The 115,343-nt window shown below is 53.4% G+C and carries 99 protein-coding genes, 1 tRNA gene, 4 pseudogenes and 1 riboswitch (1 of these 105 only partly in view); of the genes and pseudogenes, 33 read left to right on the top strand and 71 right to left on the bottom strand.

The genetic code is table 11. The features are described from left to right. The first annotated feature begins 84 nt into the window (after positions 1-84). Positions 85-984 (top strand): acetylglutamate kinase, encoded by a 900-nt coding sequence (argB, locus tag ACU6TU_RS03490; protein ID WP_447143198.1) that lies wholly within the window; start codon positions 85-87, stop codon positions 982-984. A gap of 16 nt (positions 985-1,000) precedes the next feature. Next, positions 1,001-1,609 carry a nucleoid occlusion factor SlmA gene (slmA, locus tag ACU6TU_RS03485; protein ID WP_447143197.1) on the top strand — a complete coding sequence of 203 codons (609 nt, stop codon included), beginning with the start codon at positions 1,001-1,003 and terminating at the stop codon, positions 1,607-1,609. Positions 1,610-1,754: 145 nt separating this feature from the next. Here slmA and rpoH read toward each other — a convergent pair whose 3' ends face one another. The 4 genes from rpoH to ftsY form a co-directional block, all read right to left on the bottom strand. Next, positions 1,755-2,621, bottom strand: coding sequence for an RNA polymerase sigma factor RpoH (rpoH, locus tag ACU6TU_RS03480; RefSeq protein ID WP_447143196.1), 867 nt, complete (start codon positions 2,619-2,621; stop codon positions 1,755-1,757). A gap of 179 nt (positions 2,622-2,800) precedes the next feature. After that, complete coding sequence (gene ftsX, locus ACU6TU_RS03475) at positions 2,801-3,778, bottom strand: permease-like cell division protein FtsX (RefSeq protein ID WP_447143195.1); 978 nt, start codon at positions 3,776-3,778, stop codon at positions 2,801-2,803. Continuing rightward, positions 3,775-4,443, bottom strand: coding sequence for a cell division ATP-binding protein FtsE (gene ftsE, locus ACU6TU_RS03470; RefSeq protein WP_447143194.1), 669 nt, complete (start codon positions 4,441-4,443; stop codon positions 3,775-3,777). The genes ftsX and ftsE overlap by 4 nt, the downstream gene beginning before the upstream one ends. Further along, entirely contained in the window at positions 4,440-5,678 is a 1,239-nt protein-coding gene (gene ftsY / locus ACU6TU_RS03465) for a signal recognition particle-docking protein FtsY (protein WP_447143193.1), read from the bottom strand. The genes ftsE and ftsY overlap by 4 nt, the downstream gene beginning before the upstream one ends. Before the next feature lie 103 nt (positions 5,679-5,781). Here ftsY and rsmD point away from each other — a divergent pair, with 103 nt between their 5' ends. After that, positions 5,782-6,402 carry a 16S rRNA (guanine(966)-N(2))-methyltransferase RsmD gene (gene rsmD, locus ACU6TU_RS03460; protein WP_447143192.1) on the top strand — a complete coding sequence of 207 codons (621 nt, stop codon included), beginning with the start codon at positions 5,782-5,784 and terminating at the stop codon, positions 6,400-6,402. Positions 6,403-6,548: 146 nt separating this feature from the next. After that, on the top strand, positions 6,549-6,743 hold the full coding sequence (locus ACU6TU_RS03455; RefSeq protein WP_447143191.1) for a cell division protein ZapB: 195 nt from the start codon (positions 6,549-6,551) through the stop codon (positions 6,741-6,743). Between the two features lie 31 nt (positions 6,744-6,774). On the opposite strand, the gene rimI is transcribed toward ACU6TU_RS03455, so the two are convergent. The 8 genes from rimI to ACU6TU_RS03415 all read right to left on the bottom strand — a co-directional run bounded on the left by rimI (position 6,775) and on the right by ACU6TU_RS03415 (position 14,854). Further along, positions 6,775-7,290, bottom strand: a complete 516-nt coding sequence (gene rimI, locus ACU6TU_RS03450) for a ribosomal protein S18-alanine N-acetyltransferase (protein ID WP_447143190.1) — start codon at positions 7,288-7,290, stop codon at positions 6,775-6,777. After that, positions 7,287-8,159 (bottom strand): hypothetical protein, encoded by an 873-nt coding sequence (locus tag ACU6TU_RS03445; RefSeq protein WP_447143189.1) that lies wholly within the window; start codon positions 8,157-8,159, stop codon positions 7,287-7,289. Before ACU6TU_RS03445 ends, rimI begins: the two co-directional genes overlap by 4 nt. Beyond that, positions 8,156-8,464 (bottom strand): BolA family protein, encoded by a 309-nt coding sequence (locus tag ACU6TU_RS03440; protein WP_447143188.1) that lies wholly within the window; start codon positions 8,462-8,464, stop codon positions 8,156-8,158. Before ACU6TU_RS03440 ends, ACU6TU_RS03445 begins: the two co-directional genes overlap by 4 nt. A 63-nt stretch (positions 8,465-8,527) precedes the next feature. Next, complete coding sequence (locus ACU6TU_RS03435) at positions 8,528-9,931, bottom strand: MFS transporter (RefSeq protein ID WP_447143187.1); 1,404 nt, start codon at positions 9,929-9,931, stop codon at positions 8,528-8,530. A 121-nt stretch (positions 9,932-10,052) separates the two neighbouring features. Beyond that, the gene (locus ACU6TU_RS03430; RefSeq protein ID WP_447143186.1) at positions 10,053-10,442 is read right to left on the bottom strand and encodes a hypothetical protein; all 390 of its coding nucleotides are present in this window, start codon (positions 10,440-10,442) and stop codon (positions 10,053-10,055) included. Positions 10,443-10,566: 124 nt separating this feature from the next. Further along, positions 10,567-12,078 carry a lysine--tRNA ligase gene (gene lysS / locus ACU6TU_RS03425; RefSeq protein ID WP_447143185.1) on the bottom strand — a complete coding sequence of 504 codons (1,512 nt, stop codon included), beginning with the start codon at positions 12,076-12,078 and terminating at the stop codon, positions 10,567-10,569. Positions 12,079-12,157: 79 nt separating this feature from the next. Further along, positions 12,158-13,256 (bottom strand): peptide chain release factor 2 gene (gene prfB, locus ACU6TU_RS03420; RefSeq protein WP_447143184.1). Its coding sequence is split into 2 segments (ribosomal slippage): positions 12,158-13,180 and positions 13,182-13,256, totalling 1,098 coding nucleotides; the frame shifts between segments, so codons are not numbered across the junction. Positions 13,257-13,501: 245 nt separating this feature from the next. After that, a complete protein-coding gene (locus ACU6TU_RS03415; RefSeq protein WP_447143183.1) occupies positions 13,502-14,854 on the bottom strand; it encodes an OmpP1/FadL family transporter in 1,353 nt (450 codons plus the stop codon). A 312-nt stretch (positions 14,855-15,166) separates the two neighbouring features. Here ACU6TU_RS03415 and ACU6TU_RS03410 point away from each other — a divergent pair, with 312 nt between their 5' ends. Next, a complete protein-coding gene (locus ACU6TU_RS03410) occupies positions 15,167-15,586 on the top strand; it encodes a MerR family transcriptional regulator (RefSeq protein WP_447143182.1) in 420 nt (139 codons plus the stop codon). After that, a complete protein-coding gene (locus ACU6TU_RS03405) occupies positions 15,583-18,159 on the top strand; it encodes a heavy metal translocating P-type ATPase (protein WP_447143181.1) in 2,577 nt (858 codons plus the stop codon). Before ACU6TU_RS03410 ends, ACU6TU_RS03405 begins: the two co-directional genes overlap by 4 nt. A 153-nt stretch (positions 18,160-18,312) precedes the next feature. Here the strand turns inward: ACU6TU_RS03405 and ACU6TU_RS03400 are convergent, their stop codons facing one another. Then, positions 18,313-18,522: a hypothetical protein gene (locus ACU6TU_RS03400; protein ID WP_447143180.1), complete on the bottom strand. Its 210-nt coding sequence runs from the start codon at positions 18,520-18,522 to the stop codon at positions 18,313-18,315. Positions 18,523-18,679: 157 nt separating this feature from the next. Beyond that, a riboswitch (cobalamin riboswitch) is annotated at positions 18,680-18,875 on the top strand. A gap of 109 nt (positions 18,876-18,984) precedes the next feature. Between ACU6TU_RS03400 and ACU6TU_RS03395 the strand changes: the two genes are divergently transcribed. Then, positions 18,985-20,223 carry an aromatic ring-hydroxylating oxygenase subunit alpha gene (locus tag ACU6TU_RS03395; protein ID WP_447143179.1) on the top strand — a complete coding sequence of 413 codons (1,239 nt, stop codon included), beginning with the start codon at positions 18,985-18,987 and terminating at the stop codon, positions 20,221-20,223. After that, positions 20,216-21,292 carry a 2Fe-2S iron-sulfur cluster-binding protein gene (locus ACU6TU_RS03390; RefSeq protein ID WP_447143178.1) on the top strand — a complete coding sequence of 359 codons (1,077 nt, stop codon included), beginning with the start codon at positions 20,216-20,218 and terminating at the stop codon, positions 21,290-21,292. The genes ACU6TU_RS03395 and ACU6TU_RS03390 overlap by 8 nt, the downstream gene beginning before the upstream one ends. Positions 21,293-21,390: 98 nt before the next feature. Here the strand turns inward: ACU6TU_RS03390 and ACU6TU_RS03385 are convergent, their stop codons facing one another. The 11 genes from ACU6TU_RS03385 to ffh all read right to left on the bottom strand — a co-directional run bounded on the left by ACU6TU_RS03385 (position 21,391) and on the right by ffh (position 32,434). Further along, positions 21,391-22,008: a YitT family protein gene (locus ACU6TU_RS03385; RefSeq protein ID WP_447143177.1), complete on the bottom strand. Its 618-nt coding sequence runs from the start codon at positions 22,006-22,008 to the stop codon at positions 21,391-21,393. A gap of 95 nt (positions 22,009-22,103) precedes the next feature. After that, positions 22,104-23,900 (bottom strand): single-stranded-DNA-specific exonuclease RecJ, encoded by a 1,797-nt coding sequence (locus ACU6TU_RS03380; protein ID WP_447143176.1) that lies wholly within the window; start codon positions 23,898-23,900, stop codon positions 22,104-22,106. A 96-nt stretch (positions 23,901-23,996) separates the two neighbouring features. Further along, positions 23,997-25,385 (bottom strand): threonine synthase, encoded by a 1,389-nt coding sequence (gene thrC / locus ACU6TU_RS03375; protein ID WP_447143175.1) that lies wholly within the window; start codon positions 25,383-25,385, stop codon positions 23,997-23,999. Positions 25,386-25,389: 4 nt separating this feature from the next. Next, positions 25,390-26,706, bottom strand: a complete 1,317-nt coding sequence (locus tag ACU6TU_RS03370) for a homoserine dehydrogenase (RefSeq protein ID WP_447143174.1) — start codon at positions 26,704-26,706, stop codon at positions 25,390-25,392. Between the two features lie 114 nt (positions 26,707-26,820). Beyond that, a complete protein-coding gene (locus tag ACU6TU_RS03365; protein ID WP_447143173.1) occupies positions 26,821-27,558 on the bottom strand; it encodes a DsbC family protein in 738 nt (245 codons plus the stop codon). A gap of 8 nt (positions 27,559-27,566) precedes the next feature. After that, on the bottom strand, positions 27,567-28,448 hold the full coding sequence (gene xerD, locus ACU6TU_RS03360) for a site-specific tyrosine recombinase XerD (RefSeq protein WP_447143172.1): 882 nt from the start codon (positions 28,446-28,448) through the stop codon (positions 27,567-27,569). A gap of 165 nt (positions 28,449-28,613) precedes the next feature. Further along, positions 28,614-28,970: a 50S ribosomal protein L19 gene (rplS, locus tag ACU6TU_RS03355; RefSeq protein ID WP_447143171.1), complete on the bottom strand. Its 357-nt coding sequence runs from the start codon at positions 28,968-28,970 to the stop codon at positions 28,614-28,616. A gap of 138 nt (positions 28,971-29,108) precedes the next feature. Beyond that, complete coding sequence (gene trmD / locus ACU6TU_RS03350; protein WP_447144169.1) at positions 29,109-29,888, bottom strand: tRNA (guanosine(37)-N1)-methyltransferase TrmD; 780 nt, start codon at positions 29,886-29,888, stop codon at positions 29,109-29,111. A gap of 66 nt (positions 29,889-29,954) precedes the next feature. Continuing rightward, a complete protein-coding gene (gene rimM, locus ACU6TU_RS03345) occupies positions 29,955-30,500 on the bottom strand; it encodes a ribosome maturation factor RimM (RefSeq protein WP_447143170.1) in 546 nt (181 codons plus the stop codon). A gap of 48 nt (positions 30,501-30,548) precedes the next feature. Next, on the bottom strand, positions 30,549-30,797 hold the full coding sequence (gene rpsP, locus ACU6TU_RS03340) for a 30S ribosomal protein S16 (protein WP_100819297.1): 249 nt from the start codon (positions 30,795-30,797) through the stop codon (positions 30,549-30,551). 227 nt (positions 30,798-31,024) lie between these two features. Beyond that, positions 31,025-32,434 carry a signal recognition particle protein gene (ffh, locus tag ACU6TU_RS03335; protein WP_100819296.1) on the bottom strand — a complete coding sequence of 470 codons (1,410 nt, stop codon included), beginning with the start codon at positions 32,432-32,434 and terminating at the stop codon, positions 31,025-31,027. Positions 32,435-32,730: 296 nt separating this feature from the next. Here ffh and ACU6TU_RS03330 point away from each other — a divergent pair, with 296 nt between their 5' ends. Together ACU6TU_RS03330 and ACU6TU_RS03325 are read left to right on the top strand one after the other, a co-directional pair. Continuing rightward, on the top strand, positions 32,731-33,531 hold the full coding sequence (locus ACU6TU_RS03330) for a cytochrome C assembly family protein (protein WP_447143169.1): 801 nt from the start codon (positions 32,731-32,733) through the stop codon (positions 33,529-33,531). 114 nt (positions 33,532-33,645) lie between these two features. Then, positions 33,646-34,920 carry an HlyC/CorC family transporter gene (locus ACU6TU_RS03325; protein ID WP_447143168.1) on the top strand — a complete coding sequence of 425 codons (1,275 nt, stop codon included), beginning with the start codon at positions 33,646-33,648 and terminating at the stop codon, positions 34,918-34,920. Positions 34,921-34,943: 23 nt separating this feature from the next. Here the strand turns inward: ACU6TU_RS03325 and ACU6TU_RS03320 are convergent, their stop codons facing one another. Together ACU6TU_RS03320 and ACU6TU_RS03315 are read right to left on the bottom strand one after the other, a co-directional pair. Beyond that, a complete protein-coding gene (locus tag ACU6TU_RS03320; protein WP_447144168.1) occupies positions 34,944-35,570 on the bottom strand; it encodes a 1-acyl-sn-glycerol-3-phosphate acyltransferase in 627 nt (208 codons plus the stop codon). Positions 35,571-35,629: 59 nt separating this feature from the next. Further along, positions 35,630-36,244 carry a TetR/AcrR family transcriptional regulator gene (locus tag ACU6TU_RS03315; RefSeq protein WP_447143167.1) on the bottom strand — a complete coding sequence of 205 codons (615 nt, stop codon included), beginning with the start codon at positions 36,242-36,244 and terminating at the stop codon, positions 35,630-35,632. Between the two features lie 238 nt (positions 36,245-36,482). Here ACU6TU_RS03315 and ACU6TU_RS03310 point away from each other — a divergent pair, with 238 nt between their 5' ends. Further along, entirely contained in the window at positions 36,483-37,169 is a 687-nt protein-coding gene (locus tag ACU6TU_RS03310) for an SOS response-associated peptidase (protein WP_447143166.1), read from the top strand. Next, entirely contained in the window at positions 37,170-40,001 is a 2,832-nt protein-coding gene (locus ACU6TU_RS03305) for an insulinase family protein (RefSeq protein WP_447143165.1), read from the top strand. It begins immediately after the preceding gene. 98 nt (positions 40,002-40,099) lie between these two features. Here ACU6TU_RS03305 and sbcB read toward each other — a convergent pair whose 3' ends face one another. The 4 genes from sbcB to minC form a co-directional block, all read right to left on the bottom strand. After that, entirely contained in the window at positions 40,100-41,596 is a 1,497-nt protein-coding gene (gene sbcB, locus ACU6TU_RS03300) for an exodeoxyribonuclease I (protein WP_447143164.1), read from the bottom strand. Positions 41,597-41,629: 33 nt separating this feature from the next. Beyond that, positions 41,630-41,881, bottom strand: a complete 252-nt coding sequence (minE, locus tag ACU6TU_RS03295; protein ID WP_100819289.1) for a cell division topological specificity factor MinE — start codon at positions 41,879-41,881, stop codon at positions 41,630-41,632. Next, positions 41,878-42,699, bottom strand: a complete 822-nt coding sequence (minD, locus tag ACU6TU_RS03290; RefSeq protein WP_447143163.1) for a septum site-determining protein MinD — start codon at positions 42,697-42,699, stop codon at positions 41,878-41,880. Before minD ends, minE begins: the two co-directional genes overlap by 4 nt. Positions 42,700-43,004: 305 nt before the next feature. Continuing rightward, positions 43,005-43,784, bottom strand: a complete 780-nt coding sequence (minC, locus tag ACU6TU_RS03285; RefSeq protein ID WP_447143162.1) for a septum site-determining protein MinC — start codon at positions 43,782-43,784, stop codon at positions 43,005-43,007. Positions 43,785-43,971: 187 nt separating this feature from the next. On the opposite strand from minC, the gene ACU6TU_RS03280 reads away from it, so the two are divergent. Continuing rightward, the gene (locus tag ACU6TU_RS03280; protein ID WP_447143161.1) at positions 43,972-46,785 is read left to right on the top strand and encodes a DUF349 domain-containing protein; all 2,814 of its coding nucleotides are present in this window, start codon (positions 43,972-43,974) and stop codon (positions 46,783-46,785) included. A 116-nt stretch (positions 46,786-46,901) separates the two neighbouring features. Here the strand turns inward: ACU6TU_RS03280 and phbB are convergent, their stop codons facing one another. Beyond that, entirely contained in the window at positions 46,902-47,648 is a 747-nt protein-coding gene (gene phbB / locus ACU6TU_RS03275; RefSeq protein WP_447143160.1) for an acetoacetyl-CoA reductase, read from the bottom strand. A gap of 386 nt (positions 47,649-48,034) precedes the next feature. Between phbB and ACU6TU_RS03270 the strand changes: the two genes are divergently transcribed. Further along, a tRNA-Met gene (locus ACU6TU_RS03270) sits at positions 48,035-48,111 on the top strand. Positions 48,112-48,287: 176 nt separating this feature from the next. On the opposite strand, the gene ACU6TU_RS03265 is transcribed toward ACU6TU_RS03270, so the two are convergent. Continuing rightward, positions 48,288-48,548 (bottom strand): helix-turn-helix domain-containing protein, encoded by a 261-nt coding sequence (locus ACU6TU_RS03265; protein WP_447143159.1) that lies wholly within the window; start codon positions 48,546-48,548, stop codon positions 48,288-48,290. Positions 48,549-48,670: 122 nt separating this feature from the next. Between ACU6TU_RS03265 and ACU6TU_RS03260 the strand changes: the two genes are divergently transcribed. Genes ACU6TU_RS03260 through ACU6TU_RS03250 form a run of 3 tightly spaced genes read left to right on the top strand, consistent with a single transcriptional unit; the run spans position 48,671 to position 51,078 of the window. Beyond that, positions 48,671-48,910: a hypothetical protein gene (locus ACU6TU_RS03260; RefSeq protein WP_447143158.1), complete on the top strand. Its 240-nt coding sequence runs from the start codon at positions 48,671-48,673 to the stop codon at positions 48,908-48,910. Beyond that, positions 48,903-50,141 (top strand): tyrosine-type recombinase/integrase, encoded by a 1,239-nt coding sequence (locus ACU6TU_RS03255; protein ID WP_447143157.1) that lies wholly within the window; start codon positions 48,903-48,905, stop codon positions 50,139-50,141. The genes ACU6TU_RS03260 and ACU6TU_RS03255 overlap by 8 nt, the downstream gene beginning before the upstream one ends. Continuing rightward, positions 50,128-51,078 carry a TraI domain-containing protein gene (locus ACU6TU_RS03250; RefSeq protein WP_447143156.1) on the top strand — a complete coding sequence of 317 codons (951 nt, stop codon included), beginning with the start codon at positions 50,128-50,130 and terminating at the stop codon, positions 51,076-51,078. Before ACU6TU_RS03255 ends, ACU6TU_RS03250 begins: the two co-directional genes overlap by 14 nt. Before the next feature lie 76 nt (positions 51,079-51,154). Here ACU6TU_RS03250 and ACU6TU_RS03245 read toward each other — a convergent pair whose 3' ends face one another. The 3 genes from ACU6TU_RS03245 to ACU6TU_RS03235 form a co-directional block, all read right to left on the bottom strand. Further along, complete coding sequence (locus tag ACU6TU_RS03245) at positions 51,155-52,378, bottom strand: vWA domain-containing protein (RefSeq protein WP_447143155.1); 1,224 nt, start codon at positions 52,376-52,378, stop codon at positions 51,155-51,157. After that, positions 52,371-53,531: an ATP-binding protein gene (locus ACU6TU_RS03240; protein WP_447143154.1), complete on the bottom strand. Its 1,161-nt coding sequence runs from the start codon at positions 53,529-53,531 to the stop codon at positions 52,371-52,373. Before ACU6TU_RS03240 ends, ACU6TU_RS03245 begins: the two co-directional genes overlap by 8 nt. 129 nt (positions 53,532-53,660) lie before the next feature. Continuing rightward, a complete protein-coding gene (locus tag ACU6TU_RS03235; RefSeq protein ID WP_447143153.1) occupies positions 53,661-55,580 on the bottom strand; it encodes a hypothetical protein in 1,920 nt (639 codons plus the stop codon). Positions 55,581-55,757: 177 nt separating this feature from the next. On the opposite strand from ACU6TU_RS03235, the gene ACU6TU_RS03230 reads away from it, so the two are divergent. Further along, complete coding sequence (locus tag ACU6TU_RS03230; RefSeq protein ID WP_447143152.1) at positions 55,758-56,366, top strand: hypothetical protein; 609 nt, start codon at positions 55,758-55,760, stop codon at positions 56,364-56,366. A 12-nt stretch (positions 56,367-56,378) separates the two neighbouring features. Continuing rightward, positions 56,379-57,183, top strand: a pseudogene (locus tag ACU6TU_RS03225) (IS5 family transposase). A gap of 447 nt (positions 57,184-57,630) precedes the next feature. Here ACU6TU_RS03225 and ACU6TU_RS03220 read toward each other — a convergent pair. From ACU6TU_RS03220 to csx16, 11 genes are all read right to left on the bottom strand, one after another. Then, positions 57,631-58,023: a hypothetical protein gene (locus tag ACU6TU_RS03220; protein ID WP_447143151.1), complete on the bottom strand. Its 393-nt coding sequence runs from the start codon at positions 58,021-58,023 to the stop codon at positions 57,631-57,633. Positions 58,024-58,098: 75 nt separating this feature from the next. Next, entirely contained in the window at positions 58,099-58,275 is a 177-nt protein-coding gene (locus tag ACU6TU_RS03215) for a hypothetical protein (protein WP_447143150.1), read from the bottom strand. Next, entirely contained in the window at positions 58,276-58,413 is a 138-nt protein-coding gene (locus tag ACU6TU_RS03210; RefSeq protein ID WP_447143149.1) for a hypothetical protein, read from the bottom strand. Between the two features lie 62 nt (positions 58,414-58,475). Then, on the bottom strand, positions 58,476-60,566 hold the full coding sequence (gene brxL / locus ACU6TU_RS03205) for a BREX system Lon protease-like protein BrxL (RefSeq protein WP_447143148.1): 2,091 nt from the start codon (positions 60,564-60,566) through the stop codon (positions 58,476-58,478). Positions 60,567-60,580: 14 nt separating this feature from the next. Further along, a complete protein-coding gene (pglZ, locus tag ACU6TU_RS03200; protein ID WP_447143147.1) occupies positions 60,581-63,133 on the bottom strand; it encodes a BREX-1 system phosphatase PglZ type A in 2,553 nt (850 codons plus the stop codon). Continuing rightward, positions 63,126-64,169, bottom strand: coding sequence for a PDDEXK nuclease domain-containing protein (locus ACU6TU_RS03195; protein ID WP_447143146.1), 1,044 nt, complete (start codon positions 64,167-64,169; stop codon positions 63,126-63,128). The genes pglZ and ACU6TU_RS03195 overlap by 8 nt, the downstream gene beginning before the upstream one ends. A 45-nt stretch (positions 64,170-64,214) precedes the next feature. Then, on the bottom strand, positions 64,215-67,712 hold the full coding sequence (gene pglX, locus ACU6TU_RS03190; RefSeq protein ID WP_447143145.1) for a BREX-1 system adenine-specific DNA-methyltransferase PglX: 3,498 nt from the start codon (positions 67,710-67,712) through the stop codon (positions 64,215-64,217). After that, the gene (gene brxC / locus ACU6TU_RS03185) at positions 67,712-71,275 is read right to left on the bottom strand and encodes a BREX system P-loop protein BrxC (RefSeq protein ID WP_447143144.1); all 3,564 of its coding nucleotides are present in this window, start codon (positions 71,273-71,275) and stop codon (positions 67,712-67,714) included. The genes pglX and brxC overlap by 1 nt, the downstream gene beginning before the upstream one ends. A 20-nt stretch (positions 71,276-71,295) precedes the next feature. Then, a complete protein-coding gene (locus tag ACU6TU_RS03180; RefSeq protein WP_447143143.1) occupies positions 71,296-71,934 on the bottom strand; it encodes a DUF1788 domain-containing protein in 639 nt (212 codons plus the stop codon). Continuing rightward, positions 71,931-72,512, bottom strand: a complete 582-nt coding sequence (locus ACU6TU_RS03175) for a DUF1819 family protein (RefSeq protein WP_447143142.1) — start codon at positions 72,510-72,512, stop codon at positions 71,931-71,933. The genes ACU6TU_RS03180 and ACU6TU_RS03175 overlap by 4 nt, the downstream gene beginning before the upstream one ends. A 695-nt stretch (positions 72,513-73,207) precedes the next feature. Then, a complete protein-coding gene (gene csx16, locus ACU6TU_RS03170; protein ID WP_447143141.1) occupies positions 73,208-73,402 on the bottom strand; it encodes a CRISPR-associated protein Csx16 in 195 nt (64 codons plus the stop codon). Between the two features lie 266 nt (positions 73,403-73,668). Here csx16 and ACU6TU_RS03165 point away from each other — a divergent pair, with 266 nt between their 5' ends. Then, positions 73,669-75,786 (top strand): AAA family ATPase, encoded by a 2,118-nt coding sequence (locus ACU6TU_RS03165; RefSeq protein WP_447143140.1) that lies wholly within the window; start codon positions 73,669-73,671, stop codon positions 75,784-75,786. 289 nt (positions 75,787-76,075) lie between these two features. Next, on the top strand, positions 76,076-76,789 hold the full coding sequence (locus tag ACU6TU_RS03160) for a hypothetical protein (RefSeq protein WP_447143139.1): 714 nt from the start codon (positions 76,076-76,078) through the stop codon (positions 76,787-76,789). A gap of 64 nt (positions 76,790-76,853) precedes the next feature. On the opposite strand, the gene ACU6TU_RS03155 is transcribed toward ACU6TU_RS03160, so the two are convergent. The 9 genes from ACU6TU_RS03155 to ACU6TU_RS03115 all read right to left on the bottom strand — a co-directional run bounded on the left by ACU6TU_RS03155 (position 76,854) and on the right by ACU6TU_RS03115 (position 83,826). Next, on the bottom strand, positions 76,854-77,906 hold the full coding sequence (locus tag ACU6TU_RS03155) for a hypothetical protein (RefSeq protein WP_447143138.1): 1,053 nt from the start codon (positions 77,904-77,906) through the stop codon (positions 76,854-76,856). Between the two features lie 109 nt (positions 77,907-78,015). Continuing rightward, positions 78,016-78,843 (bottom strand): hypothetical protein, encoded by an 828-nt coding sequence (locus ACU6TU_RS03150; RefSeq protein WP_447143137.1) that lies wholly within the window; start codon positions 78,841-78,843, stop codon positions 78,016-78,018. Between the two features lie 204 nt (positions 78,844-79,047). Continuing rightward, positions 79,048-79,644 (bottom strand): plasmid pRiA4b ORF-3 family protein, encoded by a 597-nt coding sequence (locus tag ACU6TU_RS03145; protein ID WP_447144167.1) that lies wholly within the window; start codon positions 79,642-79,644, stop codon positions 79,048-79,050. 40 nt (positions 79,645-79,684) lie between these two features. After that, positions 79,685-81,289 carry an IS66 family transposase gene (gene tnpC, locus ACU6TU_RS03140; protein ID WP_447143136.1) on the bottom strand — a complete coding sequence of 535 codons (1,605 nt, stop codon included), beginning with the start codon at positions 81,287-81,289 and terminating at the stop codon, positions 79,685-79,687. A 44-nt stretch (positions 81,290-81,333) separates the two neighbouring features. After that, the gene (gene tnpB, locus ACU6TU_RS03135) at positions 81,334-81,690 is read right to left on the bottom strand and encodes an IS66 family insertion sequence element accessory protein TnpB (RefSeq protein WP_447143135.1); all 357 of its coding nucleotides are present in this window, start codon (positions 81,688-81,690) and stop codon (positions 81,334-81,336) included. Continuing rightward, a complete protein-coding gene (locus tag ACU6TU_RS03130) occupies positions 81,687-81,899 on the bottom strand; it encodes a hypothetical protein (RefSeq protein ID WP_447143134.1) in 213 nt (70 codons plus the stop codon). The genes tnpB and ACU6TU_RS03130 overlap by 4 nt, the downstream gene beginning before the upstream one ends. Before the next feature lie 75 nt (positions 81,900-81,974). Then, positions 81,975-82,088, bottom strand: coding sequence for an IS1096 element passenger TnpR family protein (locus ACU6TU_RS03125; RefSeq protein ID WP_447143133.1), 114 nt, complete (start codon positions 82,086-82,088; stop codon positions 81,975-81,977). A gap of 260 nt (positions 82,089-82,348) precedes the next feature. Further along, positions 82,349-83,101, bottom strand: coding sequence for a hypothetical protein (locus tag ACU6TU_RS03120; protein WP_447143132.1), 753 nt, complete (start codon positions 83,099-83,101; stop codon positions 82,349-82,351). 182 nt (positions 83,102-83,283) lie between these two features. Next, entirely contained in the window at positions 83,284-83,826 is a 543-nt protein-coding gene (locus ACU6TU_RS03115; protein ID WP_447143131.1) for a hypothetical protein, read from the bottom strand. Between the two features lie 160 nt (positions 83,827-83,986). Between ACU6TU_RS03115 and ACU6TU_RS03110 the strand changes: the two genes are divergently transcribed. The 6 genes from ACU6TU_RS03110 to ACU6TU_RS03085 all read left to right on the top strand — a co-directional run bounded on the left by ACU6TU_RS03110 (position 83,987) and on the right by ACU6TU_RS03085 (position 88,534). Continuing rightward, positions 83,987-85,231 (top strand): PcfJ domain-containing protein, encoded by a 1,245-nt coding sequence (locus ACU6TU_RS03110; protein WP_447143130.1) that lies wholly within the window; start codon positions 83,987-83,989, stop codon positions 85,229-85,231. A gap of 38 nt (positions 85,232-85,269) precedes the next feature. Then, entirely contained in the window at positions 85,270-85,419 is a 150-nt protein-coding gene (gene arfA, locus ACU6TU_RS03105) for an alternative ribosome rescue factor ArfA (protein ID WP_447143129.1), read from the top strand. A 136-nt stretch (positions 85,420-85,555) separates the two neighbouring features. Beyond that, a complete protein-coding gene (locus ACU6TU_RS03100) occupies positions 85,556-86,182 on the top strand; it encodes a DUF2201 family putative metallopeptidase (RefSeq protein ID WP_447143128.1) in 627 nt (208 codons plus the stop codon). 57 nt (positions 86,183-86,239) lie between these two features. Beyond that, positions 86,240-87,262: a helix-turn-helix transcriptional regulator gene (locus ACU6TU_RS03095; RefSeq protein ID WP_447143127.1), complete on the top strand. Its 1,023-nt coding sequence runs from the start codon at positions 86,240-86,242 to the stop codon at positions 87,260-87,262. Positions 87,263-87,710: 448 nt separating this feature from the next. Next, a complete protein-coding gene (locus tag ACU6TU_RS03090) occupies positions 87,711-88,022 on the top strand; it encodes a hypothetical protein (RefSeq protein ID WP_447143126.1) in 312 nt (103 codons plus the stop codon). Continuing rightward, positions 88,022-88,534, top strand: a complete 513-nt coding sequence (locus tag ACU6TU_RS03085) for an opioid growth factor receptor-related protein (protein ID WP_447143125.1) — start codon at positions 88,022-88,024, stop codon at positions 88,532-88,534. Before ACU6TU_RS03090 ends, ACU6TU_RS03085 begins: the two co-directional genes overlap by 1 nt. A 429-nt stretch (positions 88,535-88,963) precedes the next feature. Here the strand turns inward: ACU6TU_RS03085 and ACU6TU_RS03080 are convergent. Both ACU6TU_RS03080 and ACU6TU_RS03075 read right to left on the bottom strand, forming a co-directional pair. Further along, positions 88,964-89,230: pseudogene (locus ACU6TU_RS03080) on the bottom strand (transposase); the annotation flags it as partial. Between the two features lie 68 nt (positions 89,231-89,298). Then, complete coding sequence (locus ACU6TU_RS03075; protein ID WP_447143124.1) at positions 89,299-90,240, bottom strand: metallophosphoesterase; 942 nt, start codon at positions 90,238-90,240, stop codon at positions 89,299-89,301. 475 nt (positions 90,241-90,715) lie between these two features. On the opposite strand from ACU6TU_RS03075, the gene ACU6TU_RS03070 reads away from it, so the two are divergent. Next, entirely contained in the window at positions 90,716-91,639 is a 924-nt protein-coding gene (locus ACU6TU_RS03070; protein WP_447143123.1) for a LysR family transcriptional regulator, read from the top strand. Here the strand turns inward: ACU6TU_RS03070 and ACU6TU_RS03065 are convergent. From ACU6TU_RS03065 to dctP, 4 genes are all read right to left on the bottom strand, one after another. Beyond that, positions 91,636-92,259, bottom strand: a complete 624-nt coding sequence (locus tag ACU6TU_RS03065; protein ID WP_447143122.1) for a M15 family metallopeptidase — start codon at positions 92,257-92,259, stop codon at positions 91,636-91,638. The genes ACU6TU_RS03070 and ACU6TU_RS03065 overlap by 4 nt on opposite strands. A gap of 152 nt (positions 92,260-92,411) precedes the next feature. After that, positions 92,412-93,689 carry a TRAP transporter large permease gene (locus tag ACU6TU_RS03060; protein WP_447143121.1) on the bottom strand — a complete coding sequence of 426 codons (1,278 nt, stop codon included), beginning with the start codon at positions 93,687-93,689 and terminating at the stop codon, positions 92,412-92,414. Then, positions 93,689-94,207: a TRAP transporter small permease gene (locus ACU6TU_RS03055; RefSeq protein WP_447143120.1), complete on the bottom strand. Its 519-nt coding sequence runs from the start codon at positions 94,205-94,207 to the stop codon at positions 93,689-93,691. The genes ACU6TU_RS03060 and ACU6TU_RS03055 overlap by 1 nt, the downstream gene beginning before the upstream one ends. Before the next feature lie 105 nt (positions 94,208-94,312). Further along, entirely contained in the window at positions 94,313-95,356 is a 1,044-nt protein-coding gene (dctP, locus tag ACU6TU_RS03050; RefSeq protein ID WP_447143119.1) for a TRAP transporter substrate-binding protein DctP, read from the bottom strand. 511 nt (positions 95,357-95,867) lie between these two features. Here dctP and ACU6TU_RS03045 point away from each other — a divergent pair. Together ACU6TU_RS03045 and ACU6TU_RS03040 are read left to right on the top strand one after the other, a co-directional pair. Beyond that, a complete protein-coding gene (locus ACU6TU_RS03045; RefSeq protein ID WP_447143118.1) occupies positions 95,868-96,257 on the top strand; it encodes a lysozyme inhibitor LprI family protein in 390 nt (129 codons plus the stop codon). A 118-nt stretch (positions 96,258-96,375) separates the two neighbouring features. Next, entirely contained in the window at positions 96,376-98,709 is a 2,334-nt protein-coding gene (locus ACU6TU_RS03040; protein ID WP_447144166.1) for a TOTE conflict system archaeo-eukaryotic primase domain-containing protein, read from the top strand. 722 nt (positions 98,710-99,431) lie between these two features. On the opposite strand, the gene ltrA is transcribed toward ACU6TU_RS03040, so the two are convergent. The 4 genes and pseudogenes from ltrA to ACU6TU_RS03020 form a co-directional block, all read right to left on the bottom strand. Further along, entirely contained in the window at positions 99,432-100,820 is a 1,389-nt protein-coding gene (ltrA, locus tag ACU6TU_RS03035) for a group II intron reverse transcriptase/maturase (protein WP_447143117.1), read from the bottom strand. Positions 100,821-101,219: 399 nt separating this feature from the next. Then, positions 101,220-102,127: pseudogene (locus ACU6TU_RS03030) on the bottom strand (IS5 family transposase). 203 nt (positions 102,128-102,330) lie between these two features. After that, a pseudogene (locus tag ACU6TU_RS03025) lies at positions 102,331-102,461 on the bottom strand (transposase domain-containing protein); the annotation flags it as partial. Then, positions 102,430-102,645 (bottom strand): IS66 family transposase, encoded by a 216-nt coding sequence (locus ACU6TU_RS03020; protein ID WP_447143116.1) that lies wholly within the window; start codon positions 102,643-102,645, stop codon positions 102,430-102,432. The gene ACU6TU_RS03020 and the pseudogene ACU6TU_RS03025, both read right to left, overlap by 32 nt. A gap of 237 nt (positions 102,646-102,882) precedes the next feature. Here ACU6TU_RS03020 and ACU6TU_RS03015 point away from each other — a divergent pair, with 237 nt between their 5' ends. Further along, on the top strand, positions 102,883-103,719 hold the full coding sequence (locus ACU6TU_RS03015) for a hypothetical protein (RefSeq protein ID WP_447143115.1): 837 nt from the start codon (positions 102,883-102,885) through the stop codon (positions 103,717-103,719). Positions 103,720-103,794: 75 nt separating this feature from the next. Here ACU6TU_RS03015 and ACU6TU_RS03010 read toward each other — a convergent pair whose 3' ends face one another. The 4 genes from ACU6TU_RS03010 to ACU6TU_RS02995 all read right to left on the bottom strand — a co-directional run bounded on the left by ACU6TU_RS03010 (position 103,795) and on the right by ACU6TU_RS02995 (position 112,463). After that, entirely contained in the window at positions 103,795-109,191 is a 5,397-nt protein-coding gene (locus tag ACU6TU_RS03010; protein ID WP_447143114.1) for a hypothetical protein, read from the bottom strand. A gap of 211 nt (positions 109,192-109,402) precedes the next feature. Continuing rightward, entirely contained in the window at positions 109,403-111,262 is a 1,860-nt protein-coding gene (locus ACU6TU_RS03005; RefSeq protein WP_447143113.1) for an Lnb N-terminal periplasmic domain-containing protein, read from the bottom strand. 91 nt (positions 111,263-111,353) lie between these two features. Then, entirely contained in the window at positions 111,354-111,854 is a 501-nt protein-coding gene (locus ACU6TU_RS03000; RefSeq protein ID WP_447143112.1) for a DUF3015 family protein, read from the bottom strand. 267 nt (positions 111,855-112,121) lie between these two features. Next, positions 112,122-112,463: a YbjQ family protein gene (locus ACU6TU_RS02995; protein WP_447143111.1), complete on the bottom strand. Its 342-nt coding sequence runs from the start codon at positions 112,461-112,463 to the stop codon at positions 112,122-112,124. Between the two features lie 239 nt (positions 112,464-112,702). Here ACU6TU_RS02995 and ACU6TU_RS02990 point away from each other — a divergent pair, with 239 nt between their 5' ends. After that, positions 112,703-113,083, top strand: a complete 381-nt coding sequence (locus ACU6TU_RS02990; protein ID WP_447143110.1) for a gamma-glutamylcyclotransferase family protein — start codon at positions 112,703-112,705, stop codon at positions 113,081-113,083. A 66-nt stretch (positions 113,084-113,149) separates the two neighbouring features. Next, the gene (locus tag ACU6TU_RS02985) at positions 113,150-114,307 is read left to right on the top strand and encodes a hypothetical protein (protein WP_447143109.1); all 1,158 of its coding nucleotides are present in this window, start codon (positions 113,150-113,152) and stop codon (positions 114,305-114,307) included. Here ACU6TU_RS02985 and ACU6TU_RS02980 read toward each other — a convergent pair. Both ACU6TU_RS02980 and ACU6TU_RS02975 read right to left on the bottom strand, forming a co-directional pair. Continuing rightward, a complete protein-coding gene (locus tag ACU6TU_RS02980; RefSeq protein ID WP_447143108.1) occupies positions 114,291-114,653 on the bottom strand; it encodes a hypothetical protein in 363 nt (120 codons plus the stop codon). The two genes, ACU6TU_RS02985 and ACU6TU_RS02980, sit on opposite strands and share 17 nt — an antisense overlap. Positions 114,654-114,925: 272 nt before the next feature. Next, positions 114,926-115,343, bottom strand: partial view of an efflux RND transporter permease subunit gene (locus ACU6TU_RS02975; protein ID WP_447143107.1) — the 3' portion only. 2,702 nt of this gene lie beyond the right edge of the window; the window shows 418 of its 3,120 coding nt (coding positions 2,703-3,120); the start codon falls outside the window, past its right edge — the gene reads right to left on this strand; its stop codon occupies positions 114,926-114,928.

The raw sequence follows: 115,343 nt of genomic DNA, 5'->3' as shown, positions 1-115,343 counted from the left end.
TAGTTATAGTTATTGCCATAGGAATAGTTATAACCAGGCAGCAAAATCCGTTAACCAGCGTCTATTTTCAGCAAGGGAAACGCCATGCAATCCGCCAGTCGCGACCCCCAGGTCGTTGTCGAAGTCCTCTCAGAGGCACTTCCTTACATACAGCAATTTTCCGGCAAAACGGTCGTGGTCAAATATGGCGGCAACGCCATGACAGAAACCGCCCTGATTGACTCCTTTGCACGCAATATCGTCTTGATGAAAGAGGTCGGCATTAACCCTGTAGTCGTCCACGGCGGCGGGCCACAGATTGGCGATTTACTGGCAAAGCTGAACATCGAATCGCGTTTTGTTAACGGTATGCGCGTGACCGATGCACGCACCATGGACGTGGTAGAAATGGTACTCGGCGGGCTGGTGAACAAAAGCATTGTTAACCTGATCAACCAGAGCGGCGGCAAAGCCATTGGCCTGACCGGCAAGGATGGCGCCCAGATTCGCGCCCGCCAGCTGAAGGTGGAACACCAGAGCCCGGAAATGACCGCGCCGGAAATCATTGATATTGGTCACGTTGGCGAAGTGGAAGCGATCTCCACCGACCTGATTGAAATGCTCGCCGCCCGCGACTTTATTCCGGTTATCGCCCCCATCGGTGTCGATGCAGACGGGCGCAGCTACAACATCAACGCGGATCTGGTCGCAGGTAAGATCGCCGAAGCGCTTAATGCAGAAAAACTGATGCTGCTGACCAATGTGGCCGGCCTGATGAATGGCGAAGGCGAGGTACTCACCGGGCTGAGCACGGCCCAGGTCGATGACATGATTGCCGACGGCACCATTCATGGTGGCATGCTACCGAAAATCCGCTGTGCCCTGGACGCCGTAAAAGGCGGCGTGAACAGCGCCCATATTATTGATGGCCGTGTGCCTCACGCGGTTTTGCTGGAAATCTTCACCAACGCCGGGGTAGGAACATTGATCACCGATATCAGCTAGCGCAAGGAGAGAGCGCATGAGTGGTGCCTCAAAAACAGATCGTCGCCAGCAGATTCTGCAAGCGCTGGCACTAATGCTTGAAGAGGATAGCGGCAAGCGTATCACGACGGCGGCTCTGGCACGTCAGGTCGGCGTGTCGGAGGCGGCTCTGTATCGCCACTTCCCAAGCAAGGCGCGCATGTATGAAGGGTTGATCGACTTTATCGAGGAATGCCTGTTTGCGCGTATCACACGCATTCTGGACGACGTTCCCGATGCAATGGGGCGCTGCGGCAACATTCTCGCTCTGGTACTTGGCTTTGCCGAAAAGAATCCCGGCTTGGCCCGCGTTATGCACGGGGATGTACTGACCGGCGAAACAGCCCGCCTGCGTCAACGTGTTCATCAACTGTTCGAGCGGCTGGAGCTGCAACTCAAACAGGTATTACGCGACGCCGAAATTAACGAAGGAAGGCGATCCGCCATTACCACCACGGCAACCGCCAACCTGCTGATGGCCCAGGCCGAAGGCCGTATCGCGCAATATGTGCGCAGTGACTTCAAGCGTCTGCCTACCGAGCACTGGGCAGACCAGTGGGAACTACTGGCTGCCCCGCTTCTGCGTGAGCCGCTCGCCTCGGCCTGACCGACCGACCGACCGCAGGATGCTATTAAGTAAGCGCACGGAAAAACACAGCCGCAAAGCAAAACCCCCAAGGCCGTTGGCCTTGGGGGTTTTATATTTACGTCAACCCGAATGCTGGAGCGAGACAACCAACAATCACGGTCGATCAGGCGGCGAGCGAATCACCCATTTTGTCACGCAGCTTTTTCATTGCATTCTTTTCAAGCTGACGGATACGCTCCGCACTAACGCCATATACATCCGCCAGATCGTGAAGCGTTGCCTTGTCTTCGGCCAGCCAACGACGCTGAAGAATATCGCGCGAACGCTCATCCAGCCCTTCGAGCGCCCCCATCAACAGATGGGTAGAGTTCTGCTCATAGTCGCTGTGTTCAAGCTGCGTTGCCGGGTCAGACGCGTCATCGTCAAGATAATGCACCGGCGCTTGATATACGCTGTCCTCGTCTTCGCTCGGCGACGCATCAAAGCCTGCATCAAATGACGAAAGACGCCCTTCCATATCCCGGACCACTTCTGGTTTTACATCCAGGTCCTGAGCGATGGCGTTAACTTCGTCATTGTTCAACCAGGCAAGGCGCTTTTTGGCGCTACGCAAATTGAAGAACAGTTTACGCTGCGCTTTGGTCGTGGCGATTTTAACAATACGCCAATTACGCAGCACAAACTCGTGGATTTCCGCCTTGATCCAGTGCACCGCAAAGGACACCAGACGAACTCCCTGGTGCGGATCAAAACGTTTGACCGCCTTCATCAAGCCAACATTACCTTCCTGGATAAGGTCGGCCTGTGGCAATCCGTAGCCGGAATAACTGCGCGCAATGTGTACGACAAAACGCAGATGTGAGAGAACCAGCCGACGGGCTGCCTCAAGGTCACCTTCATCGTAAAGACGAAACGCCAGATCGCGCTCTTCTTCGGCACTCAGTACTGAGATACCGTTGACCGCCTTGATGTAACCCCCCAGGTCATGACCTGGCGACAGCTGACCCACCGGTAGAAGACTGTTGCTCATGTGCAGATGGTCTCCTTGAATAACCATTATGGCTTATGGAACTTATGACTTTCATTCACGACACAAGTTCAAATGACAAAAATTCAAACGACAAAAGTTTAACGTAAAAAACTCAGGCAATACTTTTAAAAAATGCCAATAACGCACCACCACCCGGAAAATGCCTGTTTACTCAGGCGTTATTCGGGTTTGATGCTGGCCAGATGACGTGACACGGCAAGCCAGGCACCCATCAGGCCCAATAGTGTACTGCAAGACAGCAGAATTGTAGAGCCACCCAGACCTAATGAAGGCATGGCAAAGTCTGCCCCATAGCTCTGCGCCAGAGAAGTGATCGGTGATGACAACCACTGTCCTCCCAGCCCCAGCAGCACCAGCGCAATGATACCGCCGCCCAGACCATACCAGGCACCACTGTATAAAAAGGGTCGACGCACAAAGGCGTGGGTTGCGCCAATCAGCATAACCACTTCAATTTCACGGCGACGACTTTCCACGGCAAGACGAATGGTATTACCCACCACCAACAGAACCCCCAGACCGAAGAGCACGCCCAACCCGAGCGCCAGACGATCTCCTAGCTGGGTAATCTGGCGAAGGCGTTCCACCCAGGCCAGGTCCAGGCGCACCTCATCCACTCCCGCCATGCCAGTAAAATGTTCCGCCAGCGCTTGCATGGTGTCGGGCGCGACATCGCCAGGGTGAACCACAATACTGACCGGCAAGGGGTTTTCATCAAGCCCCACCAGAGTATTATCCAAACCAAGAGATTGCTGAAGCTCATCCAGCCCTTCTTTCGGGCTGATCAGACGTGTCTGACTGACGTCAGGCTGCGCCATGACGGCTTGATGGATACGCTCGGCTTCGGATGTCCCGACACCCTGATCAAGGTACACCGTCATTGTCGCGCTTTGGGTCAACTCGGCATCAAGGCCACGCACACTGTCCAGGGTCAGCCAGAGGCCGGCCGGCAGCATCAGCGCAATGGCAATGGCCAGCATTGTCAGCAGGCTGCCCAGCGGGTAGTGCAGCAAGCGATGCAGGCTATCAGTTGCCATGGCACGGTGGTGTAGCTTCCAGGATTCAAGCTGGTTGGCGAAGCGGGACTTCTGAGTCCGCGCGCCACGTCGCTGGGGCGGTGGAGCTGAAGATGTCATTGTACCCCCTCATCGGCTATCAGGCGCCCTTCGCTGAGGCGCAGCATACGGTGACGCAGGCGAGCGATCAGGGCGAGATCGTGGCTAGCCACCATGACGGTGGTGCCGATGCGGTTGAAGTCTTCAAATAGCGTCATGATATCGGCAGATAACTGCGGATCAAGGTTACCGGTTGGCTCATCAGCAAGCAGTAGCGCGGGTTTATTGACCACCGCACGAGCAATACCGACACGTTGCTGCTCACCGCCTGAAAGCTCAATCGGAAGGGCTTTTTCGCGGTGCAGCAAACCGACCTTATCCAAGGCGGCTCTGACACGCTTGGCCGTATCGCGTGGCTCCATTCCCTGTATTTCCAGAGGCAACGCCACGTTGCTGAAGATCGAGCGGTCAAAGAGCAGCTGGTGATCCTGGAAGACAACCCCAATCTGACGCCGATAAAACGGCACCAGGCTTGAGTGCAGTTTGGCAAGATCGTGCCCGGCAACAATGACACGTCCACGGGAGGGTTTCTCAAGGCGCATGATGAGGCGCAGAAGCGAGCTTTTTCCGGCACCTGAATGTCCGGTAAGGAACACCATTTCTCCACGTTCAACACGGAAATTCAGGTGTGCCAACGCTTCAAAGCGCCCTCCATAGCGCTTGGCAACATTTTCAAAGTCGATCATGCTCGGTCATCATCACTTTGGCGGTCAAACAGGGCACCGATAAAATCATCCGCCACAAACGGACGCAGATCATCCAGCCCCTCACCCACACCGATAAACCGAATCGGCGTTTCCAACTGTTTCGCCAGTGCGAAAATAATCCCGCCTTTGGCGGTACCATCCAGTTTTGTCAGGGTAATACCGGTGACCGGCACCGCTTCGTTAAACGTACTAGCCTGCGCAATGGCGTTCTGACCCGTACAGGCGTCAAGCACCAGCATGACTTCATGCGGCGCGCTTTGATCAATTTTTGTCATCACTCGATGGACCTTTTTCAACTCTTCCATAAGATGGCCCTTATTATGCAAACGTCCTGCTGTGTCTGCGATAAGCACATCAATACCGCGAGATTTCGCAGCGGCTACCGCATCATAAATGACTGACGCGCTATCTGCACCCGTGTGCTGAGCAATCACCGGTACGCTGTTACGCTCCCCCCAGACTTTAAGCTGCTCCACCGCTGCTGCGCGGAAGGTGTCACCGGCTGCCAGCATGACGCTTTTACCTTCACGCTGAAAACGCTGCGTCAGCTTGCCGATGGTTGTGGTCTTGCCCACGCCGTTGACACCGACCACCAGAATAACAAAGGGGCCACTCCCCTCCTTCTCCAGATTCAACGGTTTGGCTACCGGCTCAAGCATCGCCGACAGCTCTTCCTGCAGACCGCGATAAAGCGCTTCGGGGTCTTTCAGTTCTTTACGTGACACCCGGGCTTCCAGACGCTCGATAATATCAGAGGTGGCTTCGATGCCCACGTCTGCCATTAATAGCTGGGTTTCCAGGTCTTCCAGAAGCTCATCATCAATCTGTTTCTTGCCCAGAAAAAGATCGGCAATGCCGTCTGTCAGGTTGGCGCGGGTTTTCCCGAGCCCAGCCTTGATGCGGGCAAACCAGCCTTGCTTATCGGCGGCTTTAGGCTTTTCCTGTAACGCCACGCGAGGAGCTGCGACTGGCTCTGGCTCTGGCTCTGGCTCTGGCTCTGGTTCCGGTTCCGGCTCTGGTTCCGGCTCCGGCTCCGGCTCCGGCGGCGTTGGAGTAGCGTCTTTTTCTGCCTCAACGCCAGGAGCCTTCTCCTCCGGCACCGCCGCATCCGTCGGGGCTTCCTCTTCATTCACCTCATGCTGATTGTCGGCTTCCTGCTGAGGCGTCTGATCCGTTGAATCCTGCTTTTTCTTACGTTTTAAAAACCCGAACATGGTTATCATCCGAAAATAAGGTGAACATTACTGCCATCCTACCACCGCACATCAAGACTTTGGATACGCAGCCCGTTACAATCCCTCTATGAAAAGATCAGGCATGAAAAGAAAACACTCCTCACCCTCGTCTTCGAACACTCAGCGCCACGCTCAAGGCGGCAAGCTGCGTATTATCGGCGGTGATTACCGTCGCCGTCAGCTGCCAGTGTTAAACAGGCCTGGATTGCGCCCAACCCCTGACCGAGTGCGCGAGACCCTGTTCAACTGGCTGGGCCAGTCACTCTTCGCCCAGCGAGGGCTTGATCTTTTTGCCGGCACTGGCGCTCTGGGCATTGAGGCACTTTCCCGGGGAGCCAGTGAAATAGTGTTTATCGAGCAGGACCGAGACGTGGCCAGCCAGATCACTGCCAACCTTGCCACCTTGGGCGCGGAACACGGGCAGGTACTCACGGCGGATGCCAGTACCTTTCTTTCACAACCCGGCCTGTCACAACTCGGCTCGGCTTTTGACCTGGTATTTCTTGATCCACCTTTTCACCTGGGGTTAGCGGCCCCCTGCTGCGAGATGCTGGAAACACACGGCTGGCTCAGCGCCGATGCCATGATCTACCTTGAATGTGAAACATCATTAACTCCCGACATGCCCTCCAACTGGTCTCTCTATCGTGAAACACGTGCCGGAGACACCACCGCCAGGCTTTATCAGCGCCACTCGGACTAGCAACGATTGACGTTTCGACGTGCTGACATTTTATGTATCAATCGTGCTGTGTATCATAACGCTTGTCGCATCCGCGCAGTGGCGTTACGCTCGCCCAATCAACCCTATGATTCAACCCTGTTAGCGTTGCCCCAAAGGAGAAGTCCATGAGTCAGGAACTGTTCAATCAGCTTGAGCAAAAAGTCACCGCCACCGTAGAAGCGTTGGAATTAATGAAACTGGAAAGCGAAGAATTACGCGAAGAAAACCAGCGCCTGAAACAAGAACGCGAAGAATGGGAACGCCGCCTGACCGGCCTGCTGAGCAAATTTGATGACATCGCTACCAGCGACACCCAGTAGCAACGTCGATGGCTGTGCGTGGCAACCCGCGTTATGAGTTTAGCGGTCGTGACATCAGCACGGCGTCTTCTCTCCCGGTGGCTCCTGAAGCTGCCGGGTAATAATGCTTTCTATGGCCATCGATATGGAATCCATTTTTCTGATAAAGACGGATGGCTGCCTGATTGGTTGCCCGCACTTCCAGCAATAATCGCTCACTGCCCTTCTCAATGGCCATATCAATCAACGTTTGCAGCAGACAACGAGCGATGCCGTAACGCCGCCAGTTGGGCAACACGCCAATGGCTTCCAGTTCAGCATCGAAAGGTCCGATAGCCAACACGGCATAACCGATCAGCTTGTGCCCCTCTGCACTCTTCTGCCAGACACCCAATACCTCGATACTGCCAGCCTCAAGCGCAGCGCCCAGGGCCGCTGGGCACATGCCACTTTGCGCCAAGCGCTCTACTGCCAGCAACTGATCCCGATGTTCGTTCTGCAATGGCGAAATGACACTGGCCGACACTTCTTTCAATGGCAAAATTTCATGGCCATTTTGCAACATCATGTTCCCAGCACCGAGCGCAGATCCAACAGCGCAGGAAGCAGCGCTCGCTTGGCATCAGCGCTCTGAGACAGTGCCTCCAGCGCCGCACCTTGCCAAACTGGCATATCAAGCGTCTGGCTATGCCCATCGTGAATATTCAGCAGAACATCAAACGGCGATTCCTGGGCATTTCCCCACCACAATACGCGTTCCAGTTGCCAACCGTTACGCCGGGCAGCGCCATTTAAAAAGGCATGGACTCCATCACAGGCTTCTTCAAGCGGATTATCCGGCATGGGGCCGTTGGCCAGCGGCGGCCAACGGAAAGTGAACGTATCACTGAGCGCCGGTTTTCTGCCGGTGATGACGCGCAGCATGTTATCCAGCAACGTCTTTTCAACCGAACCTGGCTGGCCAGGCAACAGGCTTAACCAGCGGCCTTCAATACAACAACAGGACAACGTGAACACCACCGATTCACGCTTGGCGGGCTCAGCAGCCACTTCGGTAGCAGCGTTATTTTCGGGCAACGGCGGCGAAGGCGCTAAATCAGACGAAGCGGATGTTGACGCCTTCGGTGCCGGTGTCTCTACCGTCTTTTCCCCTAACAAAGAACGCAACGCCTGGGGAGACGATGATTCAGAAGCAGCCGTTGGGGATGGTGGTGCTGCCACAGGATCAGAGGGTTGGGGCGCCTGACGTTTGGCTTCGACCTGCTGAGCATCATCTAACAGGGCATGCAGACGCTGACTGGGCGTCGAACTTTCAGGCTTGGCGTCCTCCCAGTCACAGGCAGGTGTTTCCAACGCATTAGGTAACTGATAGCGGGATGCCCAGGTAGCGATACCCATGGCATCCAGATACTGCCGACGAATAACCTCTGCGTTCACTGCCCGCCGCCCCGACAATTAGGTGAATCAGGACGCTCCCCCCCGCGCATCTGCCATTCGTCAGGGGTATACAAGTGCAGTGCCAACGCATGCACTGGACCGGAAAGCTCATCGGCCAGCAAGGCATAGATCTGTTGATGGCGTTTCACCGGCATCAGCCCCTCGAAACGCTCGCTGACCAGGGTGACTTTGAAATGGGTTTCGGCGTTGGCTGGCACATTATGCATGTGGCTTTCATTCTCCACCTGCACGATCGCAGGTTCTATGGACGCGAGCTTCTGCTCGATTTGCGTCTGTAGCGTCATGGCCGTCTCCTGTCGTTAACAAACGACTGCTAAAATTCATAGTGTAAGCGCTATTGTACGCCGTTAGTGTCCTTCAGACGATGCTCGCCGCTGCCGTAAGGCGTCTTGGGCCAGCGAAACCCGGGCGACGCTGACCAGCAAGGCCAGCAATGTCGTAAAGGCACCCAACCATAGTGTCCACTGCACCGCCAGCCCCAAGCCGAGTGCTGCGCCCACCAGGGCCACCCCAAGCGACTGGCCTACCGTGCGTGTCGTACTCATCACGCCAGAGACATTAGCGCTACGCTCCGGCGGCAGGCTTGCCATCATTTCACGGTTATTGGGCGGCTGGAACATACCAAAACCAACGCCGCATAAAGCGGTACGCCACAGGCTACCCGCCACGCCGGTATGCTCATCGACCAACCCCAGGGATATCAGCCCTACGATCAGAAATACTAACCCGGCGCTGGAAATCAGGCTCGGGTTGATGCGGTCAGCCAGACGCCCGGCCAGCGGACCAACCAACATGATGGAAAGTGGCCAGGGGGTAAACAGCCACGCCGTTTCCAGCGGCGTAAACCCCATCTGCTCCTGATAGAAAAACGAGAGCGCCACAAAGCTCAAACCCGCGCCGATAAAAGCCAGCCCTGAGGCCATCACCGCCAATGTAAAACGTCGTTCGGCAAAGACACTCAACGGTAGCAAAGGGTAGGCTGCTCGGCGTTGACGGTGAACAAAGGCAGTGCAAGCTAACACCGACACACCGAACCAGGTGACGCTTTGCCATAAGGGAGCGGCGTGAGAAATGGCATTCATGGCCAGGAAAAAACTCGCCAGCATCGATATGGAAAGCAGCGCACCCTGACTATCAAAGCTACCTTTACGCGGCATATCACGCGGCAACGCATGCCGGGCAAGCAGGAGGGAAATCAGCCCCAGCGGCACATTCAAGGCAAATAACCAGGGCCAATCAGCAAATGACAGAATCACGCCGCTCAGAGTCGGCCCCGCTGCATACCCGCCGGCGACGACCAGCGCTGAAAGCCCCAGTGCGCTACCCAGTAATCGAGACGGAAAAATAGCGCGATACAACGATGGCCCGATCGACAATGTCGCGGCGGCTCCCAGCCCCTGTAAAGCGCGGAAGATCAACAGCGTTTCGAACTGCCGCGACAGCGCAGCCCCAAGTGCGGCAAGCATAAAAACACTCAGGCCGAACAGATACAGACGACGCCGGGTGACCAGCTCGCTAATACCGGCAAACACCAGCAGGAAAGCGGCGCAGACAACCTGAAACAGGTTGGTGATCCACACGGCCTGCGCCCCGGAAACGTCAAGATCTGCCGCTATGGTGGGCAGCGCCAGATTGATCATGGTGGTATCTACCACCGCCATCAGTGTTCCGGTAATTAATGCCAGAACAGCGAACAGACGTTGGGCGCCGGGAAGGCCATCGTCACCCGGGCGGGTTTCGAAAAGTCGCATGCATAGACCCTGAATCTAGACCTTGAATCCAGACCTTGAGTCCAGACCCTGAAAAACCGGCCTTGGCCGGTTTTGTGATGACATTGACACTGGTCGGCGTCCTGGTTATACAGAACAGTCGTTACCTGGCATCATCACTATCTAACAGCAGCGCATCATCCACTTCCGAGATTTCAAGCGCAGTATCGTCGTCCAGGTCAATCGCCAGATAGCTGTGTTCAACCCTTAAAAAGGTTTGAAACAGCGACCAGTCAAGCCTGCTCGGCCACTGCGCATCGTCTTCTTCCCAGGCGCGCAACTCGGTTTCAAGAATCACCTGGAAGCGTTCGTGGACAAAAGCCTCCAACGCTTCCGGGGTATCCATTTCAGGAATCAGGTAAATTGTGCTCTCACGTTCGACGTCGTCCAGGGTCAGGTCGTCGTCTCCCATGGTGGGTTCGAGCGCATTGATCCAGTCCACAAAAGTCTGGGTCGGCCTGACACTCAGAGCGGAGCGGTTTAGCAGTTTCATAGGTCTCTCCTCGCCGTCGAAACGCCACCATTATGGGTGCTAACGAATGAGTTTGCCATCGATGCAGACGCAATATCGTTTCAATGCCTGAAATGAGGCAGAATTCAATTTTGTCGACATACCGTTATTCACCAGCTTCCGGGCGCATTGCCGGGAACAGCAACACATCACGGATTGACGGGCTATCGGTAAACAGCATCACCAGACGATCAATGCCGATACCCTCACCCGCCGTTGGCGGCAAACCATATTCAAGAGCGCGCACATAATCGGCATCGTAGTACATGGCTTCCAGATCACCGGCATCTTTTTCCGCCACCTGTTCACGGAAACGCTCCGCCTGATCTTCTGCGTCATTAAGCTCCGAGAAGCCATTGGCAATCTCGCGCCCGCCGACAAAGAACTCGAAACGGTCGGTCACGAAAGGATTGGCATCATTACGGCGCGCCAGCGGGCTGACTTCCGCCGGATATTCAGTAATGAAGGTTGGCTGATCGAGCTTTGATTCGGCAACTTCTTCGAAAATTTCCGTTTGCAGCTTACCCAGCCCCCAGCTTTCTTTAACCTGCATACCCAAGGTTTTCGCCAACGCACGGGCTGCATCGAGGGTGTCCAGATCCGCGTCGCGGATGCCATCACCATGGTCAAGAATCGCCTGGCGAAGGGTCAAACGTGCAAACGGCTTACCAAAGTCATATTGCTCGCCCTGATACTCAATCAATGTCGTGCCCAGCACGTCTTCAGCGGTAGAACGTAGCATGGCTTCGGTCATGTCGAGCAGGTCACGGTAATCCGCATAGGCCCAATAGAACTCAACCATGGTGAATTCGGGATTGTGCCGGGTAGAAAGCCCTTCATTACGGAAGTTACGGTTGATTTCGAAAACTTTTTCGAACCCGCCGACCACCAACCGCTTCAGATAAAGTTCCGGTGCAATCCGCAGATACATGTCGATATCCAGCGCATTGTGATGCGTCATGAACGGGCGAGCCGTTGCCCCACCGGGAATCGGTTGCAGCATGGGCGTTTCCACTTCCATGAAGCCACGGGCTTCAAAAAAGCGCCGCATGGCACTGATCACCGCCGCGCGGGTCTCGAACACCTTGCGGGACTGCGGATTCATGATCAGATCCACATAGCGCTGACGATAACGCGCTTCCTGATCGGTCAGACCGTGGAACTTATCCGGCAGCGGGCGCAGGCTCTTGGTTAACAGCTGCGCCTCTTTCATCATCACATACAAATCGCCCTTACCTGATTTATGCACCGGGCCGCGCCCAGCCACAATGTCACCGATATCCCAGCCTTTGACATCTTCCAGCACGTCGGCGGGCAAACCTTTTTTATCAACATACAGCTGAATCTGCCCGGCCACATCCTGAATCACCACAAAGGGGCCGCGCTTGCGCATGATCCGCCCTGCCACAGAGGCATGATGATCCAGCGTTTCAAGCGCCGCTTTGTCTTTATCACCAAAGGCTTGCTGCAGCTCAACGGTCAGGCTGTCGCGGCGAAAGTCGTTGGGGAAAGCACTTTTACCCTGTTCAGCGGCGCGTTCCCGGCGCACGGCCAGCTTGGCACGGCGCTCGGCAATCAGGTGGTTTTCGTTCTCGTGTGATCCGTCGTGGTTCGCCATTTGGCACCCTGTATGTAAAAGCTGGTCAGTAAAAAAGGCCGGTCAATAATCACAAGTTGTTGTCAATTGCGACGAGGTATTACAGCCCCTGTTTCAGGCTGGCAACGATAAACTGATCGATATCGCCATCCAGCACTTTATCGCAGTTACTTGACTGAACACCGGTGCGCAGATCCTTGATGCGCTGATCATCCAACACGTAGGAACGAATCTGGCTACCCCAGCCGATATCCGCTTTCGACTCTTCCGCTTCCTGCTTGGCCGCATTGCGCTTGTCCATTTCCAGTTCCCAAAGCTTGGCTTTGAGCTGCTTCATGGCAAAGTCACGGTTAGCGTGTTGGCTACGTTGGCTTTGGCAAGCCACCACAATGCCGCTGGGTTCGTGAGTAATCCGCACGGCCGAGTCGGTGGTATTAACGTGCTGACCGCCTGCACCGCTGGAGCGGTACGTATCGACACGCAAATCGGAAGGGTTGATATCCACTTCGAAACTGTCATCAATTTCAGGCGACAGGAAGACGGAAGCAAAGGACGTGTGACGCCGACCGCCGGAATCAAACGGACTTTTTCGCACCAGGCGATGTACACCGGTTTCCGTACGTAGCCAGCCAAAGGCATAGTCGCCCTGGATATGAAGGGTGACAGACTTGATACCCGCCACATCACCGCCGGAAAGCTCGATGATCTCAGCCTTGAAACCATGATGCTCGGCCCAGCGCAGGTACATGCGTAAGAGTATGTTGGCCCAGTCCTGTGCTTCTGTACCGCCAGACCCGGACTGAATATCCAGGTAGGCATTGTTGGCGTCCATCTCGCCGGAAAACATCCGCCGGAACTCCAGTTTCTCCAGCGACGTCTGCAGGCCATCAAGCTCTGAACTCACCTCTTCAATGGTGCCTTCATCGTCTTCCATCTCGGCCAGCTCCAGTAGATCACTACTGTCTGCAAGCCCCTGCTCCAGGTTATCGATGGTGGCCACGATCGCTTCCAGAGAGGAACGTTCCTTACCAAGCTTCTGAGCGTAATCCGGATCGTTCCAGACGTTGGGATCTTCAAGCTCGCGGGTTACTTCTTCCAGTCGATCCTTCTTCTCGACATAGTCAAAGATACCCCCTAAGAACCTCTGTCCGCGCAGACAGGTCCTTGATTTGATTATGAATCGGATTTGTTTCCAGCATGATTGCCTAGGCCTTGGTCACGTACGTTATAAATAAGTTACAGATAATTTTCAGAGAAAAGTTTCAGAGAAAAAGAAACGCACGCCGCCATGGCAGAAGATGGCGTTTTACGCGACCTTTGCCACAGCGGCGAAATGCAATGGGCACTATTGTAACGAAACACCGCGGGCATCGCATCCATGCACTCTGCAGCAACCACAAAAAACCCGGCCGAAGCCGGGTTTGATGACTCAGTCACCGGTTTCTCAGAAACGATAGGTCATCTGAGCGCCGAAACCATGAGCTTCATTCTTGTAATCCGCTGAGTAGTTCGCACCGCCCACCGCAACACCACCGGTTGCCGGGCTTGCCAGCAGGTCTTCACGGCTTTGTTCAACTGAGGTGGGACGTTCTGTCAGATACGAATACGCAAGATCAACGGTCAGGCTATCCGTTGGACTCCAACCGGCACCCAGCGAGAAGATTCGCCGATCGCCAGAGGGAATCCGCACACTACGGAACTCATCGTTCGTCGGCGTCAGATCAACCGACACCCCGGCACGTAGTGCCAGCGTCGGTGTCAGCTGGTATTCACCACCGGTGGCAAATGCCCAGGCATTGGTATAATTCTGGGTTTCCTGAGTAATGGTATTGCCCTGGCTGCCAAGCACCCTGATTTCCTGGAATCGGGTCCAACGTGTCCAGGAAGCACCAAACATCAGCTTCAGGCGATCACTCATTTGTTGAGTTAATGAGAAATTGGCCGTTTCCGGCGTGGTCAGATCAAGCGCTGCATCATCCGCGCGCAGCACGTTGCCTGCGGGGTCTTTCGCCACAAAATCCCCCGTCAGGTTATAATCCACCTCGGAGCGATAGGTCAGGCCCAGCGTGGTTTCCGGGACAGGTTGATAGATAACGCCCAGGTTATACCCCAAGCCATCATCCTCACCTGTCACACGGGAATCAATATCCGCCGCCGCATTAAAGCCCGGCTCGCTAGGTAGCTGGCGACGCAACTCCCCTTCTACCTGGCTATAAGATATACCGGCACCCACTGACCATTGATCATTAAAACGGTAAGAAACCGTCGGCTGGGCACTCACCACACGTACTTCGGTGTAGTCACCGAAATAACGCCCCTGAAAATCTTTTTCATATTCGGTAGTGGAACCAAACGGCGCGTAGACACCAAAGCCGAAGGCCAGTTTGTCAGTGACCGGGTGAGCATAAAACGCAAAAGGAACCAGCGTACCTGGCACCATATCGCCTTCATTACCGCCGGGAATGCTACCTACAGGCACCTGCATCCCCATCGGCGCGCCACCCTGGGCAACACCAGCATCCAGCGTGCGATTCGCCTGCACGTTGCTGATATCGCTTTTCACGTTGAGGAAGGTTCCCCCTGCGGTGATCTGGGCACGATCAAGAAAGGACATCCCCGCCGGGTTGCCGTAAACGATGGTTGCGTCGTGAATGTTGGAGCTGCGTCCCGCATGGCCATAGCCCTGACCACTGACACTTTGCTCGTTGACTTGATAACCACCAGCGTGCGCCTGACCAGCAAAGGAGACCGCCGCAATTGCCGCTGCCAATGTCAGTCTGTTGAAATTGTTATTCATAGCTTCCCCGTTTTCTGATAATCCAGCGACACTTCCCGTAGCCGCCAGTGACTTTACCCGTATGTTTTCTCGCACCCTGAGCTCAGGATCAAGTGCAAACGAGCGTTTTATTTTATTTTTACCTTATACATTAGTCGCACGACTGTTTTAAATCAGCGTATTAGCTGCTTTGCGGACTTTTCGGTTTCCGCACTTGACCTATGGGTAACACAAAGGTTTTACACTCTACTTACGTTTTATACAAACACACTATTTTATCAATGGCGTTATTGTCCATGCGACAGGCTGAATCTGCGTCCTGAGGAATTTTTTATGAAAGTCAGTGATATAGCGCGAAAAGCCGAGGTAACAGGGGAAACCGTTCGCCATTATGTCCGGGAAGGCTTACTGGCCCCTGAACGACATCCTGACAATGGCTACCAGCTATTCTCTCAGCAGGATGTGCAGCGGCTGCGTTTTATTCAGCGCGCGCGAAAACTTGGCTTCAGCGTAGCCGAAGTGCGCGACATCCTCTCGCATGCCGACCATGGCGACTCGCCCTGCCCATTGGTACGCGACCTGCTGGCCCATCGTTTGCCACAAGTGCGCGCCCAGATCAATGAGCTTCAGGCGTTGGCCGCGCGTATGGAAAACGCGCTGGAAAGCTGGCAACACATGCCTGACGCAGCCCCTGATGGCCATTCTCTGTGCCGTCTGATTGATAGCTTTCCCGATGAACAGGAGACCTCATGAACTCAAGCCACTCACCTCAGAACCGGCTGACTCGCACCGTCCCTGGAATGAACTGTCAGGGTTGCGTAAAACGTATGCGCGAGGCCATTCAAGCGCAGGATAGCGACGCTGACGTCGTCGGAACACCGGCAGAAAAACGTCTGGAGGTGACCACATCACTGGACGAAACAGTCCTCGATAACACTTTGCAGCAAGCCGGTTATCCACCCGGCGAACTCCCTGAAGACGCGGCGCCGGGCGACGACAGCAAGACTGACGACAGCAAGACGGCCGCTGACAAAGAATCGCAAGGTTCAGGCAGTCAACAGACTCGCCTGGCCATCAGCGGCATGACCTGCGCCAGCTGCGTTAAAAGCGTACAGAAAGCGCTGGAAAAAACGCCAGGCGTCGAGACGGCAAGCGTCAACTTCGGCACTCATACCGCTCAGGTCTTCGGGCGGGCAGAGACACAGGCGCTTATTGATGCGGTTGATGCCGTTGGTTATGGCGCAGAACCCATTGTCGATATGGGCGAAGCGGAAAAAACCCGAGCGCAACAGGAAGCCAGGCAATACAGACAGCGCCTGAGAGGCAGCGCCTTCGCGCTGGCCCTGGCCATTCCACTGATGCTCAGCATGTTTGTTTACCACCCCCACCCGGTGGGTGGTGGGCGATTATTCTGGCTGGTGATCGGGCTACTCACCCTGGCGGTGATGGCCTTCCCCGGTCGGCACTTTTTCACTAATGCCTGGAAGAATTTCAAACACCACCAAGCCAACATGGATACGCTTGTCGCCATGGGGACAGGTACCGCCTGGCTGTATTCCATGGCCGTTGTGGCCTTCGCGCCCTGGCTGCCGGAAGTCGCCCACGGCATCTATTTTGAAGCCTCTGCCATGGTGATTGGCCTTATCCTGCTGGGCAACGCCATGGAGCTGAAGGCACGTGGGCGCACCAGTGACGCCTTGAAGCGCCTTCTCGACCTGCAAAGCCGCACCGCCCGTGTTATCCGCGATGGCGAAGAGCAGGAAATCGACATAGATGCCGTTCGCACCGATGACCATATTCGCGTGCGCCCCGGTGAGCGCCTGCCGGTGGATGGTGAAGTGATCGAAGGCGCCAGCCATATTGATGAATCCATGCTGACGGGTGAGCCCGTTCCGGTGAAAAAACAAACCGGCGATGACGTCAGTGCGGGAACGGTCAATGGCAAAGGCGGCCTGGTGTACAAGGCCACCCGCGTGGGTGCTGACACCCGTTTGGGTCAGATTACCGAACAGGTCGCTAACGCCCAGAATTCTCGGCCGCCGATTGGCGAACTGGCCGATAAAGTGTCGAGTATTTTTGTTCCCTCGGTGATGATCATTGCGGTGCTGACCGCGCTCGCCTGGTTCAATTTCGGCGCCGAGCCGCGAGTGATTCACATGCTGGTGACGGCCACCGCTGTCCTTATCATCGCCTGCCCCTGCGCGCTGGGCCTTGCCACCCCAATCTCCACCATGATTGGTGTGGGTAAAGCGGCTGAACATGGCGTCCTGGTCAGAAACGGGGAAGCGCTGCAAACCGCCAGCAAGCTCACCACCCTGGTGGTCGACAAAACCGGCACACTGACCGAAGGCAAGCCACGGGTTACCGAGGCCGAAACGCTTCACGGTGACGAAAGCACAGCCCTGGGGTACGTGATGGCGCTTGAACGCGGCTCCGAGCACCCGCTGGCTGCCGCCCTCAGCGCTCATGGCGAAGAGGCCGGTGCCAGCGCCGCTGATATACGCGACTTCGACAGTGTCACCGGCGGTGGCGTCAAGGCCGAGACCTTAGATGGTAAGGCCCTGCTGCTGGGTAACGCCCGCCTGCTCGAAAACGCTGACATTGACCTTTCTGACGGACAGAAAATGGCCCGTGAACTGGAAGACAAGGCGCGCACCCTCGTCTATCTGGCAGTGGATGGCAAGCTGACCGCTCTGTTCGGCATCAGCGACCCGTTACGTGAAGACACCAAAGCGGCGATTGAACGGCTACAGAATGACGGTCTGAAAGTCGTCATGCTGACCGGTGATAACCCGCACACCGCTGCCGCTATTGCCAGCGAGGTCGGCATTGATGATTACCGTGCCGGGCTGTTGCCGGAAGACAAACATGCCGAGATAGAACGCCTGCAGAAAGAAGGCGAAGTGGTTGGCATGGTGGGCGACGGTATCAACGACGCCCCGGCACTGGCCCGTGCCAACGTCGGGTTTGCCATCGGCCAGGGAACGGATGTAGCGATTGAAAGCGCTGGCATGACGCTGATGCGTGGTTCCCTGCATGGCGTAGCCGATGCCATTGAAATCAGTCAGGTCACCCTGCGCAACATCAAGCAGAATCTGGTCGGCGCCTTCGGTTACAACATCGTATGTATTCCGATTGCCGCAGGGATTCTTTATCCCGTCACCGGCATGCTGCTCTCCCCGATGATTGCCGGTGCGGTGATGTCGCTGTCATCGATTACCGTGGTCAGCAACGCCAACCGCCTCAGGCTTTGGAAAACGCAGCGCGACACGTCGTCTGACGCTCAGTCAACGCAGGATCAGTCAACACAGGAGCAACGCACATGAGTATTCTGGTTAACCTTGCGGGCCTCGCCCTGATCGGTGCCATCGTCTGGTGGTTCTGGTTGAGTGAACCCGGCTAGGCGCCACATAAGGGGTGGCTCACCACCCCGTCATTCACGCCACTGCTGTAGCGCTAAGCTTGCTTGTTAGATGGGCTTAGTGCTGCGTTTCTTGACGTAGCCGCTCGACTTCTTTGACAGGCAATTCTTCAATATCCGTGATCAGCTGATCATCCATTTCGGTCAGCGCGATCAACTTGCGCGCCGCATTTCGCTTTGCCTCCAGGGCGCGCTGCTCAGCCTCTTCACGCCCTTCCTGGCGACCTTTCTCGATACCCAGACGTTCGACTGTGTTCACGTATGGCATATGTTTCTCCTCCTGTATGGCGTAAATTGCCTTTACAAACGCAGGGTCCAGAGCTCGCGGTAACTGGATCATCCGGCATGATACAGCTATCGACCAGGCTTGTTCGTAACCAGGATTTATATCGTCGTTTTTGCTTAACCCCGTTTAAAGGGAAGCTGATATAAATATCCATTGAGGTGCTGCATTTAGCAGATAATTGGGAAGTCGGTGTAAATCCGACACTGCCCCCGCAACGGTAACGGTGCGACGGTGATGACAATTAACCACTGGCTCAACTAGCGCTGGGAAGGTGTCATCACTGGCCATATGGCCACGCACGAAGTCCGGAAACCAGCCTTGCATGCAATAATACGCCGCGAATGGTAAATGCAAATATCCACAGGCGTATGTATATGCCTGCCACTGGATTGATAGACCATTCGCCTCAACAAATGCCACGGGGCGTGGCAAGAGGCCATTTAAATGACACAAATGATCAACAATCTGCTGGCGCGGCGACGTCCAGGCTACTCTCTTGAACAGCCGTTCTACACGAGCCCGGAAATTTTTCAACGGGATCTCGAGCACATCTTTTACCGCGAATGGCTTTTTGTAACACCCGTCTGCGAACTCCCCAAAGCTGGAAGTTATATAACGCATCAGGTTGGCGCCTATGGCGTGATCGTTGTGCGCGATGCCAGCGGCAATATCAGTGCTTTCCACAACGCCTGCCGCCATCGCGGCTCAGTCCTGTGCAAGGCGTCAAAAGGCAATGCCCCCAAACTTGTCTGCCCCTATCATCAATGGACCTATGAACTGGATGGGCGACTGTTGTGGGCGCGCGACATGGGAGATGATTTCGATTCCAGCCAGCATGGGCTCAAGCCCATTCACTGTCGGGAACTCGCAGGGCTTGTCTATATATGTCTTGCCGAGCAGGCGCCTGACTTCGAAGCGTTTGAACAGGCATCTCGCCCCTATCTAGGCGTACATGATCTGGATAATGCCAGGGTTGCCTACGAAACGACCATTATTGAGGAAGGCAACTGGAAACTGGTGTGGGAAAACAACCGTGAATGTTACCACTGTAGCGGCAACCACCCTGGCCTATGTCGCTCTTATACTGACGACCCCAAGGTCACCGGCATTCAGGAAGGCGAGGCATCACCGCATCTGGAAGCACATTTCCAACGGCTTGAATCGCAGGGAGTACCATCGCGGTTCTGCATGTCTGAAGACATGCAGTATCGGCTTGCTCGCATGCCGCTTTTGCCAGGCGCCAACAGTATCACAATGGACCTCAAGCCTGCCGTTTCCAGGCGGCTGGGCAGCTTGAAAGATGACGAGGCAGGCACTCTGCTCAAGTACCATTACCCTACCACTTGGAACCATTTCCTGGCCGATCATTGCATCGTTTTTCGAGTCACGCCGCTTACGCCGACAACGACGGAGGTGACCACTAAGTGGTTGGTTCACAAGGATGCTGTCGAAGGTGTGGACTATGACCTGAAGCGCCTGACGGAGGTCTGGACAACGACCAATGAAGAAGACCGTCAAGTCGTGGAAGATAACCAGAAAGGCATCAATTCTCCGGCCTATGAACCCGGTCCTTATTCACCGCTGCATGAAAGTGGTGTTATAGGCTTCGTCGATTGGTATTGCACTGCCATGGCTCAGCAGCTAAGCCAGGTTATCGTTACAGCGGAGCAGACTGATGCCTAACGTTGCTAATACACCTTCTCGTGTTATGTGGTCTGATGACGAGCCGCTGGAATGCGTCTCGGTGATCCCGGAAGTACCCAATACAGCCACTTTTACTTTCATTGCGCCTTCGGGAGGCTTGTTTGATTTCATGCCCGGTCAGTTCCTGACCCTTGAAATCCCTGTGCCGGGCGGCCCTGTGTACCGCACTTATACGATTTCGTCTTCACCTTCGCGCCCCTGTTCCATTTCCATCACGGTAAAGGCCCAACCAGACAGTATCGGGACTCGCTGGATGCTCGATAACCTACAGCCCGGTAGGCAGCTAAAGGCATTCGGGCCAGCTGGCCTTTTCAGTCATATCAACCGCCCTAAAAGCAAATATCTATTCATCTCCGCAGGGTCGGGCATAACGCCGATGATGTCGATGACGACCTGGATGTTTGACCTGGGTAAAGAGCCGGACGTTGTCTTTATTAACTGCGCCCGTCGCCCGAGTGAGATTATCTTCCGCGAGCGCCTGGAGCATATGTCCAGCCGTTCGCCGGGCATTGACCTTCACTGGGTTGTCGAACAGCCTGACCGTTATGCGCCCTGGGTGGGCTACCGTGGCCAGTTCAACCAGCTAATGCTGGGGCTGATGGCACAGGATTATCTCGAACGCGACGTCTACTGTTGCGGCCCCGAGCCTTTCATGCAAGCAGTCCGTGAGGCGCTGCAGGAACTGGGGTTCGATATGAATCGCTACCATCAGGAAAGCTTTCAGGCGCCGGTGGAAACCGAAGGCGATGCCCCCAGGCTTGATGACACAGTGCCCGATGAGGACAATCGCGTTGAAGTCAGTTTTGCGAGTTCTGGCGTAACCACCAAAATAGCCGAGACCGACACCATTTTGGCGGCGGCAAAAGCCAACGGTCTCAATATTCCCTCAGGATGCACGTTTGGTGTTTGTGGTACCTGTAAAGTCCGTAAGCTATCGGGCGAAGTTCACATGGTCCATAACGGCGGAATTTCCGAGGACGATATCGCGGATAATTACATTCTCGCCTGCTGCTCCCACCCCATTGGCAAAGTCGAAGTCGATGTATGATCAACGTTAATCAAAGCGGGGAAAATCTGCATAAAAACATAACAAGGTAGTCAATGGCCTCCGACTGAAGTCGGGGGCCATTTAAGCAGTAGCGCGCCCTAACTCACCCCAATATACCGCCCGGGTTTGTGGTTGAAGGCAATAATCAGGTTGAGGGTGACGGCGCCAAGTACTGAGTAAGCGACGCGGTCCAGCGGTAGCTGGGTCAGTGCGACCAGCAGGATAAGGCCATCAATCCCTAGTTGCACATAGCCTGCCCGCCAGCCATGGCGTTGCTGCAGGTACAGCGCCAGAATATTGATACCGCCGAGACTGGTGCGGTGACGAAACAGCATCAGCATACCCAGCCCGATCAGGGCGCCACCCATCACGGCCGCGTAAAGCGACGGCACGGATTCAAACTGCACCCAGCGCTGAGTCAGCTCCGAAAACATTGAGACCAGGCCGATGGCGATGAAGGTACGCAGGGTGAAACTCCAGCCCATGCGTTTGATCGCCAGATAATAAAACGGCAGATTGATGGCAAAAAACCACAACCCGAACCCCCAGCCTGTGATGTAGTTGAGCAGCAACGCCATCCCTGCGGTGCTACCCGTCAGCAGAACCGCATGGGTATATAGCGCCACGCCAAGGGCAACAAACAGGGTGCCCAGCAGCATGGCCATGACATCTTCGTAAAGGCGGTGGGGATCTTGAGGTAATTCATCGTCACGCATGGTGGCGTCCTTTGAAATGAAAAAAGCGGCGGGATCTGTCCGCCGCTGGCTGAGTTTTTTTACCGCCCGCAGGTTGGATAATAATCTGCAGGCGGTTAGACCGGGCTGGCGTGCTCGACCATTAACTGCAGGGATTCGCGGCCACGCCAGCGATTACGGTTGAGCTTGTAGGCGCAGTGTAGCGTATCGCCAACATCAAACGGCGCAAGTTCACCTGGCGTCAAGGCACGAAACCAGATCGCTTTACAGGTGACCGGCCCGTTGGAGAGCTCCATCATCAGATGCGAACCGTCCGCGCCTACCGGGCGAAGCGCTTCGACGATAAAACGACCTTCAAAAAGCGGTGGGTCAAATTCGCGACCATAGGGCCCCAGCGCATCAAGCTCACCTAGCGTTGCCAGATTCAGCTGTTGGCTTTCCAGCTCACCATCGGTCCATAAGCGCGGGTAAAGCGGTGTGTCGCCAAGCTGCTCATTAACGGCTTGCAGGAACGCCGTTTTGAACGCTTCCAGCTGGTCTCGCGGCACACCAACACCTGCCGCCCCGCTGTGCCCACCAAAACGCGGTAACGCTTCAGGTGCTAGCTCATGGGTACGCTGCAGGGCATCGCGCAGGTGCAGGCCATCAATCGAACGCCCGGAGCCTGTCAGCATGCCGGGTTGGGCGGCACAGGTGAGTACCAGCGCTGGGCGCCCATAAGCCTGTACCAGGCGCGACGCGACAATTCCCTGAACGCCGGGATGGCCGTCTTCCAGCAACACAATCAATGCCGTGGCATCCGCCGCCAGTTCAGCCGCCGCCAGAGCGCGTGCTTCTTCCGCCATGTCCGCTTCGATCGCTTTGCGCGACTGGTTATCGTCATCCAGCACATCCAGCTGGCGGCTGGCCACCGTGTCACTTTCGGCCAGCATGAAATGCAGGGCTGCGTAGGGGTCATCCAGGCGAGAGCGGGCATTAATGCGCGGCCCCATCTGAAACGCCAGGGTTTCGGCATTGAAGGGGACGCTATCCTGACCCAGGCGGGCTGCCATCGCTCGCCAGCAGGCGGCTTCCATGCGGTTGATCAGCGTCAACCCATGGCTGACCACGGCACGGTTAGCAGGGCTTCCCCCCAGCGAGACACAGTCCGCCACGGTGCCCAGCGCAACGTAGGAAAGCCAGGGCGAAAGTTTGGGCGTCGCCGCAGCAAGCGCTCCCCACTCAATCAGCACGCTGCGCGCCAGTGACATCACAAGCCATGCCACCATGCAACCGGCAATGGTTTTATCCGGGTAGGCGCAATCGCTCCGGGTCGGATTGACACAGGCATAGGCTGACCCAGGCGGCCCTTCAATCGCCAATGCGTGGTGGTCACTGACCACCACGTCAATGCCCGCTTCTTTCAGACGGGCAATACGAGGCTCATCGGAACTGCCACAATCGGCGGTGATCACCAGGGTCGGGCGTGGCGTCAGGCCAAGGGTACGCTCAACCAATGGCAGGCTGATGCCGTAACCGTCGTGTATACGGTGACCTATCAGGCTGTGTAATTTCCCTTCGGGGACGCCAAACAACTCGACTAAGGTTCGACGAATGACCACATGAGAGGTAATCCCGTCCACATCGTAATCCGTCAGAATGCCGATCGACTCCCCTTCGGTCACCGCCTGAGCAATGCGCTCAGCCGCACGACGTCCATCCGCGAGTTTTTCAGGATGCGCCAGATAACGCAGACTGGGCGCTACCAGCGGCGCTAGCTCACCTTGATACCCAGGCAGCCGTGACGCCAGTAAGCGCGCCTGAAGCTCGTTCAGACCCTCTGCCTGGGCACGGATATAGACAGCCTCGTCGAGAGGACGAGGCTCCAGCCGTGGCTGCGTCAAACTTAACGGTAAATCTGCGTGTGCATTCATTTATGTGGCCGACCGGAGTTTAATTGCACCAGTTTGATTGCACCAGTTTGACTGACCCAGCCCTCAAGGGCTTGAGATCAGGTGCCTGCGAACGACTCAGCGCCGGTTATCCACTACGAACTGCTGAACCGCTTCAAGCGTTGCTGGCAGCACGCTGTAGCGCTCTTCCCGCTCCAGCAGGTCATCCATATGCGTTGGCAAGGGGACGCCTTGGAAACCGGCCTTGACGACAGCTTCGGCAAACTTGGCGGGATGCGCCGTTGCCAGTGTGACAACCGGCGTCGACTGGTCGGCACGCGCACGCTCTGCCGCGCGGTATCCTGTGGCCGTGTGCGGGTCGAGAATTTCACCGGTACGCTGATGCGCTTCGCGAATCACTTCCAGAATCGTGGCATCATCCACACTGTGGCTGGCAAACTTCTCGCGCAGCGCCGCCAGCGGCGCATCGGCCAGTGCCGTGGGTTCCTTCTGGAAACGTTCCAGCAGCTCAGCCACCGCAAGACCATCGCGCTCGTAAGCATCAAACAGCAGACGCTCGAAGTTGGACGACACCACGATATCCATCGACGGTGCCAGCGTCGCTTCGAGTTCGCGCTTGGAGAAATCATTAGCGGTCAGGGTGCGATGCAAAATATCGTTGGCGTTGGTGGCAATAATGAACTGTTTGACCGGCAACCCCATTTTGTAAGCCATATAACCGGCAAAGACGTTACCGAAATTGGCCGATGGTACACAGAAGCTGATATCACGATGCGGGGCACCCAGCGCAACACCTGCCGCGACGTAATAAACGATCTGCGCCATGATGCGCGCCCAGTTAATCGAATTTACTGCGACCAGGCGTGTGCCATTGAGGAAGTCCTGATTGGCAAAGCTGGCCTTGACCATGGCCTGGGCATCGTCGAAGTTGCCTTCGATCGCAACGTTAAAGACGTTATTCGCCAGCACGGTGGTCATCTGACGACGCTGCACTTCAGAAACACGGTTATGCGGGTGCAGGATAAAAATATCCAGGTTATCGCAATGGCGACAGCCTTCGATCGCGGCCGACCCCGTATCCCCGGAGGTGGCGCCCATAATAACCGCACGCTCATTACGCTTTTTCAGAAAGTGATCCAGCAGCCGCCCAAGCAGCTGCAGGGCGACATCCTTGAAGGCCAGCGTCGGGCCATGGAACTGCTCAAGCAGGAAGTGATTGGCATCCAGCTGCTTCAACGGCACCACGGCATCATGATTGAACGTGGCGTACGCATCAGTGACCAGCCCACGGAAGGTATCGTCATCGATTTCACCGTTCACAAACGGCTTCATCACCCGAAAGGCAATTTCCGCGTAGGAAAGGCCGGCCATATCGGCCAGCTCCTGCTTAGAAAAGTGCGGCAGCGTTTCGGGCACATAAAGACCGCCATCGCTAGCCATCCCGGTGAGCACCACCTCTTCAAACGACAGTGCGGGCGCTTGCCCACGAGTACTGACGTAACGCATGGCTTTACTCTCCTTCGTCCAGGCTTTCAACACGAATCCGTGTAACCGTGCCGGGAATATCCGCCATGGATTCAATTTCACGCATGGCTTCATTCATCTGCTTTTCCTTGGTGCGATGGGTCATCAGGATAATCGGCACCAGGTCACCATCCGGCGATTCTTTCTGGATCAGGGCTTCGATGGAGATTCCTTTCTCAGAGAGAATGGTCGCGACGCGCGCCAATACACCCGGGCGATCCACGGCCAGCAGGCGCAGATAATACGCTGAAGTGATCTCCTCCATCGGCATGATCGGCACCGCGTTGATATCCTGCCCGACACCACTGAAGGCCAGGTAAGGCACGCGATAATGGTGGTCGGTGGCAATGTCACGGGCCACATCGAGAATGTCTGCCACCACCGCTGAGGCGGTCGGTTCCGCCCCCGCACCGGCACCGTAATAAAGCGTTGGCCCCACGGCATCGCCCATCACTTCAATGGCATTTTTGACGCCATGAACGTTGGCCAGCAGGCGCTCTTTCGGTATCAGAGCAGGATGAACGCGCAGTTCCAGCCCCTGCTCGGTGCGCTTGGAGATCCCCAGGTGCTTAATGATATAGCCCAGGTTATCTGCCTGCTCGACATCTTCAGCGGTAATCCGTGAAATACCTTCGGTATAGGCTTTTTCGAACTGCAGCGGCACCCCATAAGCAATCGAGGCCAGAATGGTCAGCTTATGAGCGGCATCAATGCCTTCCACGTCAAAGGTCGGATCAGACTCGGCGTAGCCCAGCGCCTGCGCTTCAGCCAGCACGTCTTCAAAGGCACGACCTTCATCGCGCATATGGGTCAGGATGTAGTTCCCTGTCCCATTGATAATACCGGCGACCCATTCGATCCGATTGGCACCCAGCCCTTCACGCAGCGACTTGATCACCGGAATGCCACCTGCAACGGCGGCTTCAAAGGCAACAATGACGCCTTTTTCGTGGGCCGCCTGAAAGATTTCATTACCGTGCACAGCAATCAACGCCTTGTTGGCTGTCACAACATGCTTGCCGTTTTCAATCGCGGTGAGCACCAGTTGACGCGCGATGTCGTAGCCGCCGATCAGCTCAACGACCACATCCACATCAGGGTTGCGGGCGACTTCAAACACATCCGTGGTTGCCTTGATGCCGGTGATGTCGCAGTTCGGGTGAATGCTACGATGCCCTACCTGTTCAATAACAATAGGACGACCCGCACGGCGGGCAATATCGTCCGCATTACGTGTCAATACATTAAAGGTGCCGCCACCGACCGTACCCAAACCACAAATGCCTACTCTCACCGGTTTCAAAATAATTCCCCTTTTTTTCATCGTGCACCCGCAGGTGCCTGTCACAGCGTATCTTTCAGTATCATAACAGGGCGTCAGCCTACGAGCAGTGCGTTATCTCTCGCTGACAGCCACTTATTCTTCGTCCAGCCCAAGCATACCGATCAGGCGCTCTGCCGGCATAAAACCTGGCACCAGCTTGCCATCCGGCAATACAATGGCTGGTGTTCCCTGAACGCCCAGCGCAATGCCTAGCTGGTATTGCGATGCTACCGGATTATCACAGCTGGCGCTGCCCGAAAGTGATTCCCCCTGCTTGGCGCTCGTCAATGCTTCCTGGCGGTTTTCGGCACACCAAACCTGTTGCATCACGCGGGCTGCCTCACTGTTCATACCGCTACGCGGGAAGGCCACATAATGCACGGCAACGCCAGCCTCGTTAAGCTCGGGCACCGTCTCGTGCAGGCGCGTGCAGTATGGGCAGCTGGTATCAGTGAACACGACGATGGTCGCTTTTGGCTCATCCACTCCGCGAAACACAATGCGATCTTCTTCAGAGATCGATGCAATCACTTCCGCCCGCTCCTGATTGCGCGCCTGCTCTGTCAGGTTAACCAGCCCACTCTCCTGATTGGCGTAGAGATCACCAACCAGAAAGTAGCTGCCATCGGCATTGGCGTAAAACGACTCACCATTGGTCAGCTGTACCTGATAAATGCCGTCCATCGGCGTGACACTGACATTTTCCACTGGCATCGGCTCGCCATTGATACTCAGTGTCTCAGCGAGCGATTCCGGAACGGATTGCGCTGCCGCCGTGGCGGATAAAAACACACTTCCCAGCAGCAGGGGTAATATCGTGAGACGTCGCATAGTCCTTTTCAACCTCTTGGATGGTGATGAGCATGCAAGCTTTCCAGGCGCGCCTGAGCCACGTGCGTATAAATTTGCGTTGTCGATAGGTCACTGTGGCCCAGCAACAACTGTACGACCCTCAGATTGGCCCCATGATTCAATAAATGCGTAGCAAAGGCATGGCGCAGCGTATGGGGTGAAAGCGGTTTGCTGATACCGGCGGTGACTGCATGGGCTTTGATGCGATGCCAGAAGGTTTGGCGGGTCATCGGACGGTTGGCCCTGCCGGGAAACAGTGCCGGACGCATCGGGTCCGACATCAGCTCATTACGTGCGGTGCGCAGATAACGCTCCAACCAGGCAACGGCCTCCTCTCCAAGAGGCACAAGACGATCCTTATCTCCTTTACCACGCACTCTCACCACTCCCTGGCGCAAATTCAACGCATCAAGTGTCAAGCCTACTAGCTCGGACACGCGCAAGCCACAGGCATACAATAATTCCAGCATGGCACGGTCGCGCACGCCCAGCGGGGTACCAGTATCCGGTGCCTGAAGCAGACGATCAACCTCGGCCTCCTCCAGGGTATTTGGCAAACCGGGGGTGACACGGGGCAGACGGATGGTCGCCAGAGGGTCACTATCGACATAACCATTCAAGCGCGCCCAGCGATAAAAACTGCGCAAGCTGGATAACAGACGAGCATTACTGCGCAGCTGATATCCCTCGGCGCGACGCTGATCAAACCAGGCGACAAGTTGCGTTGACGCCGGTGCACTCAGCGTTTCACCCTGCGTTGCCAAATGCGCCTGCCAGGCCAACAGGTCACGCCGGTACGCGGCCAGTGTATTGTCACTTGCCCCCCGCTCCAGCCACAGCGCATCCAGAAACGCGTCAATCAGTTCCATACGTTAACTGCCCTGGTCATCACCCGGTGACGGATGCCAATAAAATAAAACCCCGCCCCGCAAAGCGGTGACGGGGTCAACGTACTGGCTATCAATATCCGGGCGGCAGCCTGCCATGCAAGCACCACTGAACAGATATCAAGACCGTTTTTATCAAGGCAGCTTTTAAGACAGCTTTTCCTTGATACGTGCAGACTTACCACTACGCTCACGGAGGTAGTACAGTTTCGCCTGACGAACATCACCGCGACGCTTGATCTCAATGGAATCGACCAGCGGGCTATAAGTCTGGAAGGTACGCTCAACACCAACACCGTGGGAAATTTTACGCACAGTGAAAGCAGAGTTCAGGCCGCGATTACGCTTACCGATAACAACGCCTTCAAACGCCTGCAGACGCTCGCGAGTACCTTCCTTGACTTTAACCTGGACGACGATGGTGTCACCCGGTGAAAAAGCAGGAATTTCCTTGCTCATCTGCTCGCTCTCAAGCGCCTGGATCACTTTGTTCTTACTGCTCATAATCTACTCCTGAAATATCAGTTGGCTTAACCGCTCTGTCGTGGATGGCGGAAGCCGTGATCCCGGCGCTCAAGATAAGCTGCCCGGGAGTCGTCATGGGTGACACAGGTCCGCAAGACCTAGCAACATAAGGAACCGCTAGTGGTCTTCGCCCTGCACCGCCGCCTTTCTGGCGTATTCCTCGATAAACTCATCCAGCAACGTCTGCTGAGCCTTATCCAGCACGCGACCTTCCAGAAGATCAGGCCGTCGCTGCCAGGTACGCCCCAAAGATTGCTTCATGCGCCAGCGTTTTATCGCAGCATGATTGCCGCTTAGCAGCACATCCGGCACCTGTCGCCCGTCAATTTCTTCCGGGCGCGTGTAGTGCGGGCAATCCAGCAGACCGTCGTTAAACGAGTCTTCGACGGCGGAATCCTGATGCCCCAACACGCCGGGAATCAGCCTTGCCGCCGCATCAATCAGTACCATGGCTGGCAGTTCACCACCGCTTAGCACATAGTCACCAATTGACCATTCTTCATCGATATCATGTTCGACGATACGCTCGTCGATGCCCTCATAGCGTCCCGCCACCACAATCAGTGGGCTGCTTTGCGCCAGATGCTGCACACCGGTCTGATCCAGCCTGCGCCCCTGGGGCGAAAGATAGATCACCGTTGGCGGCTTACCTGTCGCCTGCCACGCACGTTGACGCGCATCGGAAATTGCACCGCGCAAGGTATCAACCTTCATCAACATGCCCGGCCCACCGCCGTAGGGGCGATCATCAACACTGCGATGACGATCTGTGGCGTAGTCCCGCGGGTTCCAGAACTCCAGCGCAATCTGCTGTTTTTCTACCGCCCGCCCTGTCACTCCATGCTGCGTTAAAGCAGTAAACATCTCGGGAAACAGGGAAACAACACCGATCCACATCGCCGGAACGCTTGCGTCATTTTCAGGAAACTGATCACTCAAAACTTTTCACTCAAAACTTTTCGCTCAAAATTCCGGGTCCCAGTCCACTGTCATACGCTGCGCCTTCAGATCTACCTCAATAACAACGTCACCGGGCAGATAAGGCAACAGGCGTTCACGTTTGTCGATGGCATTCTGATCACCACGCACAACCATGACATCGTTGGCACCGGTTTCGAACAGATAGCGTATCTGTCCCAAGCACTCGTCAGCCTGCGTATAGACCGTCAGCCCTTCGAGTTCGTGCCAATAGTAATCTTCGTCGGAAAGCTCGGGCAGCTCGGATTTCGGCATAACGATATCCGCTTGCGCTAACGTTTCAGCTGCGCTGCGGTCATCAATGCCTTTAAGCTGAACCACTAACCCTTTTCCTTGCCGACGCCCCTGAATCACGCTGAGTCGTTTAAGCGATTCACCTTGGCGAATCCACCATTCAGGGTAATCAAAAATGCTGTCGATCGGGCTCGTGTAGGCATACACCTTCAACCAACCTTTCACCCCATAGGGGCTGGTCAGCTTGCCGAGCACCACATGTGTGTCGTCTGATTGCTGTGTTGCGATTTGCGTCATTGACGACCTCAGTTCAACAGCTAATAGCGCCAAAGCGCTACGACAGGCTTACGCCTGTTTACGTGCTTCTTTAACCAGCTCAGCAACACGGCCAGACAGCTGTGCGCCGTGGCTCTGCCAGTGAGCAACGCGCTCCAGATCAACGCGCAGACGCTCTTCCTGACCACGGGCAACCGGGTTGAAGAAGCCGATACGCTCGATAAAGCGACCATCGCGAGCATTACGCGAATCTGTCACGGTTAGGTGGTAAAAGGGACGCTTCTTGGCGCCACCACGTGCCAAACGAATGGTAACCATACGATAACTATCCTTCGGTTGAGGTTACGAGAGAGCCAAACCACTGCGGTTGTGCACCTCTATATCAACGATATAAACGATCAACGATATAAAATCGATCAACGATACAAAATCGTGTTTAAGCCCCCATGGCGGTGAAAGTGGCGTATAGCAGGCACACCCCCACGCATGAAGAGGCAGTATTCTACGCAAATGCGGGCTATTTGGAAAGCCTCAACAAGCGAAAACTAGCGTCTGGGCATACCGCCCGGGCCGCCCATTCCTCCCATGCCACCAGGGCCGCCCGGCCCTTGGCCCCCCATCATGCCTGACATACCGCGCATCATTTTCTGCATGCCGCCCTTTTTACCCGCTTTCTTCATCATTTTCTGCATCTGCTTGTGTTGCTTCAGCAGGCGGTTCAGGTCAGGCACTTGCAGGCCCGCCCCCGCCGCAATCCGGCGCTTGCGCGACCCAGTGATGATATCCGGCTTGCGGCGTTCCTTGGGTGTCATGGAGTTAATCAAGGCTTCCAGCTTGCCAAGCTCTTTCTCTGGCCCTGGCCCTTGCGCCATCTCGGCCATCTGGCCCATGCCCGGCAGCTTACCCATCAGACCGCCCATGCCGCCCATTTTTTTGAGCTGCTGAAGCTGGTCACGGAAATCTTCCAGGTCAAAGCCGTCGCCTTTTTTGACCTTTTTGGCCAGCTGTTCAGCCTTGGATTTATCGACCGTGCGCTCGGCTTCCTCGATCAGCGACAGCATGTCGCCCATCCCCAGAATGCGTGATGCCACGCGATCCGGGTGGAAGGGTTCCAGGGCATCGACTTTCTCACCGACCCCCATAAACTTGATCGGTTTGCCGGTCACATGGCGCACGGAAAGCGCCGCACCGCCACGGGCGTCACCGTCCGCCTTGGTCAGAATCACACCGGTCAGCGGCAATGCTTCATTGAAGGCTTTGGCGGTATTAACCGCATCCTGACCGGTCATGGCGTCAACCACGAACAGGGTTTCCTGCGGAGCAATCGCCGTATGCAGAGCCTGTATTTCCGCCATCATGGCTTCATCGATGGCGAGGCGGCCAGCGGTATCTACCAGCAGCACGTCATGAAACTGTATTCTGGCATGCTTGATGGCCGCCATGGCGATATCGACCGGCTTCTGGTCAGAACGTGACGGGAAAAACTCAACGTCCACTTCCTTGGCCAACGTCTCCAGCTGGTCAATCGCCGCCGGGCGATAAACATCGGCAGAGACCACCAGTACCTTTTTCTTTTCACGCTCGCGCAGGTAACGGGCCAGCTTGGCCACCGAGGTCGTTTTACCCGCCCCCTGCAAACCTGCCATCAACACTACCGCTGGCGACCCTTTGAGCGTCAGGCCTTCATTGGCCTCGCCCATCGTGGCTTCCAACTCCTGCTGAACAATCTTGACGAACTGCTGCCCCGGGGAAAGGCTTTTTGATACTTCCTGACCCACGGCCCGCTCACGTACGCGCTCGATAAAATCCTTGACTACCGGTAGGGCAACATCGGCTTCCAGTAACGCACGACGCACTTCTCGCAGTGTGGACTGGATATTGTCATCGGTCAGGCGCGCCTGACCCTTGATCGACTTCAACGTCTGGGAAAGACGCTCACTAAGATTCTGAAACATGGGGCCTCTCTGCCTCCGTCGTGGTCACCCGGCGCAAGCACCGTGGACATGGATATAATGATTATACGCGCTGACGCCGTGAGTCTCCATGGGGCATCAAGCGCTTCGCACGTTTAATGCCAGGCGACTGTGCGCAGCGGAAAGGATTGGTTATAGTAGGCAGGCTGGCATTCACCTTGGCGGCATGTCTGAAGGCCATCTGTCTGGGCGTTTCTGGCCTTTCGCCTTGGTTGACATGCTTTACGCTGAATTAAACCGTATTTTATCAACTCGCTTCACTGCGCACGGATAGCATCATGCAGGCGCTGCCTTTCGCCACTATTGCTTTTGTACTTTATATTGCTGCCGCACTCTGGCAAGGGTTATCCCTTCTGAGGCGCGTCCCTGCCCGCCCCGTACTGGTGCGGCTGCTCGCCACCGCAGGGCTTTTGCTGCACATTCCGCTGGTGATCAAGTTACTCGGACAGTCGCCTGGCTTTCTGCCGGGCTTCACTACCAGCGTGACGTTATTTATGGCCGTTGCCGTTAATGTGGTGCTCGTTGCCAGTCTTTTCAAACCGATTATCAATGCCGGTGTGGCGCTATTCCCGCTTGCCGGTATCGCATTGTTGGCAGCGGCGAACCTACCCAGCTCAGGTAGCACAACAGGGCTTACGCCCGGCATTCTTCTGCATGCGGTAAGTTCAGCATTGGCATTTGCCATTATTGCTATTGCCGCAGCGCAGGCGGTATTGGTTGGTTTACAGAACCAGGCGCTTCGTCATCACCATATCCGTGGCATTGTGCAGTCGTTACCGCCCCTCACCACCATGGAGCGGGTTCTGTTCGAACTGGTCTGGGCGGGCGTATTACTGCTTACCCTGTCGATCATCAGCGGATTCCTGTTTCTGGATAGCCTGTTTGCCCAGCATCTCGCCCACAAAACGGTGCTTTCCATCACGGCCTGGCTGATCTTCACAACCCTGCTGATTGGCCGCTATCGCTTTGGATGGCGTGGCATGCGAGCGGTCAAGTGGACGCTGGCAGGCGGTGCCTTTCTGATTCTGGCCTATTTTGGCAGTAAATTTGTACTGGAATTTCTTCTTGGCGCCAGATGATGCCCTTGTGCTCGCTAGACGCCCTTGAACTTGCCATAAGAAACACGAGTTTTCTTGACAGATGGCGCGTTAACTTCTGAAAATCGATTACCCAGCGATAAAGGACTTTTCAACTTGAGCGACGACTTCCCTTTGGGGTTACTGTTCGGACTACTCGCCCTACTGATTATACTGTCTGCTTTTTTTTCGAGCTCTGAAACCGGCATGATGTCGATCAACCGCTACCGCCTGAGCCATCAGGCGAATAGTGGTGACCCTCGCGCCCAGCGCGTGTTGCGCCTGCTATCACGCCCAGACCGATTGATTGGCGTCATTCTGATTGGCAACAATTTCATCAATAATCTGGCAGCCTCAATTGCCACTATTATTGCCATTCATTTTTTTGGTGAAGTGACCGGCCCGGCCCTGGCGACATTGCTACTGACCATCATCATCCTTATTTTTGCCGAAGTCACTCCCAAGACCTATGCGGCCATCCAGCCCGAACGCATCGCTTATCCTGCCTCGCGTGTCCTTGAACCGCTTTTGAAGATCCTCTACCCGCTGGTGCTGCTGGTCAGCCTGATTTCCAATGGTCTGCTAAGACTTATCGGCGTCAAGAGTGTCGAAAATGGCGGTGACAGCCTGACCCGCGATGAGCTGCGCACGGTCGTGCATGAAGCGGGCACGATGATTCCCTATCGCCACCAGACAATGCTGCTGTCGATCCTTGACCTGGAAAACGTCACGGTTAACGACATTATGGTGCCGCGTCATGAAGTGCTGGGGATTGATCTGGATGATTCGCTTGAGGATATCCTGACCCAGATACGCACCAGCCAACACACTCGTTTGCCCGTCTTCAAAGGGGATATCAACAACATCATCGGCATGCTGCATCTGCGCAATGCCGCACGTTTCCTGTCCCGCGATGAAGTGACCAAGGCCGCGATCGTGCAGGAAGCACGGGAGCCTTACTTCATTCCCGAATCAACGCCGCTGCACACACAGCTACTGAACTTTCAGAAGCAGAAGCGCCGCATCGGTATTGTCGTGGATGAATACGGTGATGTAGAAGGTTTGGTGACGCTGGAAGACATCCTGGAAGAGATCGTCGGGGAATTCACCACCGATGTGTCTGAAGACCAGGAAATCCATCAGCAGGAGGATGGCAGCCATGTCATCGAAGGCACAGCCAACATTCGTGAAATCAATAAATCACTGGGTTGGAAGCTGCCGACAGATGGCCCCAAAACGCTCAACGGGCTGATTCTTGAGCACCTGGAATCTTTCCCGGAAGGCCCTGCTTCCCTGCAGATAGGCTCCACGCGAATGGAAATTCTGGAAATCCGCGACAACCTGATCACCTCGGCACGCTGCTGGCCAGCGGTGCGCTTGCCGCGCCGTTAAACGCATCTCACTGAACTGGCGCGCTATCCCTCAACCATCTTATGCTGGCCGTCCGATTGGGCGGCTGCCTTGAGACTTCGCACCTGAGATTCCAGATAACGACGAAGCGCCACTTCATGCCCGGATGAGTGGGAAATCGTTAACGGATCAATCGGTTGACCAAAATACAGCGTCACAGGGGCGCGAAAACGCTGTGGAAACTTTTTAAAGGCAGGACCACCTGCTTTGGACGTCCAAGACCCCCACAAACCATCCAGACCGACAGGAACAACCGGCACGTTATCACGAGCCAGAATGGTTTCGACACCACGCCGAAACGTACTGACATCACCATTGGTGGTCAACCTACCTTCTGGAAACACCATGACAATCTCGCCGTTGGAGAGTGCCAGACTGACTTCATCCAGCGCGCGTCGCAGTGACCCTGGATCACGCCGTTCAGCCACAATCGGAATCACCCCGACCCACTTGAACCACCATTTCAACACGGGTGAGTTAAAAATCGTCTGGTCCATCACAAAGCGGATAGGACGCGGGCACGCCCCACCCAGCACCAGCGCATCCATATAGCTGACGTGATTACACACCATGAGCGCCGCGCCGTGGAGAGGAATATATTCACGCCCCCGGATACGCAGGCGGTAGATCATCCTTACCAGGACGTAAATCAGCTTGCGCAGCCTGCGGCGAGTTTTCACTTGCGCAAGCGTCACGCGTCGTCCTCAATATGGCGTAACCCTGCCAATAGCGTATTTAACAGCTGCTCAATCAATTCATCCACTTTCAGCTGCTGTCCCTGCCAATACCCCAGGCGCTCATTGAGCCCCAGTTGCACCAGCCCGTGAACACTCCCCCACAGGGTTCGTCCCAGTCGCCGGGCTTCAAGGTCATCAAGCGCGGGCTGGTACTGTTTCAGGCTGTTTTCCACCTGGCTAAACAACGCCTCAATCAGGTCGCTTTGACGCTGATCAAGCTCTCCCTCCTGAGCAAGCGGATAGTCAAACAGCAGCTGCCAACGGTAGCAAGCCTCTTCGGCAAACTGCCAATAGGCATGCGCCAGTGAACGCAACCATGGCTCAGGGTCATGGGTATCCAGGTTGACAATGGTATGCTGCAACTGCGCCAGCGTTTCCACGTTGACATATTGCAGCAGATTATTGAAGCTGCCGTAGAGTTTGAGTAACGTGCTGGGTGCACAGCCCACTTCACGGGCAATGGCTCGCAATGACAACCCGTGAACGGGTTTGTCTGCCAACCAGCTATCACAGGCGTACATTACCTGCGCATGGAGGGCATCGGGCGCATGCTGTCGTGGGCGTGCCATGGCATTCTCTTCAGGTTTACTGCGGGAGGAAGACGCTGCTCACATGCTGTTACGTGAGAACTGGATGTTATAGGATACCCTATATCAAACACTGTTTTCGATACTATTTACGTCCTTTTCGCGAATTACTGTCTCGCATTCCAGCGCAGCACTCAGGAGCCGCTCTCCGGCGCCGCCAACACAGCAGATTATTATTGCACCAACATACCCTTGCTTTCCCCATCAGATGGAGATGTACGTGACAGGCCGACTCTACGTGCGCGACATGGTAGTGAGTGACTGGCTTTCAAAGCTTACTGTCTCGGAACCTCTTATTGCCTCGCCAAACCTGGCACCACGACGTGGTGTGTCAGCGATTCGCTGGGAGCATGGCCAGCGCTGCCTGAACACGCTGTTCTGGGGGCTGACGCCTCCCTGGCTGAACATACTCGATAACGCCCCGCATTGTGCCCGCGCGGAATCACTTACTTCACGCCCGATGTTTCGTGAAGCCCTTCAGGTACGGCGCTGCGCCGTGCCCGTCAGTGGCTTCTACGCCTGGAAAACCCAACCGCGCGGAAAACAGCCGTATCTCATTACTCATACCCAGCGCTCTCCATTGTTGCTGGCGGGGTTATGGTGTCGCTATCACACCACACTCAGCGCCTTTACAGATTCAATGGCGCTGATTACGGTGCCAGCCAACGCCTGCCTGATACCGATTACCGACCGGCTACCCGCCGTAATTGCGCCGCAGCAACTGGATACCTGGCTACACCCCGCCAGTGAGTCAAGTGATATTCAACAGCTACTGACGCCCCCCGCGTTGGAACTGTTGGGCGCTTTTCCGGTATCAAGACATGTCAATAATCCAGCCTATCAGTCACCCGCTTGCGCCCACCCTATTGGGCCAATGCTAAGATGGGCCTCGACCGAGGAGTCGTGAATGTTGCGTATTTTTCAATTTTCGCCTTGCCAGCCCTTTACCACAACCGCCCTGCTGTCGCTGGGCATGCTGTATGTGCCATTAGCACAAGCCAGCGCAACCGATGGCGTTAGCGAGATCGTGACTCCCGTTGTCAGCCCCCATGATGCTCGCCACTACCGCATACTGACGCTTGAAAATGGCTTGCAGACGTTGCTGGTTAGCGACCCGCAGGCAGACAAAGCGGCTGCCTCAATGAACATTCGTGTCGGCAGCGCTCAGGACCCGGAAGATTTGCAGGGGCTGGCGCATTTCCTTGAGCACATGCTGTTTCTGGGCACGGAGCCTTTTCCAGAGCCAGACGCCTACCAGGGATATATTGCCCGCAATGCCGGTTCCTTCAACGCCTTTACCGCGCCTCAGGACACCAACTACTATTTTGATATAGAGCCCTCAGCGTTACCTGGCGCGCTGGATCGCTTTAGCGCTTTTTTCCTTTCCCCCCTGTTCAATGCGGAAAAACTGGACAGCGAGCGCAACATCGTTCATTCCGAATATATGGCGCGTATTCGCGACGAATCGCGGCGAGAAAATGACGTTCTGAACCAAGTGCTTAATGCGCAGCACCCCATGACGAGTTTCTCGGTAGGAAGCCGCGAAACACTGGCGGATCGCCCGGCGGGTGAGCCTTCCTTGCGTGACCGGGTTATCGAGTTTTATCGCCAGCACTATGATGCCAACGTCATGACGCTGGCCATCGTTGCCCCTCAGCCGCTTGACACGCTGGAAGCCTGGGTTGCCAAGCGCTTTGCCGACATTCCCAATCGCAACTTCAGTCCAACGGAAATAACGTCTCCTCTCGTGGAAGACGACAGCCTGCCGATCTACCTGGAACGTCACTCACTTCAGGAACATCGTCAGGTACGCTTTCACTTCCCAATCCCTGACCCTATCGGCGAGTACACGACCCAACCGACCCAGCTCATTTCCCACCTGCTGGGCGATGAGGGGGAAGGCAGCGTCTTAGCCCTACTACGTGACGAAGGGCTGGCCGATGGCTTATCAGCTGGTGTCAGTCGGCGCGATGGCAATCACGCCTTCTTCTCGGTGTCCGTCAGCCTGACACCTGAGGGCGCCGAGCGGCTGGAAGATATCCAGGCCACGTTACTTGCCGCCATCAACAACATCCGTGAAAACGGTCTGGCCGAATGGCGCTATCAGGAACAGGCCAATCTACGCGAACAGGCCTTCCGTTTTCAGCAACCCGGCGCGCCCAGCCAGGAAGCCACCCGGCTGTCCATGAACCTGTCGCGTTATCCTGCCGAAGATGTCCAGTACGCGGCTTACCGCATGGACAATTTCAACCTTGAGCGCCACCTTGCTTACCTGAGCGCCTTGACACCCGACAACCTGATCCGTGTTTACTCCGGCCCGGAAGTTGACAGCGAGCAGGTATCTCCCTGGTTCAATACCGAGTGGCAGCAAACGGATGATCATCCGTCAGGCAATGTGCTGGCAGGTCTTGCCCTCCCAGCCCCCAACCCCTTTATTGCTGAAGATCTAACGCTGCTGGAAGGCAGTGATGAACAGCCAGAAAAGCTGGTTGACGTCCGTGGATTCCGCGCCTGGCATATGCAGGAAGACCGCTTTAACACTCCCAAGGTGGAATGGCGCATGAGCCTGCAGCATCCAAGCGCCAGTTATTCAGCTGAGGAAGCCGTATTGACACGCCTTCTGGCTGGCTGGCTGAACGACAGTCTGAACGAGTCGCTTTACCCTGCCTGGCTGGCAGGACATTCCGTCAACGCCTATGCCCATTCCAGAGGCATGACACTCGCCTTTTCCGGCTGGCGGGACGGCCAGACACCGCTAATCGACCAGACACTCTCTCAGCTGGCCAGTGCGCCCATTTCTGCCAATGCGTTCGAACGCGTCAAGTATCAGCTGCAGCGCGACTGGCGCAACGCCCCGGAGTCATCATTGACTCGCCAGGCACAACGCGCCCTGGGTGAAGCCTTGTTAAGCCCGCAATGGTCCAGTGATGCGCTGCTGGCGGCAAGCCAACGTCTGAATATCCAGCACCTGGAAGACTTCCGTCGGCGTTTTCTTGACGCGTTGCATGTCGATGTCATGGCCGTCGGCAACCTCACCGCCGAACAGGCACAACAGCAGGCTGAGCGGGTACGCGACCAGTTGCGTCCACGTCTCACAGCAGACGCCATTGGTGAACTCACGCCTTTGCAGGTGAACGTCGGTGCCAGCGTTTTGCGGCCGGACAGCACCCGCGATGAGTCATTGGTTCTGCGCTATCTGCAGGGTAATGAAGCTTCACTTCGCCAACAGGCCGCCGTCAGCGTATTGGCTCAATGGCTGGAAACCCCGTTTTACCAGCGGTTACGCACCGAAGAGCAGCTTGGCTACATCGTCAATGCTGGCTATTCGCCACTACTTGAAGCTCCCGGTCTGGCGATGCTGGTGCAATCTCCCGAAACGCCGAGTGCCGAGATCGCCGAGCATATGAACACCTTTCTGAATCAGGTTGGTGAACGCTTGAGCGAGCTTCAGGATGACGCGCTGACGCCTTATCGTCAGGCTGTCTATGATCGTCTGACAGCACGGGATACAAGGCTTGAGGCGCTGGCTAATCGTCACTGGCAGGCAACAGCGTTGAAGGAGGTCACGTTTAACCGGCGGAGTGAGCGTGCCGAACTGGCGCTCGACATCACAGTAGAGGAGTTACAGAAAATCTGGTCATCGCTTCGTAAGCGTCAGCTGGACATCCGCTTCGACCCCAGTGATGAAAAGAGCGACATTACGGCCTTTAGCGACACCCTGACGCCTTTTCCAGAGTAAAGCGGCGTTATCTCTGTTTAACGGGAAATATCCCGCATGTTCCCCGTTAAACGTATTTCTCAATCAACTTATGTCTCGATAAACATAGCACCAACGGCTCAGGCATCAAATGCCTGAGCCGGTAGGATCGACTCAACGTACATCACCAGCTCTTCCAGAATCTGGCGCTGATGATCGCTTAATGTCTGCTGATTATACCCTTCAATTTCACGGGCAAAATCCTTCAGCGTGAACCCTGCCAGCGCGGGATCATTTAGGCGTGACCATCGAAACGCTTCCCACTGCGCGAGTTCCTCACCCTCAAGTGTTTCCGGGTAGCTGCGCGCCCGATAGCGAAACAGCATTTCTTCCAGACGCGGGTCCTGAAAAGGAAACCGCTGCCCCACCAGATCCCACGCAGGGAGACTGCGCACGCGCTCCATGGCCTGGCGATCCGCTGCGGAAAAAAAGGCACCGCTGTAGAGCATCAGGTCCGGGTCTTTGGGCTCATCGGCAAAGGTCTGCTGAAATACCTCTGCCACCTTGGTGGCGACTTCTGCTTTGTGAGCATTCAGGGTTTTCCAATGCTGCCTGCAGGCATCTACATCCAGCCCGAGACGCTCAACAATGGCGCCATACTCACCTTTGTGCGGTCCTTCCACGTCTTTCAAAGCGTTGGAAGGAAACACCACCGGGCAGCGGTTAATATGAATGACTTTAAGCGGAATACGCGTTTCACCTTCAGCAAGATCCTGTTGGCTGACAAAAACCCGCTCACGCACCTGCTCAGCCGACAGGCTCAGCAACTCTCCCGGCTCAACGCTCAGGTCATAAACAATCACGCCGTTCGGGTTGGTCGGATGCTCAGCCAACGGCATTACCAGCGCACTGCAAGCCCGACTGGCGGGGTAGCGACGGGAAATATGCACCAACGGCTTGGCATGCGGCAAATCCAGCAGTTTACTGACCGCACGCTTGCCGCGCAGCCCAAGCAGATAATCAAACAGGTTCGCGTTGCACGCCCGAAGTTTACGCGCCAATGCGATAGTCGCGCGCACATCCGTCAGTGCATCATGGGCACCCGCGTGCTCGATACCATTGGCCGCCGTCAGATCTTCCAGCTTGAAGCTTGGCGCACCATCGTCTCGCAATGGCCATTCTATGCCAGCGGGACGAAGTGCATAGAACGCGCGAACCACATCAATCAGATCCCAGCGGGAATTGCCGTTCTGCCATTCCCGTGCATACGGGTCAAGCAGGTTGCGATAGAACAGATGACGGGAAATTTCATCATCGAAACGCAGGCTGTTGTAGCCCACGACACAAGTGCCCGGCACGTTCATGCAGCGCAGAACCTCGCCAGCAAACTCGCCCTCAGGCAGCCCGCGGCGCTGTGCCCGCTGCGGGGTGATCCCCGTAATCAGGCAAGCAGCAGGATGAGGCAGATAATCATCCGCAGGCTTGCAGTACAGCTCAATGGGCTCACCAATTTCATTCAGTGAGGCATCCGTGCGAATGGCCGCAAACTGGGCCGGCCGATCTCGCCGTGTATCCGCCCCGAAGGTTTCGTAATCATGCCAGAGAAAACTGCTCGGAACCTTGTCAGGTGGCGCCATGAAACACCGTACTCCACGTCGAACTTGAATAAATTATGATTTGGGCAGCGTAACGTTAAGCTCAAGCACAGAACAGTTGTCTTCACTGTCCAGCGAGATCTGAACGGCATCGTCATCAATCTGAACATAACGACGAATCACTTCCAGCAGCTCGCGCTCCAGCATCGGCATATAGTCCGGCTGACCTCGCTGGCTACGCTGATGCGCCACAATGATCTGCAGGCGCTCTTTCGCCACTGAAGCGGATTTCTTACGCTCACGCTTCAGAAATTCCATAAGTTTCATCGACGACCTCCTCCCCCGAACATGCGTGTCAGAAGTCCTTTTTTCTGGGACTGGTGAAAGCGCAACGGGACATCTTCACCAAGCAAGCGCGACACGGTGTCCGCATACGCCATACCGGCATCGCTTGAATTGTCGTGAGTGACGGGAACACCCTGGTTCGAGGCACGCAACACGGCTTCGGATTCCGGAATCAGGCCCAGCAGATTAATCGCCAGAATTTCGCGGATATCTTCCAGTGTCAGCATGTCGCCACTGGAAACGCGTTCAGGGTTGTAACGCGTCACCAGCAGGTGTTCACGAATCGGATCATCCCCTTGTTCAGCACGCCGAGTTTTGGATGCAAGCAGCCCGATGATACGGTCTGAATCGCGTACTGATGATACTTCCGGGTTGGTCACAACCACCGCTTCATCAGCAAAGTACATGGCCAGCTGGGCGCCACGTTCAATACCCGCCGGAGAATCACACAGAATGTAATCAAATTCGTCTTTCAGCTTTTCAAGGACTTCCGCCACACCTTCCTTGGTAAGCGCATCTTTATCGCGGGTTTGAGAGGCAGGCAGAATAAACAGGTTTTCCACCCGCTTGTCACGAATCAACGCCTGGTTGAGGCCTGCTTCGCCCTGAATAACATTCACCAGGTCATAAACAACACGCCGCTCACACCCCATGATCAAGTCCAGATTACGCAGACCCACATCGAAATCAATAACCACCGTTTTCTGGCCACGCATTGCAAGACCCGTGGCGATGGCGGCGGCACTGGTGGTTTTACCCACACCACCTTTACCTGAAGTAACTACAATGATTTTGGCCAAGATACCCATCCTTTTTAATATCATTCGCCGTTGACACATTAACGCTGTTCCATCATCTGCGTCTTGAACGGCTTTGTAAGATTGCTTGTCGCGCGACTATATGTGCTGCATTTGGTAAGACACCGTGTCGAAACGCTCAAGATCAATATGTATATTACGTTATCGCCCCCTTGGCTGAATACGAAAAACCATCAGTGGATAACGCACATCGCACTGCAACATACTGACCCAAGGCATGCCACAGCGTTCCCTATCATGCGTAATTCACTTTCTATACGTTCCTTTCAGCGTCAGGAGCGGGCCGATCAGGCAAGCGGCTTGATCTCTAGCTGTTCGCGGCTGTAGTGAACCTGGGCGGGTGAGCCAAGCAGACGGGAATCAACATCTTCCAAACGTTTATAGTTACCGGCTACCGAGAGCAGTTCCGCTTCAAGCTCGCGGCAATAAATACCGGCTGACAAGTTACCGTGAATACCTGCAAGGGCGCGCCCGCGCAGAGCGCCATAAACATGGATACTTCCGCCGGCCAACACTTCCGCACCGGCGTTGACCGCACCAATCACGATCAGGTCACCCTCGGCAGCGCTAACCTGCTGACCTGAGCGCACGGTTCCACGATAAAGTCGCGTACTGACCTGCTCCAGAGGGGTGTCTGAGACTGCCTCAGGAGCATCCGCCACGACATCGACCTGCGCCTCTTCGCGGCTTGCTTGTGCTCCGGCACTGCCATCCACGCTCGTCAGACGCCGCGCTCGCTCGTTCTCAACCGGCGCAAACCAGCCAAGCCCGAGCGCCCAGGCGGACTGGCGAACCGGGTCAGCCCCACCACGCACCGCCACCGGCAGTAATTTGTGATCGCGGCAAACCGCACAGATACGCTCAAGTGCCAAATTCGGCGCATCCAACTTTTCCACGCTAAGCACAACCGGTGTATGCTGGAAAAAAGCGGGCGACTGAGACAACTTTCCCTGAAGCTGCTGACGAATTTGCTCGGGGTCGGCGCTGCTCAACTCCATCACGGTCATAGGCAGCATGCCACCTTTGAAAGTGAAGGCCACGTCGGCATTATCCGCTTTGAGACTCATGGCCGAAACTCCATGTTTTGATCAGATAAAATAGATATTGCGTGATAAAACACGCCCCAGCGGTGGCACACCTTTTTTGCAACACCGACTATATGATAGACAAAGCTAAGCGACAGCGCCGGTGACTGCAACCGCCAAACGCTTTCGATAAACTTTTTTAACGCTAGGCCTCGACCCAGGATGATCCATGCACGGACTGTTACGACGTCTTTTCGCCCCGCGGTGGCAACACCCCGACCACGAGGTACGCCGTCAGGCGCTTTCTCGCCTGGACCCAACCCAACCCGATCAGCAGCAGGCATTAAAAGCACTGTCAGACGATAGCCAGCCCGATATTCGTCTGGCGGCACTGTGTGCGCTGGATGACCTGAACGGGCTGATTAACGGCTACACCCAACACGCCAGTAACACCTGGTTCGATGCCACCGCCCAACGCCTGAGCGGCGAACTCGGCCATGTGGACCTAACAGAGCGTCGTCGCCTGTTGGATACTATCTCGGATACGCGGCTACTGCATGCCGTCGCCTATGCTGGCGATAACCTTGACCTGCGCCTTGCAGCCCTTGAAAAACTGCAAAGCGAAGAGGATATCGTGCAACAGGCATGTCACAACGGCGTTGCCAACGTTCGCCATCGGGCGGCAGAACGTGTTGTCAGTGAGCAAGGCCTGAAGCGCCTGCTGAAAGAATCCCATCGCGACCGTCAGGTAACCCGCCTGGCTCGTGAGCGCTTAAATGCGTTTAAAGAAGATGCTGAGTGGGAAAAAGCCCAGCATCAAAAACGTGAAGACATTCTCAGCGCCCTTGAGCAACTGGCAAAACGGCCGTGGGAGCCGATTTATAGCGGCCGCCTGCGACACCTTGAACGCGAATGGCAACAGGGCGAGCAGTTTGCCGATGCAACACAGGAAAAGCGTTACCAGAACGCCCTGCTCACCTGTCAGAAAACTCTGCACGACCACGATGCAAAAGAACGTGAACGGGCTTATGAAGAGCAACAGCAAGCCATTGCAGAGGAAACTCGCGAACAATTGCTGGAAGGGCTTGAAGAAAGCCTTGAAGGCTTACAGCACTGTCTTGAGCTGACCGCTCAGGACATTGACAGCCTACGCGCCCAACACCGTCTCTTTGCTCAACGCTGGCAAACACTTTCAGATACTCACCCACCGAGTGAGCGTCTACGCCAGCGCCATACGAGCGCTATCAAGCACTACGAACAGACCATTAACGCCTGGGAACGCTGGGAAACCTTCGCGCCGTTAATCACACAGGCACTGGCGGATGAAGACCTTGCTCAGATACGCAGCCACCTCAAGGCTTGCCGATGGCCCGAGACGTTATCCTCACCGGCACTGCTTCAAGAGGCACGTACAGCGCTAGCCACACAGAAAGCTGAAGACGAGCAGCCGTCTGCCAGCAACGCATCGTTAGAAGCAATCAACCAGGAACTCAATAACCTTGAGAACCTGCTGGAACGTGGGGCTTTCAAAAGCGCCAGCCGCCTGCATCAACGCCTAAAACCCGAGGTTGATGCACTTGATCAGCGCTCAACCAGAAACCTGACGGCCCACTTCAAACATCTTGGCGCGCGACTCGCCGAATTGCGTGACTGGCGCGGCTTTGTTGCTGGCCCCAAACGTCTGCAACTGTGTGAGAGCATCGAAGCCCTCGCAGATGATCAGCATATGGCGGAAGCAGCACTTGATCAGCATCACCGTCAGCTGGTCAAGGAATGGAAATCACTGGGTGACGCCGCCGCAAACCGAGAGCTTTCCACCCGCTTCCGTAGCGCCTCTGACCGTATTCATGAACGGCTTAAGCCCTGGCGTGAACACCTCACCCAGGAACGCCAGAACAACCTGGCCTCACGCGTTGCCATGTGTGAGCAACTTGAAGCACTGCTCGAACAACCTGCCACCGATGCCGACCCTGATGTGTTGCGCGAGATTCGCGACAAGGCTCGCCATCAGTGGCGGCATTATTCACCGGTACCCCGTGATGACGCTGAACCGATCGGACGGCGCTTTGGCAAGGTGCGCCACCGTCTGCAAGCACTGATTGATGAACGCGCCCAGACCATTGCCGATCAGAAACAGGCAATGGTCGAGCAGGTTCAGGCGCTCAGCCAGCAGAACGACTTGCCTATTGCCGAACGCACGCGTCAGGCAAAAGCGCTGCAGCAACAATGGCGCCACCTGGGAAGAGCACCTAAAGGCCAGGAACAGGCATTGTGGAAAGCATTCCGCCAAGCCTGCGACCATCTCTTTGCCCAACGGGATGCCCATCATTCCGAACAGCTTTCCCGCCAGCAGCAACGCCTGGATGCGATGCAAGATCTGATTGAACGTCTTGACGCCTGGCAACCCAGCCACATTGACGACGCTGCCACACTCGACGCCTTTCTTAGTGAGGCCGACGCTTTGGAGCCACTTCCCCGCAGTCGACGCGGCGACGGCATGCAAAAGCGACTCAGTGGTATTGTGCGTGCCAGGCGCGAACGCCTGAATCGCCTTTCTCTTGCTGCCAGAGTTCAGCAGTGGCAATCCATCCTTCCGTTAGTGAACGCGCACCTGGACGCCGACCAGCAAATGCTGGAAGCCGGCAAAGATGACGACCCCACACCAGAAGTCAATGCACAGGAAGCACTGGATCACCCTCTGCCCGCAGCGTTCAAAAACGCCCACCAGGAACGCAACCAGCGTCGCCGCCAAGGCACTACCATCCGCAACGATGTCTTAGAGGAAGAGTTAGCGAAACTGCGCGTGCACCTTTCACTACTCACGCTGGGCCGCGTTAAACAGCACGATGAACCACTCAGATTGGCGATTCAGGTGGAACGTCTCAACGAAGGCCTGCAGCAGGAGCGCAGCCGGGAAGAGGAGCTGATGTCCATTCTGTCGGCCCTGCTAGCACTTGGGCCTATGCCTCGTTCGCTCTGGCAGGCAGCGATCAACGAATTTGACGATCTGCTGAGCCGCTTATCGCGTCTACCACCGCCCTGAACAGGCACGTCAAAACGCACAACGGGAGGCTTTCGCCTCCCGTTTTTATACTGCAGTTATTACTTGAAACCAGGCACTGTGTGAACCCAGCCTTGCATCCAATGAACCAAAAACGCTCAGCCCATGAACTGACCGCCGTTGATATCAATATTGGCGCCGGTAATAAAGCCTGACTCTTTATCGGCCAGGAAAGTTACCAAGCGACCAATTTCTTCTGGCGTGCCGTAACGTTTGACCGGAATGGTTTCGCGAATGGCTTCGCGTACCTTCTCGGGAATTTTCATTATCATATCAGTGGCGATATAGCCGGGCGAAATCGTATTGACCGTGATGCCTTTCGTCGCCGTTTCCTGCGCCAGTGACATCGTCAACCCGTGCATACCCGCCTTCGCAGCCGCATAGTTCGCCTGACCAAACTGCCCTTTCCGGCCATTGATCGACGAAATATTGATAATGCGGCCGTAGCCATGCTCCAACATGCTTTCGATCACACCCCGACACGTGTTGAAAACACTGTTGAGGTTAGTGTCAATTACTTCGCTCCATTGTTCGTGTGACATTTTTTTCAAGGTGCCATCTCGGGTGATACCGGCACAGTTAACTAACACACTGATCGGCCCATGTTCCGCTTCGATAGCACGCGCGCCTTCCAGGCAGGCGTTGAAATCAGCAAGATCAACGCCGGAAAGCGCAATATTCTGATAGCCACTTGCTTGTTGAGCTTCCAACCACGTTTTCGCTTTCTCGGGGTTATGATACCCAGCAACTACCTGATAACCAGCATCTGCCAGTGAACGACAAATTGCCGAACCGATACCACCGGTTCCACCAGTTACCCAGGCGACGGGGGCTTGATTGGCCATTGACTACCTCCCTGAAATTACAAATAGCTTGTTCTGCTAAGCAGCATAAATAGCAAGCCATTGCGAAATAGCGCATCAGCGCCAGAATCTGCAGCATGCCCGTTTGCAATTATTGGTTTAAGGCATGCTGACAGTTTGAACCTAACAGAAGATATAGTGGCTGCGCCAACTGTCTACCGAACGCACCCTGCTTACCCTTCCTGTTCATTGCCTCATATCCAGAGCACATTCCAATATCACGACACAGTGACCGGACAGACACAAGTTATTAATTAGTTTTAACATCAAATATGTTGCAGCAATATGATCGTGACGCCTATACGGCAAAAGTTGGTAATGCTCGCTTGACGCAGGGAAATAAATCTGTAGAATACGCCACACGTTGATGCGGGGTGGAGCAGTCTGGTAGCTCGTCGGGCTCATAACCCGAAGGTCATCGGTTCAAATCCGGTCCCCGCTACCAATATTTTCGAAGGCAGATCAGTAACTTACTGGTCTGCCTTTTTTTATGTCTGTCATCCCAAAAAGCGCTGTGCCCAAATTGTGCCCATCCAGTGCCCAAAATTTAATCTGCTCAAATCTGACAGACGTTGTGGTTGACCGTCAGGCACCAGCAAAACTTCACTTATCTTCGTTGATTTATTCAACACTCAACCCTTCCCCTTCTAACCCTTCACTAAACTCCTTGATATGAGTGACGAGCCGCTCGATATCGCAGTCAAAGTAATAGCAGAGCTTGTCCAGATTATCTGTCACCGTGCTATGGCCTGGATGATTGATGATTTTTGACAGCGTCATCCTGTTGATCCCTGTTTCTTTCGAAATTTCCCCTATCGTAATTCGTCGCCTCTCATTGAATTCCTTATCAGCTATAAGCTCTCTTAAATGGTAGCGAATCATTCCAAGCCTCAATTAATCATTTAAATTATCAAAAAATACTTGAAATTATCATTTATGCGATTATATTTACTCTCGAACGATTAAAAGTATTATCAAATGATCACTTCAGAGGAGATGATCGCATGGATGTCACTTTCCTTACAACGGAAGAGCTAGCCGCTCGAATCAAATACGACGCGCGCACCATCCGCCAGCAACTCAAGGATAGTGTCTTGATCGAAGGCACTCATTACATTCGTCCATTTGGCCGTCGGAAAATTCTCTACATCTGGGAGGCTATTCAGGAGGAGATGCTGAAAAACCGTGACTCAAGCAACGATATTACAATCCCTATGGCCAATGGGGGAGTGTGTCATGGGTAAGGTCCGAGCTCGGAAAGAGAGCAACAAGCTGTTCATCGATTTTAGGTACGACGGGCAGCGTTTTCGTGAACAGACACTTTTGGATGATACTCCCAAAAATCGTAAGCAACTTGAGAACCTGCTCAAGCGCATGGAAGCAAAAATGCTGCTTGGAGAATTTAACTACGCCGACTTTTTCCCTAACAGCAAAAACTTGTGCAAGCTGGGTCTGGACGAAGCGTCTCAAAAAGCGGCGACACCGGGGCTTTCAGACACATCTTCACAAAAGACAATGGAAACACCCCTCTTCAGCGACTTCGCCACACAGTGGCTTGAAGAGAGCAGGATCCAATGGCGGGCATCCCATGTGCGCAATGTCACTTCAATCCTGGATAGTTCGCTGCTGCCGGCCTTTGGAAAGAAGCCGATCGGGGAGATAACCAAGGCCACCATCATGGCCTTTCGCGCCAGGCTGGCAAAACGCAAAGGACGCGGCCCCAATGGCACTGTGTCGCCCAAAACCATCAACAGCCATATGGCTATCCTGCGCATGGTATTGGACGAGGCTGCCGAGCGCTTTGAGTTCGAGACGCCGTACAAGAACATCAAACCGCTAAAACTGCAGAAAACTCATATCGAGCCGTTTTCGTTACGCGAGGTACATCGCATTATCGACAATGTACGTCCTGACTACCGGAACTATTACACTGTTCGATTTTTTACTGGCATGCGCACCGGCGAAATTGACGGTTTAAAATGGAAGCATGTTGATTTCGCTAGGCGTGAAATTCTGGTCCGCGAAACGCTGATCAATGGCGAAACGGAGTACACCAAGACCGATGGTTCTCAACGCGAGATCCCCATGTTCGGCCAGGTGTTCGAGGCGCTCAAGACCCAGTACAAAGCGACCGGTCATCAAAGCGGCTACGTCTTCTGTAATCAGAAAGGACAACCGTTGGATCACAACAACGTGACCAAGCGAGTGTGGTATCCCTTACTCAGGGCATTGGGTCTGAACAAACGCCGGCCCTATCAGACACGCCATACAGCGGCGACGCTTTTTCTTGCCTCAGGAGAGAACCCGGAATGGGTGGCCAGAATCCTTGGGCATAGCTCCACAGAAATGCTTTTCAAGGTGTATTCACGCTACGTACCCAATGCCACTCGTATGGATGGCTCTGCGTTTGAGCGACTGCTGGGCAACACCGACCCTATCCAACCGGCCAAGGAGTCTGACCATGTCCAGGCTTGATACTCTTCCTGCGCATCTGACACGTTCTTTTTCGGGCACCTATCGACTAACGGGAAGGATGGTGGTCTTCGACGATGCCAACACTCCGTTCCTGAAAATACGGCTAAGTGATTGCCAGGGTGACCATATCGCCTGGTTGAATCTGACACTGACAAATCCGCCCGACGGTATCACGCATCTGGACCACGTGACCGCTACCGGCGTCAAGTCCGTCACGGGGCATTTCATGATCCAGGCGTTTCGTGCAGCAGCGCCTGATGAAATCCAGGCATTACCACCGTTCCAGTCACTGCCAAGAATTTATTGCCCGGTTCCAGACGCGTTCGACCAGTTGGTTACGACAACACAATCGCTGAAGTCTGTGCATTTGAAGGAGTGTCTGCGACGGGTACTGGAGAAACCGGATCGCCTGGAGTCTTTTTTGAATGCTCCTGCCAGTCTCAACAATCACCATGCCTATGCAGGTGGGTTGTTACAGCACTCACTGGAAGTCGCGAATAACACCGTTGCGATGTTGCGTCTGAACGACACCGCTCAGCCACGTATCATTCAAGAGACATGTTTTGTCGCAGGGCTGCTACATGACATCGGTAAAACCTTTACCTATGACTCAAAGGGAAAACCGAACGCCGCCTGGAAACTCTGCCATCACGATGACCTGACACTGGAAGCCTGCGCCCAGGGCTTTGCTTACCTTGATCAACAGGCACGGGAACTTTCATTGATGTTGCGCCACATGCTAACGGCAGCGTCTCCCGGCGCACGTTATGGAAAGCCTGCAGCGATGGCGCTGGCCCGTTACCTTCGCGATGCCGATGGTCAAAGCGCCATGGCAGATAACGAACGGCGCGTGTTCAAGCAAGGCGCTGGTTGGGGGTTCAGACGCACGCATCATCAAGCCTTCTGGCGACCGGATCTTAATGCACTGCCGCTGTAAAGCGCGATTGCAAAACTTGAAACGCCGCCAGTAACAGCACTTGGCGGCTTTTTTCATTCTGCAGGTTATGCCAAGCCTAAGCTGACAAGCGCAATGCGCTGCCCCACTTCACCGGTGCCCGTCCGTGCTCGGTCAGGCACCAGATTACTGGATAAGGCGCTGCCTGTGTCGGTGCCGAAATAAATCCATCGGTCAGCACCACCATTAGTTCAGGCGGTGTGCGAGTCAGTGCTTCAAACACCGGCCGGATATCACTGCCCCCGCCGCCACGAGAGCGCCATTGGGCAAGCTCATGCAGTTGACCTTCATCCAGGCAACGCCGCTGGGTGATACGGGTATCAAATTCGATGACCTCCAGACTCACCCGGTCGCAGCTACCCAGAATGCCACGCAGCTCAGAGAGAAAATGCGGCAGATCTCGCTGGCAACTACCGCTGGTATCAATCACTACCGCCAGAGACAGCGACTGACTGCGCTGGCTGGGCAGATACAACCCACGGTACACATGTCGACGTGACGGCGGCAGCCATTGGCGGTTACCTCTGAGGGTGGCATGGATGAACTGCGCCAACACCTGTTGCCATGGAATCACTGGCTGACGCAAACGCTCGATCAGCCTGGCCACATGCCCCGGCAGGTTGCCCTGCTGGCGCTCGATTTGTTGTGCCGTGGCCACCAGCCGCTGCTCCCAACCGCGGGCGTTTTCGGCACTGACGGGGCGAGGCGCAAAGTCAGGGTCATGAACGGACGTTGGCAATTCATGGAGAGCGCCTTGCAAATCATGGACATCCAACGTTTGGCCGCGCAGGGGTTCCTGCTGGCTGAGCTGGGCATAGATCTGCTCCGCTGATTGCCCTTGAAAGCTGCGTTTGAACAAGGCGTCTCGCGGGCAATGCCCCAGCGCCTCCTTGAGCAAGGCGTTAACTTCATAATCACAGGCGTTATTCCAACGCCTGGCATCACGCTGGAACTGGCGACGATGATGGCCCAGCGCACAGTGCCAAACCTCATGGGCAAGAATAAATCGGCGGTCAGCCTCACTGCGCCCGGCCATAAAGGCCGCATTGAAGAAGATGCTTTCCCCATCCGTGCCCGCCGTGGGCAGGCGGCTATCGACCACCGCGATCAGCTGCAGCTGCATGAGCAGCTTGGCCGTAAAAGGCTGGCTGGTCAGCAACCAGGCACGATCTGCCTCGCAGACCTGCTGCATGCGCTTTTTAAGCCGGTTTTCCTGCGCATCAGGACCACGAGGCCCACCCGCCTGTAAACTATTGGGCCGTTGACGAAGAATATCAGGCATCAAACAACTCCTTCTCAGCCGTCACTGCGCCGAGGGGCTGATCACCGAGATGCTGCTGAAACACCTCTCCGTGTTGGTCACTCCATGCGTCAAAGGCGGGATGACTGAACAACGCCAGGGTGCGAGCCTGGGTGGATACCTCATTCTCCCCTTGCATCGCATCCAGCAACACCAGCGTCGCAAAATCCGATGTTAGCGCCTCACTGATCGCAAAGAAACGCGCCAGACGGGTATTGGCCTTGTCATTCTGCAGCGCATCATCGTCCAACCCTTTCCACACAGCATTTGCCAGACCGGCACAGAAGGCATAACGCTGATCGGCCCGCTCAGGGATCTTAATCGGGGCCTTGCCCGCCAGCATGGCGGGAATATCAGGCAGCTTCCGCGCCCAACCACGAAAGGCCAAGAACTCGGTGGCGACTCCCTGCCCGACCAGGCCGTGCACCACCAGCGCCTGGATATCCTCGGACAATTGGCTCGCCTGGCTAAGCGAGCGCGCGACACGCTCCCAGCTGCGTGGGCTGGGCCAGCCTTGCTCCACACCCCCTTCCATAGAAAAGAAGCATTCAGGGCGAAAGCGCAGAAAGGCGATCACATCCGGGTGGAGACCCTGGCCACGGGCCCAGCGCGTCCAGCTGTCCAGGTCAGGTTCCAGGTTAAGATGGCAAAAGCGGTTGGCCAGCGCACTGGAAAACGTCTGTGCCACTGCACGGTCGCCACTGTGATTACCCGCGGCCACCACCAGCCAACCCGGTGGCAGGCGATAGAGATCCCCCAGGCGGCGGTCCAGAATCAGTTCATAGGCCGCCACCTGCAGGCTACGGTCCGCCGCGGTCAGTTCATCAAACAGCAGGATGCCACGGCTATCCGGATCGCGCGGCCATTCCCCGGCCAGCAGCCAGTCAACCACGCCACGTTCAGTATCCGGTACCGGCAGGCCGCGCAGGTCGACGGGCTCGCGCTGGGCCAAGCGGATATCAATAAAGCCGATGCCCTGCTGCTCGGCCACTTGGCGGACAATCGTACTCTTGCCCACACCCGGCGCGCCCCACAGCATCAGCGGCGGCAAATGCGTGGCTAACGCCGGGTCCTGCGCCAGCTGTTGCAGCTGATGGTTTAGAAGTGTCATGGCCTGATTGGTTGTCGCGTACATGGGGCGTCTCCTGGCGTCATCGTGAATACCAACAGTCTAATCGGCCAATGCGACATTCCATGTCGTTGCCATGCCTGTTTACCTCAGCTGGTCACTGGATGAAGACCCTGAAATGTTCCAGAGATAGGATCAAATACGATAACGCACACTGCTGAGTGGCATATTGAGATAATCGTCCACATCCATGGCGTTATCAGATGGCGCTACCGCCTCCTTCAGCGCGTCCAGAGGATGCCCGGATGGCATCAGCGCCTGCTGAGTCAGTGCCTGGCGCAGGGCATCACGCTGCTGGCGAGACGTATAATCCGGCAGCTTCCAACGCCACCAACGATCCGGCTGATTCGCCAGAACCATCATCAATGCACGCCCTGCGCCAGGATACGCATCTCGCAGTGCCCCCAACTGCTGCGGAACATCTTCCCACGGTGTCAGTTCAACAATGGCATGCATCACCGCCTGACGCTGGCCATGATTCTCTGCCACCCTGAGCAAACGTGGCAGGTAGCGTGCCGCACCGGCTTGCCTTTCCGGCAGTGTCATTTGCGGCCAGGCACGATCAGCGTACAGCATTGCCAATATTTCCAGCGCGAGCGTTATCAAGGCAGACGATGGGTTTTCGCGAGTAGCAGCGCGCAAGATATAACCCAGCTGATCACGCTTCTGACCGTCATTCAGCAGCGTCTTGCGAAAACCCCGAGCCTCTTTGCTTTCCGGCGCGCACAGCGCCCAGAGATGCAGATCAGCGCTTATGCCTTCCTCAAGACGATCCACCGGCAGATCCCATCCCCAGAAGCTATCTGCTCGCGCATAATCCGCGTCCAGCAACTCAGGACGCTTGCGTTTTCTCCCTCCCTGTCGCTGCCAGGCACTCAATGTCCGACGACACTGCCACAGTGCTGATAAATCAATGCCTTGCTCAGCCAGATAATACAGCGTGCTCAGGCTATGAAATGCCGCCTGAGGCGCATAACGCTGGGAAAGCACATTAAGCACGCCTTCTAAAAGGGATAACTCTCCGGCCTCAAGGCGTAGCAGGCTTTGCTTTAATGTCGATTCATCGATAAAGAAGCGCGCTTGGTTCAATAGCGGCGTCGGCACCTCACCGTGGCAATCTACCGGCAGGCCATCCGGCAAGACGATCCTGTCAATTTTTCCACACTGATAAAGCGCCAGGTGTTTGGCCCAGCCAAGAGACAGGCTCGTCAAGGCCGGTGCATGCAGCTGCACGTGCCCCCAACCATCAAGCAGAGTCAGTGACGACATTGCACCTCGCAGTGTCAACTGCTTGCCCCTCTGGTGGCACACCGTCAGCGGTATCGGTTCCGAGGCGTGTTCACGCGCCTTTTGCGTTGCTCCTTGCACTTGCTCCAATACGTCCGCCCCCTCGACATCACAGCGTCCCGGCGAACGTATCGTCAGCGTTTCCAGTTTAGATGCTTCACCGACATGCACCTGTCGCGGGCCATCAATCACCAGCGATGTCACCTGTGAGGCATCGGCAAGCCACCACTGCCCCTTGCCGGATAAATGCAGCCGTGCCGGCAAGCTATCCCCACTCAAAACAACAGTGAGCGAGTGGGAAGAAAGCGCTGCCTCTTGATCAGCTGAAGGGCACGTCTTTGGCCAGCAATGTGCCAACACCAGATCATGCATCCGGGCATGACTGCCCAACACGCGCAATTGCGCCCAGGGCGTCCCTTCAGCACACAGGCGCAAGGTACACGCTTGCCAATTCGCATCAAACTCATTGACGCGCCCATGAACCATCAACGTAGGCGGCATGCTCAAGTTGAATCGGTGAAGAACAGCACCGCTACTCAGTACCGGCAAATAAATATCACGCAGGCTTGGCAACTGATCCAACTGCAGGTGTAGAACGTCCTGCTCACCACAGGCGCGCAAGTCCAGCACTTCCAGGTGAGGGTCATCATGAAGGTCCAGGGCACGCAGATCAGGTTCTGCCAGCACTAGCCAGCGACCTTCATTCCGATTGCCCACCGCACCGCGCAATGCGGTGCCGCCAAGGCTATCCAGCGTCAATGTAGTCATGCTGCCTCCCGTTGCTGATCAACAGATGACAGCCTAACTGCACGGTGCGACGTATTGTGTCGGTAAGCCCGAAAGTCATTCGAGAAAGCCATTCGAGAAAATTTTTGTGGCCAGCAAGCCTATCGCCTTCTGTTAACCTTAATTCATTATTTAACACCATGAATCAAGGGGTCCGCGATGAGTCAGCAACTGAAACGACATTGGGCCATTTTGCGTTACATGGCTGCACAACGTCGCCCCCTCACCGCAGGCGAGATACACCAGCACTTGAGTGAACGGTTTCCCGTCGATCAGCGCACCTATGAGCGTGACCTCATTACGCTGGGCGACATTTTCCCCCAGGCCATCACATGCCAGGAAAAACAGGGCCTCAACAAACGCACAAACCAATGGTCACTACGCTCACAACGGGGTCTTATCCCGGAAGTTCTCCTGAATGACGCCGATATCGCCATGGCACTTGTCGTATTGGAAGAGCAAGCCAGAAGTCGCCTGCCGCGCAGCGTAATGCATCGCCTGAATGATTGGTGGGAACAGGCTCACGGTACCCTGAACAATGTACCTGACCGACAGCTCGCTCATTATCGTCAGCTGATTCGTTACTTGCCGGACTCTCTCCGCCCGGAACCGCCGACAGCCCCAGAAAACGTTCAGTTAACGGTTGAACAGGCACTGCTGGACGGTCAGCGACTGACTTTGACCCGCGACACTCTGGACGGTGAGGTCACACATGAAGACCTTATCCCGCTGCGTTTGTTACTGCTGGAAGAGGTATTAATATCCTAAGCTCAATCCATTATGGCTAAGAAAATCGTACCTGATGAGCTCTGGAACATTGTCGAGCCGCTTTTGCCTCCTGAACCATCCAAACCCGAAGGGGGTAGGCCACGTGTTTCTAATCGTGCCGCTTTGACAGGCATTCTGTTTGTACTCAAATCAGGCATCCCCCTAGGAGATGTTGCGACAGGAAATGGGATGCGGTTCCGGTGTAACCTGTTGGCGACGACTTCGTGATTGGCACGAAGCTGGTGTCTGGGAAAAGCTTCACCAGACGTTGCTGAGGCATTTACAGGAAGCCGAACAACTCGACTGGGACCGTGCCTGCATGGATAGCGCTTCCATTAAGGCAAAAAAAGAGGATCTGCCACTGGGCCAAACCCAACAGATCGCGGAAGACCCGGTACAAAACGGCACCTACTGACTGACCGACAAGGAACACCTTTGGCGGTTGTTCTATCAGGTGCCAATATGCATGACAGAATTCCTTTATCTGTTCTATTGGACACGGTAAAACCTGTTGCAGGTCGATCTGGTCGCCCACGTCGAAGGCCAACCAAGCTTCACGCCGATAAGGCCTATGACTTTGCACGCTGTCGTCGTGCCTGTCGTCGACGGCATATTCAGGTGCGTATAGCCAGACGTGGTGTGGAGGACACGCAGCGCTTGGGGCGTCATCGCTGGGTAGTGGAACGCACCCTTTGCCTGGCTGGAGCAAATGAGACGACTTGCAACACGGTACGAGCGGCGCACCGATATACACTATGCGTTCACGTTAATCGGATGTTCGCTGATTTGTTTTAATCGCCTCAAAAGACAGTTTTGAAATAAGCTCTAAGTAGCACGATTAATTTTGAATAGGCACTTATGACGTTACTTCATATAGCGCCATATCAGTTGGCCACTCGCCAATATTACGTAACGAGACGACATTCCAGCTCTCCCGCACCTGCTTGACTTCCCCCTTGCCCTTCCACTGACTGGGTGAAATCAAAGCGTTTCAACCCATAGACCATCGAATGACATTGCCAATAGCCCATTCCCTGGCCAAAGGCCAACTTCAGCTGAGTACCTGATTCAAGCTCAAGTGTCAGTACGCGTCGATGACAGCCTCCTCTCGACGTCCGTCAAACAGGGCCTGTCGGCAACACACGGCACTGGAGCAGTTGTTTGCCGATGAAGTGCTAGCATTCATGCAGCAGGACGAGATGAATCAGGCGGCTTGAGCTGAACAGTTACTTTCATTTAATCACATAATAAATATATTATATGATTATCTCTTACGGCCACCACCGGGTTGCCCCCCTTGATAAATTGTAATTTTACTGTAATTGCTTAGCCAGCCACGTTGGCTTTTAGCCTCCTCACTTTCTATTTTTTGATGTCTACCACAAAATTTCTTACCGGGTTTTGGCTCGGATAAGCGAACCCCACAACGCTGGCAATTTTGATATGTCTTTAGCGGCGGTTGCTTTTTAGCAGATATATTTTTAGTGCTTTTAACGCTATTTTTTTTTAATTTCTTGGCAGCATTTTTGACACGCTCGCCTTTTACAAGCAGTTGCTCAAGCTGCTCGATTCTTTTATCTCTCTCATCTATTTCATCTCTGAGCTTGGCATTTTCGTTAGCAAGCTTTTCGATCTGATATTGCTCTTCAGATAGCATGATAGGCACCTTTACTCCGTCATAAACCAGACACTGACGTCAGCCAATTATTTTCTTAAAATTATTCAGCCTCTATCAAAAATCCTCAACCGACACTTGCTCCACCTGCTCTATCACCCGCTCCCGCTGCTGTCCCGGTAAATAGAACCCTGCTTCCAACCACGGTCCCCACTCATCTCCATAGACGTAAACATCAGCGGCATGCACATCACTCGGCAGATCCAGCATACTGATCGCGCTGTTCGGCGACAATTAGGATGACCGGACAAGATAGTTGACGCCGAACATCGCGCCTTGCATCCCGGCCAAACCAGCCTGCTCCACCATCGTCATGCCGAAATAGCCTTGACGTAGTTGATTGATTTCAAAATCGTTCAGAGCGATCTGCAAGCTTCTCTCGTCGCTAAAGGTGCCTCGCTGCGCGTACTCAATATAAATTCACCTTAAAAACATTAATATAATTTAATATAAGTGACCTCAAAGGCCTTACATGGCCTCTGACTTTGCAGCCGGTTGGCCAGCTGAAACGCATCGTTCATATTGTACTGTTGGAAGATATCCAAGCCCCGATCAAGTGAGATTTTCCAACCATGATCAGTCACGATATGGCGTGCATGTTGGCTGCCCGAGTTGCTAAATGAGTATCCGAATTTGATACCGACAGAGTACATAGCGCTCTGAATCTGATCCAACCAATCGCGTTGCTGCTCCCCTTTGAACTCATCTTCAACTGTTACGAGGCTGGCAACCACTTCATCACCCTCAGGCTTAATCTTGACAATGGTTTCCATCAGCTCCATCAGGTTGCGAGCCTGATAGAAAAGACGAATGTAAGGGTCAGTAATGGTTATATGAGTCGCACCTCGCAAATAGGGCCCGAACAGATTGTCGAAGCTTACTCCGCGTTGATTCTCCATAATCACAACATGCTTTTCTTCGAGAGCGCTTGGCTGAACCTGTTGGTGGCTTTGTACATACGTGGTTGAGCTTACTACGCTTGACTCTTCCTGTTCAGTGGAAAGCTCTGTTAACACATCGTCTCCGGTTTCTACCACCTGATGGAAGTAACGCGGGTACTCAAGCTCTTCCAGAGTTTTAACTTCATCCTTTTTGCCGGACTCATCGGCGTAACTGAAATCGACATCCGCATAGGTGGTATCAAGACGCATCAGCTGATCTTTGACGCGCTTACGTCCTTCCATAGAGAACCGCAATATCCGCTCAATTTCGTCCTTGGATGCACCGCCCTGTGGGAACAGAATCTTCATCAAGCCAGAAAAGGTTTTGCTGATGCCATCGCGGTCTCGTGTCGAAATATCTGATGAGAGTGTAAAATGTTCTTTGTACTGATCCGAGAAATCCTGGTTGCGCAGGTGGCGTAGAATCTCTGCGAGGTAATCGACCACAAAACCGTATCCCGAGGAGAACATTTCGCCACGGATAATATCCACTTCCCAGCCAGGTACGTAAAAGTGCAAACGATCCAGAAACGCCGAGTCGTAGAACTTATCCGGTAGGGCCTCAAACAGGTTAGAGTGCTTGAGCATATACGGCAGACTGTGTTCAGTATTACCCACAAATGTCATCGAAGCATCAGCACCAAGAGTCTCGACACCACGAGAGAACGACTTGTTGGCCATGTAGTTCTTCATGATGTCCACGAGTGCCTTATCCACCTTCTTCTGCTTGCCCGCAAACTCATCGAACGCCACGGTATCCCAGTACCCAACGAGACCAATTTTGCCGTTTGAGTTGTTAACAAACAGCTTGGGTACCGAGACTTCCCCCCCAGAGATCAGAATGCCGTGGGGTGAGAACTCGGAATAGATATGTGATTTACCGGTACCTTTCGGGCCTAATTCAATCAGATTGTAGTTGCGCTCACAGAACGGAATGAGTCGCACCAGCTGTGTCAGCTTGCTGCGCTCGCCAAAGTACTCAGGATTAAAGCCAACACTTTGAACCAGCACATCAATCCACTCGTCCAGGGTAAACTGACTACGTGCCGCCAGATATTCCTCGTAATTGAAATGAGACATCTGGATCGGCTTCAACGACCCGAGGATCCAGGGCACTGCATCTTTGCCTTCAGTATGTTCGTACTCAACGTCCGCGATCACCCAAACACCACCGACAAGCAGCTTTGGATGCTGTTTGACGGTGCCTGAGTCGATCAGGACTTTCTTGATACCCAGGTTTGCAAATTCAGTTTCGTAACAGTCCTTCTTATCATTGAGGGCAACCGTTACCTTATCGATGACCTTGTGGCGCCCTTTCTCCCGGATAGTTGAACGGACCAGCCCCGCCTCGTTGCGATGGACGTAGTGTTTGGCCAGAATTTCCTTAACCGTCTGAATACCACTTTGGATACTGTCTTCATCATTGGTGGCGCAATATTGGCCTAATAGGTACTCCAACACGTAGGACGGTACGATCGCATTCCCCTTAACGGTTTTTACCAGGTCCTTGCGCACAACAAGGCCGGGGAATACATCGCATATTTTCGTGTTCAGATCCGTCATCGCTTTATCCTGTTTATCCATCACGCTCGTCCAGCTTAAAAATCAAAGTCGCTGGTGAACGAGCGACGAATGATGTACTTCAACTGTTTATATTCAGTGAACTGGTTGGTGCCTGTAACGGGTTCTTCCAGCTTAAGGCTGACTTCCTGATTATTAGCGTCATCAGCATCCTGTGTCAGCACGAATCTTAGCTTCAGCTCACGCTCGCGAGCGTTTTCAGCAGTCAGATCCATCGTAACAGTGTGCAAATCCGAAATGAGCCGGCCACTGGCGGTATAGATACCGCAACGTAAATCTCTCGGTTTGAGCTTATCGTTCACCGGCTCAGTCTGGTACAAGGTCACTGACAACTGCCCTGCCGTAATAAAATTGCTTCCACCGCGCAGCAGATCGACCTCGACAGTGGCAATATCATCTTGGCGTTTCTTGTTGACCGAAATAACCGGGACAATCACTTCCTGCAGGGATGCACCACCATGTACGAAGCGACTGCCCGAGCCGCTTAAGCGCAGGCGCTGAATCCCTTTCGGGATAGCTGCATGGACATCACCATTAAGCCCCAACTGAGCGGGGCTGAATACCTTGATTGAATCAGTTGCCGACAGCTGCTTCCCGAGCAGAAAGCGGCGATCCCGGTAGTGTATATCGCCCTGCACATCCGTCTTCAGGAAATCGCTATCTTCCAGGGGGCGGTTTTGGTAGATAAAGCCGTGATCTGCGGTGATAAGTACATTGGAGGCATTAAAGGCGGTAAGCTTTTTAACCAGTGTCATCAGGTCGTCGAAGGTGCGCTCTGTGGCCTCAAAGGCTTCACCTTCGGACTGCATTTTATCACCGGCATGGTCAATACGGTTGTGGTAGATGTAGATGACATCATGGCTCTTCAACAGCTCACGCCCTTCTGCCTGGGTCATTTCCAGAACTGATTTGGCTTTTTGAGCACAAGCAGATTCACCCAACGCCGATTTGATTAGCTTGTCGCGGTTGGCGGTACCTTGTGTGGAGCCCCCACCAATCGATACCGTGCTATCGGTTTCTGATATCGAGAATTCACCGGCTTTACGTGGCAGCAAAGACGCCATACCTAACTGGGTGTAACTGGGCAACGCCGAGAGCATATGCTTGAGTGACGCCTGGTAACGCTTCTCACGGTTAATACGCCCTATCATCTCGTCCGCTGCTTCGTAGCGGAACGCATCCGAGATAATCACACAAACCTTATTACCCCGGTTGGTATAGGGTTTAACCCAGTGGTTGTAGAACTGACGCTGGGGTATCACATCCGGTACAGCCCAGTTACCCATCGCATCCACCTGGCCCTGCCACTGCGTTGCCAGCGGGCCCAGGAAGCGGTTGATGTACAAGCTTTCAATCGTTTCGCTGAGGCTATCGAGCAGGGTTCTCCCATGGGCGGACGTATTTAGCGCATGGATGAACTGACGATACAATTGGTCGATCATGAACCAATGACTCACGTATCCATGCACGGCATCAGAACTGTTACTTATATTGAGCTGCACTCTATCCAGCCGGGCTAAAAACTCACTGGCAACCTCGATAGCCGTGTAGAGCGTTTTGAAATCTGCGTACCAATGACTCTGACGTCGCTCGCGGCAGTATTTAGTGATCTCGCCCTCGGATAAAGTCCGCTGTTCTACTGCCTTGACCAGATCAACAATGACCTTCTGGTCAATCAAGCGGTAGTAGTCTATCTCGATCACATCGCGCAGATCCCGAGTATTCAGGTCGTTCTCAATATCAAGCAGCTTGGCATACTCTTCGGACAGCGCTTCAAACACCGCTTCGTGCTTGCGGCTTTCCTTCCATCGTTTAAACAGCACCAGTGCATCATTGTTGAGTGAGGCTTCATCCTGTGGTTTGGGCTTCGTAATCGACAGTGCATAGCAGGATTTGAAGAGCTCAATCGAGAAATCTTTAACGGACGGCTTATTCGATGAGTATCCGTAATGACGGTCAATCTGTTCCCAAAACACTGAGGTCAGATTACACCGCTGCATAAGCGCATAACGCGGCTGCTGCTCTTCAGTCAGCTCATCAAAGAGACTTTCACAGATGACATCCAGGCGCACGTCGGCCAATTGGTGAAGATCCGCACAGACTGCCAGCATCTTAAGACGCACCTGGTACTTGAGGTCATCTGGCTTCAACAGTGCCAGCAGCCGCCGCTTGCGTGCTTCTGCCTGCTTGGGTGCTCGGCCTCCATCGAAGAATGCCTCGTGGTTAGTCACCACATCAGCAAATTCAGGCGGCAGATTCATTTCACTGAGCCAGATCGCCGACTGGTCGGTGCGGAATACAGCACTGCCCAGCTGCACATCCAACAGCCAGTTATTGATGTAATCCGGCTCTTTACCCTCGCGATAGAGCAGAAATGCTTGCCTGGGTGACGCCCGCAGTATCCGGTGTTTTAGGGTAAACTCGTTGGCGTCAATCTCGAACTTCTCAATACCCTCCATTTCCAGGCGCTCGAAGGCATCACGAAACTCCTGCTTATCGTCATACCAGAAGACAATCCGCTGGCGCTCAAACAGACGAAGCAGTGCTTGTTGTATGCGGTTTTCAGTCATCTTGTTTCTCGCCAGCCATGCGGTCGGTTTGCGCTTCAAATTCTTCTATCCACTCGTGCAGCTTCTCTTCCAACTGCTCTTTATCGGGTAAACACAAGCTGTATTCAGTTGCCTGGAGCATCGTTTCTTTGGGTAATGTCAGCTCCACCACGCCCTGGTTGCGTGACGGGCACAGCAGTATCCCGATAGTAGGATTTTCATCTGGTAGCTTTTCGTAGCGGTCGTAATAGTTCACATACATCTGCAACTGCCCCAGGTCACGGTGGCTCATTTTGCTGGTTTTTAACTCAATCACCACGAAACAGCGCAGCAGGCGGTTATAAAACACCAAATCAGCAAAAAACTCATCGTCCTCAATCAGTAAGCGCTTTTGCCGAGCGACGAAGGTGAAGCCATTGCCAAGCTCCAGCAAAAACGACTGTAAATGGGTAATCAGCGATGATTCCAGGTCCTGCTCGTAATAGCTGGCATGTTTCTCAAGCCCCAGAAATTCAAGGTACATGGGGTCTTTTATGATCTCTCGAGCGGTTTCTGGCTGACGCTGGCCGCGCGCAACCGCGAGCACGGATTCTTTATCGTTACTGGCCAGTAGGCGCTCATAGAGTTGGGCATTGATTTGACGCTCTAACTCTTTTCCGCTCCAGCGATTTTTCACCGCCTCTAGCTGGTAATACTCGCGCTTTTCGGCATCAGCTATACGAATCAGCAAACGATACTGGAACCAGTTCAATTGCGAACACAGCGTGTTCGCAATCGGGAAGCAGCGGTAAAACTGACGGCTAAGCTCCAACTGCCGCTTGGAAAATCCGCTGCCGAACTCGCTTTCCAGCTCTTGAGCCAGCGACGCAATCAGGTAGCTGCCATATTCAGCACGCGCAAGCTCCTGCTGCTCTTCAACAAAGATCCGTTCACCCAGCTTCCAGTACATCTCTACCCGGTGAAATTCCACCGATCGCAGCGCATCGTTCTGTGCCGTGGTGATGATGGAGCGAGCATCCATCAGGAGCATCTCAGATAATAGCCGCGGCTTATTCATCGTTAGCTCCTAATTCGGATAGCGTCAGGGCGTGGCATTGATGCATTACGACAAGCCTGCCACTTTTTTCAGCGCCGAGCCAAAAAGCGGGTAGTTGTGCTTCACACCATCATCCAGATCGATTTCGGTGTTCTGGCCTGCCAATGGGTAGAGCACATCACGCTCATAGCGGTTGACTTCATCAATGGCCTTGTTGAAGTTGGTGATCATCTTCAGCGCCTGAGTTTTCTCTTTCTGGCTGGCACTGGCACTGATGGAGATCTGCTCGCAGCTGGCCTTGCGAGCCTCCAGCTTGGTACGGAACTCACGCAGGTACTCGTTTAACACAACACTCACGGTGGAAGGCGTGTAGCGGTGCATATAGATCAAGGCGTTGAAAGTGCCTTTCGGGCTTGAGAACAACCAGTAGATCGGGCGTTTTTTGTAGCGGGATACATGGTCTTTGTAGAAGTCTTTAACAAGGTACTTTTGCAGGGGTTTGCCCAGCGCCTGTTCAATAAAGGCCAGGTTCTCAGCATAGTGATCATCACCAAACGTCACCCGCAGGAACTGCTTAAAGCGTTCGGTGATATCATCCTCAAACCAGTCGCCTTCAAAATCGATCATCGGGATGACGTTTTCACCATCTGGCATAAAGCTGGGTTCCGGCACGCGGGCCAGGTAATCTTCAAGCCGCTCGCCCTGGTTGGCGAGGATCAGGCCCGGCGCGTCGAGGCTGTAACGGCCGAACATGCAACCCACGGCGTAGGAGAGGAACTCGGCCATAGTATCGGCGCGCAGGCGGGTCTCGTTAGCCGCCGCGTCTTTCTTGATGCCATAGCGATAGGCGGGGTTGCAGGTGAGGGTGATCTCCTCGATCGGAACTTCTGGAGTCAGTTCGTCTTGCAAGCCGTAGGCGTCGATAAAGATGCGGTTGTTCTCTTCCTCCAGCTGCTGCATCTCATCCGTCATGCCCTGCCAATGGGTGCGGAGGGTTGTGTAGGTGGCCTGCAGCGTGTCGGTGCGGTGGTCGGGTTGGAGCAGCGGGAGCGTGGTGAAATCCCAGGAGGTTTCGTAGGCATCCCAGTCGGAGCGTGCGAGTGCTACTGCGCTTGCAACTGTCTTGGTTAGGGACGCTTCTGAAAGGAACGGCGATATGGGTAGTTTGCGGATCTCGCCCGCCTGAAAATTCAGTGTTGGTGATAAGCAGCGCAGCATTGCTTCGCTTACTCGTGAATTCAATAGGCCGAAGACTGTGTTGAAACATTCGAGAGCAATAAAGGCTGTAGGGCTTGCAGAGTTAAAAACTGCGCCTTTTGGAGACAACCGAAACGATGCGGTTCCAGAACTCACGCGCGTGTAAAATACACCTTCTCTGAAGTAGTGCATCCTTGACGGCAGTTTGTTGCCTTGCTTTCCAAGCATATCGTAATCACGGTCGGAAAATGCGATGACATCAGTCAAATTGCCGAACCACTTCCGATACTCTCCGCCTTTTGTGTGTGGAACCCAGCGTGCCTTTGCGTCGACAACGTCTGCTTGAGAGTTGCCATCGTGTAGAGTCCGAGAGGATGCCACTTCGTGCCAAAGACGAAGAAAACGTGCGTTGTCACCAGTATCAAGACCAACACGAATATCGGCAGCATCCCCCACTCTTTGGTCAGAAGAGAATGCCTGGATCAAATCCTCACTCGCCCAAAATGCAAGTGGCGATCCCGGAAGGCCAAGACACTCTTGCGCGGGTAGCTGATGGCTTTTGCGACTATCTCTAACTCCTTGGGCTTTCTCCGTTCCTTGCAAATCGCTGACATCAATGAAATGGCTTGGGCGTTTCAAGGGGCTTGAATTATTGAAAACGAATGCCGAATTCTGAACCTTCTCTCCGTTGATTTCAGGGAAAACATCCGGTCCAAGGTAGATCAGATCAGCAAGCCAATGAGACGACAAAATGCGAGATCTGAAGGCTTCCAGTCGCGACAAGAACATCCAGCTGCGTTGTGTAATTAATGCGAAATAGCCATCTGAAACAGCTCTACGCTTAGCGACTTCGATGAAAGTAGAATCCAGCCCCTGTTTTGTATCCAGGTAATTTGCCTCCACAAAAGTCTTCAGCTTAGGGTTCATATTTCCGAGGTCCAGATACGGTGGGTTGGCCACCACCACATGATACTTCGGCGACAGCGCCTCGGCCATGCGCAGCACTTTAACCAGGCGTTCATAAACCTCACTCAGCAGCAGGTCCCCCGAAAAATCCTTCGCCTCAATCAGTCTTGCCGTTTCAGCCGGATCTTTGAGCTGGGGAACAATCAGCGAGCCAAAGTTCTTGGCCTGTTCAAACTGAGTAAGCGTCTCCCGTAGATCAGCGGTGTAAAGATCTTTACCCACAATCTCGATCACATCATCCATCTCGGATTCAGAGAAGCTGATATTGTCCAGCACGCAAATATTAGGCTTGGCGTCCATCTTGAAGAAACGACGACGACCGAGCTTTGCCGCCGCCTTCATTTCCAGCGCAAAGGCCGCCAGCGCGCCCGCGCGGTCGTCAATCTCCACCCCGGTTAGATTGTTGGTGAGAATCAGTACCGGAATATCGTTCGGGTCATAGCCCTCTTCCTCGTAGATTGCGTAGAGAAGGTCAAAGGCATAGGTCAGCATGTGCCCCGAGCCTGCTGCCGGGTCGCAGATACGGATGTCTTCCGGAGTAGCGATCTTTAAGAAATCTATTTCTGGTTCTTCCGGCGCGATGTAGTAGTCCATCTGCTCGGCCAGACGGCTTTGCGGCCGGTTCAGCAGCCAGAGCCGCCCCAGCGAGTTCTCCACCAGGTAGCGAACAATCCAATGCGGGGTGAAGAGCTGGGTGGCCGCCGGGATGTTTTCGGCGGTGATTTTGATATTCTTTTTGAGGCCGTCAAATACGTCCTGTTTTTTCTCAGAGATATAGAACTGGTAGAGCCAGCCGATGATCTCGACATCCTGGCAGGCTTCCGGTGTCATCACTGCGCGCATATTGGCCAGGATGGAGTTCTCGGAGAGCAGGTCATCCGGCATCAACAGCTCAGTAAAGTCCTGGATGCGCTCAAACAGATAGGGCATACGTTCATACAGGGCATTACAGGAACCGACGATCAGCAAGCGGTAGGCTTCTGTCTGAGCATCCGGGCTGCTGATAGAGCCATTTAGTAAGCCGCGAACCTGATCGGCAGCACGCGTATTGACCTGAGTATCATCAATGATGCCCGATTTTGCCTCGGCCAGAATCTCCGGTTGAACCTGCCCTTCTGCGGGGGATACCACACCGACACGGTTATAGCCGTTCACGTCCATAAAGCGCAGGGCACAAAAACGGTTGAACCAGGTATAGGCCACCTGATCGATCAGGCCTGCTTGCCCTTGTGCTGCGACTGCCTTATCAATTTCCTTCACCACAGCGGGGTATTCACGCCGCGCGCTGCTTTCCGGTTTAAGTACAAAGGCGAGTTTGCTGCTGACCTGCTCCAGCAAGTCTTTACGTGCCAATTGAGCAAACGTCTTCAGCGCACTTGTTTGCATTTTTTGGGTATCCATTAGACGCGCACCTTCTTACCCTGATTTATGGTTGCCAGCAGCGTGTTTCTGTAACTTTCCAAATAGGCTTCCACATCCGCTTCGGTTTCCAGTAGCGGCTTGGCAAAGGTCACTTGTAGATCCTTGGCCCCCACAATCTCGGCCTTGGGTTTGGGTTTGGGGGGATAGGAGGTTGGCGGAGGGACCTGGACACCGCCAGCAGCAGGAACTCCAGGTTTATCCGCTGGTTTTTCTTTCGGTACCGGCTCAGGCTCTGGTGCATTCCAGTCCAGGATTTGCTCAAGCAACGCTGCGTACTGCTGATTTTCAAAGTTGTTCGTCGCATCACGTACCATGGCGATCAACACCTGATCGTCAATCCGCTGCTTCACCGCTTCAAACTGGTGTTGCAGCTGCGCTTTCTGCTCAGCGTTTAGGGTCTTGTACCCCTCGTACTGCGTCAGTTTGGCCTCAAGGTCTTCGATTTTGGCGCTTGCAGCAACTTTCTCGCTCTCGATCGCCGCGTCCAGCTTGGCTTGCAGCGACTGAATATTGACCACAAGGGTTTGTATCGCCTTCCCCCGGTAGATGTTGGGATCAACCAGGGCGGATTTGATGGCAGCCAGCTCATCGGCCTGAACATAGCTAAGGTTAGCCTTGTGCTCTTCCAGTAGGCGATTGGCGTGGTCCAACTGTGCTTTGTTGGGGCCCTTCATGAAAGACAGGAGCGGATCAGTTACACGGTCCTTGTAATCATCCAGCCATTTGTCTTCATCACGGGGCAGCTCGGTGACGAACCATTGATAGGGCTTGGCTTCAAGATCAGTGAGGTCAGCAATAATATCTGACAGCACACGCGTAAATGGATAATGCTCGGCCTGAACGAACAGTTTCTCAAGCTCGGCTTTTTGGCTGGCGAAAGCTTCTTGTGTCTCTTTCGCCAAGGCCTTGGCTTCGGTTGCGCGAGCGACCTTATCAAAGTAGTCGTTATAGAACTCTTTTAGTTTCTTGACCTGACCGGGTGTAAACTCTACCTGCGGGTCCAGAATCAGATTGCCATGGCTGTTCGAGTTTTTGAGTGCACGCGCTAGCTCAGCGTCGTCCAGAAGATTAGTCGACTCACGCACCTCAATCTTGCCACGCGCGCACAAGTGAGCCAGCGTGCAGAGCACAGCGGCATATGACCAGCCGTAAGGCTTATACTCAAACTTTTCCAGTAGCAGTTTCACCGTGGTACGAATCCCGCCACGGTTGTTGCTCTGAATATGAGAAAACATCTCTTGTTGTGCTTCGGGCAAGGTGGCTTCATCACCAAACAGGCCTTGCTCGCCCTGCGTCAGGATGGTTGCAATCTCGCTTTCCTGATATTGCTTACCCCGGTGCATCTTGAGATTCGGGTAGGTCTGTTTAGCCAGTTCGATGAATGCCTTTTGAACTTTGCTCCGGCCATCCTCACCACTCATTTCAATCTCTTGTCCGCGAACAAAGTAGATCGCCTGCCCCATCAGCGTTGAGACCAGTGCTTTTAACTGCTTATAACGTTCACCATTCTGAGCAACTTTATCTGCCAGAATGCGTTCTACCGAATCCTGCTGGGCGGTGCGAGTCTCAAGGGAGATGTATTTCTCAGTCTTTTTGAAAAGCAGCAGGTCACGCATAAGGCGCTCGCTGGCCGACATTACCACCCGCAGCTCATCGTTGTAGACGGTATCTGTCTTGTGCTTATCAAAAGCATCGCGATAGTCGTGAAAGGAGGTGATCACGTTGATCGCCAGCTCTTGCTCGCGGCCAACCTGATTATCGTCCAGCTTGCGGGTGAATGGATAGTCCTGACCGCTTTCATCCCAGCGGATCTTACGGTCCTTGATGACACCATCAAACACCAGCTTTTCAAGTTCTGACGCAACCGCTTGGGTATCAACGTCGGTGTTTTTGATCTCGGCCTCAATGTCTTGCTCTTCATCGGTGAGGTACTCATAGAGTTCCCCATTCCGCTGGATCAGCGTCTGATTCTCAAGCAGCGCCAGCGCTTCTTCAACATTATCTTTCAGCGTCGTGATGGAGGTATCAAAGCTGTCATGCATCAGCACGCAAATATTGCGTACTGTGGGTTTGAACTCTTTGACGTACTTCACCAAGAACAAGGCCTTGAGTACACGCAGTGCGAACTTGTTGGTCAGCGTGTTCTCGGCGCGGAGGATTGAAGATTGAATCGCGCCTTTTAGTGCTGTGCGAACACCCTCGAACATCAGGTCAAAGGTAGCCAGATCGCCGACCTGGTGGTCTTTAATGCTCTTGGCAACTTCCTGAAACACCCCTAGCATGGAGCGTTCACCCACGGAACTGTGTTTACCCTCGAAGGCGCTGTGTCGTGACAGGGTCTGAATAGCGGCTTGAAACAGGTTGAACTGATAAGGAATGAACGGATAGCTCTTGATGAAGTGCTCGCGATCCTTGAAGTTCGGGTAAGATGCTGACCCATCGGCAAAGTCAAATAAGGTTTTAAAGTTACTCTCTTGCCGATAATACAGATCAGACAACAGATTAATATGCTCATGACGCTTGGCTAGCAAGCGCATCTGAATCACTTCAGCGACATCCTGGCTGCTTAGCTTCATGCGGTTCTTAAAGCGTGCCTGTATTTTGGAAAAATCGTCTGACTGCTGAGCATCCTCACCCAAAACAGCAGACATATCTTCCTGAGCAGTCACAACCACCCAAGAACGCCCGTTGCATTTAGTTGCCAGAGATTCTGCAACCGTCTGCAAATTGGTCATCAGTTTGACGTTGTTGGCGATGTACTGGCCGACTTCATCAACAAAGAAGTTCAGGCGGAAGTCATGACCTTTAGACTCAACATAGTCGTTAATCTGCTCGGCAAAATCCTCGATAGACAGGCGATAGTCATCGCGGTATTTATCAAGAATATTGGTAACAGGTGTACCGGTAACCTGGGTGTAGGCCTTGTCGATATGCGGAGCCATACGCTTGGCACGGCGGCGGCCTGACTCCCAATCCTGGCTTGCCAAATCAGCAAAGGCGGCTTTAAAGGCGGCAAACTGGCCCTCAACGTCTAGTTCGCGTTCAAACTGTGCGATATAGGGGTGTTTGCCGTAGTAGCCACAATGTTCGTCAAACACTTTCACAAAGACCGCAATCAAAGCATCCAATTCATCCTTGGAGATGACATCGGCCTTCTGGTCGATATTGAATAGAATGCTTTCCGAAGGGATAGTAACCGCGCGCTTCAGGTCCTCAGCCTGCATACCTCCTTCATTAAAGGGAGGTTTTTCCAGGAACAGGTCCAATGGGTAGTCGGTGCCTTCAATAGGCTTGTTTTGCAGCAGCAGCGCCATCATCTTCAGCAGGTGGGACTTACCAGAGCCGAAGAAACCCGAGACCCAAACGCCGTTCGCGCCCTGGTAGTTCAGGTAAGCGCCCAGGAACTCATCCAGACGTTTGGCTACTTCATTGGTAATCACATACTCGTCTAATTCAACATACAAGCTGACTTCATCATCCGCTTTGATCACCCCTTCTATCGGACGATCAACAGCCTTATCAAACAGCTGTTCCAGTAGCATATTAACTCCTATAAATCTGATCAGTTAGCTCGATCGAGTATGTTGAAGGCTCGGTAGTATTTGTCATCGGTGAGCTTGTTGAACAGGCGCAGCGACGCACCATTGGCCGCCGAGTGCTGATACTTGCCGGGGAAGAACATCAACGTAGGCTCCTCTTTGGCAACACGCTGTAAATTGTTCAGGATGTTGTGGGAGCGGATGTATGGGAAGACCTCCCCAACCCCCGTGATGAAAATCACATCGTAACTGGCGGCATCCATCGTTTTGACAATGGCAGGAATCAGTATGGTTTCGGTATCCAGAATCCCCTGAAGCTCTTCTTTAAGCTCGCCACGCGAAAGTGTAATCTCGTTATCAATCAGCCACTCCCAGTCGCCCTCTTTCTTGAGAATCTCAATCACCAGGTCATAGAGATTGATCTCTAGCACTCCCAACCCTTTGTCGGCCAACTCATTTTTGAGCTGCTTAACCGCCTGCATCATGTCAGCGCTGATCTCAGGCTCAAACGGGCAGATATGGAACGGGACTTCGTTATTAAGCCCTTCGTTGTTCCGAAAGCGGCGGCTGGAAACTACGTTTAGCAAGTGAACCTGACTCTCAGCCAGGTTCTTTGCCGACACGGTATTGTCACGAGGCGGATTGGATGCAACCTGACTCATAGGCGTATTGCTCCGGGTATAAAGGCGAGATCAGACTCTAGCGAGCAATTTTGTAGCGCTATCGAGAGCATCTGAGGAATCAGCTCGTCAGACTCGTTAAGCAGCTCACACTCGCGCATCATCTGAAACAACTTCTGGCGCGCGTTGGAGCGTGTTTTGTCGGACACCTGTTCGAGCTCTGGATGCCACTCAGCCTTGGAATTAAAGAAGTAGCCATAATCGTCATAGGTGATTTCATACCGCCTCGAAGCGCTGGAAGAGGCCAGAACTTCGACTGCAAACTCACCAATGAACGGATACTGCTTACAGATTGCGATCCAGATCAGCTGCCTGAGGTCTTGCTTGTGGTCCCTGCCAATCAACTCGACCTGATCCTCCGAGAGAAGCTTAAGACGTTTGTGAATCTCGTTGTAAATGATACTGCTTGTGCGGCTGGTGCGTGTCTGCAAGACATTATCATCGATAACGACCTGCCTAACGCGAGCCCAGTCCTTCAGATCGTTGAACTGCTGCGCAACCAGCACGGTTTCCCTAAGCAATGCGGTGCGCGCAAATCCAATTTTGTAGGTTGTTACCATTTAAGCTCCCGCTCAAACTGAATATGCTAACTGATTGCATACATCTCACTAGACTACAGTAAGCAACGAAGGCAAAGCGAGGTCGGGCTGGCCAGACTAAAGTCACTTGTAGCCCGAACGACCTCGTCAACCAGCACCGAAGAACCACCGCTGCTTAGTAAGATTAATGGGCTGAAGCAAACACGCTGTTAAATCGACCCACTCGCCTTAACCGTATTGAGCCACTTTTTCTGAGGACGGCAGTTCCGCATTCCAGGGCAAGAGTGTTTCGAGATGTTTGAGGGCTGGCCTTTTTGACCATTGGTCGGCGCAGCTCGGGAAGCTTCCACGAACTTGCGAAGAGCAAGGTCCCAACAACCAATCCGAGCCAACTTGTTTGCGGCACAGGCATCGCTCAGGTGGGGATAAATATCGGCCACACTACCTCCCTGTTGGTTACCGAGTTTCATAATTCCACTTAGTTCCAGCCTAACCGAGCCCGTGTCTATTGGGTACCCTGCCAACCGATAAATCCTCAGTTTGAGGCATTTTCGCACATGGCTCGACAATTCCCTGGTACAAGGAATAGCCAAAAGCACTTTAAGGATAACCCTGCATTACCTGGCCACTCCAAAGTGACCTTGCTTCTTTGAAGATCGACCCATCCCGCTGGGTAAAAATCCAGCCGAAAACGAAGGAGAAGCCCACCTAATTGTTTACGTTGTTGGGCTTACTATTTCCTGTTCGGCACACACTTTTGCGGCCAGATTAATCGGCAAGGTACCTATAACATTATCGCCAGGTGAGACCTGTTCGATGTTCAGGTGCTGGCATTGCTGCCCCTCAATACCCTGGCGTTTAAGCCACTCAATGGCGCCTGCATGGCGTGAAATGATCCAGATAGTCAGCATGGCGTGCCCTTAATCAAAGTATTGAATAAGGCTATTGCGTTTCACCCGGAAAAACAGGCGGTGCAAATTTTTGGTGGGCAACCTGAAAATAGATCCCCCAAACCCAGGCAGATGCTTGCATCCTCATTGCTCTATTCTTTGCCCTGGAATCCTGACTGACGAGAGGTTGAATGGATAATCAGCGGATGAAATTTTTGAAGATGTTACGACACAAGATGTCGCATGAAGCCGTTATCATGGAGGAGTGATCAAAACGGGAGAAAGCCATGCAGTGGGGACAGTTACTCGATATTGACGCATCCGCACGCGACGACGAACGCCAGGACCCTGAAGAGCGCCTGCTGGCGCAGATGATCACCGTCAGAATGGTGACGTTTCTTGGCAAGGATACCAACCTGGACAACGATGAGTGGCGTAGCCTGTTCAGCTGGCTCGGGCTGAACATTCCAAAGCGTGCAGAAGACAGCCATCTTTACAGCGACTATGCCCCTGCCCTGAAGCGCTGGTGGACAAAGCACACTCGTCACCTTGACCCGCAGGCACCGGTCAACGGCACGCTTACCCGGCTATGTGACGAAGTCACCGATCTGCTTCAGCTCAACCCGCTGGAAAGCAAGCTGTTGATGCTGACCTGGCTACGCCTGCGCCACCCTATCATCAACCCCGTTTTGCTAACGGTAGAAGAAAGCCGTGCCAAGAAACTGTTGGCGCTGCTGACCGCTCATGGCAGTGATGACGTGCATCTCAGCCTGCAAAACAATCACCGCCTCAAGCGTCTTGGTCTTATCGCGACGCACAAGGGCGACCGCCCTCTGCTGGACCTGGACGATATCCTGTCTGCCGGCCCTCTCCTGCGCAGCCTGGCGCCTCTGGTTAACCATGATGTTGGCCTGCTTTCTTCTGCTGCGCTGCGTTCCTTTATTGCCGACCGCCTGATGGGCCTCTGCCCCATTCAGGAAGCTGGCCGTTTCTCACTGGCCAGCTTCAGCGCCGTCCCCCTGCGCCAACTCGCCGTTGATTATCTGCAACGGGCAATCGACACCCAGCAGACGGGGGCCAATATCCTGATTTATGGCCCGCCAGGGGTTGGCAAAACCGAGCTGGTCAAGACGCTGGCCACCCGGCTGAAGGTGCCCCTTTACGGCGTGCCGGTGATAGACAAGGATGATGATGTGCTCTCACCCAGCAAGCGCCTGCACCGTTATCAGATGGTGCAGAAACTGATTAACCAGCGCCCGGGCATGGTGATGTTCGATGAAATCGAGGATGTCATCAACGATGAAGAGGCGCTGCCCAAGGGCTGGATGAACCAGCTACTGGAAACCAACCCCAAACCCGGCCTGTGGGTCAGCAACAGCGTATACTGGCTGGACCCCGCCTATCTGCGCCGCTTTGACATGATCATTGAAGTCAAGGCTCAGCAAGGTGAACAGGCCCACGAACATTTCCAGCATTTGCTGCAGACCTTGCCCGTCACGCCTCAGGGCCGCCAGCACCTCTCCCGCCAGCGCTGGATGACCCCGGCCGCTGCCGAACAGCTATGCCGCCTCGGCCAGCTGATGAACCCGCGCACCCCGCAGCGCAACGAACTGCACCTGGACACCCTGATGAACCATCGCCTGAAGGCCCTGGGTCAAACGGCCGAACGCCCCCAGCCCCTGGCTCACAACAGTGGTCCGCAAATGCCTGATTACCGCCTGGAATGGCTCAATACCCGCCCCGGGCTGGACGGCATTGTGCAGCGTTTAACCCGCCGCCAGCGCGGACGTCTGTGCCTGCATGGCCTGCCTGGCAGCGGCAAAACCGTCCTGGCCAAACACCTGGCTAAACGCCTGGACCGTGAGCTGATCGTCGCCCACGCCAGCAGCCTGTTGGACAAGTTTGTGGGAGGCACGGAAGAAAAGCTCGCCGCCCTCTTCCACCAGGCCCGGCAAAAGAATGCCGTGTTGCTGCTGGATGAAGTGGATACTCTGCTGATGCAGCGTGATAACGGCATGCAAAGCTGGGAAATCTCCCACACCAATGAGCTACTGGTACAGATTGAAAACTTTGACGGGATTCTGCTTGCCACCACCAACCGCGTGGAAAGCCTGGACCGCGCCGTGATGCGCCGCTTTGATCTCAAGGTCGAGTTTTTGCCGCTTGCCCCGGAACCGCTACGCGATTTGCTAAAAGCCGTGCTGCCCGAACGTGACCATGCCCGCCTGGCGACGATACCCGCCAACCATCTGGCCAGCCGTCGCCTGACGCCGGGTAACGTGCGTACCGCACTGGATCAGCTTGACCTGCGCGGTCTACCCCTGCGCCTGAACACCCTGATGGATGCGCTGACGCTGGAAGAACGTGAGCAGCATGGCCAGCGCCAGCCCATGGGGTTTTTGTAGTGCCAGATTTTGGGGCACGATGTCACTCAGGCACTTATTCAGCCAACCACTGCTCTTTCAGCGTTTCACCGCGCGTCACCGATGTTCTTCGGCCATTATACGATGACAGTTATACCAGTGCGCTTGGGTGATTTGCCTGGATTATCCCGCCACTTACCACGGCGTACTGGTGACCTATTCGCATACGCCGGGCACACGTTTGCAGTCGTCAAACTTTACGTGGATAACAGCCAAGCAACTCAACCACGTAGTCTACCCCCTCTTATTGTTGAATTGATTGGAGATTGACATGCACGAGACACGTCTTCCAGGTTATTACTGGGTTGTATTCGCCGTTGAGTGGGAACCCGCTTTCTGGTCAGGCGAGCACTGGTTGTTACTCGATGATATTGATACCTATCAGGATGATGGTCTCAAGCTGATAGGTAGCTATCTGGTCATGCCAAATCAGACAGACCTTTTTCGGGCCGACAAGCCTTCCCTGATTCGTGTACGACCAGTAGCCGATGAAGAAACTCTCCTGGAGCAAACACAGCAGCAACTGGAACATCACCATGGCATCACACCCACCGATAAGAGCTGGGGGCTGTATTTTGCAGGCGATGATTCACCTGCAATGGGTGGGGGTGTCGGGGCTTTTTACTGGTTTGGCTCAAAAGATGAAATGCTGCGTTTTATCGTGCAGGTGCTGCCGTTCAATCCGCCCGGCCCTGCTCACGATAACCCCCTGGCCAAACAGCATCAGGTCAGCGTGATCAGTGAGGCCATTCGCATGAATGCCATCAGCGATGAGCAAGGGATAATACAACTCAACAAGGCGTTGAAGGGCTTTTCCTGTATTGAATGGTGGGGCACTCTGGAGATGCTAACCACCGGACAAGATAATTTTGCCAAGCGTGTCGTTAGCGCTTTTGAAATGCAGGAAGACCGCCCGTTGTCGCTACCTCTCCGCGGGTCACAGCGCAGTGCCTGGCTGGCTTTTCTGAGTGAGTACGGGCTTTGAGCTAAACTGCTTATATTGCTCCACAATGGCGATTAGGACGTACGTAAGCAATGAAGCATGCAGTCTAAAGATGCTGAAAAACTCGATACGCCTCTGGCAGCTCTGAGTCATTTATCTCTTGTATGGAAGAACGCCGCAGCTGATCCAGCATTGCATCACCCCATGCCAGACGATCTGCTTCTAAAGCGCTATGAAGCTCTGTTTCAAGATTCGCCCATGTATCCACTAGGGTCTCTTCCATAGCTGGGCGGAGTGCCTCTTCTTGTTTGACCAACGCGAGGTACTCAGTACCAGCGGTTATCGCAATAACGGTTCCTGCCGTGACAGTGCCGGCCACAACCGCGCCAGGGCCTGTTGCCGCCGTGCCTGCTGCGACGACACCGCCCACAGCCACTGAACGTGCTTTCGCTAAACCAAGACGTACTACAAAACGTCTTACCATGGCACGTGCTGCTGCCATAACCGGCCTTGCCATCAATGCAGCGGTAATGCCAGCACCGCCCAACAGCCCGATACCTAGGGGTGGTCTCGACCAAGACAGCGCCTCAAGGCGGTTAACATCATTCGCGGCGACTATCACTTGATCCAAGTTCAGAGTAACCACCGCCCCATCATCTATCTCCGAGGTGGGAACAGACATCGGGGCGTAGTGGAGGTAAACATCACTCAATGCTTCAGATAGCAGTTCCTGCTGAACATCAAGAAGGCGTTCTCTGTATTCGGTATGCAGAAGCGACACTGCCTGTTCAGCCCCGCTGGGTTCTACCAAACGATCTTGTATCTGACGCTCCATCCAAGGCTCCAGTTCTCCTGTCAGGCTAACAGCAAGGCGGGCGTAGCTTCCGACTGCAGAGAAGTACCAATCCAAATAGCGCTCACCAGCCTCTTGGTACTGCTCACGTGCTTTTAACAGCGCCTCGTCTACCCATGGCTCCAGACGTTGCGCTGCGCCTTGCTCCAAGACATTAAAGCGTTCACTTAGGTCTCGGCTTAAGGCAGCACCATCTTCAGCGCTCAGCACAAGGCTTTCACCATTGATAATGAATTGGATAAGAGGAGAGTGGCTTGTTGCCAACCAGCGATAACTCATGCCAGCCAGAAGGAGAATCACTAGCATGGTGACTATGGAAATCATTAGATGTGCTGACGAGATGCCTGCTGGGGGGTGCTTCCAGTATGCCAACCGCGTCATACTACTAGTATCACTCGATAACGATCCCTTCATTTCACTTTCTCCTCTTCTGCACCGCAAAAAGTGATTCGCCATCACAAGCAGTGCATACCCATAAACGGCGGAGTGCGTTATGCGTAGCCGCAGCGCCAACTAGAAAACGCACAAACGCCAGGGCTAGCGCACTCTGTAGTGCGAATACACCGATCCAACCCAACAGCACCCCCCAACCTGCTACGCCCAAACCATCCAATGCATTCTGCATAGCCCAAAAAGAAGCCAGTTCGATCACACTGGCACTGCGCTCAAATACGCCTAATAGAGAATTACTGTTAGACACGACATGGTGCTGGATAGCAATGCCAAGCTCCACATCTATTAGATAGAGCTGCTGACGTATTAGGGAAACCACGATTAATCCAGCGGCAAGCATTACAGAGGCAGGAGCGATCAGTAGCCGTCGTGTCACAGCGGATAGGTAGTCAGGAATCACATGTACTGCCAAACGTATTTGCGCCCAACGGCCTAATATCCACAACGCGCCAGCACTTACCACTAAAAGGGTCATTTCAGGCCAACCAACGAGACGAATAGAGACCAACACCACGATAGATAAAACAGCACTTACCAGCTGATGCCACATCACCATCACGACACCACCCCGGAGCCAACGGCTCAAAGGGGACGACTTCTTGAGATATTGCCCCAACCAGGCCCGACGCCGCAGTCGTGCTGCTTCAAATGCACCTATAAAAATTAGTTGAGTGACCGCTATCCAAACCATGGGAAACAATAAGCTGGCAACAGAACCAGACAATTGCCACCAAACTGACAGCGCTAAAAACAGTACGGCACACCATAGGATATCTTTTTTCTTAATCATAATACCGCTCCTACCCAGTGCCCTGTCTCAGTGGTGTATAAAGGAGATGTGCTGGCCTTAATCGACAAACTGCTGCTGTGGCCCTACCTTTTGGTTGCTTTATGGCATTATTGCCGTTGCCAGTTGGCTTTGGATGCCGCGCCGCCTGATGCCTGCCCTGTGGAAACGAGTCAGGCAACGTGGCACTCCCACTCCCTGAAGGGTTTAGCTCTTACGGAGCTGCCTATATTGCTCCACGATGGCAATCAGGGTATCCATATCATGAATGCCCTGCGTCTTGAGGGAGCGTGTCATATCTATCGGCCATGTCTCTAACTCTGATGCCGGTGAGGGCGACTGGTCTCGCTTGCTTCGCTTAAAACCGCGCTGAATAGGCTCAAGCATGACAGTCACTTTGTCGGTATCTACCCCATCAGGATCAAACTCACCACCCAAAACTTCCAGCAACATCTCCCCGTGCTCGTTTGGCTGCCCGGCGGCGGCGTCCAGCAGCGCTTCATAGCCGGGAATACCACCGATATCCTCCGGCGGGCAGGCCCTTTCCGCTTCCAGCAATCGAGGACAAGGAGATGTTTCCGCCAGACCGGTGGCTTCAATGGTAATGCGATGCAACCAGTCATCACCAAAATCGTAGCGATAGTAGAAGGTGTTTTCATCGGCACGCGCCGCAATGGCCTTCAACTGGGCATTACGAGCCAAAGCAATCGGGCGGTCGCTCCACTCATCGGGTAGGCCGTAATAGCGGCCATTGCATTCGAACTCAAACAGATGGGCATCCTCCCATCCCATGACGGCCTGAATGACGTAAGCGCACCACTAACCACATCTAGGCAGGCACTTTTCAAGCAGGTAATGTTTCCTTCCAGTGCCAGGGGAGCAGCGTACTGAGTTCATCATCATTGAGCGTGGGCAGCGTTTCGAAGACGTACTGCAGGTAGTCATAAGGCGAGAGGCCGTTGGCTTTGGCTGTTTCGATCAGGCTGTAGATTGCCGCGCTCGCTTGCGCTCCGCTTGGCGTGTGGCTGAACAGCCAGTTCTTGCGGCCGACCACGAAGGGGCGGATGGCATTTTCGGCCGGATTGTTATCCAGCGGGATGCGACCATCATCAAGGAAGCGGGTCAAGCGCGGCCACTGGCCATCCAGGTAATACAGGGCTTTCCCTAGCGTGCTTTTGGGCAACACCTGAGCTAAGGACTTATCGAGCCAGGTACGCAGTTGGGTGATCAAGGGTCGGCTCTGTTTGTCGCGTAGCGCCTGACGCGCCTCCGGCTCCAGTGACCGGGCCTGTTTTTCAACGCCATAGAGTTTGCTGATCTGGTTCAGCGCCCACCCGGCCTTGCCGGTTTTATTCTTCGGCTGCGCTTTCTGAGCCTCGATGAACTTGCGGCGAGCATGCGCCCAACACCCGGCATGAGTGATGCCATTACGCCGCACGACTTCGGCATAACCTTCATAGCCGTCGGTGACCAGGCAGCCGTTGTAATCACCCAACAGGCGTAGGGGCACGCGCCCGGCACGGCTGGGGTCATAGTCGAACAGCACTACCTGTTGTTCAGGTGGCCCACCGCGTTGCACCCACATGTAGGAGTTGGCACTGGCCTTACGGCCTTCTTCCTGATTGACCTGCAGGGTGGTCTCATCCATGTGGATCAGCGGGGCGTTCAACAGTTGCTTACGTAACGTCTCTATCAGCGGTAAGAGGCGCTCGCCTGTCTGCACCATCCAGCGCGCCAGCGTGTTGCGCGGCAGATGGGCACCGTGGCGGGTAAATATCTGGCTCTGCCGGTAAAGCGGCAAGGCATCCTGGTATTTGGCCGTGGCCACGTACGCCAACAAGGTAGCACTGGCATTGCTTTTGGGCAGGAGTTTGGCCGGTGCCGGGGCGGTCTTGACGTTTTCTTCGCAGGTTGGGCAGGCATATTTACGCCGCACATGACGGATCACTTCCACCCGGGCGGGTACCACGTGAAGCTCTTCACTGACCTCTTCACCGATGACCTTAAGCTCGGTACCGTCCTCAGTGCAGCAACGTTCGGTGTCGCCCAGCTCATGAACCACCTCGACGCGAGGCAGTTCAGGCGGCAAGGCGACACGTCCGCCGCGGGTACGCTTTTTGGCCGTGGCCGTGGCATTATCGGCCGATATGTCATCAAGAGTGGCGTCCTGCGCCTGAGCATCATTAGCTTCCGCGCCGTCTTCATCGACGATGAGTTCGGCCTCATTGATCAGCAGATCTCCCTGCTGAATGCCGTACTTTTCTGTGGAAGGGCCGAACGTGCGTTCCAACGCCAGTCGGAACTGCTCATAAAGGGACTGCTTCGTCGCTTCCCACTGCGCCTCTTTTTTCTCCATCAGGCGATGAAGTTGAGCGTTCTCATCTTGCAGCGCCTGTATTTGGCGCTGCAGTTGAGAGACGTCCTGGGCGGGGGGAGCGGTGTTTTTCATGCGTTAAAGTGTATCAAAAAGCCCGTTGAAAGTAGAGCAAAAAATCAGCCAACACGCTGAAAATCCAGTGCTTTATGAGGCTGCATGACGTTCAGGTCATAGCCGTCCAGTAACCAGTTGAGTTCTTGTCCGCTCAGCGTCACGGACTCTCTTTCCAGGTGCGTTGGCCACTTGAATCGCTCACGCTCCAGGCGCTTATACCAGACCACAAAGCCATTACGCTCCCAGAACAGGAGTTTAATTTTGTCTCGCTGGCGATTACCAAAGACAAACAGCGCTTTATCAAACGGGTTCAGTTCCATTGCCTCCTGAACCAGCAACGCCAGGCCATCCATCTGCTTGCGCATATCGACGGGCTCGCGGCAAAGGTATACGGTCAGGTCAGTACTGGGGCGGATCATGGCGTCACCGCCACTTGCACAAACCGGGCAGGACGATGACGAGCTGGCACCGGCAAACCGCGCACATTCAAGCGTTTTTCCCAGAGCAACAGATCGGCTAAGGTGAGCCCCTGTTGTGTCGCGTACTCGCTGAGGGGAATCTCCCGAACAGAAGCGTGATAAAGATGCCCGAGCCAAAACGCCTGCATGGCATTGAGTTCTTGGACCATGAGAATCTCCTGGATAAAGAAAGCCTCAGTGTGGTCAGCAAAACTCAGGTTGAGAAGATGTGGTTAGTGGCGCGCTTACTGAATGACCTCATGCAGGCGCAAGAGGTTGATCTTTTCAGGCACCACCACTCGCCGCCAGACCAGTGGATCGGTATATAAAAGCTCTATTTTCAGCCGTATATCCGCCATATGCCCTCCTACCAGCTGAGTATTGGTGATGTCATTCAGTGTTTTCCATGCACTCTTTCAATTTACAGAACTCCTCGTTTACTCTAGCGTTTAAATATAACGACAGGCAACTTCTCTTGCACATAATCGAGCACATTTATCCTAAATAAACCTTCTAGAAACTGATCTTTAAATGTATACGCACTACACTTCAGTGATATATAAGCAATGACAATGGGCTTTTCAAACTTCAGATATCGGGACACAAATACTGCTCAAAACTAGTCAAACTTAAACCCATCCAAACTATAAACACTTGGCTCAAAAGAGCTAGAAACATATGACGACGCTATATTTAATGTTTTTTGGTGATCTTGAAACGAGTAGTTATACAAATCAACTTTTTTTCCACTCACAACATTATAAACTTCAAATTCAAAACCAGCTTTTTCAGCATATTCCGCTAAAGGCAAATAGCGTCTAAATGGGTAATTATGGACTTGCAAGCCATCACGGGAAAAAGCTTCATTATCGGAAGCATGAACACCTGAAACATTCAATTTTTTCTCTTCTGAATGACTAAATGCAACACATACTGACCTGTCTATTAGAAAATTATGCAGCTCACTTTCTGATTTAAAGTTCGACAAGTTAAAAGAGATAGACCTAAGTAGAGCGCGAACAGGAACTGTATGTTCAATATGTACATTTCTTCCTACTCCCTGTGTTCCATCTCGATTTTTTCGATCAATATTCAAATAACCTAAAGTCCTATATAAGGCCCCAGCACATTGACCACGTTTAAGCTCTTCTTTAGCCATCCACCCATAGAAATCATGAATTTTTCGTATTGACAAGCCAATAGAGTGGTTATCGACTTGATTGCCTTTCAGATGCGATAAAATTGATTTTGAATATCTTGTCGGAAATCTTTTTAAAGCACACTGGCGGCTTACATCATTTTTAATAACCTGCAAAACTTCTCTCAACTCTTTGTTGTGCTCAGAGATTTTATCTTCATTTACGTCAAACATTAGAAAAATCCTTTAAAGTTATGCGTATTCATTAGCGAATAAATCAACTCTCAATATAATTGCTATGCTTTTTATCTTACCCACTCATTATAAAATTAAAACATAATTCTCACCTTTCTCTCTTATAAGTGATGAGCCAACCATCGTGGCATTTGCGCAATACGAGTATGGGAATCTCAGCATTAAAACGCGCCTGAAGATAGAAGTTGTCGCACGTACTCAGGTGCATCTATCTTGGGCCCACCCTCAAGAAACTGTGCTTCAAGCGTATACGCCATGCGTTCCAGCGGCATTTCACGGTACTCATAGGCGCGCCATTCGTGCAGATAACGGGACACAAAGCCCGTCACTCCCAGATGTTGCCACTGTGCCACGTGGACCAGTTCATGAAAATGCACATTCAGCGCCTCGGCGACTGAGGGAAGCAGGTAATAGGTATTGTCCAGCGTCAGGCCAGCCACCTGGTTCGAGAAGTCTGGCCCAAGGCCAGCAGCCCGGAGGAACGCTTCATCAGGCAGTGGGATCTCGGGAACGATGACGTAATGACATTGGTCAAGAAAGCGTTCAGAGAAGTACCCGGCGAATGGCACTTGCCACTTGCGGCAACCTAGACGCTGCGGTGCAAAGGCTTGATTCGTTTTGTCGATCCATTGGGCAATAACCGCTGACAATGGTGATGTCAGGGATGCAGGCGAGTGATGTACCGCCGGTGGTTCTAACGACATGATCATTGGCACCTTTAATGATGGATGACAGTGTTTGATCTCGGCTTTTTAGGATTTTCTTTCAATTTATCGCTTGGTTGCGACATATAATGTCGCGTTATTGGCTACCATCTCGTTTTCCTGCCTGTTTCATTTTCCGCACCCAGTACCGGAGGTTGCCATGTTAGCGAATGTTGTTGATACAGTGACCCGCTACTTTCATCAGATGATACAGGGAGCTGAGAGCGAACAGGCGGGTGTCGTTGACGGGTGTATTGCGTTCGATTTCCAGGCAGCGGTTGGGTACCCGCTTATTCTGTATATTTCACCCTGGCAGTCGCCTACCCCCTTTGCCTGGGAAAGCTATTCCAATGGTGAACGGATCGCGCAGGGTGACTTCCTTGCCCCCGCCGGCATCCGTTGGGATATGCTGGCCGCTACCCATGAAACCGCCCTGATGGCCGACCTTCCCGATGACGTCCGGGCCGTCATTCAGGCGGCGCCTTTTCTGGGATTGGAGCTCGCGCAGGTGTGTGGCCAGTTACCCAGCGCCCGAGAACTCGTTGTGTCTTCTCCCCTGCTGTTGATCCTGCTGGTGGATACCGGCGTGCAGCAGGAATGGACAGCCGAGCACTTCACGCACTTGCTGTCACAAAAGCAGACCCTTCAATGCGCCGCTGTTGGCTTGCCCGCCTCACCAGCCGTCGCCCGGTTGTTACGTCGCTGCCGTCTGGCACTCATGGGGCGGCGCGAACTGCAGGAGCTCATGCGCACCCTTCATCGGGCGGAAGATGTTCGTCTGTTGGGCCACCATGATCGCCCAAGCGTGGTGCATCTGAGTTTTCTGGCGCGCTATGAAAGAGAACGTTGGCCCGGATTGCCCAGGCTGATCGATGAGGCCCTTTTTGCCCCTGAAGCCCCTGACGCAGAGCCTGTTTCGGGTAGATCAACTTGGCTGCACCGTATGCTGACGGATACCTTACAGATGCTACCTGACGGGAACCTTCAGACACTCCAGCAGGTCACTACTCCTGCACAGTTGCAGGCATTGCATGATCGCCTGGTGGAACGCTTTAATGCGCGACTCAGAGGCAACAATGGCCATCTCAGTGCCACCCATCTTCAGCGGCGTCACGGTGATTACCCTGCGCCGCCCTTGCCGGGCAACGATGTTATCGTACCCGTTACTTCATGGCAGGGGCTGCTGAATGAAGGCCAGCAGATGTCGCACTGTGTCGGCAGTTATGATCGCCTGGTGGCTATCGGTCATCTTGCCATTTACCACCTGGGCGACCCGCACAATGTGACTTTGGCGATCACGCGGCAGGGCCAGCGCTGGGTTGTTAGCCAGGCGCGTGGGCCGCGCAACGCCATCCCTTCTACCCAGGCACAAACCGTGATTCTGGCGTGGCTGGAAAACCAATAAGCAGGCAGTTATGAATACCTTTTCAGGAGTCAGTCGTTATGAGTAAAAAGAAGCACTCGTTGCATAATGCCCAGCATGCGGCATTACGAACACCACTATTTCGTCAGCGCGTCGTCAAGGCCAAGAAAGGCAAAGGCAGTTACTCCCGCAAGCGCGAGATGCCAAGAGAGCAATCCAGAGCCGCTTAAGGCGAGTTGTGGTTTGCTCTTTTGGCTGTGTATGTCTGCTTCGCCATTATTTTTAAGACGCGTTTACCCGTTTCCGACATGATTTGTCGTACCCGCATCGTAAGCTTGCCTGACCATCTATCAGGGAGGCGAGACGATGACAGCTTCAGTCGATTTGCATTTTTCTTCACTGTCACCGCTGGCACAGCAGGAGCTGAGCAAGTGGCAGCAGGATCGTGAACGCTGGGAAACCACCCTGCCCGTCATGGGCTGGATGAGCCAGTTTCTGACGCTCACACCCACCGATGACGATCAGGCGCATTTCGCCAGCACGGATGGGCGCTACCTGTATTTTTCACCGACGCTAAGCGCAAGTCTCACGGATGAAGAACGTGTATTCCTGCAAGCGCATTTGATTTGGCACTGCGTGGCCGGCCACCTGGCCGCTCCGCTGGTGTCCTCCCCCAAACGCTGGCACCTGGCCTGCGATCATGAAGTCAACTGTCTGCTGCTGGCACTGGGCCTTTCCCTTCCTGATCAAGCTTTAATTTTCCCGATCTGCTTCGGTTTACCAGCCCCACGGGTCTATGAGTGGTTGTCCGCTCACCCCAGGCTGGATGACGAAGGCTCCATGGATATCCATCCCGCTGCCCTCTGGGCGCATGATCCTGCCTGTTTACCTGACCCGGGAATGATCGCCTTGTGGCGACGCCTGGCCCACGTGGCCATTCGTGAATCACCTGCCTTGCCTGAGAGGGTCGCCGACTTCTGCGCAACGCGCTAGACTCAGGATACTTCGCCATGTTGCTTTTATTAACCTTTTGCCAGGACAGGACGTCCCATGTCTGATTTCCGCGACACTCTATTCCGCTATCTTGCGCTGTTGCAGTTGATACCCCGGGCACCCGGGCGTATTTCAACGCCGGTACTCAAGGCCAAACTTGAACAGCGCGGGTTCCAGATTGATACCCGCTCATTGCAGCGCGACCTGCGGGATCGTTTATCACTGCATTTCCCGCTGACCTGTGATGACGACCAGAAACCCTACCAGTGGTATTTCGACCGTGATTTTCATTGTCACCTGCCCGCGCTGGATACGCCCAGCGCCTTGACGCTGGTGCTCGCTGAAGAGTACCTCAAGGGCTTATTACCACCAGTGGTGGTCGGCCAGCTATCCCCCCAGTTCACCGATGCCAGGCGCCTGCTGGATAGCCTGGGTGCCAACGGCCTGAGCCAGTGGGCGCGCAAGGTCAGGGCTATTCCCAACGGCAAGGCCTTGATCCCGGCCGAGTTTGACGAATCCACCTGGCAAACTGTCGCCCAGGCCTTGCTGGAGCAAAAGGCCATTGAGGTGGATTACCTCTCTCGCGCCAGGAAAACCCATAAGCAGTTCACCCTGCACCCTCAAGGCCTGGTGAGCCGTCATAGTGTGACGTACCTGTTGGCCACCGTGAACGACTATCGTGATCTGCGCCAGTTCGCCCTGCACCGTATTCAGGCCGCCCGACCGAGCGACGCCGACTGGTACGCCCTGCCGGACTTTGATCTGGATGCCTATATCGCCGGCGGTGCCTTTGGCTATCTGCAGGGCAAAGTCCCCGTCACTCTGGTGGCCAATGTTGCCCCTCAGGTGGCATGGCTGTTGGGTGAAACGCCTCTGGCCGACGAGCAGACGTTGTCCCCCTTGCCGAATAGCCACTGGCAGCGCCTGGAAGCCACGGTGCCGGATGACCAGCAAACCCTGTGGTGGTTGATGGGGATGGGCGCCAATGTCGAAGTCATCACCCCACCTAACTGGCGAGCCGAGATTTATGCCGCTGCCCGTGCCATCGTTCAACGCGGAGAAACGCCGTCTAATGAATAAAAGCCTACTACTAAATAAAAATCAACGACTCACATCCAGCAACCACTTAAGACAGATGTCACTCAATGAATGAACCAGATCACATAGCCATAGGTGGCATCACACACTGGTTGCTTGAGTCTTTTGTTTTTTCGCTGCAATTTACGCCGAAAAAGAGCATTCAGGAGAGTCGACTTTTAATCAGTCACCCATATGAAGTCACGAGCTGACGTACGTTTTTCCGCATGCGGAAAAAACGTTATTACTACTTATTTTTGCAACATCACATGGAACCCATGCTCTATTTTGCTTACGGCTCTAATATGGCTAGGCCCGCATTTCTACGAGTTTTGTAATCGTTACCCGCCTACCGCTTGGCATTTCATCAGCGCGGATGTGACGCGGTTCAGGTAAGTGCGATATTGTGCCTGCCTCAGCGCAATCCGCTGTTTATGGTGTGATTTGGGACGTGGCGTCTCATCACAAGCCGACGCTTGATCTCTATGAGGGGCTGGGAGAAGCGTATAACGAGACGTGGCTCACCGTCACGGATCTAGCAAGTGACCGACAATTTGAGATGCAGGCGTTCACCGCGCTCGGTCTGCGTCTATATACCTGGTACAAGCGCCATGTGCTCGCCGGGGCGCGTGAGTATGGCTTACCCGGCTATTACCTTCGTGCGTTAGAAGGCGTTAACGCGCATCAGGATGAAAATGCTGAACGACATGCGCGGGAAATGGCGCTATATGCCCCGATGGAACCACTGATGAGTGCTACCTAATGGATAACGATCAACGCTTGATAGATTTTTATTGTGGCGAAGGCCGCGATCATAAAGACAGGCATCTTGAGGATATTTGGGCGCTATCGCCCTTTTGGCTGGAACATACGCACGATTATATTCAATGGCTGTTCCCTATCCCTGAGGCAGGCCGTTTTAACGCCTTTGCACCCTTGCTAACCCCAGCGGTGCAAGCCGCCTTTGCGGATAGCGATGTTATGCGTCAGCATCAGCAGCGCTCGCTAGACGTTATGCTCGTTTTTTTTGGCCTCGCTTGGGACGGGAGCGACATCGCCGCTCAGCCAACGCTGGCAATGCCAACACATATTTGGCTAAAAGCAGGGGGGCATAACCATTTACGCATCACACGGATAATTCGGTCGTTAGCCTTGTGCCACCAACCCAATCTGGCTCGCACATTTCAACAAGCAGTGATAGCGATTGGTACTCAGCAGGGCGTGGTAGCCGATACGTCTGTTCAGTATTGGCAAGAGGCAATACCATCCACATGACTGCATGTGTAGTTTGATAAGCCTTCGCCGAACAACTTGGAATCAGTGAAACGGCTACTGAGCCACACGCCGCTGGAAAGCACAGCAAGATATCTTAAGATTGAAATAGACCATGCGTCGGCAATGGCAGAATCAACAGTTTGAGGCACACTAACAGCATAAGATATGAAAGCCATCGTAAACGGCCTCAAATAAGCCACCTCTCGGAATAATCGCTTCATTTCATGTGTGAAAAAAAGTCGCTCAATTCCGAATTTACTTACCGACGCACTACTAATTTATAAGGTTTATTTATGAGTTTTGCATTCGATGATAAAGGAAAAGGAGCAGCCCAAGCCTATTGGAATGCTCTATCACGGTTGAAAGAAGTCTGGATGGATGTCTTCGGTACGGAACTGTACATCGAGCAAGGTAAAGCCAAAGATGCGTTCCATCTTCACGTAACTGGAGCTGCAAGCGGGCAAGAACCACGTCAAAAGTGCCGTCATCGCGCCATTTTCGGAACCGGTCGTACACCGTCGATCAAGGACCATATCGCTCGGGTAAATCACGCCATTTAGCGCCAGAGCACAGCACCCAGAAAATACCATTGAGCATTTTTCTGTCATCTCGCTTGGGTCTGCCCATAGTTTGAGGAGGCGACACGATATCTTCAATCAATGCCCATCCGTCATCAGAGATTTCGTAACGTCCGATCTTTTTTGCCCCTATGCTGCCTTTGCATAGGTAAAGTTAGCAGATAAGACTTTTCGTACAAAACCTAATCAGTCGGTCACCCATACGAAGTGGTCTCTCGTCAACTCGCGTTCCCCGCTCCAACGGTAGGCGCACAGTTTGCCCCCGCCAGTATTCTGCGTATTGTCAGCAGCAATGCTGTAATCCAGACAAGCAATGTAGCGGTTGAGAGGCTTAGGCTCGCCAGTCAGCCAATAATGGCCGATAAATAAAGGCTTATCCCCACTATAGCCCGGTAAGATATCTTCCGGCACCGGGTCATAGGGAATCGACTCAATCTCGTCAGTCGGTACCATCGCCAGGTCGCGGTAGTTTCGACACTCCAATTCCCACCATCGAGTTCGAATATGATGGCGGGCGTTGCCGTCTTTATCGAAGAATTTTGCCCCGACCGGTAGCGGAATTTCCAATCCTTTGACCGCTGTTTCCAACGCATCATAGGCCGCCGTGTCATTTCGACATAACTCGGGCCAGGCAGCTTTCAGGATGCGCTGCTGCGTATCTGTATAGTCATTCAGGACTTCTAACGACAACGGATGCCAGCAGGCATGAATAACCCGCAGCCCCTCAAGCTCTAGATACAATGGCAATGTACGAAACCAATTGATCATATCGCAGTGTTGCCTGGAATCTTCACCAACCTGGTCGAGAAATGCCTGATGTTGGTTGCGGTTTTTCTCACTGTGGGCTCGAAGGAAAACACCGGGTGTTTCGGGATTTTCTGTCGCCCAGGCCACAGCATTGAATTCGTGATTGCCCATCACTGCCATAGCCCGACCTGCCTCGACCATTGTCCGGGCGATATTAACAGTTTCCATTTGCTCTGGCCCACGATCGATAAAGTCACCCAGAAAGATGACTTGCCGTTCGGGGTGCTGCCATACGCCATTTCGTTCTGTGTAACCCAGCCGGGTTAGCAGGTGCTTGAGCGGGGTAGCGTAGCCATGGATGTCACCGATAATATCGTACATATTGCTCCTGCTTGACTTCTCATGTGTTCAAGTCCATCGCAGACGACGTTTTGATTGTCGATCTGCAATGAGACCGAGCTGGGCAAATAGCGGTCACCCAATAGCCAGTTGATGCGCTTAATTATGCTATTGCCAGAGATAGATCATTTCCCCTTGGCGATAGCCGCCATCACGATATGATCTGGCAACAGTTTTCCAGACACCCTTTTAAGCATGAGAATGATAAATTGCGTTATTACTGCGATAAACACAGTATGAAGCCTGTCATCGTGCAATAGTGACGTGCCTGTGAACTTTTACACCTTGGCTTGGATTATTTGTTAATTATGCCACATATTTTTTTGAATCCTCGCTTGTCATGTCATGAACCACATCATATACATAAATATCACGTTATGCGGGACTGCTTTCGCGCCTCGCTCATCCTGAATAACACACGCCATTGCAGGCGGCCCAGCAGAATGAACAATCACTGATGCTTAACCAACGCGCACTTTCGTACCTAAATGAAGTGGTCCGCCGTGGTTCGCTACGACGTGCAGCAGCACATATTAATGTGGATCCTTCGGCAATTAGCCGCCAGCTAAAAACCTTAGAAGAGGAGCTGGGGGTTCTTGTGTGCGAACGCCACGGAAGCGGTATGCGAGCTACCGAAGCGGGAAAGCTGTTGATTAAGCATTACCATGCACAGCGCCTGTCTGAAGAAGCAGTGCTTTCTCAGCTTATGGCGATTCAGGAAATGGTCCAAGGCGAGGTGCGTATTGCTGTGGGAGAAGGCTTTATTTCCGATTTAATCGCCGCGCCTTTGGAGTCGTTTATGTCGCGTTTTTCCGGCATCAATGTGGAGATCCGTATGGCGGGCGTTAACGAGGCCATGACGCTGGTGAAAGAAATGGAGGTGGACCTTGCGTTACTGTATGCCCCTCCGTTCGACCCTCAGATTCATTGCCATGTGGAAACACGCCAGCCATTAGATTTGATAGTGCCGCCAGGGCATGCGCTAAGCATTCTGTCTCGCCCGGCTAGCTTAGGCGATATTGAGCAGTGGCCTTTGGCGTTAATGGATAATCCGTTTGGGATGCGCCAGATGGTCAATATGGTGGCGCACCAGGAACGCCGTTACCTGGATGCGCGTTTGCATACCAACTCGGTAGCGGTGCTGAAAAATTTTGTACGATCGGGCATTGGCGTCACTTTCATGCCCGAACTTACTGTGGCTGATGAAATTCATCGTGGTGAGATAGTGGCCCTACCTATGGCTTACCCGATAATGAGCAGTGCTAGGGCACAGATTGTAAGTTTAGAAGGCCGCCAACTGACAGTTGCTGCGACGACCTGCGTGGAGCATTTACGCACCGGCATGCGTTTTTTCTCTGCCGATGCGCCCAGGCTGTGTTAACCAATCTGCCTACGCCAGCGATTTTCAATGGTGTCAAGTTCGGCTTGACCATAACACGCGGCACTATGCCCGCCGTAGTGAGCCCATAACTGATCGCCAAAATCAAAGTGCCACCATTCGCTGGGTAGATTGGTGAAGCCTTGCCGATGCATTGCATGGTAAAGCAAGCGGCGATTATCTCTCACACGCTGCTGGGTTTGAGTAAGCTCGCTGAATTGCTCAAAGTGGTTCGTATGTGAGGCAGCAACCGCTTCATCAAACAGCGTACCCATATCCAGCGGTATGCCATCAACATTGCATAGAGTGACATCCACGGCGCCTCCCGTTAGATGGGGGCTGGGAGCACGTGGGTCTCGGCTGGGAAGCGAAACGAACTCACGGGTACGAGTGAGCAATTCCTCTTCTGTGGCTTTGGGGTAGCGGTGCTTAATCGCGTCGTACAGTGTGTCAAACAGGTATTGCTGGACCCGCCATGGCCGCCAGCCATCTAACACTAATAGTTTAATCCCTTCCGGTAGACTCCTCGCCGCCGCCAGCAAAGCAAGGTAAACACCTTCACGTACAAAACACTCAGGAATAGCGCCAGGAATACCCAAGCGCTGATATGCGGGGAAGACCATGATGGGTGCTGGCGCTAAACTTATGGGCAACAGGCGTTCTTGACACTCTTGAATAGCAATGCGGCTAACGGTTGGCCACTCTGGCGGGGGCAAGCTGGGTATAGACGCTAAGGCCGTCTTTGCTGAGGTTGCGGAAATAGTGGGCATCTTCATTATCCAAGGGCTTGGGGCAGCAGTAGCGTTAGTGATGGGAAGAAAATCAGCAGCAGTAGTACCGCAATAGCGGTGAGTACAAACGGCCAAATGGTTTTAAACAGCGAGACTATTTCGATGCGACTCACCGCCGCAGCTACAAAAACGCAGGCGCCCATGGGCGGTGTGATCAGTGCGATGGTGATATTGAGCGTTATAATCACCCCCAAATGCACAGGGTCGATACCTGCCATCATGGCCACCGGCGCAAAGATCGGCGTAAGCAGCATCAGCGCGGAAACCTCTTCCATAAACATGCCCGTCATGAAAGTAATCGCGCTGAGCAGCAATAGAATGATTACCGGGCTATCGGTATAAGGGGCCAGTAAGGTGACAAATTGCTGAGGCACTTGAGCATAGGAAAGCAACCAACTAATGGTGGCCGAGGCCGCCATAATCAAAAAAATGGCGGAGGTTAAACGCGTGGTGTCTTTAAGGGCTTGCCAGCATTGAGGGAGCTTTAACCCACCTAATACAACGCCGCACAGGGCTACGTATAGCGCAGTGAGTGCGCCAGATTCAGTCGGCGTCACCACGCCCAGCACAATGCCCGCGACAATAATCACTGGTGCAATTAACGCCGGCAGCGCCACGATGGTGGCAATAAATAAGGCTTTTGCGCTGGGTAGCTGGCCGCTTTTAGGCATACGTTTTTTCCAGGCGTACCACGCGTTCATGCCCATAAACGCCGTGCCTAACAGCAAGCCAGGAATGACCCCCGCCAAGAACAGGTCACCTACTGAGGTATTAGTTAAAGAGGCGTACAAAATCATGAAGATGCTGGGGGGAATAATCGGGCCGATAAGCGAGCTACCGGCCGTTAGCCCAGCAGCAAACGCGCGGGAGTAGCCCTCTTTTTCCATGGCGGGCACCAACAGAGAGCCAAGCGCGGAGGTATCCGCCACGGCAGAGCCGTTAACGCCTGCAAAAAAGACGCTGGAAACCACGTTCACATGACCCATCCCACCGCGCATATGCCCTACCAGTAAGCGCGCCAGGCCCATTAGACGTTCGGTAAGGCCGCTCACGTTCATTAGGTTACCGGCAAGAATAAACAATGGTATCGCCATCAGAGAGAAAGCGTTAATTCCGCCAAAAAACTGTTGTGGCATCATGCGCGGAATCATTGAGAGGTCAACAAACATAAAACCAACCACAGCGGTGGTTAGCAGCGCAATAAAGAGCGGTAAACCGAGCAATACATGAACGAGAAATACGCCAAGCATGGTAACAATCATTAGGGGCGCTCCTCGTTATGCTCTTTTGGTGGGCTTTGTTCAGTGAGCACTGGCAGCGGGGCTGGGCCGTGCCAAAAAACGTGCCATGCCAGCAAGGTAAATCCGATGGGCATAGACATGAGTGGAATGGTTCGGCTAATGCCTAAGCCAGACGTGGTGAACATACCCACCGACTGCGCATAGTGGTAACTCACCCAGGCACCACCAACGGCAAGTCCAAGTGTAAGCAGCCATTGGTAGATGTTCAGCAGTCGCGCCAGTGGCGCTGGTAGTAGACGTTCAATAAGCGCCACACGCATGTGGCTGCCTTCTACCCATACAGCCCCTGCTGCTATCAATACCGTGCCAATGATTAAAAACCGTGAGAGCTCATCGGTCCATATCGGGGCTCCGCCAACGAAATAGCGCATAAATACGCCATAAAGAATGATGCCTAGATTGGACAACAAGAGGGCAGCACCCACTGTAAGGGAAAGCGGGCGAGTGATCGCCAGCATGCGATTTTGAAGCGCGTGCATGAGAGTCTTATCCGCAAGGTAAATAGGCGATGAGAAGGGTCGGTATGTACCGACCCTTTTAACGTGATGATCGTAACTCAGAGCTTAAGACGTAGCGTATAGCCGTTAGTTAAGCAGCTCGCTCATGCCTGCATCTTCCAGCGCCGTTTCAATCCACTGGTGTTCAATACCACGGTCGCTGAGCCACTCAAGATAAGCGGGTTGGCCAATCTCTCTAAAGGCAGTCAGGTCCTCTTCAGAGGGGCGAATCACTTCCATACCCTGCTCTTCCAGATAGGCAATGCGCTCTTCTACTTGAGATTCGTTATGCTCACGCGCCTGCTGGTTCGCTTCTGCGACCGCTTCCATAAAAGCGTTGCGGGTCTCTTCTTCCCAGCTCTCTATCATCTGGCCGTTGCCAACCAGGAACTGGTTGGAGTACTGGATGTTGGCAAGCGTTAGGTAATCCTGCACTTCATGAAGACTGCCCAAAATAATGTACATGGGTGGGTTCATTTGCCCATCAGCTACCCCGGTGCGTAGCGCCATATAGACTTCGGTCCAGGGAATGGGCGTACCGGATGCACCAAACGCTTCATAAAGGGCAACTTGGCTTGGGTCCATCGCCCTGAAGCGTAAGCCTTCAAAGTCGTCAGGGTGGGTAATGGGCTGTTTGTTGTTGGTAAAGGCCAGGAAACCGCCCTCTTCAACCACCGCCAACATTTCAATGCCTGAGCGTTCTTTCACTACATTCTCAACGTCTTGCCAGTAGCTTCCTTCATCAAAGAAGCGGCGAGCTGCATCGAAGTCATCGAATAAAAACGGAATGGCACTCACAAAAATTTCGTCTGCGATGGGCGACACGCCTGCAAAGGAAGCCACGTTTAGCATGGGCGAACTCATGGTTTGCTCCATACGCTCTTGCTCTTCCCCCAACATACTGTTGGGGTAAAGCTTAAGCTGAATCTCACCGTCGGTTTTTTCTTCTACTAAATTTTTTAAGTTTTCTGCAAATACATGCACCGCGTTTTTATCCGGGTCTGGTGCGCCGTTATAACCTAGATTGATGGTGGTTTGTGCCATGGCTTGGCTAGCCATTAAGACGCTACCGGTTAGACATGCTGCAGCCAGTGCTTTAATCGAAACGCGGGGGAAATTAGGTGTTGTCATCATGATCTCCTGTGTCCTCTTTAACGCCATGAATTGATTGGCGTTATGCTTAATTGGATTACTTTTTTTATGTAATGCATGCTTCTGGGCCAAGTTGCACTGGTTATTGAAAACTACCAAGCGCCTTATTTTTCGGCTTCATTAGCAGCCTAGAGGTTGCTGTGTTGACAATACAATACTCAATGCGTTGCTTTTAATGCAACACCTTATACCATCAGTTCAAACCATGGGAGCCGCTTTCAGTTAAAAAGAGCTTTTCAAGGCCTGAATCTGGAATTATCGGTGAAAACCCAAACTTGGCCTGAGCACGACTGTGGTAGGGCTTGTTCAATCACCACTCAAGCAGCTAATCTGACTTAACTCAAGCCAAGTTTTTCTCAAGATAAAGGGTCTTTTTTTAGGCAAGAGTCAGTACAAAAGAGAGCGTTCACCAACCCTTAATAAGGCGTCTATTCACAACAACGCTCTCCTCTCACTATAAGCACACTCCATCAATGAGAGAAATAGCGCTATGCAACGTTCATATATCCACCGCCCCATCCTCATCGCTACTCTTCTGGTTAGCGCTGTCGCTTACGGTAGCGAGTATTCACCATCGTATGAAGCATGCATGCAGAAAGCGGTTAGCACCCTCGATATAGTCACCTGTATATCTAACGAATATGAGCGTCAGGATCAGCGGCTCAATAACAATTACCAGCAGCTTCGTAGCCAGTTGAGCAGTGAACGGCGCGAACAGTTACTTACCGCCCAACGCGCATGGATTACCTACAAGGAAGCCAATTGCAGTTTCTATGCTGACCCGGAAGGGGGAACAATGGCACGCATCAACGCCAATTCATGCTTGCTCAGCGAAACCACCAAACGAGCAGATGAGTTGGAAAACCTAATGCATCCCTAAAGCTCCATCGAACAGTCCTCATTACAGCCATGACAATAAATTAATGCTTATAAGCCAGCTGTACTGAAGCGATAACTAGATCATCAAATAAAGAGACTGCACCAAGCACGAGGTAGGTATCCGAATAGATCAAGAACTCGCTGATATTGAGCTGAAGCTATCAGAGCTTGAGAAAGAAAAGGCTGCCCTTCTTTCCCGGAAGCGTGAGCTGCAACATTTTGCGCATCAGCCCACAGTACCGCAGCTAACTCCCGATCAAAAAGTCGAGCTGTTCGGGAAGCTTTTTCGTGGCAGGCAGGATATCTATGCGATTCGCTGGCAGAATTCCAGTGGCCGCTCCGGCTATGCCGTCGCCTGTGAAAATGAATGGGCCCCAGGACTCTGTCAGAAACCCAAGATCAAGTGCGGGGAATGTCCTCACCGACAATTCAAACCCCTGGACTTTAGTGCAGTATACGACCATCTTTCGGGCAAGCAGGTGGTTGGCCTTTACCCTTTACTACCGGATAGCTCCTGCTATCTGTTGGCAGTCGATTTTGATAAAGAGAACTGGAAAGCAGATGTCCGTGCGCTAGCGCACGCTTGTCGTGATGAAGATATTCCTTGTCTTGTTGAGATTTCTCGGTCTGGAGCGGGCGCCCACCTGTGGATATTCTTTTCGGAAGCTGTTCCGGCTTGGTCAGCGAGGACGTTGGGGTTCAAGTTGCTGGATAAAGCCATGGACCACCATCCGAGCTTGTCCTTCAATTCCTATGACCGGTTATTCCCTAATCAGGACACGATACCTGCTGGTGGATTTGGCAATTTGATTGCCCTTCCGCTCCAATACCGGGCGCGCAATCGCGGATGTACAGTGTTCGTCGACGATGACTTGATTCCTTATCCGGATCAATGGGCATTGCTCAGTCGACAAGAGTCTCTTTCACCGGCTCAGCTCGCAGAAAAAGTTGGCAGGAAGCCTGATGCCAATGCGACTGCAGACGTTCCATTGCCTTGGGAGCAAGCGCTACCCGTTGAGACAGAGAAAATAACTGGATGCCCTGCCAATGTGACACTCTTACTGGCCAATCACCTTTATGTGAAGTTGTCAGACATACCGGGGACACTGGCTGCTCGAATTAAGCGCATGGCGAGCTTTTCCAATCCCGTCTTTTTCAAAACACAGGCACTTCGCTTCTCAACGCATGGCATTCCTCGCTACATATCCTGTGCCCGAATCGAGCAAGGTTATCTCTCGGTACCAAGAGGCTGTTTTGATGAACTCCAAGCATTGTTGCTGGGTCAGGGCATCACGGTAGACATCGATGACCGCAGACTACCCGGCCAGGTTCTAAATGACATCAGTCTGAAAGCAACGCTACGTGATGATCAGAATAAGGCTGTGGAGACACTTGCCGACCACGATACCGGAATAATTCATGCGCCGACCGCTTTCGGTAAAACCGTAACGGCAATTGGCCTTATAGCCAAGCGACAGGTCAACACATTGATCCTCACTCACAGTCGCCAGTTATTAGGACAATGGAAGGAGCGCCTAGAAACCTTTATTGAGGGCGCCTCCGTGGGTGTGATAAGCGGTGGGAAAAAGAAACCTACCGGCCAGATCGACGTTGCCACCTACCAGAGTCTGATCAATAAGAAAGACAATACGGTATCCGACCTGGTTAAAGAATATGGGCAAATCATCATTGATGAATGCCACCATATCTCAGCCCCCCGCTACGAGATGCTTCTTAACGAAGTCAGCGCTCGCTATGTCGTCGGCCTGACTGCAACGCCTGACCGCCAGGATGGGCACCAAAAGATCATGTTGATGGTTGCAGGGCCCGTTCGACACAAAGTTCGGGCGGAACACAGCGCCCAGTTTGTTCAGCGTGTCATCGTTCGGGAGCGTCATGAAATTCCACCTACCGATATCTGTCAGTCTCGTGAACGCCCCCATATAGCCTCAGTTTACCGTTGGCTTGCACAGAACAATGCCCGGAATCAGGACATTACTCAGGATGTAGCAAGCTGTGTACGCAACCAAGCAAACTGTCTTATCCTGACAGAACGACGCGAGCACGCTGAGACACTGGCAGCACTGCTGGCCGCTGAAGCCATATCGTCAGTTGTGTTGCGTGGGGGAATGCGCGTCAGAGAACGTCATGCGGCGGAAGCGCAGTTACATAAGGCTCAGGTTATCGTTGCAACTGGTAAATACATCGGAGAAGGGTTTGACTTGCCTCGTTTAGACACGCTGTTTTTAGCTCTGCCCATCGCCTGGAAGGGAACGCTGTCACAATACGCTGGCAGGATTCATAGAGCAGTTGAAGGCAAGCAAGAAGTTACTGTCTATGACTACTTGGATAGTGGACTGCCAATGCTTGAACGCATGTACCGAAAACGCGAGAAAGGCTACAAAGCCATGGGATATCAGTTTACCGCTTCAGGGCAAAACAAGCTGCTTTAGAAGACGTTGAGGGCAAAGTTAGGCCCAGGACAACTACTCAAGCGATGCCTTGGTGACTGCATCAAATTGCTCAAGCTTGATGTCGAAGACCACGAGGTGCCAATACTCCATCAGATTCCGCTCATCCATAGATCACATCTATCGTGAGGCTTGGCCTTATCTAGCAGAAGTGACCACTACAAACCGCGAGTTGTTTCATGGAACACAAGGACTTCGACAGCTATGGCTTTAAAAGTGACACATGTTCCGACCAAGTTATCATTCTGCACTAACAAGGTAGTGAAAGGAGCCTACCCGTATGTAGGGAACCCGCAGCATTTGAACTGATGCTCGATAGCACCATCGAAAGGTATATGAAAGAAGGCTTGGCTTTCGCCACTTACCGTGCAAGCTACCCCGTACGGAGAATCACCTATTACCACGCAATTCCCAATCAGCGGTCTGGAAGAAGCCATCATGCCATTACGTGAAGCATGTAATTGGTAGATTCGATATAAGGGCTGCGTTGCGATCATTAATAAGTAATCGGTGGAAAAGTTTCCGTCCAGAGCCACTGTGCGATGCAGATTGGCGAGTCACTCCCTCCAGAGAAACTCGCCCTCTTCCTTGCGGTTGAGAACATAAGTTAAAACGCGAAAATTAGGTTTTGTATCGAGTAGGAAGGGGAGTTGCCTCCCCTGTCCTCTCACACCACCGGGCATACGGTTCCGTACCACGGCGGTTCATGAAGAACGGTTAAGCCACCTTACCGTATCGTGTACCGAGATCAGCCCTTGGTTGTTGAACCACTTTCTCGGCAGAGCCTGATTCATATGCGAGGCACCGGCGTTCCACCACGGACCTCGTCCGTTGCCCGCCGATTTCCAAGCACGGTACGCATCCAGTCCTAGCCCTCGGAGTTTCCGCCGTCGGGTCGTCAGGCGCTTCCATTGCCGCCAGATCAGACCCCGTAAGCGGCGGCGTATCCATTGATCCATCGCTTCCAAGGGGCGTTTCACATCAACAAGGCTGAAGTAGTTGGCCCATCCTCGTAGGACTGGCCCCAACCCTTCGATTACCCGTTGGATGTGACGCCCCCTCCCACACTTCAGGATCTCGCGGACACGCTGCATTAGGCGCTGCAAGCTGGCTTTGACCAGCGTCAGCTTCGGCCGCTTGTGCCGGGTCAGCGTGTAGCCCAGATAGCCGCGTTTCCATGGTCGATCCACCGTACTTTTCGTGCGATTGACCGTCAGCCGAAGTGAGCTCTCGAGATACTCACTCAAGCTGTCCATGACGCGCTCGCCTGCCCGTCGACTTTTGACGTACACCTGGACGTCATCAGCGTAGCGGCAGAAGCGATGGCCTCGGCGTTCCAGTTCCTTGTCCACGTCATTCAGCAGGATGTTCGCCATGAGTGGGCTGAGTGGCCCACCTTGGGGCGTCCCCAGCCGTCGTGGCATGGGCAAGCCGTCCTGGAGCATGCCCGCTTCCAGATAGCGACGAATCAGGCGCAGCACGCGTTTATCGTCCACGCGCCGCGCGACTCGTGCCATCAGCAGGTCGTGGTTGACTCGGTCGAAGAAGGCTTCCAGATCAAGGTCGACTACCCAGCGGTGGCCGGCGGTGACATGGGCCTTCATGGCTGAGACGGCCTGCTTGGCGCTGCGTTTGGGGCGGTAGCCGTAACTCGACGCGGAGAACGTCGGATCGAAGATCGGCGTCAGCACCTGAAGCAGCGCCTGCTGGATCAGCCGGTCGGTAACCGTAGGAATACCGAGCTGTCGCGTCCCACCTTTCGGTTTGGGAATCTCGACGGCTCGGATCGGGCTAGGGTGGTACTCTCCAGCCAACAGCCGCTCGCGCAGCGTTGGCCAGTACTGCTTTAGGTGGCCCGCTAACTGATGCACCGTCATGCCGTCGACACCCGGCGCGCCTTTGTTAGCCACCACTTTACGGTAAGCTCGTTGCATGTTGCCCGGGTCAACGACCCGTTCCATGAGCGAGGCTGACTCCGCTTTCGTCCACGATAGCGACGCCGGGCTCGTCTCGACGCTCACCGGCTGTGACTCGGGGTACTGCCCCTGCCCCTCTGGGTGAGTGACGGTATTAGCGTCGGTTTCTGTCTTCATGATCGATCCTCGAGACGTTATCGCCTACTCGCGGTTCTTCATGTTCGGCACTTGGTGCCGCGGTGAACCGGCACTTACTATGGCCTCTGCTGACATCTAGTGGCCCATCCCGTCGCCTCTCGGCGCCGGTAGCTCCGTGGCAGACCACCAGACCTCCCAGGGTAAGACGCGCGACCTTCCCGCTTATGCCTGTCGGATATACGTCATGGCGTTCCGTGCAAGTACTGGGCTTTGGTGATTCGTGCCACCTCACCCCGCCATGCCGCCTCGTATCCGCTTCCTGTTCGTCAGGCCAGCGTTTTTCCTCGGGCTGCCTTCAGATTCCCCCTCGCGAGAGACACCCTTGCCGTCGGCTAGCACTTCCCCTTGCCGGGCGTGCAGGGGACTTTCACCCCCAAGTCATCCCGAGGCACCACCCTCGGGAACAGCGCCAGTCAAGGCGCTGCGCGCCATGCCTGGCGCACACGAAAAATTGGCTCGCAAGCAACGACCGATGCACGCCACGCATACCATCGCCTTAAAGCTACTTGCCAGCTTTTCATAGCGTGTGGCGATGCGGCGACATTCTTTAAGCCAGCTAAAGCAGCGTTCTATCACATTACGTTGCCGATATTTGGGTTTATCGAACCGCCTAGGTAGCCCAGGCCGGGTTCTTCGGTGCATGTTGCGCTGAGCAATCACGGATTTCATGCCGTGCCTGTCGCAATAATGATGCAGCTCACCGCTGTCATATCCTTTATCAGCCACCATATAGCGACTACGTTTGCGAGGACGTCCGATGCTACCTGGTAAATAGATGCTCTCTAATGTCGCTACGAAGTGCTGAGAATCTGCTTCTTGACCAGGAGACAGTGTGAACGCCAGTGGCCAGCCATAACGATCACACACCAAATGAATTTTGGTTGTTAAACCGCCGCGGCTACGGCCGAGCGCGTAGTCTAGCGGTTCTTTTGAGCCCCCTTTTTACCGCCTCCAGCGGCAGCGCGTGCGGCTCGCACGGAAGTGGCATCGATCATCCACGTGTCTAGGTCCATAAGCCCATCTTCACGTTACTTGAGCTGCAAGCGAGAAAGTACCGCTTCAAAGGTGCCGTCATCACGCCACTTGCGGAACCGATCATAGACCGTCGACCAAGGACCATATCGCTCGGGTAAATCACGCCATTTGGCACCAGAGCAAAGTATCCAGAAGATACCATTGAGCATTTTCCGGTCATTCCGCCTGGGTCTGCCCATGGTTTGAGGGGGTGCCACGATATCTTCGATCTGTGCCCAGCCGTCATCAGAGATCTCGTAACGTCCGACCATTCTTTTCCCCTATGCTGCTTTTGCATAGACAAAATTAGCAGATAAGGCTTTTCGTACAAAACCTAAATCTTGGTCCTGAGTGTTCGTGAATAATCTTTAAATTTCCGCCACATTCGTGCTGAAAGTCATGCGCAATATTGCTCTCTGAACTGAACTTTAGCGGGGATGTCCGTAAACGTCCGCCCACCATCGCTGACGTATTATCAGGTGAGGTTTTGCCAGTTTTGCGGTAAGAGATCGTGGAGTTGTCTGGCTTTTTGGTCGACAGCCGCTCTAACACATCACTCAGGTAAGCGTAAGGTTCATGACCGTTCAGCTTGGCAGACTGGATCATGATGGATCTCGGTACGCGGTAACTCAGGGGGCAATGGTGCGCGCCTGGGCGTCTTCTTTGTTGCTGGCGGCGTGTCGGGGATGGCCATATCTTCCAACTCGGCCTCAATGGCCGCGAAGTCGGCATCTACTACCTCGTCCAGCAAACTGATTTGCAGGACATTGCTTACGTAAGATACCGACATTGATGCGACTAAAAATCGAGTCAAGTGGCGCAATCAAAATAGTTACAAAAAATTTCATTTTATTACCTTGCTAAAAGGCAAAAATCGGAAACGGCCCCTCTTATCAAATTCATATCGAGCTAAATGTGAACAATCTTTGCATTTGCTAGGAGCACGCAAAAACGCTCTTTCATCTCAAACAGACACAGCATGTATCGATATATTGAAAATCAATACTATACATCAGGGGTAACCGATATGCTGGAATTAAAACCAAACCAAGTGCTTCTTTTAGCATTAAACGAAACAGCTATTAAAGGCGTTCATGAAAACCATATTGAGTATGATGAATCAAAAATTAGCAATCCTGCTGTTAAAAAGCTTATCACCTATATCGCATCAACTGTTAATCACATTATTGAAGAAATCTACGATGCTATCATCAGTCACGAATATATTATATTTGGCAAAAATAACATGCATGAAAGATCAGGTGCCATCTTTTTTATTGATTCACAAGAAAGATCTAAAAACATCGAAAACATCGAAAACATCATCAAAGAATCTCAAAATTTAATAGCTTATATTATTCAGAGTCTTCTTCCACACCAAGATTTATGGCAGGACCAACCAACATCATTAATTTTAGATCAGGACATACTGGATTCCATTACTATACGCCAAGAAGAGTTTCTTAAAAAATGGAACAAAGCGAAAATACATGATGGTTTTAGCTTATTCAAAAGCATAGACTCAGACCCTTTTTTGATTATTAACAGCGATTTCATCGCCCCTACTCAAGCCAAATCGGAGTCAATGAAGGTCGAGTTATCTGGCATTGTTGATGGTTTTTCATATAGCCAAAATGAAGCGCATATAAAAACACTTGAAGAACAAAAAATACTCAAAATAAAAATCATTCACCCTGAGCATTTTACAACGTTAATCGAAGCCGCTTACGGGAAAAAAGCTTTAAAAATGACAGCTACACAACTAAAAGATACTGATAATAAAAAATCTACTTACACATTAAGTAGCGTCATAATAGACGAAAAACCATTAAGCTTCGAAAACTTTGAACTAAAACCCAGTTAAGATAACAAAAGGCCTACTCACGCGAAGTGGGCCTTTTATCAATCACCACTACGTATTCAAAAAACCAACCAAAAACTACTCACATCTATTATAAAGTAAATACTGAAATATACCTACTGATAGAACAGCGACAGCCAATTCTTGACTATTGCGTATAATTCCTGACGGTAGCCTATTTATTTTCAGCGCTGCATATTGCTGCCTGTGATTTAGCACGCCCGCTGTTATTATTGGGAAAGGATCAATTTGGAAACCACTATCAAGGTTTTCTGGCTGTAATCCATAATTTTTCAGTGTCTGCTCTAGTAACTTAGGTGCATTTCTAGATATACATTCAACATCTTTTATTGATACGCCAAAAAGCCGCACTACTCCCATAAAAAAGTGCACATGCTGCTCATCACTCATCAACAATTGCCGATTTTTGCTAACAATGAACGCCAGTTCGCAAACACTAACATTATTATCTTCTGCTATTTCATCACTGAAGTTTATTTTTTCTACATGCTCGATAAAACGCCGCCAAGCCTTTTCTCCTAACTGACGCAACAAAATATTAGGATACTCCGCACCACTTACCCAAGCATTGCTTTCATTTTTTAACTTAAACCGCATATGTGATTCCGCTTCTCCAATCACTTTAGCAATAATGCTTACTTCGCCAGGACTTATGTTAACTCGCTGACCTGCACGCTCATAACTCATTCCAAGCCCGACAAATCGCAGAACTTTACAAAGCGACATAAACGTTACACGATCATATTGAATCGAGATATCCACTTTTTCAAGAACAGGAGCTTTGATTTTGGCTAAAGCCCGAGTGTTTAGCACACCGTCGATCTGTCTTGCCCGCTGATGATGAACCGGCGTTAATTTATCCGCCCAATCGGTTAACAAATGACTATAATTCAACTGTCCAATACGCGGATGACGATGCCCCATTAATCGAGACATCGCCATACCACTCCGTCGTGATACAGAACTGTTCTCACCCAGCACGTGTTGACGTATCGAGTGAAAATCTAGATCACCTATTATCGACTGTGTAAGCGATGTTTCTATACCTAATAATGCTGGTGCCAGTGTGTTATAAAACGCGTGGCGACAATGATGTAGCGTCATCCCTGTGCTAGAAGTCGCTTGCCGCAGTAACTGAATCAACATCGGGCTTACCTGTGCAGCCCAGTGCACGAGTTTGATTTGGGTATCGTACAGTTCACACAATAAAGGGCGTCTTGAATCGTTACCCGCCATCGATTGAAAACGACTTAGCACTCGATCGATGAGACTCTCTTCGGCTGGATCTAACACAAAAAGTAGTGGTACTGCACGGCGGCTTGCTTGGCTTTTGAGTTTGCGCTGCGCGTTATCACGCACCAACACCCAACGACATGCCTGATGCTCGCACCAGTCATTGCGCTGTAGCCCGATCGCCTCTTGAGCACGCAATCCAAAACGATATGCCAGTAACAGCACAAATCCTAACAATAGGTACTTCTCGTCGTGTTGATTTTTCCATTTCGCCTGTAAAGCAAGCTGGCACGCGAGATACTCGCTCTGTATTAACATTCCTGGGCGGACACTGCGTCGGTCGTCCTCAATGGACAACTCTTGCCAATCGGGGCTTGCTACCCCCAATGTTTCTACCCACGCATGAAAATCGCGTAATCGATGACTGAAATACTGCACGTCCTGAGATGCCAGCTCGATGAACGTAAGCATGTTGGCGTAAAGAGCCGTGAGTCCCTCTTCGTCAAAGTCAAGCAGATCCGCTTGATACCCTATTTCGGAAAATGCCGTTTTTAGCGCTGAGAAGTACCGCACTAATGAGCTGGACGCATAGCCATCACGCTTACCGGCTTTGCCTCGCCGCATAAGAAAGCTTATCCACCGCACTAATAGCAAAACGCCGCTACTGACGTGGCCTTCGTAGCTGTTCGCTAGCTTATCAAGCTGCAATCCCCCCTGACGCGCCTGACGCTTTGTATACGTTTTCAGAATGTCTTGAGCATTTTCATAAAGCTGCTGCGCGTTGCGCTGCTGCTCCGTTTTGTCGAGATGGTGCCAACGCGATATTTTCTGGGGTGATGGATTGAGCTCAACGTTGCCGCTGCCGCCACCGGTTGGGAACGCTAGCCTGACGCCATCCCGTATCCGCAGCTCATCGTAAAGCGGCAAGCTTGTCGACAGAACGCGGCCCGCTAACATACCGGCCACCATGCCCGGCAGTGTCAGAAGATTGGCTTGCTCTATCAACTCTCCCAAGCGAGTAAACACGGTTTGAAGGCTTACTTCCTGTAGGCTCGGCAAATACGCTTTCAAAGCCTCGGGAGGAGGCGTGATATTGAAGGGTAGCGAGACGTGGTTGAGATCGACATCCTTTTGAATTTGCTTTCCGGCGGCTAATAAAGATGCCGTCTTGTAGCTAATCCGGTGACGCTGAACGGGTGCCAGGTAATTATCCATTTCCAGGCTTTCGCTATACTCGAGCAAATAGTCCTGCTGGTGCTGAATGAGTCGGTAATTACGCCCTCTTGCTACATCAAGCAGCATGCGCTGGTAACTAATGCGTTTTTCCAGACACAACAACAGCGCGCCGACACTCAATGCCCCCACCTTGGAAAAATGCGCTTTTAGCACGGTCGAGCGAATATGGTCCGCCCAAATCGACACCGCAGGCAACAAATTAAGAGCTTTGGGTGCCTTGCTAGATACGTGTGACTTTTCAGCAGATGCCTCCGCCACACGCTTGCTGATCGCGTGCTGGTGTCGACTGTCTTCTTCTTTTAAGCAGCGCAATAGCACTGACAACCGAAGCGACGCATACGTATGTATCACAGAAGTACTTCGGTGCAGCATGCGATGAACCAACGCATCAATATCTTCTTGCGTCAGCTCGCGCCATTCTTTTCGCCCTCTATAGATCGCGATATCCGCTTCGGCTGCGTGACGTTCGCGAACCATCGTTTGGCGTCTTTCATGTTCTCGTTGACACTGACCAAACCGACGGCTCACCAGTGCCTTTTGATACTGCTTTTCCCTGGTAGTGCCAAGTGGTGGTATCACTGAAGATAACACCAAAGGCAAGGTGGGTGGATAAAAACCCAACTCATCAAAGGCGGTGTTCACAGCACCGGTATAGCTGTGCGCATCATCTGTCCAGCAACGTGACGAAAAATCACCATAGGTTGCCACACTGCGCTCCGCATGCCCCATCCACCCATCAACCACTTCTGCGGGTACCTTCAAATAACGCAGCTGTTGGGCATAGCGATGGCGAAACACATTGCCAGGAAGGGGCCACTGGAATAAAGGGGTGCCAGGCAAGTCCGTGCTCGACATGGAATGCCATGCCAGGGCTTCATCCAACAAGAAAAACAGCGGCAGCGACGCTGAATTGCCATTCTCAAGCACTTGTTTTATTGCGTCAGCCAGTACGGCGTTGACTGCTTTGAGCGCGTCACACAGCCAATATAAATGCGCCACGTAACTTTGCAGCAGCTCAGTAGCACCGTCGGGTAATGGGACTACCCGACTGCTTCTTCGCCCCTGGTCAATTTTATCGTTCAGATACAAACAGCGTTCTGTCAGATTAAAATGCTGAAGCGACTCAAACGGATCTTTAAGAAAGCGCCCCCCTGTCGCAGCGTATAGCCCCATCACACAATATTGGGCAAGGACGTTGTGGTAGTGAATCAAATCCCCAGGGTCCCCAGCGGCGCTGGCCTCTACCGCTTTTCTTGCACCCATGATGTCTTGACGCAATACCGTCGTGATGGGTGACAGACGGCTACCGATGAGATTCACCGCAGGGGAAAAAGGGGTTGTAGCCACGAGCGATAAAGACAGCCCCGATTCGATTGTGTTGATATCCCAGGTTGCATAACTGCAGGCCCCTGGCAGTCCTGCATTCGGGTGCGCCGTTAAAAGACGCGATAAATGAGGGTCATGCGCCTTATCAAAAACGGCTTGTCCCCACACCTGGGCTAACTTCGCACTGGTGACTCGAGGGAAATGCTGTTGAGCCTGCCTCGAGAACCACTTTTCCAACGATAAGGTGCCTTTCCACATACCCTCTAGGGAGACAATCTCACCTGTTTGTTCGCCAGCGACCCGCTGGAGAATCGAAGTTATGTGTTGTGGTAGCTTGACAGCAAGCACTTCGTTTAGCGGATGAATATGATCGAGCGCTTCTTGACCAGGCTGCCATGCATTCACACGCCGAGGCGATTTCCGTGCTATCGAAGAAAAATCCCGCGCCAATGTCCATTCATTGCCAGGGACATCATCAATCTTGAACTGGGAAGCAAAATACAAAGAACGCGAAAAACGAACCGACAACCAGACCATGGCAGTGCCGAACGACTCGTCTACCTCCGTCGAGAATAAACACTGCTCTATCCATTCAAACAGTTTTTCCTGCTCGGGCGGCAATAGCTTTTCCCAGCTCCATGGCAAAAAATGGGAGGCCTCCGCAGTTTGCACAAAATAGCTTCGGCTAGCTAATCGCTGCTCCGCATCGCTATCCGAGGGCACTACATTAGCGACATAGACCCCTTCTTCTTCGGGATCTGGCTCTTCGCTACTGTCTTGTCGATACGCATAAAACTGGTACTGGGTATCTTCATCCTCATCGTTTTGATGCACCACCGGCACAGCAGGCGGCAAAAACCGTTCAATATGCAATATAGAGGTCGTTACCTCGTGATTAATGGGGGTAACGTGGTGGCGGGCGATATGGGTAATGGCATTGAAAAACCGGCTATAAGCCTTGTCATCCGGATAATCCTGGCGTACTTCATCAGCTGCGAAGATAATCGCATCGTTAACACGCTCAAGCGTGAGATCATGGTCTCCAACAAAACTGCGGCACCGTTTTAATAGCGTATCTATCGCATGCCATTTTTCGTCGTGAGGCCCCAGTGTAATAGAGCGCGCTACACCACTGATATTGCGATCGGCAATACACTTTTGATGAACGATGCGTTGTGCTGCGTGAACGAAAAGCCATAACCGCAATAGGCGGCGCAAGAACAAGAGCTCATCGTGGGAGGCTGGAGCCTGCGGGTTGGTGATCAGTGTAATCAGGAACGTTTTATTTTTTACGCCCCCATCCTGAAATTGACGCCGGTTTTGATCTACGGATCCGATATGGGGCACTTGTGAATAGTCGCGTGAAATATCTGGCGATGCATTGAAATGATCAACAAACCGCTGCAGCTCATCCACTATCGGGTCACCGGCCCAAAGCGAGAGAATCTCGACAGACTCAGGATGAGAGCACTCCCGAACCAGGTTGGCGATCGCATCATTGCGGGGACTTAACCCAAGGGCGTAGTAAGCGACCTGCAGAATATCGAGCAGTCCTTTCTCATGTGCCCAAACACACAGTTGGCGGTAGCGCTCTCCCAAGCTAAGGATCACGTTTTCCAGTAGATCACTGCTCTGATTTCCCTCGACTTCTTCCCTCATTGATATCCTTATTGGGTCATAAATCTGCCATCGACCGCAATGAACATATCATGAGATATTGAAATCAAACTACCAGTAACTGTTGATGTTTTTTCTGCGTAGAAACTTTGGTGACTGCAATATAGTCAACTCGCTGGCTGGTAACCTTGTTGGTAGATGCGATCTACTACAAATCCGATATTCCCTGGACAATCAACTGCCAGGGAGCTGCTCAGAAGTACCAAGAGAATCCAACACTTACTTCTTCAGAGTAGTTGTCGCTTTCAATACCAAGGCGTGCATCAAGGCCTTTACCTAACGCCATACGGTGCTGCAGATGCCAAAGCGTGTGGCGACCAGCCTCTCCCCGTAACGCATCAACATGGGTAGCCTGCAACAGAGTTCGATGACCAGAAGCCCAGTCGCTCAGCACCCCCATTTGTACGGCGGGCGCTAGAGGGCCTGACTGATAACGCTCTGTGCGCAACTGACCACCGACCATGCCAAACGGTAAATGGCGACCCAAACGGTGTGATTTTCCAGCCAACAGCGTAGCCTGCCCTTCCAGGCAGTTCTTGCAGCCAAGCTTTGAACGTTCAATGCCGCCAGAGGCGTGCCACGCCATACTCGGTAGCGCTGGCAACGGTACGCTGCGAGCATGCAGGTTGGTGATATGGAACAGCGATAAGCGACGCAGACGAGCCGTATTATCGGTTATGGCAAATTCAGTTCGTCCAATTTCCAGCGCTGCGTTAGGCATCCGGGTGGTATTGCTATCCAGAAGGTCATACTGAAGAGGCCTCAGTGTTAGGCGTGCCGCTCCTCCTGACTCGCTATTATGTACACTTTCCAAACGCACAAGTGCCGGAGGTGCCGCCTCGTGTAAAGGCGTCACCTCAGAGGGCAACATCGATTGACTACCCGCCGGCAGTGCCAGGCGAGCTTGAAGTAAACGGCGCTCGAACTCGATCAGATCAGGCTCGTCGCCGGTCTCTTTCAAGAATGCTATATGGCTTAATAGTGTCTCTAACACTATCGCCTGGCTTGTCTGAGGCAGTCGACCCAACACAGCAGCATCAAGATCTAGCTGTTCCATGGTCGGCCAAATGCTCTGAAGAACCTGCTGCTCTTCAAGCGTAAGTGATTGGTAACGCCACTCAGTTTGCAAGCGACGGGAAGGCACATGCTCGGTATCTTTGAGCAGCGGCTGACCATCGATACTCGCCCCGCTAATAGCGCGTATCAAGGTTTCAGGTGCCACCCAAGGCGCATACCCTGGGGTTAAGTCCTCCTCTACCACCAACTCAAGGGTACGAGCGATTCGTGAAGCGCAGTTCTGAGTAAAAAAAAGATAATCAAAGTCCTGTCCGATAACTTCGAATAAATGAGCGATAAGTAGCTCACGCTTTACAGGTGTCAGGTTAAGCCGGTAGTGCCAAAGATCGCGCATTTCGCGCTCTGAGTAGACAGTATTATTATGATAGAAAGATGCATGAGAGTAGCGTGCTTCGTATCCTCCCAAGACCCCTTTGGCCATATAAGTCACAAGCCCTTCACCGTCAGGCACTTCAGCGCCAAAATTAAGGCTGGTGTCGAGAAGTCGGGACATCGGCACACCGGAGATGTCTTTATCTTTCTGCTCAAGATGAAGCATCAAGTGCCCAAAGAAAGAAGCAGGGTTGCCGAGATAGCCCGAGGCAAACATTAGGCCTACTTCTGAGCTACCATGCTGTGCTTGCCATGCTTCCCAATCAGGGCATACTGCCTCAGGCCAGTGCTCGCCCGTCATTTGGGATAACCAAATTGCCCGGGCAGGAAAGAGACAACTTGCATGCAGTTCATCTTCCTGAGGATGCTCACGCAGTGCCGCAATCGTCGCTGCGAGCTCTGCCTCTGGATTGAACGGGCCATCCTCTGACAGAAAAAAGGCATCATCCAGAACAGCGCTTCGCGGCTGACTGAACATACCATTCCGGTCAAAATGCAGTAGCGAACGCCATTGCGGATGATTGAAAAGCGCGGGGTCAGCGGCCTGGGTAGCCCCTGTTTGCAGGCACAGGCATGCTGAAAGCGCCATCAAAAGGCGTCGCATAGAAAAAACATCCTTGCTTGTTGTACAGAGAACGAAAGGGACAATAATCGCGGAGCCGAGTTACTCTCCTCGACTCCGCAGGCAGGCCTACTTAACTAGCGGAGCAGTTAACGGCAGCCTGATTTAAACTGTTATAGAACTCAAAGGCTTTATCGGCATGCGCCTGTTCAGCGTAACCTGTGGTAGCAGTCGTCGCTTGCAGGTTAGTACGCAACTGGCTGACCACACCTTGCTGTGCATCAGCACCACAGTTCATCAGACCAAGCGCAGCGGCTAAGTGCTCGCCTTCGCCCATCGCCGTTTCCATCGTCAACTGGTCATAAGTAGCATCAATAAACTGAGCTACCTTGACTTCTTTGCTGCTGCAGGTGTCAGGTGAAATGGTGGCGGATGTCACTGCGGTAGTACCAGAATCCCAGATAATGTTGGAAATTGCAGCAGCAGTGGTATTGTCATCAAAAATAGACGCACCAATACCACAATGCTGCCATGGATTGATGTCAGCGCTTTGAGTGTTTGCAACCGCTGTAGTGCTACCTAAAACAAACAGGCAACCTGTTAACGTCGCTGCAGACAGTGAGAAAAAATTCATGCTTTCAGTTCCCTTTTTTTAGTGATACGGCCTTATTTGAGTACTCCACCAGGAGGGCCGGCGTCTCCCAATGACGCGAAAAAGCATTGAATGTTGTTAGAAAAACGAATGCTCCATTGTTCGAGCTATCGGCATTTCAAACCAAACATAATTTATATAAACTATACCTTATCTATAGTAAGTAATTAAGTATTATTAAGTTGAATTGATTAATCACTCCTTCCAATGTTAGGCAATGGTTACGATCCATATCAAAAGCCGGGTACGTCACACCTTCGACACCTTCACCGCCGTCCCCGTGGCCACCAGGAAAAGCATTGATTTGCCACCGCCTGATATTTCGCTGTAATCAAGATCAATCCCGATGACGGCGTTGGCGCCCATCTGAGCTGCCTCTTCGCGCAACTCATCAAGGCATGCCACGCGCGCGTCACGAAGCGCATTTTGTGATGACTTATTACGGCCACCAAAGAAGTCACGAACACCGGCAAACATATCCTTGAGGATATTCATGCCAAAAACACATTCGGCTGACACGATATCGATATGCTCTGTGACTTGGTAACCTTCCAGATGTGATGAAGTCGTCAGGATAATTTGCTGGGGCATAAGTGGCTCACCATATGTTGGGTCAATTGTTGTCAGCACGAGGACTGGCTGACGCCATCAACCTAATATGCAGCGGCTATCACCCGATAGCAATATGGCCTTCCCGAGCAATTGTTTCGATCTCGCCATAGCATAGAAGACGCTTTGGAAAAGACCTGTAAGCGTCAGCCGCGGCTCATACACAATTCAGGACAAGCCTTGACGATGAAGAAGAGCATTAACAGCAAGAGGAGCAATCAATGCATCACCTGGCCCGGGATATTCTTCACTGTCATCGCGTTGCGGTATACGGCACGCTGAAAAAAGGCCGCCGTAACCACCACTGGCTGGAAGGTGCGCATTTGTTGGGCCGCGACCGACTCTCTGCCATTACGCTTTATGATCTAGGCCCCTACCCAGGCGCCAAAGCCTTAGGGTCTGGTGGCGCTGTGGTAGAGGTCTATTCCATCAATGCCGATCAACTTGCCCTGCTCGATCAGCTTGAAGGCTACGCCATGGCAGCGCCGAGCGAAGGTCTCTATCATCGCGCTGTTTTTACAACGCGCCACGGTGATGCCTGGTGCTATCTGTATAACCCGGAGGTGGACGAAAGCAGGCGGGTAAAAGATGGCGAGTGGTGAAAAAACGGATAACATTGCCTGGCGTCTGGCGATCTTCGGCAGTTTGGTATCCTCAGGAACCCATGCATGATGTTCAAGCTCCCCTTTAAGCTCACGATACTCGTCATTGCTGCTGCCGCGGCCAGCGTTCTATGGCAGCAGACAACATTGTCGCTGCTGGCGTTAACCCGGATTGACCCACTTCCTGAAACCTATTCCCTGATCAACGAAGAGCGCTATGCCGAAGCGGCTGATTACCTGGGCTTTTTCATGGCGTATGACTACGTGGGTAATAACCCTGAGGCTCAGACCCTTTATCAGCAGATTGAAGATCAGCGCGGCCATTGGCGTTATCAGCTCGATAAGCTTAGCGAAGGCGTACTGCAAGGCAGCAGTGATGAAACTATCGGACAAGTCGCCAGCGTTGCCACAGACTTTATGGTGATTGGTGATCTGCGCGACATAGCCAATCAGGGGCTCAATCTGGCACAGGGTCAGGACGTCGATGACGTATTGTTGGCTCTCGCCTCGCTGGGGGTGTTGGCGACGACGGCCCAGGTCGTGAGCGGCCTGGGCACGGCTGCCTCAGGAGGGGTAGCTGCGCCCGCCGTGGCGGGAACGACGATAGCAAAGAGCAGCCTGATCACCCTCAAGGCAGCACGGCGGTTAGGCAAATTGCCTGCTTGGCTCGGCAAGGCGGTGGTGAAGGCGGCTAGGCAAGCACAAAAGACGAAAAGCCTGGGGCAATTGGGCACCCTGCTGGGTGACATCAACGTACTGGCCAAAACGCGTGGCGGCATGGATTTGCTCGCCAGTACACGCAATGCCGCCGAACTAAGCCGAGTCGCACGCTTTGCTGATACGTTCGGCAGCCAGAGCGCCACGCTTTATCGCGTGGGCGGCAACGTCGCCGTTGAGGTTGGCCAACATGCTGGCGCATTGGGCAAGGAGACAGTTCTACTGGCCGCGACGTTTGGTCAAAGAGGCCTGAGCGTGCTGGACAAAACGGGCGCACTGACGTTTACCAAGTTTATCAGCCGTGGCAGCAAGATGGTGTACAAGGGGGATCTGCTCACTTTAATCGCCAGGTTGCTACTGGCACTGCCCGCCTGGCTGCTCTATGGAATAATTGCCTTTGCCACCTGGCTTTGGGCACCCCGGCGGTTGATCACCGCACTACGCCGTCGATGCCTGGCACCCTCAACATCAGCAAGCCAAGCACGAGAACCTAGTCCGCAGCGCTGATGTGTTCAGCACTTTCCAGCCTAAGCATGCGTCCGTCTTCACGGGAATAGGTGAAGTCGCCTACCACTCGCACCTTTTTGCCCACATACGGGGCGATAAGCACGTGAGGAGCAATTTCCACCCGGTTCAGGTCCTCGTCTTCAATCCAGTAATGCAGCGGATTATCGAACGACCGCACTTGCCCCTGAGTCGCCACAACGTTACCGTCATGGGCGCTGCCATTATTTGCCAGCACGGCCAGAGTGACTTCCCGAGGGGCCGGGTCGCTGCACCCAGCCAGCAGCGCCAGAATCATTCCAGCTGCCAGTAACCGCCAGAAGGCCGCTGCGCTTGGCTTGCTCATCATCTGATTTCTCCCCGTCATGCTTTCCCGATTCTACCAGGCCAGAAATCAACCCGGCTGAGTTCGCCAGGGTTTGCCTTGGCAAGTCGCGAAGTTTTTACAACTCGCCAAACAGCCACGACATGGCAAACGGTTGGGGGAAGGTTCGGCGCGTTTGGGTTGGTTGGTAACGGTCATGGCAACTTCTCTCTATTATGAAATATTTTGAATTCTAATAACTGTGCATCAAGTAGCGCGGTTTGCCTACCTTGATGATGACGTTTTTTTACAGCGCTTTAGGCTTGAGCAGAACGCGCTGACCACCTTTCGCGGCCGTGTTCCAGCCAGGAAAGCAACACCGGAATCACCAGCAGCACCAGAAAGGTCGAGCCGCCAAGCCCGAAGGCAATCGAGGTCGCCATCGGAATCAAAAACTGTGCCTGCAGCGAGGTTTCAAATAACAGCGGCAACAGCCCGCCAATGGTCGTCAGTGACGTCAGCAGCACCGCCCTGACGCGCTGAACCACGGCTTCGTTCAGAGCCGCATTGATTTCCAGGCCTTTGGCCCGCTGCTGGCGATAAAAGCTGACCAGAATAATGGCGTTATTGACCACGATGCCCGAGAGCCCGAACAGGCCGAAAAGCGAGAGGATGGTTAAATCAATGCCCAACGCCCAGTGGCCCAGCAAGGCCCCCACCAGCGAAAACGGGATA

The sequence above is a fragment of the Halomonas sp. LS-001 genome (assembly GCF_052983955.1).
The sequence above is the reverse complement of the archived record's forward strand: the minus strand, read 5'-3'. Positions and strand labels throughout refer to the sequence as shown.

Coding starts and splice junctions, on each gene's coding strand:
- argB (WP_447143198.1), top strand. CDS start 85: ATGCAATCCGCCAGTCGCGACCCCCAGGTCGTTGTCGAAGTCCTCTCA.
- slmA (WP_447143197.1), top strand. CDS start 1,001: ATGAGTGGTGCCTCAAAAACAGATCGTCGCCAGCAGATTCTGCAAGCG.
- rpoH (WP_447143196.1), bottom strand. CDS start 2,621: ATGAGCAACAGTCTTCTACCGGTGGGTCAGCTGTCGCCAGGTCATGAC.
- ftsX (WP_447143195.1), bottom strand. CDS start 3,778: ATGACATCTTCAGCTCCACCGCCCCAGCGACGTGGCGCGCGGACTCAG.
- ftsE (WP_447143194.1), bottom strand. CDS start 4,443: ATGATCGACTTTGAAAATGTTGCCAAGCGCTATGGAGGGCGCTTTGAA.
- ftsY (WP_447143193.1), bottom strand. CDS start 5,678: ATGTTCGGGTTTTTAAAACGTAAGAAAAAGCAGGATTCAACGGATCAG.
- rsmD (WP_447143192.1), top strand. CDS start 5,782: ATGAAAAGAAAACACTCCTCACCCTCGTCTTCGAACACTCAGCGCCAC.
- ACU6TU_RS03455 (WP_447143191.1), top strand. CDS start 6,549: ATGAGTCAGGAACTGTTCAATCAGCTTGAGCAAAAAGTCACCGCCACC.
- rimI (WP_447143190.1), bottom strand. CDS start 7,290: ATGATGTTGCAAAATGGCCATGAAATTTTGCCATTGAAAGAAGTGTCG.
- ACU6TU_RS03440 (WP_447143188.1), bottom strand. CDS start 8,464: ATGACGCTACAGACGCAAATCGAGCAGAAGCTCGCGTCCATAGAACCT.
- ACU6TU_RS03435 (WP_447143187.1), bottom strand. CDS start 9,931: ATGCGACTTTTCGAAACCCGCCCGGGTGACGATGGCCTTCCCGGCGCC.
- ACU6TU_RS03430 (WP_447143186.1), bottom strand. CDS start 10,442: ATGAAACTGCTAAACCGCTCCGCTCTGAGTGTCAGGCCGACCCAGACT.
- lysS (WP_447143185.1), bottom strand. CDS start 12,078: ATGGCGAACCACGACGGATCACACGAGAACGAAAACCACCTGATTGCC.
- ACU6TU_RS03415 (WP_447143183.1), bottom strand. CDS start 14,854: ATGAATAACAATTTCAACAGACTGACATTGGCAGCGGCAATTGCGGCG.
- ACU6TU_RS03410 (WP_447143182.1), top strand. CDS start 15,167: ATGAAAGTCAGTGATATAGCGCGAAAAGCCGAGGTAACAGGGGAAACC.
- ACU6TU_RS03405 (WP_447143181.1), top strand. CDS start 15,583: ATGAACTCAAGCCACTCACCTCAGAACCGGCTGACTCGCACCGTCCCT.
- ACU6TU_RS03400 (WP_447143180.1), bottom strand. CDS start 18,522: ATGCCATACGTGAACACAGTCGAACGTCTGGGTATCGAGAAAGGTCGC.
- ACU6TU_RS03395 (WP_447143179.1), top strand. CDS start 18,985: ATGACACAAATGATCAACAATCTGCTGGCGCGGCGACGTCCAGGCTAC.
- ACU6TU_RS03390 (WP_447143178.1), top strand. CDS start 20,216: ATGCCTAACGTTGCTAATACACCTTCTCGTGTTATGTGGTCTGATGAC.
- ACU6TU_RS03385 (WP_447143177.1), bottom strand. CDS start 22,008: ATGCGTGACGATGAATTACCTCAAGATCCCCACCGCCTTTACGAAGAT.
- ACU6TU_RS03380 (WP_447143176.1), bottom strand. CDS start 23,900: ATGAATGCACACGCAGATTTACCGTTAAGTTTGACGCAGCCACGGCTG.
- thrC (WP_447143175.1), bottom strand. CDS start 25,385: ATGCGTTACGTCAGTACTCGTGGGCAAGCGCCCGCACTGTCGTTTGAA.
- ACU6TU_RS03365 (WP_447143173.1), bottom strand. CDS start 27,558: ATGCGACGTCTCACGATATTACCCCTGCTGCTGGGAAGTGTGTTTTTA.
- xerD (WP_447143172.1), bottom strand. CDS start 28,448: ATGGAACTGATTGACGCGTTTCTGGATGCGCTGTGGCTGGAGCGGGGG.
- rplS (WP_447143171.1), bottom strand. CDS start 28,970: ATGAGCAGTAAGAACAAAGTGATCCAGGCGCTTGAGAGCGAGCAGATG.
- trmD (WP_447144169.1), bottom strand. CDS start 29,888: ATGTGGATCGGTGTTGTTTCCCTGTTTCCCGAGATGTTTACTGCTTTA.
- rimM (WP_447143170.1), bottom strand. CDS start 30,500: ATGACGCAAATCGCAACACAGCAATCAGACGACACACATGTGGTGCTC.
- rpsP (WP_100819297.1), bottom strand. CDS start 30,797: ATGGTTACCATTCGTTTGGCACGTGGTGGCGCCAAGAAGCGTCCCTTT.
- ffh (WP_100819296.1), bottom strand. CDS start 32,434: ATGTTTCAGAATCTTAGTGAGCGTCTTTCCCAGACGTTGAAGTCGATC.
- ACU6TU_RS03330 (WP_447143169.1), top strand. CDS start 32,731: ATGCAGGCGCTGCCTTTCGCCACTATTGCTTTTGTACTTTATATTGCT.
- ACU6TU_RS03320 (WP_447144168.1), bottom strand. CDS start 35,570: ATGATCTACCGCCTGCGTATCCGGGGGCGTGAATATATTCCTCTCCAC.
- ACU6TU_RS03315 (WP_447143167.1), bottom strand. CDS start 36,244: ATGGCACGCCCACGACAGCATGCGCCCGATGCCCTCCATGCGCAGGTA.
- ACU6TU_RS03305 (WP_447143165.1), top strand. CDS start 37,170: ATGTTGCGTATTTTTCAATTTTCGCCTTGCCAGCCCTTTACCACAACC.
- sbcB (WP_447143164.1), bottom strand. CDS start 41,596: ATGGCGCCACCTGACAAGGTTCCGAGCAGTTTTCTCTGGCATGATTAC.
- minE (WP_100819289.1), bottom strand. CDS start 41,881: ATGAAACTTATGGAATTTCTGAAGCGTGAGCGTAAGAAATCCGCTTCA.
- minC (WP_447143162.1), bottom strand. CDS start 43,784: ATGAGTCTCAAAGCGGATAATGCCGACGTGGCCTTCACTTTCAAAGGT.
- ACU6TU_RS03280 (WP_447143161.1), top strand. CDS start 43,972: ATGCACGGACTGTTACGACGTCTTTTCGCCCCGCGGTGGCAACACCCC.
- phbB (WP_447143160.1), bottom strand. CDS start 47,648: ATGGCCAATCAAGCCCCCGTCGCCTGGGTAACTGGTGGAACCGGTGGT.
- ACU6TU_RS03265 (WP_447143159.1), bottom strand. CDS start 48,548: ATGATTCGCTACCATTTAAGAGAGCTTATAGCTGATAAGGAATTCAAT.
- ACU6TU_RS03260 (WP_447143158.1), top strand. CDS start 48,671: ATGGATGTCACTTTCCTTACAACGGAAGAGCTAGCCGCTCGAATCAAA.
- ACU6TU_RS03255 (WP_447143157.1), top strand. CDS start 48,903: ATGGGTAAGGTCCGAGCTCGGAAAGAGAGCAACAAGCTGTTCATCGAT.
- ACU6TU_RS03250 (WP_447143156.1), top strand. CDS start 50,128: ATGTCCAGGCTTGATACTCTTCCTGCGCATCTGACACGTTCTTTTTCG.
- ACU6TU_RS03245 (WP_447143155.1), bottom strand. CDS start 52,378: ATGCCTGATATTCTTCGTCAACGGCCCAATAGTTTACAGGCGGGTGGG.
- ACU6TU_RS03240 (WP_447143154.1), bottom strand. CDS start 53,531: ATGTACGCGACAACCAATCAGGCCATGACACTTCTAAACCATCAGCTG.
- ACU6TU_RS03235 (WP_447143153.1), bottom strand. CDS start 55,580: ATGACTACATTGACGCTGGATAGCCTTGGCGGCACCGCATTGCGCGGT.
- ACU6TU_RS03230 (WP_447143152.1), top strand. CDS start 55,758: ATGAGTCAGCAACTGAAACGACATTGGGCCATTTTGCGTTACATGGCT.
- ACU6TU_RS03220 (WP_447143151.1), bottom strand. CDS start 58,023: ATGCTATCTGAAGAGCAATATCAGATCGAAAAGCTTGCTAACGAAAAT.
- brxL (WP_447143148.1), bottom strand. CDS start 60,566: ATGGATAAACAGGATAAAGCGATGACGGATCTGAACACGAAAATATGC.
- pglZ (WP_447143147.1), bottom strand. CDS start 63,133: ATGACTGAAAACCGCATACAACAAGCACTGCTTCGTCTGTTTGAGCGC.
- ACU6TU_RS03195 (WP_447143146.1), bottom strand. CDS start 64,169: ATGAATAAGCCGCGGCTATTATCTGAGATGCTCCTGATGGATGCTCGC.
- pglX (WP_447143145.1), bottom strand. CDS start 67,712: ATGGATACCCAAAAAATGCAAACAAGTGCGCTGAAGACGTTTGCTCAA.
- brxC (WP_447143144.1), bottom strand. CDS start 71,275: ATGCTACTGGAACAGCTGTTTGATAAGGCTGTTGATCGTCCGATAGAA.
- ACU6TU_RS03180 (WP_447143143.1), bottom strand. CDS start 71,934: ATGAGTCAGGTTGCATCCAATCCGCCTCGTGACAATACCGTGTCGGCA.
- ACU6TU_RS03175 (WP_447143142.1), bottom strand. CDS start 72,512: ATGGTAACAACCTACAAAATTGGATTTGCGCGCACCGCATTGCTTAGG.
- csx16 (WP_447143141.1), bottom strand. CDS start 73,402: ATGCTGACTATCTGGATCATTTCACGCCATGCAGGCGCCATTGAGTGG.
- ACU6TU_RS03165 (WP_447143140.1), top strand. CDS start 73,669: ATGCAGTGGGGACAGTTACTCGATATTGACGCATCCGCACGCGACGAC.
- ACU6TU_RS03160 (WP_447143139.1), top strand. CDS start 76,076: ATGCACGAGACACGTCTTCCAGGTTATTACTGGGTTGTATTCGCCGTT.
- ACU6TU_RS03155 (WP_447143138.1), bottom strand. CDS start 77,906: ATGCTAGTGATTCTCCTTCTGGCTGGCATGAGTTATCGCTGGTTGGCA.
- ACU6TU_RS03150 (WP_447143137.1), bottom strand. CDS start 78,843: ATGATTAAGAAAAAAGATATCCTATGGTGTGCCGTACTGTTTTTAGCG.
- tnpC (WP_447143136.1), bottom strand. CDS start 81,289: ATGAAAAACACCGCTCCCCCCGCCCAGGACGTCTCTCAACTGCAGCGC.
- tnpB (WP_447143135.1), bottom strand. CDS start 81,690: ATGATCCGCCCCAGTACTGACCTGACCGTATACCTTTGCCGCGAGCCC.
- ACU6TU_RS03130 (WP_447143134.1), bottom strand. CDS start 81,899: ATGGTCCAAGAACTCAATGCCATGCAGGCGTTTTGGCTCGGGCATCTT.
- ACU6TU_RS03125 (WP_447143133.1), bottom strand. CDS start 82,088: ATGGCGGATATACGGCTGAAAATAGAGCTTTTATATACCGATCCACTG.
- ACU6TU_RS03120 (WP_447143132.1), bottom strand. CDS start 83,101: ATGTTTGACGTAAATGAAGATAAAATCTCTGAGCACAACAAAGAGTTG.
- ACU6TU_RS03115 (WP_447143131.1), bottom strand. CDS start 83,826: ATGTCGTTAGAACCACCGGCGGTACATCACTCGCCTGCATCCCTGACA.
- ACU6TU_RS03110 (WP_447143130.1), top strand. CDS start 83,987: ATGTTAGCGAATGTTGTTGATACAGTGACCCGCTACTTTCATCAGATG.
- arfA (WP_447143129.1), top strand. CDS start 85,270: ATGAGTAAAAAGAAGCACTCGTTGCATAATGCCCAGCATGCGGCATTA.
- ACU6TU_RS03100 (WP_447143128.1), top strand. CDS start 85,556: ATGACAGCTTCAGTCGATTTGCATTTTTCTTCACTGTCACCGCTGGCA.
- ACU6TU_RS03095 (WP_447143127.1), top strand. CDS start 86,240: ATGTCTGATTTCCGCGACACTCTATTCCGCTATCTTGCGCTGTTGCAG.
- ACU6TU_RS03085 (WP_447143125.1), top strand. CDS start 88,022: ATGGATAACGATCAACGCTTGATAGATTTTTATTGTGGCGAAGGCCGC.
- ACU6TU_RS03075 (WP_447143124.1), bottom strand. CDS start 90,240: ATGTACGATATTATCGGTGACATCCATGGCTACGCTACCCCGCTCAAG.
- ACU6TU_RS03070 (WP_447143123.1), top strand. CDS start 90,716: ATGCTTAACCAACGCGCACTTTCGTACCTAAATGAAGTGGTCCGCCGT.
- ACU6TU_RS03065 (WP_447143122.1), bottom strand. CDS start 92,259: ATGGTCTTCCCCGCATATCAGCGCTTGGGTATTCCTGGCGCTATTCCT.
- ACU6TU_RS03060 (WP_447143121.1), bottom strand. CDS start 93,689: ATGATTGTTACCATGCTTGGCGTATTTCTCGTTCATGTATTGCTCGGT.
- ACU6TU_RS03055 (WP_447143120.1), bottom strand. CDS start 94,207: ATGCACGCGCTTCAAAATCGCATGCTGGCGATCACTCGCCCGCTTTCC.
- dctP (WP_447143119.1), bottom strand. CDS start 95,356: ATGACAACACCTAATTTCCCCCGCGTTTCGATTAAAGCACTGGCTGCA.
- ACU6TU_RS03045 (WP_447143118.1), top strand. CDS start 95,868: ATGCAACGTTCATATATCCACCGCCCCATCCTCATCGCTACTCTTCTG.
- ltrA (WP_447143117.1), bottom strand. CDS start 100,820: ATGAAGACAGAAACCGACGCTAATACCGTCACTCACCCAGAGGGGCAG.
- ACU6TU_RS03020 (WP_447143116.1), bottom strand. CDS start 102,645: ATGTCGGTATCTTACGTAAGCAATGTCCTGCAAATCAGTTTGCTGGAC.
- ACU6TU_RS03015 (WP_447143115.1), top strand. CDS start 102,883: ATGCTGGAATTAAAACCAAACCAAGTGCTTCTTTTAGCATTAAACGAA.
- ACU6TU_RS03010 (WP_447143114.1), bottom strand. CDS start 109,191: ATGAGGGAAGAAGTCGAGGGAAATCAGAGCAGTGATCTACTGGAAAAC.
- ACU6TU_RS03005 (WP_447143113.1), bottom strand. CDS start 111,262: ATGCGACGCCTTTTGATGGCGCTTTCAGCATGCCTGTGCCTGCAAACA.
- ACU6TU_RS03000 (WP_447143112.1), bottom strand. CDS start 111,854: ATGAATTTTTTCTCACTGTCTGCAGCGACGTTAACAGGTTGCCTGTTT.
- ACU6TU_RS02995 (WP_447143111.1), bottom strand. CDS start 112,463: ATGCCCCAGCAAATTATCCTGACGACTTCATCACATCTGGAAGGTTAC.
- ACU6TU_RS02990 (WP_447143110.1), top strand. CDS start 112,703: ATGCATCACCTGGCCCGGGATATTCTTCACTGTCATCGCGTTGCGGTA.
- ACU6TU_RS02985 (WP_447143109.1), top strand. CDS start 113,150: ATGATGTTCAAGCTCCCCTTTAAGCTCACGATACTCGTCATTGCTGCT.
- ACU6TU_RS02980 (WP_447143108.1), bottom strand. CDS start 114,653: ATGATGAGCAAGCCAAGCGCAGCGGCCTTCTGGCGGTTACTGGCAGCT.